This is a genomic window from Paenibacillus piri (assembly GCF_004354045.1).
Lineage (GTDB): Bacteria > Bacillota > Bacilli > Paenibacillales > NBRC-103111 > Paenibacillus_S > Paenibacillus_S piri.
The window spans coordinates 1-115,343 of sequence record NZ_SMRT01000006.1; the positions used below are offsets into that span (position 1 = coordinate 1).

Genomic DNA, 115,343 nt, shown 5'->3' on the forward strand with positions numbered 1-115,343 from the left:
TATCTGTCGCGGGCGTAGGAAATTTGAGAGGAGCTGTCCTTAGTACGAGAGGACCGGGATGGACGTACCGCTGGTGTACCAGTTGTTCCGCCAGGAGCACGGCTGGATAGCTACGTACGGAAGGGATAAGCGCTGAAAGCATCTAAGCGTGAAGCCCCCCTCAAGATGAGATTTCCCAGTACGTAAGACCCCTTGAAGACGACGAGGTAGATAGGTTCGGGGTGGAAGCGCGGCAACGTGTGGAGCTGACGAATACTAATCGGTCGAGGGCTTAACTAACTACCCAAGAAAGGGACGAAGGCGCTGTAGCGCAGTCCGATTCCTTTCACGGGGCCTCTAAGAAAAGAAGAACGAACAATGCTTGCCGGTTTCGGACCCAGTTTTCAAGGAACAATCCACAGTTGTTCTTTCTCGTGGAGAGATACCCAAGTGGCTATAAGGGGACCCTCTGCTAAGGGGTTAGACTGCGTAAGTGGTGCGAGGGTTCGAATCCCTCTCTCTCCGTAGTTACCAACAAATGGAAAGAGATGAGAACCAGATCTCTCTCCGCAACGGTTTATTTATATGGCGGTGTAGCTCAGCTGGCTAGAGCGTACGGTTCATACCCGTAAGGTCGGGGGTTCGATCCCCTCCGCCGCTACCAATTTTATTTTGCAGTTGATTTTTTTTTGTAAAATGTGATATGATTCCACTTGTGCCATTGCTCATGGAGGCTTAGCTCAGCTGGGAGAGCATCTGCCTTACAAGCAGAGGGTCGGCGGTTCGATCCCGTCAGCCTCCACCATTTAACTCTTAGAGCGAAGTATAGCTGAAATACGAACAACAGATACTTTAAGAGATCATCACAATGAATATGCCGTTGTAGCTCAATTGGTAGAGCAACTGACTTGTAATCAGTAGGTTGGGGGTTCAAGTCCTCTCGACGGCACCAGTTATACCATCGCGGAGCCGTGGTGTAGAGGCCTAACATGCCTGCCTGTCACGCAGGAGACCGCGGGTTCGAATCCCGTCGGCTCCGCCATGAATAACACGTTTTTTTCTTGATTAGGACAAGCTAAATACATATGGCTCGGTAGCTCAGTCGGTAGAGCAGAGGACTGAAAATCCTCGTGTCGGCGGTTCGATTCCGTCCCGAGCCACCATTGGCTAAGCTGTGACAGCAGCAGAACAGCCATCTTTATGGAGGCTTAGCGAAGTGGCCAAACGCAGCAGACTGTAAATCTGTTCTCTGACGAGTTCGGTGGTTCGAATCCATCAGCCTCCACCATTTCAAATTCGAGACATTAGCTCAGCCGGTAGAGCACCTGACTTTTAATCAGGGTGTCGTAGGTTCGAATCCTACATGTCTCATCGCTCAAATAAGCTTTCAATTACGATTAACGTAGTTGGGAGCTTATTTTTTGTTTCAAATTTAGCTCTTAGAAAAAGAAAGCAGCGGACCTTTCGGCGATGCTGCTAACTGTCATGCAATTTTTGCCGGACGGACTTCATTTTCTGCTCGATGGAGCTCGGTTTATCGCGCCTGTCATCGATTTTGATCGAGGTCGACACCCGCACGGCGCCGTGATGAAAAGGAACCTCATGGAGCCTTTGGATGACGGCAAACAGGTGCTTCAAATCCCCCTCAATGATCGTGCTCATTGCGGTCATCTGAAAATGGACAGGCTCGGCAGCCTGCTCCAGAACTTGCTGAATGTCGGCCACATACTGACTTAAGCTGGTGGACGCGGTTCCGATCGGAATAATGGTCAATTCAACAATAGCCATGCTAACGCTCCTTAACTGTCTGGAATTTGTAATAAGTACATCTCTTATTGTAGCTTTACGGAACCGGTTCATCAAACCGGCCGCTTGTTGAGCTTAAATATTTTGCTGGAAACGGAGGTACATTTTAGCGCTGTTCGTTTTCAGGGAGTTTTTGGTTTTATGCGGAACCGTTTTTTGCTATGATGAAGTACATACTAAAATAAATTTATTACAGTTGGGAGTTTCGGGTATGGACTGGGAACCGTTGAGGCAGCAGCTGGAGCAGATTTTGAAGGGACATGTAACGTTGTCGAAATGGACATGGGATCAATGGCAGCGTCATGCGGAAGCGGAATCAAAGGATAAAGGAACTGTACCCAAAAGCTTGAAGCAGGCCGGCCATTGCTTCTTTTTTGTAAATCGGGAAGGGCATGAAGTGCAGGTGCTGCAGATCGATGCGGAACGAGTTACGCCTGCCGAACGGCAGCTGGTGGAGCTGATGCTGGAAGCGAGGCGGGCGCAGGAAGCGAAGCTTCCCGTGTCGATCAGCGAGGAAGAGCGCCAGGCGGGCGCGGTGCGCGATTGGTTTAAGCAGCAGCAGGATCTCGGTCTGGTGAACGCTGAAATGCCGGATAACCTCGTTTCGCAGATGTCGCTGTATTCGACCAAAATTCCCTTGCTGCTGTACGGCGACTATTCGCAGTCGCGGCGGGTAAGCTATCAGGAACTGAAAAAGCTGCTGGAATCGTTCTTTGACGCGGAAATGATACTGATTCCGTTAATGGATAAAGAATGGCTGATTCTCGGATCCGAAAAAATGCTGTCGATGGATGCAGCTGACGAACGGGATTACGGAGAGGAGGACAGCCTGGAGGATACATTAGGGGCGATCGGCTTCGGCTTGCACGAAATGCTTGAAAACGAATGGGTCGGAGAATGCCATCTGGCGATTCATTATCCGATGATGCCTGCCAAATCGCTGTACTCGACCGTGCTGCAGCTCAGAGAGACGATGATGCTCGGGCGAACCTATCACCTGGGGAGCAATATGCATCTGCCCTGGATGCTGCAGCTGGAGAAGCTGATCAACCTGATTCCGGAGGCGGAGAAGACCAACTTTCTTGAGCGGGTGCTGAAACGGCTCGATGTAGCGCTGGACTCGGAGACGATGACGACGCTGGAGCACTTTTTCCAACTGGACTGCAATGTCAGCGAGACGGCCAAGAAGCTTTATATTCACCGCAACACGCTGTTATACCGGCTGGACAAGTTCAAGCAGGAGACCGGATTAGACGTCAGAACGTTCAATGACGCGGTATTGGTGAAGATAGCTCTGCTATTGTACAAAGTAACGAAAAGAAAGTGATTTTTTTGTGAAGATTGTGCATAGTCATGATGGGGAAGGTAGGGTAAGATGAATATATAATTTTTTTCGATATTAACTCGTAGGGGGAATAATACCATGGCAGGTGTACGTTTAAACCACATCGTTAAAAAATACGCAGGTGCTGAAGAAGCGACAGTGAAAGATTTTCATCTTGATGTTGCGGACAAAGAGTTTTTGGTTCTTGTAGGCGCATCCGGTTGCGGTAAGTCCACTACTCTTCGTATGATTGCAGGGTTGGAGGAAATCACTGAGGGCGAACTTTACATCGGCGACCGTTTGGTAAACGACGTAGCGCCGAAAGATCGCGATATCGCGATGGTATTCCAATCTTACGCTTTGTATCCGCATATGAGCGTGTACCAAAACATGGCTTTCGGTTTGAAACTTCGTAAATTTAAAAAAGCCGATATCGATGCACGCGTTCGTGAAGCGGCTAAAATTCTTGATATTACTCACTTGCTGGATCGCAAGCCGAAAGCTCTTTCCGGTGGTCAGCGTCAACGGGTTGCGCTGGGCCGTGCGATTGTCCGTGAACCGCAAGTATTCTTGATGGATGAACCGCTTTCCAACTTGGACGCTAAACTCCGCGTACAGATGCGCGCTGAAATCAGTAAGCTGGCTAAACGTTTGGAAACAACCGTTATCTATGTAACGCATGACCAAACCGAGGCGATGACGATGGGTGACCGTATCGTTGTTATGGATAAAGGTATTATTCAACAAGCGGCTACGCCTGAAGAAATTTACAACTTCCCTGTAAATATGTTCGTTGCGGGCTTTATCGGATCTCCGTCCATGAACTTCGTTACAGGCGGGTTTACAGATCAAGGCGGCAGCGTCTACTTCAAAGCAAACGGCTTGAACGTAGAAGTACCGGAAGGCAAAGCTAAGATTCTTCGCGAAAAAGGATATGTAGGCAAGGAAGTCATTTTGGGAATTCGTCCTGAAGATTTCCATGAAGAGCCTGTTTTCCTGGAAGCATCGCCTAACACGGTCGTGAACGCACACATCGAGGTTGCTGAGAACCTGGGTCATGAAATGTTCTTGTACTTGACAGGCATCGGCAAAAACAGTGTCGTTGCGCGTGTTGACGGACGTTCCGGCTTCAAAGAAAGCATGAACGTGAAGCTGGCTATCGATATGAACAAAGTTCACTTCTTCGATCAAGAGACTACGCTGTCGATCTTCAACAGCTAATTCTATATAAAATTATGAAGGACCAGTCCTAGGACTGGTCCTTTGTGCGTAAGTAAGGTTGATTTATCCCGGTATTTTTTATACGATGGGTGTATTGGAAAAACGAAGGAGACGGAACTGCGATGTCAAAAAAAGTAAAGGTATCCGACTTAGTTGCTGAATTTCACCTGGAAGTGATTTGCGGCGAAGGAGGATTGAAGCGCCCGATTACAACCGCCGACTTATACCGTCCGGGATTGGAAATGGCGGGCTATTATGAATTCCACCCGACGGAGCGCGTACAGATTTTGGGGAAAACCGAGCTTACTTTTTTTGATGGTCTATCCCAGAATGACAAAATTGACAGAATGACCCGGCTATGCGCGCCTGCCGATACGCCCTGTATATTGATCAGCCGTGGCTATGACGTGCCTGAGGAGCTGATTGCCGCGGCTAATGCCCAGCAGCTGCCCGTTCTCCGTACGAAGACGGCGACGACGATATTTGCCAGCCGGATTACCGGGTTTCTTGAAAACAAGCTGGCCCCTACAACTACCATTCACGGCGTACTTGTCGATGTATACGGGATCGGCATGCTGATATCAGGGACGAGTGGAATCGGTAAAAGCGAAACGGCGCTGGAGCTGGTCAAACGAGGGCACCGGCTGATCGCTGACGATGCCGTCGAAATCCGGCAAACGGCAGACCATGTACTGATCGGCAATGCGCCTGAATTAATCCGGCACCTGCTGGAGATTCGGGGGGTCGGCATAATCAATGTGATGACCTTGTTCGGCGCGGGAGCCGTCCGCAATGTTAAGAAAATTTCCGTTGTGGTAAAGCTGGAGACATGGCAGCAGGATAAGCAGTATGACCGTCTGGGGTTGGATGAAGAGATGACGCAAATTATTGAGACGGAAATCCCGCTCGTAACGATTCCTGTCCGCCCCGGTCGGAACTTGGCGGTTATCATTGAGGTGGCGGCGATGAACTTCCGGTTAAAGCGGATGGGCTACAATGCGGCCCTGCAATTTACCAATAAGCTGACCGAATCGTTGGCTGAAGATATGGACGATATGGAATAGACGGCCAAAGATTGAAGTCCCTGGGCAAGAATTTGGGGATGTAAGGATTCTGAGATGACTTAAGGGATTCGAAAGGGGAAGCAGCATGTATTTAGCGATAAATCCGATTGCGTTTAGTTTGGGACCGTTGTCCGTCCATTGGTACGGCATTATATTGGGTACGGCCGCGTTGGTGGGGCTGCTGCTGGCCATCCAGGAAGGCAAACGGTTCGGGATGAATCCGGACTTTTATATGGATTTGGTCTTGCTCGGCGTTCCCTCGGCTATTATCGGCGCGCGGATCTATTATGTGGCGTTCAAATGGGAAGATTATAAAAACAATTTAGCCGAAGTGTTTATGGTATGGCATGGCGGGATTGCGATCTATGGGGCGTTGATTGGCGCTATTATCGCCGCGTTTTTTTATGTCCGTAGAAAAGGGTACTCGTTTTGGCGAATTGCCGACGTTTGTGCACCGGGACTGATCATAGGACAAGCCATTGGCCGTTGGGGCAATTTTATAAATCAGGAGGCGCACGGCGGTCCGGCAACCGAAGCTTTTTTGCGAAACTCGCTGCATTTGCCCGATTTTATCGTGAATCAGATGCTGATCGAGGGACAATACTATCATCCGACATTTTTATATGAGTCGCTTTGGAACTTGGTCGGCTTACTCGTTTTGTTATGGCTGCGGAGAAGGCCTTTTCTACGGGCCGGCGAACTGTTCATGAGCTATTTCGTATGGTATTCCATCGGACGCTTCTTTATCGAAGGATTGCGGACCGACAGTCTGGATTTTACCGGCCCTACATGGCTGGCTGCCTTAATGAACGGGTTGTGGGCTCCGATGCGCTGGTTCGGCTTTGAATCGGGCTATATGACGTATGGAGGCAACGTGCGGATATCGCAGCTGCTGGCGGTGCTGATTGTACTGGCTGCCTTCGTCGTAATGATCATGCGCAGAAAAACCGGTGCCGCCGTTGAGCGCTATGCCGATCCGATTGTCCCTGTTAGCGGTAAAGCGGGAGCGGAAGAAACGCCCGCCGAGACGCAACCATCGACAGCATCCGACCCGACGGCTGCAGAGGCGGCAGCGGATGATAAGATACCGGCGGATCCGCAATCGGAAGACAGTTCCGGGTTGAAGGATGCGGAGCATAAATAAAATACGGACAGCATGGGAAAAGGAGTCGAAACAGCATGATACAGACGGTGTTATTTGATTTGGACGGTACCATTGTGGATACGAACGAGCTGATCATTCAATCGTTTTTGCATACATTTGAAGGCATAACGCCGGAGCCGATAACGCGGGAGCATATTATTCCGAATATGGGCCGGTCGCTTGTGGATCAGATGAAGTTTTTTTCCGGAAGAGAAGAAGTGGAGGACCTCGTTCAAAAATACCGCGCCTACAATCTCGATAAGCATGACGAGCTGGTGACGGAATTTCCCGGCGTCAAGGAGACACTGGCGAAGCTGCACACCGCAGGAATCAAGCTGGGGGTTGTAACGAGCAAGGTGCGCATTACGACCGAAATGGGTTTGCGGCTGTGCGGTCTGTACGATTATTTCGGAACGATCATCACGGTGCAGGATGTGAATAATCCGAAGCCGGACCCGGAAGGCATCCGCAAAGCGCTTCAACTGCTGGGCTCGGACATCGAAGGCGCCATGATGGTCGGGGACAGCCACTACGATATTGAGGCGGCTCACAATGCAGGCATACCGTGCGCTGCCGTAGCCTGGTCGTTGAAAGGGATGGAGTATTTGAACAGTTACAATCCAACGTATATTATTAACGACATTCGGGAGCTGCTCCCTATTGTTGGCGTCGGGGAGATGTAGATTGAGAAGGACGGACAAGTATCCGGTAGAAGGGCCGAATTCGCTGTGGCAAGTATACCGGACGGTCAGCAGGTGGAAGGCGATCCGCAATTTTATATTCATTCAAATTTCACGGTATGCCCCCTCCTTGCCCCTCAAGCGCTGGATTTACCGCCATGTGCTTGGCATGAAGGTGGGAGAGCATGCCTCCTTTGCGTTGATGGTGATGGTGGACGTGTTTTTTCCGGAGCGGATCGAGGTGGGGAACAACACGATTATCGGGTATAACTCGACGATTTTAACGCATGAGTATTTAATCAAAGAATATCGGCTGGGCAATGTCCGAATCGGCTCTCATGTCATGATCGGGGCGAATACGACGATTTTGCCCGGGGTTACGATCGGCGACCACGCGATTATCGGAGCCGGTTCGGTCGTACATAAGGATGTGGCGCCATACAGCTTTGTGGCGGGCAATCCGCTGCGGGTCCTCCGAGATGATGTACGGAATGATCAGCCGGATGATGAACGGGATGAATAATGGAAGCTATCAATGAAATAGGCAGTCTGAATCCGAATGATGGAGAGCCGGAACCCGATATTTTATCGTTGACGGCGATGCGTTTCGGTGATAAACTTACGATTACATTCTTTATTTTGGTAGTATGGTAGCATGTTATCGTACTAAAGCGTTCTAATACACATGTTGATAAAGCTTGATATAGGCAGGTGGCACAGGTGTCGAAACCGAAAGTGTTTGAAAAACCGACCGGGGTCAAAGATTATTTGCCGGAGGCGGTAGTAAAGCTCCGCGCGATCGAGAATAATGTGCTCCAATGTATGGATCGTTGGGGCTACCGGGAAATTATAACGCCGACGTTGGAGTTTTATGATACGGTCGGGGTGGCCAGCTCGACGGAGGACCGCAAGCTGTTTAAGCTTCTGGACCGCAACGGAACGACGCTTGTCATGCGCTCGGACGTGACGGCGCCGATTGCGCGCGTCGTAGCCTCCTTATTAAAGGAACAGCCGTTTCCGATCCGTTTATCGTACCACGCCAATGTATTTCGCGCATTTGAGTCCGAAGCGGGGCGCGACGCGGAATTTTTTCAGACGGGCGTTGAGCTTGTGGGAGATGCTTCTTCGGAGTCCGATGCGGAGGTGGTCGCCCTCGCGATCGCCAGCCTGCAGGCTGCCGGGGTAGAGCAGTTTAAAATCGCGCTCGGGCATGTCGGATTCCTGAACGGATTGTTCAAAGAAACACTGCGGGAGCATCAGGATGCGCAGCGCAGCTTGAAGGAATGCTTGCTCAACCGCGACTATGTCGGCTATCGCGAGACGATCAAATCGCTGGGCTTGCCGACCGGTGTACAGCAGGAGCTGGAAGGTATCCTGAGATTGCGGGGCGGACAAGAAATTTGCTCGCAGGCCAAACAGCTTACGGCAGATCCGACGGCGCAGCAATCGATCGCTCATCTATGCGAAATATGGGATGTGCTGAAAGCGTACGGGGTTAGCGAGCACGTGATGATCGATTTGACGATGATCGGAGATATTTCCTACTATACCGGGATGACGTTCGAAGGCTACGCGGCCGATCTGGGCTTCCCTGTCTGCAGCGGCGGCCGGTACGACAATCTGCTTATGCATTTCGGCCGACCTGCTCCCGCTACCGGCTTCGCGTTGAAAACGAACCGCATATTGGAGGTTGTAAGCAAGCGTCCGGTTGAAGAGCCTAAGAGGGTGCTGATCGCTTATACAGCGTCGTCGCGGGTCGAAGCGTTTCTTCAAGCGAAGCGACTGCGCGAACAGGAGAACGCGGTTGTGGAGACGCGTTTAATTGCCGATGAAAGCATAGGTCAGGCAACGGGACGGCTGGTCATGACGAAGCTTGACAATGAAACTTATAGTGTGGGCGGGATCGTATACCACGACGTGATCGAGTTCGGGTAAAGGAGCAAATGAGCATGCAGGATGTATTGAAAGTTGCGATGCCCAAAGGGCGTATTTATAAGCAAGCTTCCAAGCTGTTCAGGGAAGCGGGCCTGGTCATTCCGGACGATATCGACGATTCCCGCAAGCTGATCATTGCCGTGCCGGAAGCGGGGATGGAGTTTATTATGGCGAAGCCGGTCGACGTGCCGACATATGTGGAGTATGGCGTCGCCGATATCGGCGTTGTCGGCAAGGATGTGCTGATGGAGGAAAACCGCAACGTCTATGAGCTGCTCGATTTGGGCATTGCGCGCTGCCGTATGTCGGTTATCGGCCTTCCCGATTGGGAACCGGTACTGAATCCGCGGGTTGCAACGAAATATCCTAATGTGGCGTCCCAATATTTCCGGGAAAGAGGCCAGCAGGTGGAAGTGATTAAGCTGAACGGCTCGATCGAGCTGGCTCCGTTGATCGGCTTGGCCGACCGGATCGTCGATATGGTGGAAACCGGACAAACGTTGAAGGAAAACGGACTGGTAGAGCAGGAGCAGATCTTCGCCATCACCAGCCGTCTAATTGCGAACCGGGTCAGCTACCGGATGAAAAACGAACGGATTCAAGCGTTGTGCGACAAACTGCAGCATATGATTTCCGCAGCGGCATCGGAGAAAGCTTAGAGGCAGGAGAGCAGAGTAGGGAAATGTGTGGACAGTAATATATAGCGATAGGCCGCAAAATGTCCGAATCGCAGCCAGGCTTATCCGGTTGGAGCAAGATGGAGCCGGGCAGAAGCGGGAATGTTCGAGAATAGCGTTGTCGCGGAGCGAATCAGGAGCAGAAGCAGGCAGAAATTTGCGATAGGTAAGCCAGGAAATCGGGGGGATTCAGGATGAGAATGATGCCGGCCAGCGAATTTTCACTTCAGCGGCAGGTGGAGTACGGCTCTGAGGAGCAGAACCGGAGCGTGAAGAGCATTATCGAGAGCGTGCGCCTTGAGGGCGACGCCGCGCTCCGGCGCTTCGCTCAGCAGTTCGACGGCGTCGCCGTCGGCGAACTGCGCGTGAGTGAAGCCGAGATCGAGGCCGCCTACGCGCAGGTGGACGAGAGCTTCCTCGCCGCCATCCGCGGGGCTGCGGCGAATATTCGGCGCTTCCACGAGAAGCAGAAGCGCACGTCATGGATGGATCTGCAGCCTGACGGCAGCATCCTGGGTCAAGTGATGCGGCCGCTCAAGCGGGTCGGCCTGTACGTTCCGGGCGGGAAGGCGGCGTATCCGTCGTCCGTCCTGATGAATGCCATTCCGGCACAGGTCGCCGGCGTGCCGGAGATTGTAATGGTCACGCCGCCGGCGACGGCCGGGGTCGAAGGCATCGACCCGCATATCCTTGTGGCGGCTGCGGAAGCAGGCGTTCGCGAAATATACCGTGTCGGCGGCGCGCAGGCGGTAGCTGCGCTTGCCTACGGCACGGAGTCGATCCCTGCGGCGGATAAGATCGTAGGGCCGGGCAACATCTATGTCGCCCTGGCCAAGCGCTACGTGTTCGGCGTCGTGGACATCGACAGCATCGCCGGCCCGAGCGAAATTGTCGTGCTCGCCGACGATACGGCCGATGCCGCCTATGTGGCGGCCGACCTGCTGTCGCAGGCCGAGCATGACGAGATGGCGTCGGCGATTCTCGTCACGCCGTCGCAACAACTGGCGCAGGCGGTGGCGGCCGAGGTCGCCCGCCAGCTGGAATCGCTGCCGAAGCGGGACATCGCGGCGCAGTCGATCCGCGACAACGGCGCGATTCTGACGGTCGCGAGCCTCGAGGAGGGCGTGCGCGTCGTCAACCAGCTCGCGCCCGAACATCTCGAGATTCTCGTCGCGGACCCGTTCCAATATTTGAGCGCCATCGAGAACGCAGGCGCGATCTTCCTCGGGCCCTACAGCTCCGAGCCGGTAGGCGATTATTTCGCCGGCCCGAACCATGTGCTGCCGACGAACGGCACGGCGCGGTTCTCCTCGCCACTGAACGTGGATCATTTTATGAAAAAATCGAGCGTCATTTACTACAGCAAGGAAGCGCTGCTGCAAAACGGGGAGCAAATCATCGCTTTGGCGCAGCATGAAGGATTGGAAGCACACGCGAGAGCGATTCAAATACGATTGCAGAAAGAAGGGAATGCCCGTGGCTGACCAGCAGCAGGCCGCACGCTCGGCACAAATTGCGCGCAAGACGAATGAAACCGATATTCAGCTCGCTTTTAACGTAGACGGAACCGGTATATCGGAGTTCGAAACGGATGTGCCATTTTTAAATCATATGCTAGACCTGTTTACGAAGCACGGCCATTTTGATTTGCAGGTAAAGGCCAATGGCGACATCGATATCGACGACCACCACACGGTCGAGGATATCGGCATCTGCCTCGGACAGACGCTGCGCGAAGCGCTTGGCGACAAGAAAGGCATCAAGCGCTATGCGAACGTGTTCATCCCGATGGACGAAGCGCTGGCGCAAGTCGTCATCGACGTCAGCAACCGGCCGCATTTTGAATACCGGGCTCAGTATCCGTCCGCGCAGGTTGGCAGCTTTTCGACCGAGATGGTGCATGAATTTCTTTGGAAGTTCGCTTTGGAGGCGCGGATTACGCTGCATGTCATCGTTCACTACGGGCAAAACACGCATCATATGATCGAAGCCGTGTTCAAGGCGCTTGGACGCGCCGTTGACGAAGCGACGAGCATCGACCCGCGCGTGAAAGGCGTGCCGTCGACGAAGGGAGTGCTGTAGCATGATCGCCATCATCGACTATGGCATGGGCAATCTGCACAGCGTCAGCAAGGCGGTGGAGCGGCTCGGCTATGAAGCGGTCGTCACGTCGGACGAGCGCAAGATTATGGCTGCGGGAGGCGCGATTTTGCCGGGCGTCGGCGCCTTCGGCGACGCGATGGAGCAGCTGCGCGCCTCGGGTCTGGACGGGACGGTCGCGCGCTATGCGCAAACCGGCAAGCCGCTGCTCGGCATCTGCCTCGGGATGCAGCTGTTGTTCACGCGCAGCGAGGAGCACGGCACCCACGAAGGGTTGAATTTGCTGCCGGGCGACGTCGTGCGCTTTCAAGGCAGCTACAAGGTGCCGCATATGGGCTGGAACCGGCTGGAATATAGACAGCAAAGCCCGCTGTTCGCCGGCATCGAGGAAGGGCATGTGTACTTCGTGCACTCGTATCACGCACGGCCGGAGCAGCCATCCGACCTGCTGGCCGTAACGGATTATTACCAGCAGGTAACGGCGATTGTCGGACGCGGCAACGTGTACGGCATGCAGTTCCATCCCGAGAAAAGCGGCAGTACCGGAATGCGGCTGCTTGGCAACTTTCTGGCCTTGTGCACAAGGGATCGCGCAGGCGATCATCCGGCTGCAGGGGCCAAGGCGTGAAGTTCGGCAGTCGGTGAATAGGGAAAAAGGCGTGGAACATTACGTCACTATTGTGAAAGCGAGCCGCTTGCGGCAGTTGCAGGGGCAAATGCTCATCATTTGACGGTACTGTGATGCGGGTTAAGGGTCTATCCTGGCAACAGCCCTCTAGCGGGCAGCTGCAGGGGCATGTGCTCATTAAATCAGCGATGCCGCCTTTACGGCATGAGGGTCTGCCCTGAGCTGGGTAACAACGTTGCATTGCGGTGGTAGCTATCGGACCCCGGAGCCGTTATTTATGCCCAAACGCGTCATTTTTCAAACGAACCGAGGAGCCATTATTTCGCTTGAAATGGCGCTGTTTGGCGGTTGGCGTACCAAATAACGGCGTTCCGGTCCGTTACAATTCTGAAGTAGCGAAATCGGGGCAAATAACGTCCTCTCGGAGACTGTCGATTAATAGGGATAAGGGCTTGGAGAATGGCTTCAGGGCGAGTTTTTTATTGCATTGTTACCGAAAAGTATAATGAAATCAATGCAATAAAACGTGTTTGAGCTTCGAAGTCGTACCCATTGCCCGTTCCCGTCCTTTAATCGACAGTCTCTCTCGGTCCGTTAGCGATGATGATGGTGATGATAACAGGCCGTGACAGGGCCGTTTATCCTTGAGGAGGGGAACAACATGCTGGCAAAACGGATCATTCCGTGTTTGGATGTGAAAGACGGCCGCGTCGTGAAAGGCGTCAATTTCGTCAATTTGCGCGATGCCGGAGACCCGGTGGAATTGGCCGCGATCTATGACCGTGAGGGTGCGGACGAACTTGTTTTTCTCGATATTTCCGCTTCGGTGGAAGGCCGGGCGACGATGGTCGAGGTCGTCAAAAAAACCGCCGGCGAAATCACGATTCCGTTCACCGTCGGTGGCGGCATTTCGAGCGTGGACGACATGAAGCGGCTGCTTCGAGCCGGCGCGGATAAAATCGGAATCAATACGGCTGCAGTCAAAAACCCGCAGCTCATTTCCGACGGCGCGCGGCGCTTCGGCTCGCAATGCATCGTCGTCGCGATCGACGCCCGTTATAACGAGGCGTGGGGCGAATGGGAAGTATTCACCCACGGCGGACGCAATGAAACCGGCGTTAAGGCGCTGGAATGGGCAAAGCGGGCGGAGGAGCTCGGAGCGGGCGAAATTTTGCTGACGAGCATGGATGCGGACGGCACGAAGGACGGCTTCGATCTTGCTTTGACGAAGGCCGTTTCCGAAAGTGTTGGCATCCCGGTCATTGCCTCCGGCGGAGCGGGACTGAAGGAGCATTTTTACGACGTGTTTGAAGAAGGCAAAGCGGATGCGGGACTGGCCGCGACGATATTTCATTATAAAGAGCTGACGATCGAAGAGGTTAAAGGCGATCTCAGACAAAAGGGAGTGGAGATTCGATGAGCAACGAGCAGAACGAACAGGCCGGCGCAGCAAAGACGCCGCTGACGTTGGAACAGCTGAATGCAGCGATTCAATGGGATGCGGGCGGACTCGTACCGGCAATCGTGCAGGATGCGGCAAGCAAAGACGTGCTGATGATGGCTTATATGAACCGGGATTCGTTGAGGTTGACGCTCGAGTCGGGTGAGACCTGGTTCTGGAGCCGTTCGCGCCAGGAGCTGTGGCATAAAGGCGCAACCTCCGGCCATATTCAAAAGGTGAAGTCGCTAAAGTACGATTGCGACGGCGATACCCTGCTCGTGATGGTCGATCAAACGGGACCTGCCTGTCATACCGGCCAATACAGCTGTTTCTTTAACGAGGTGCCGGTGCAAGGCGGTCAAGCTGCGGAAGTCGCGGCGGCGGGCGTAGACCGTTTTGCGATGCTGTCGAGACTGGAGTCGGTCATTGCTCAGCGAGACGCCGAGCGTCCGGAAGGCGCTTATACGACGTACCTGTTTGAAAAAGGGATCGATAAAATATTGAAAAAAGTCGGCGAAGAAACTGCCGAAGTCATCATTGCGGCAAAAAATCGCGACAACGACGAGCTGCGCTACGAATCGAGCGATCTGATTTTCCATCTGATGGTGCTGCTGCGCGAAGCGAAGCTGCCGCTTGACGATGTGATGCGCGAGCTGGACCGCCGCCATAATTCCAAAAAATAACAGGGGAGATTCCTATGCTCATTGATTATCATACCCATCATGTCCGCTGCGGGCATGCCTCGGGAGAGCTGGAGGAATACGTGCAAAAGGGCATTGAGCTCGGGTTGACCCAATTGGGTTTGTCCGATCATATGCCCTTGCTGCATGTAGACCCGGCCGCTTATTTGCCGGGTATGGCGATGCCGATGGAGGAGCTTCCGCGCTATGTCGAGGAAGCTTTCCGGCTGCGGCAAAAGTATAAGGAACAGATCGATATCCGCGTCGGGCTGGAGGGCGACTATATCGAAGGTTGGGAGGCCGAAATCGAGCGCATCATTCAAGCTTATCCGTGGGATTATGTAATCGGCTCCGTGCATTTTTTGGGCGAATGGGATATATCCGACTTCAGGCAGCTGGACGAATGGAAAAACCGCGACGCTTACGAGGTGTACTCCCAATATTATGACGCGGTGCAAAAGGCGGCCCGAACCGGCTTCTACGACTATATCGGTCATATCGATGTGATCAAGCGGTTCGGTTTTAAGCCGGAGCGGGGTGTGGAGCATCTGGAAAACGAGGCGCTCAAGGCAGTCAAAGCGGCAGGCATGGCGATCGAGCTGAATGCATCGGGTTTGCGGATGCCGGCTAACGAAATGTTCCCGAGCCGACGCATGCTGGAGCTTTGCCATGAGTGGGGGATTCCACTGACGATCGGGTCCGATGCCCATCAGCCGGACAGATTGGCGCAATACCTGGATCAGGCGGCTGCGCTTTTGAAGGAAATCGGCTTTACGGAGCTGGCTACGTTCAATCAGCGGAAACGAATCATGCTTGCATTATAGCGGCTTCCGCTGTGGTTCATCCGAACTTCGCCGGAGCTGAAAAATACTGGGAAAGCGTTATTTTTTCACGGAAATGCCTTTTTCTTAATCGTTTCTTTTCATGTATAATAAACGTATGCCGCGGAGCCGTCCGAACATGGACCTTAAAGCTCTGGTTATTATAAACATGTCTTAATTGGTAGAAATACTGCATCGGAATGCGGCTTGCCGCGTATTACATCTTACGAGGCTGCTAAATTGAGCCGTAAACGTAAACAATCCATAACGGAGGTAACCATGTACAGCGACAAATTAAAAATCTTTTCGGGATCTTCCAATCCCAGGCTTGCTGAAAGGATTTGTAAGGAATTGGGCGTCCCACTCGGCCAAATCAAGCTCTCCCGGTTTAAATGCGGAGAAATTTACTGTCTCTTCGAAGAATCCATTCGAAATTGCGATGTGTTTTTAGTGCAGACGTTCTCCCATCCGATCAATGAGAATTTTATGGAGCTTTTAGTCATGATGGATGCAGCGAAACGTGCATCGGCCAGAACGATCAACCTTGTCGTCCCTTACTATGGTTATTCCCGCCAGGAGCGTAAAGCGGCGCCGCGTGAGCCGATTACCGCGAAATTGGTTGCCGACCTGTTGAATACGGCCGGAGCCGACCGCGTCATTACGATTGATTTGCACGCGCCGGCGATACAAGGCTTCTTTAACATTCCGGTCGATCATTTGACAGGACTCGATCTGTTGAGCAATCATATTAAAAACAAGAAGATCAAAGATCTCATCGTCGTATCTCCGGATGCGGGCGGCGTAACGAGAGCCGAAAATTTGGCCAACGTATTGGAAGCGCCTATCGCGATGATGTTTAAAAAGCGCCATGCGCATAACGAATCTGTAGTTACTCATGTCATCGGCGATGTAGAGGGCAAGACACCCGTCATCATCGAGGATTTGATCGATACCGGCACGACGATTGTCAACGTGGTTGAGGGCCTAAAGGAACGCGGCGCCAACGACGTTTATATTTGTGCCACCCATCCCGTATTTTCCGGACCTGCTCTTCAGCGGCTGGACCACCCGAATATTAAAGAAGTCGTCATTACCGACTCGATCTCGATTCCGGATGACCATTCGACCCGCTTCACCGTACTTTCGGTAGCACCGCTTTTGTCCAATGCGATCCGGATTATTAAAGAGGGCGGCTCGATCAGTTCGTTGTTCAAATATGGCGGCGTGTAGGAAATTGAAACTATTTTATGTATTTCTCTAGGAATGTGCTATACTTTTCAATAAGATTAACGCTGGTTTCTTGCCAATTCCAGACGGAACCGGAGGTGCCTTATTTTAATGGAGAAGAAAAAGCGTGCTAACCCAACCCAACCCGCCAAAGTGATCTCGATGAAAATGGATGCCACGTTCTTTTTCGAACGAGCTGTCCAATCCTTGGACCGATATCATTACGATAAGGCATTAAAGTATTTTCGTCGCGCCGCCGAGTTCGAGCCTGACAACCCGGTGAATCATTGCAATTTGGCCGGGCTTCTTTCGGAGATGGGGAATTACGAGGAATCGAATCATATCCTTCAGCAGGTGCTGGATCAGATTGATCCGACCATGACCGAATGCTATTTCTATATGGCGAACAATTTCGCGAATATGGAAAATTACGAATCGGCTGAGAAAGCGATCATTCATTACTTGGAGAATGATCCGACCGGCCAGTTTCTCGAAGAATCCGAGGAAATGATCGAGCTGCTCAGCTATGAGCTGGACCGTCCGACTAAACTGACCTCGATTAAGAGCCGTGAAGGCATGTTCGAGCACGACCGTGCGCGGGCTATGCTGGAGGAAGGGAAATTTGCCGAAGCGGTTCGGATTTTGGAGAAAATTATAAAAAAACATCCCGACTTTATGGCGGCCCGTAATAATTTGGCGTTAGCTTATTATTATATGGGTCATTTCGACAAGTCGATCGATATGATCAAGCAGGTGCTGGAGCTCGATCACGGCAACTTGCATGCGCTGTGCAATTTGGCTATTTTTTATCAGCATTTCGGCGACAAGGAAAAGCTGGTCGAGCTAATGGACGTGCTGCGCAAAACGTATCCGTTCCATCAGGACCATGTGTTTAAATTGGCTACCACGATGGGAATATTAAGCGAGCATGAAACGGCGTACCGGTTGTTCAAGCGTTTGCTGAAAACCGGTGAAGCCGGGCTGGATCCGTGCTTGTTTCATTATACAGCCGTCGCCGCTTACAATACGAAGCGTTACGACGAAGCCGAACGCCAATGGCGTCAGGCGGAGAAGTTCGATCCCGGATCTGATATCCCGGGCTTTTACTTGAATTTGCTGCGCAAATCGCGCGACGAGCAGGTCAAGCCGCCGGTCAGCTACCATTACCATCTGCCGTTCGAGGAGCAGTTCCGCGGTCTGGAAAAATCGACGGAAGGCTTGCCCGATCATTTGCGGCGCGACCCGCTGGTTCGCTCCTCGTTCTTCTGGGCGCTGCGCCATGGGGATACCGAAACGAAGCTGCAGGTTATTCAGGCGTTCGGTCTGATCGCCGACAACGAAGTGAGGGAAGCGCTGCTTGAATTCATTCAGGAGCCGGGCGAGGACGATTATTTGAAAAAGGTAGCGATCTTCGTGCTCCGCAGTATCGGCCTGCACGATCCGGTTACCGCTGTTCTCGACGGGCGCAAATTAACCGTACCGGCGTCTCCGTTTTCGCCGAATTTACCGGTTTGGGAACCGAAGTGGCAGCAAATAATGGATTTGGCGATTCAAGAAATGGACCGCCGCTATGATATGGTGCAGCAGTATGATCTGCAGACGTTGTGGGTCGAATATTTATCGCGGGTTTATCCGACGCATACGCCCAAAATAGCCAAGGTAGAGGGCTGGGCGGCTGCGCTTGAATACTTGACGGCGAAAATGCACCGACGTGCCATTTCGTATCACGAACTGGCGCACCGGTATAACGTATCCGTCGCAACGATCAGTAAAAACGTGAAAATCATTGATGAAGCGTGCGGACTTAGAGAAAAGATGGAAGCCATCTTTCCCAAGTTTACAAGCTTCGATCATAAGATAAAATAAGGGCATATCTAGCTTATGCTTGCGATGCAGTTTTGCTCCCAGCAAAACTCAGCTTATGCTTACGATGTCAGTTTTGCTTCTCAGCAAATCTCAGGCTTATGCTTACGATGTCAGTTTTGCTTCTCAGCAAAACTCTTAGGAGGAATCACATTGTACAAAACAATCGTTATCGGTACAGGTCCTGCAGGGCTTACCGCTGCTATTTATTTGGCTCGCGCCAACCTTAACCCTTTGGTGATCGAAGGGCCGGAGCCGGGCGGCCAGCTTACGACTACGACGGAAGTCGAGAACTTCCCCGGTTTCCCGGAAGGCATCATGGGACCGGAGCTGATGACGAACATGCGCCAGCAGGCGGAACGGTTCGGCGCAGAGTTCAAAACCGGCTGGGTCAACTCAGTCGATATGTCCAAGCGTCCGTTCAAGCTTTCCGTGGAAGGCATGGGCGAAATCGAAGCCGAGAGCCTGATTATTTCAACGGGCGCAACGGCCAAGCTGCTGGGCATAGACAATGAGAAGGAAAGCATCGGCCGCGGTGTCAGCACCTGTGCGACCTGCGACGGATTTTTTTTCCGCGGCAAAAAGATAATCGTAGTCGGCGGCGGAGATTCCGCCATGGAAGAGGCGAACTTTCTGACGCGGTTCGCAACGGAAGTGAAGCTGGTTCACCGCCGCAGCGAGCTGCGCGCTTCCAAAATCATGCAGGATCGCGCCCGCGGCAATGAGAAAATCAAATGGGAACTGAATAAGACGCCTCTGGCGGTTATTTCCGGAGATAAAGGGGTAACCGGCTTGAAGGTTAAAAACAACGAATCCGGCGAGGAAGAAGTTATTGAGACGGACGGTGTTTTCGTTGCGATCGGCCACAGGCCGAATACGGATTTTCTGGCCGGACAAATCAAGACGGACGAAACCGGTTATATATTGGTTCAGCCGGGCACGTCCCATACGAATATCGAAGGCGTATTCGCCTGCGGCGACGTGCAGGACAGCAAATACCGCCAAGCCATTACGGCGGCAGGCAGCGGTTGTATGGCCGCGTTGGATTGCGAAAAGTTTTTGGAAGGCCATGCCGTTCATGAATGGAGCCAATCGTTGTAAAATTATGGGAAACGTGGAGCTTGAAGCTCCACGTTTTTTCGCATCGGAGAAGGACATGCATACCCTGTGTACGGATCGCTTGTCCGAACGGTTCCGACTCATTGGTTGTAGATGAATGATTTGTCATGAGCCTTGTCTTGACCTGCAAGTAGGAGTGGCTTATAGTTGAGGTTGGAGCATTATGTTGATTATAGTTTATGAGGTGACCAAAGCATGGGAGAAAAGGTATACGTTGGAGTCGATTTGGGAGGAACTACCATTAAGGTGGGGCTGTGCGACATTAACGGAAAGCTTCTGCATACTTATGAAGGGCCTACCGGAACAGAGCACGGAGCGGATGTCGTATTGGAGAACATCGCTCAATATGTGCGCAAGCTTGTATCGGATACGTCCTACGATTGGGAGCAGGTAGCCGGAATTGGCGCTGGCATCGCCGGATTTATGGATATTCCCGAAGGTTTCATCAAGCTGTCGCCGAACTTGGGATGGCGCAACGTACCTGTTAAAAAAATCCTGGAACAAAAGCTGGGGAAAACCGTAAAAATCGACAATGATGCGAATGTTGCCGCACTTGGCGAAGCATGGAGCGGAGCCGGCGCAGGCATTCCGAATGTAGTATGCTACACGCTTGGAACCGGCGTGGGCGGAGGAATCATTATCCGCGGCAAAATATTTCAAGGATTTAATGGAATGGCCGGCGAACTGGGCCATATGATATTAGTGCCCGATTTAGAAGCGATTCAATGTGGCTGCGGAATGAAAGGCTGTCTGGAAACCGTTTCCTCGGCGACCGGCATAATCCGGATGGGGAAAGAAGCGGTTGAACGCGGGGAGTGCACGTCATTGGCATTGGTTGAGAACATTATGGCCAAAGATGTGTTCGACGCGGCCAAGTCGGGGGATGAAGTTGCTCATCGCATCATTAACCGCGCTGCGCTTTATTTGGGCAAATCGATGGCGATGGTATCGGTTGTGCTGAACCCTCAGCGTTATATTATCGGCGGCGGCGTTTCGAAAGCCGGCGACATTTTGTTCGATGCGATCCGTCATCATTTTCATGAATGCGCCCAGCAAGCGGCGAGCGAGGGCGTGGATATCGTCCCGGCGACATTGGGCAACGATGCCGGAGTTGTCGGTGCCGCAGGCTTGAACTTGCATTCCTAATGAAGTTTACAGCTTGATGAACATGTTCAACAAGTGCGCTTCAATTTATGCGCGCTGCTATATAGATAAGCGAGGATTCCATTGGAGGCAAGAGCGGCAAAAAGATAGTGGACAGTTTTAGCGATCTTTTCAAACCGTGTTCCCACTGTAAGTTTCATAGGAAGGAACATGTTTGAATGGGGCCGGAGGCACTTTCCCTGCGGCAGCAGCCATCCCGATGGAACTCCGAGCCCGGTGGAGGAGGAGTTACCCATGGAAGAAATGCATACCTTGGGCAAGCTGGTCATTATTACCGGTATGTCAGGAGCAGGTAAGACGATCGCGGTGCAAAGCTTGGAGGATCTCGGTTTTTTCTGCGTGGATAATCTTCCCCCTGTTTTAATTCCGAAATTTGCCGAACTGATCGAGCAGTCGAAGGGCCGCATCGGCAAGGTGGCGCTCGTCATTGATTTGCGCGGCCGGGAGTTCTTCACCTCGATCTCGGAATCGCTTCGGTTCGTGAAGGAAAATCATACGTTGACTCACGAGATTTTGTTTTTGGACGCAACCGACGCCATTCTGGTGCAGCGCTATAAAGAAAGCCGGCGCAAGCATCCACTGGCGCCCACAGGAGCTCCGCTGGAAGGCATCCAACAGGAGCGCAAGCTGCTGGAGGAGCTGAAGGGCGTAGCCACCCAGGTGATCGATACGAGCAATCTGAAGCCTGCGCAGCTGAAGGAGAAAATCGTGTCCCGGTTTACGAATCTGGAGCTGGGCGGCATTTCCATCAATGTCATCTCGTTCGGGTTCAAGTACGGGATTCCGATTGACGCCGACTTGATTTTCGATGTGCGGTTTTTGCCGAATCCGCATTATGTGGATGCGCTTCGGCCAAATACCGGCCAAGACCCGGATGTGTACGAGTACGTCATGAAATGGAGCGAAACACAGGAGTTTTTAGCCAAGCTGCTCGATATGCTCCACTTTCTGGTACCGCAGTATAAGAAAGAGGGCAAGAGTCAGGTTGTCGTCGGGATTGGCTGTACGGGCGGCAAGCACCGTTCCGTAGCGATTGCCGAATACTTGGGTAAAATGATGGATAACAGTGAAACGGAAATCGTACGGGTCAGTCATCGCGACTCGGAGCGGGATCGGGTTGAGGTGAAAAAATGATTCAGGATCACGAAATAAGTGATCAGCCCCGGATCGTAGTTATCGGCGGCGGTACAGGTTTATCCGTCATGCTTCGAGGCTTGAAGGAGAAACCGATGGATATTACCGCAATCGTTACGGTCGCCGATGACGGGGGCAGCTCGGGTATACTACGCTCCGAACTGGAGATGGTGCCGCCGGGAGACATCCGCAACGTTCTGACGGCGCTTGCCGACGTAGAGCCTCTGCTCGGCAAAATGCTGGAGTACCGTTTTCAAAAAGGACAGGGATTAGCGGGCCACAGTTTGGGCAATCTAATACTGGCAGCGATGCGAGATATTACCGGTGATTTTGTGACGGGCGTAAGGGAACTGAGCCGTGTTTTTGCCGTTCGCGGTCGGGTGCTGCCGGCGGCGAACCATGCGATCGTGTTGAAGGCGGAGATGGCCGACGGCACGATTGTGGAAGGCGAATCCAAAATTCCGAAAGCCGGTAAAATCATCAAGCGCGTATTTATCGAGCCTGCCGAAGTGTCGCCCCTGCCGGAAGCGATCGACGCTCTGCGCAAAGCGGATGCGATCCTGATCGGACCGGGAAGCTTGTACACAAGTATTTTACCGAATTTGCTTGTGCCTGAAATTAGCCGGACGATTGTCGAGTCGAATGCGCTCAAAATATTCATATGCAACGTTATGACGCAGCCGGGGGAAACGGACAACTATTCGGTGAGCGACCATTTGCGGGCGGTTCATGAGCATGTGGGGCAAAACTTGTTCGATTATGTGATTGTAAACAATGGGGAAATTCCGCCCCAGGTGCAGAGCAGGTACGCGGAGAAAGGCGCCAAGGTCGTTCATCTCGATCTGGACGAGGTTACGAAGAAGGGCTATAAGGTCATTGCCGACCAATTGGTGCTGTTTCGCACATACCTTCGCCACGACGCTGAAAAGCTGAGCCAGCATATCTATCAGTTGGTGGAAAGCTGGATGACAAAGAAGAGGTGATTTTTCATGTCGTTCGCCTCACAAACGAAAAAAGAATTAACGATGATTCAATCGGATGATTGCTGTGAGACGGCGGAGCTGTCGGCCTTAATCCGGATGAACGGTTCCGTTCAGCTGACGAACCAACGGATCGTGCTCGATATCTCCACGGAGAATGCGGCTATCGCGCGCCGGATTTATTCTTTGCTGAAAAAGAAATTTCAAGTGCATACCGAGCTGCTGGTTCGTAAAAAGATGCGTTTGAAAAAAAACAATGTGTACATCGTACGGGTACCGCAGCAGGTACAGGAAATTTTGGCCCGGCTGCAGATCGTGTCCGAAGGGTTTATGTTCACAGCGGGCATCGAGGAAGACATTATTCACGACAGCTGCTGCAAGCGGGCTTATTTGCGGGGGGCTTTTCTGGCCGGAGGCTCGGTGAACAACCCCGAAGGTTCCTCGTATCATTTGGAAATATCCTCGATGTATGAGGAGCATTGTCAGGCTTTATGCGAATTGGCCAATGAATTTGATTTGAATGCGCGTTGTATCGAACGCAAAAAAGGATTTGTGCTCTATATCAAGGAAGGCGAGAAGATTATCGAGTTCCTGAGCTTGATCGGCGCTCACCAGGCGCTGCTGAGGTTTGAGGACGTCCGGATTATGAAGGATATGCGCAACTCCGTGAACCGCCTGGTTAACTGCGAGACGGCCAACCTGAATAAGACGATCGGTGCGGCGGTTCGGCAGATCGACAACATCCGGCTGCTGCAAAAAGAGATCGGTTTGGAAAATTTACCCGAGAAATTGCGAGAGGTTGCAGAAATCCGGATGAAGCATCCGGATATGAACCTGAAGGAAGTCGGCGACCTGTTAAAAGGAAGCGTCAGCAAATCCGGTGTGAACCACCGGCTTCGCAAAATCGATGAATTGGCGGAAAAAATCCGAAAAACATAACGGTAAATATAGATTTTTTGTGTAAATTTGCAATATTCCTAGTGTATCGTATTGAAAAATGATATAATATTTGAAAAATCGCTTTTTCATGGTCATTTATGAGAATGGTCATTTGCAATTTAAGATTGTAGGGGGTATTGGTTGGAATGTCGAAACGCCCAGTAGTTGTGAAGTTGAAAACAGGCCTTCATGCCAGACCGGCGGCACTCTTCGTTCAAGAGGCGAACAAATTTTCTTCCGAAATCTTCGTGGAGAAGGATGAGAAGAAAGTAAACGCCAAAAGTATTATGGGGATCATGAGCCTGGCGATCAGCACAGGTACGGAAGTTTATATTAGTGCGGAAGGTTCGGACGCAGAACAGGCTGTAAACGCTTTAGTCACTTTGGTCAGCAAGGAAGAATTGGAGAACCAATAACCGGCCGCAGCGGGCTTGCTGAATGAAAGCTTTTTCGCGCGGCGGTCTGCACGGAATGGACACATTTCCATATAATGATTCGTATGGGATACAAAGAAAAGCGCAACCTTTTCTTAGTAAGAGCGTCTATTATGACGTATCTTCGTTGGAAAAGGTTTTTTGCTTGTTTTTGTATTTTTTTATTTTAAAGGAGCCCAGGGATGAGATGAAACAGATGAGGAAAGAGCTATCGTTAATCGCCGTTATTACTTTATTGTTCGCCGTATTTTCCACCGCGTTTGCATCAGCGGCGCAGTCAATGTCAACAGGCTCTACTTACATATTGCTTTACGTTGACAAAAACGAAGCTTTTTTAAATGGCAAACAAGTCACGCTCGATTCGCCGGCTACGATCATTAAAGATAAAATGTTCGTGCCCGCCAAATTTTTAGGCGATGCATTGGGCATGAAGGTGGAATGGAATGAAAAGACCCGCCAGGTCGAAATGACGACGCCCGGTTTTAATATTGTGCTCGACAGCGATAACAAATCGGTATGGATTAACGGGATGATGCAACCTTTCGACTCTGCGGCTTCGATCAGCAAGGAAGGCCGGCTTTTAATTAAACTGACTTGGCTGGCCGACTATATGGGCGCACGCTACACCTATAACGACGAGCTGCGCCGTGTAGAAATCATTCATTCCCGGACGCCGAGCGGCATTTATATACCGGATACGGGCAATTCGAAGCCTGTGGCCAAATTTACGTTCGCCAAGCAAGTATATAAAATCGGCGAACCTGTGAAATATGTCGATTTAAGCTACGATCCGGATGCGGAAGGCATCGTCAAGTATGAATGGACGGGGAAGGAAGAAGCTTTCTTCACGGCCGGCACATTTCCGATTTCGTTAACTGTGTGGGACGGACACGGAAGTAAAAGCGAAAAATATACGCGAAACATTACGATTGAAGATAAAACGTATTTGAGCGCGATTGAATACCCGATCTACACGAAGCCGGTCGGCGGATTTATCAAGACCGACTGGAGTATGCTGTGGGGCAATTTCTGGAGCTTGCCGCAGCTGCCAAAGCAGGTAACGGTTGACGAATCGAGAAAGCTGCTGGTCAGCGACAGTCCCGAGGAATTTACGGAAAAAGGCATCTTGTACCAGGATACGGTAAAAGGCAAAGGACGTTTGTACGCCGACCATATTAACGGAACGAGGGAAAAGGTTACGCTGGCGATTATGGCGAAGAACAATACCGATAAGCCGGTAACGATCAAAACGACCAGCAAAGGCGAAGTATGGCCGTCAGTCTATGCCAATTTGATCGGAAACGAGGCGTCCGTAGACTTTTTGATAAACGACCCGCTGAACGATTCGATGGTCGTACCGCCGAAACAAACGTTTATTTACTCGCAAATGCCAGAGTTTTATCCGGGACAAGGCGTCAACCTGTTCTACGATGTGGAGACGGACGGCGAAATTCAATTTTCGTTCGTGGCCACCGATCAGATTAACCAGAACACGCTGAACCAGCTTCCGCTACTTCCGTTCACAGGACATGTAAGAGGCTCGTTCCAGGTGTCGCAAGTGAACTGGAATATCGATGCAAGCAGCTTCACAACACCGTCGAGGCTAATATTGGGCGACGGGAAAACCGATCCGTTCCAGCCGGGGTATGACCCGCTGCGCAAGCAAAATGTATTAAACGAGGGCAACTATGGCGTCGTCTATAAAATTCACGCCGACAAGCCGCGGCGGATGGCGGTTATGCTCTTGGCTTACGGCGGCGTGTTTAAAGGGCCGTTCAAGATCAACGGAGAAATCCGGCTGGTCCCTGAATCCGGGGTCATTACCGCGTTCGACGGCATGCAAATATTGGCCAAAACGACCGGCAAGGAAGACTCGCTCGATATTGAATTTACTCCGCCGGCGGGCTCCGCGTTCCCGATTGATTTGATTTTCTATCCATTGGACGACAGATAGGCCGGATTTATCGATAAACGAAAAAAACGTTCCGCTGCGCCTGCTCATTGCAGGGCTGCGGAACGTTTTTTTTGTACGATAGACAGCGGCGAATCGGGCGGGACACCCGTCGCTGCCCGTTAAATGCGCTCGATGACTTTATCGATCAGGCCGTATGCGCGGGCTTCTTCGGCATACATGAAGTTATCGCGATCGGTATCCTTCTCGATCTGTTCGAAGGTTTGGCCGGTACGTTCGGCCAATATCGTGTTAAGCTTGTCGCGCATTTTAAGAATCCGCTTCGCGCGAATCTCGATATCGCTTGCCTGGCCCTCCGCGCCGCCGAGCGGCTGGTGGATCATCACTTCGCTGTTCGGCAGCGCGAACCGCTTGCCTTTCGCACCGGCAGCGAGCAGGAAAGCGCCCATCGAGGCGGCCAAGCCGACACAAATCGTAGAGACGTCCGGCTTGATAAACTGCATCGTATCGTAAATAGCCATGCCGGAAGTGATCGATCCGCCAGGGCTGTTAATATACAGGCTGATGTCTTTATCCGGATCTTGAGCGGCCAGAAACAGCAGCTGAGCAATGATGGAGTTCGCTACAACATCGTTAACCGGCGTTCCAAGAAATATAATCCGGTCTTTCAGCAAACGGGAGTAAATATCGTATGCGCGTTCCCCTCTTGCATCGGGTTCAACTACCATTGGAATAAAACTCATAGGTTGCAGCCTCCTTAAAATCATCGTGACAGCCGGCTGTATATATTCGAAGCGGCCGCTGCACGGATGTTATTGGTAACACTATAACCATCATAGCGGAAAAACAAACAAAGGTCAAGAAAGGTCAAACGAATGCTTTAAAAAAACCTCCCGCCCCGAAGCTGCCTTTATGGACAGCCACAGAATGAAGAGGTTGAAAGGTTGAATTTGATAATGGCGCGCTCGCAAGGAATCGAACCTTGATCTCAGGCTCCGGAGGCCTACGTCATATCCATTGGACCACGAGCGCGTATATATGAAGGAAAATTTGACGAGCAAAAGTTATTATATGATATAGCGAACGAAAAAGCAACCCTCAGCTCTGTAATTTTTTCAGGCATAAAGTCCGGTGAAGCTTGAAACGCGGATTTTTGTCGAAATTGTGATTTTTAGTTGAAAAAGCAAAACGGATTCTATATAATGAGTATAGCTAAGTGAAAGCTTAGTACTTTTTTTGGAAGTTGTGGGACTTAAAATGTAGTACTGGGACGAAAAACGTCCACATCACGGTCAGGAGTGTTGTTCTGTGAGAGAAATCCTCGATATTCAAAAACAGCTTCTGCCGGATTTGTTGGACACGATGAAGGAACGGTATACGATACTTCACCACATCATGGTTTCGGGTATGGTCGGCCGGCGCACACTGGCGTTATCGCTGAACACGACAGAGCGTATTTTGCGCAGCGAGGTCGATTTCCTGAAGGCGCAGGGCTTGATCGAAATCGAGACTTCCGGCATGCGGATTAGCGTTGCCGGGCGGCAGCTGCTCGAAAGCATCGAGCCGATGGTGAAGGAGCTGTTCGGCCTGAACGAGCTGGAGGAACGAATCCGCTCCTATTACGGCTTGAAGCAGGTTGTTGTCGTACCGGGCGACTCGGACACCTCGCCGCATACGAAGAAGGAGCTGGGCCGTGCAGGCGCTGCCGTGCTCCGCAAGTACGTGTCCAAGAACGAAGTCATAGCCGTAACCGGAGGCTCAACGATGGCGGAGGTGGCCTATCACTTGACCTCGTCCACTTCGCTGAAAGGCTGCTGGTTTGTGCCGGCGCGCGGCGGACTCGGAGAAAGCGTCGACTTTCAGGCCAACACGATTGCATCGACGATGGCCAAGAAGACCGGAGCCAGCTACCGGCTGCTGCATGTGCCCGACCATTTGGGCGAGGAGGCTTATCAGTCGCTCATGCAGGACGGCACGATTTTGGAGATTATCGAGTTCATCCGCAAGGCCCGAATCGTCATTCACGGCATAGGAGAAGCTATGGTGATGGCGCGGCGCCGCAAGGTTGATGAAGCCACGACGGCCAGTTTGCAAAACGACGGGGCGTTGGCCGAAGCGTTCGGTTATTATTTTGACCGCGGGGGTAAAATTTTACATAAAATGCCTACCGTGGGCTTGCGCATCGAAGACATTCAGGAAATGGATTGTGTGATCGGCGTTGCCGGCGGAAAAAGCAAGGGCGTGGCGATTGCTTCCGTGCTCCAATTCGGACGGGAAGATATTCTTGTCACCGATGAGGCAGCTGCCGTGGAAGTCGTGAGAATGCTGACATCTTGACGGGCCCCCGCCTGTCTTGACATAAAACTATAAATTTTTAGGAGGACTTTCACATGGTTAAAGTAGGTATTAACGGTTTTGGACGTATCGGTCGTAACGTATTTCGTGCGGCATTGAACAATTCTGAGGTTGAAATTGTAGCTATCAACGATTTGACAGACGTTAACACGCTGGCGCATTTGTTGAAATATGATACGACTCACGGCAAATTGAACGCAACGGTTGAAGCAACGGAAGGCGCGCTGATCGTTAATGGCAAGGCGGTAAAAGTATTTGCAGAGCGCAACCCTGAAAACTTGCCTTGGGGAGCTAACGGCGTCGAAATCGTCGTTGAATCGACAGGTATTTTCACAGCGAAAGAAAAAGCCTCCATGCACTTGAAAGGCGGCGCTAAAAAAGTCATCATCTCCGCACCTGCAACCGACGAAGATATCACGATCGTATTGGGCGTAAACGAAGACAAATACGATCCTGCGGCGCATACGATCATTTCCAACGCATCCTGCACAACGAACTGCCTGGCTCCATTCGCCAAAGTATTGAACGAAAAATTCGGCATCGTCAAAGGCATGATGACGACGATTCACTCTTACACGAACGACCAATCCGTGCTGGATCTTCCGCACAAAGATTTGCGCCGTGCCCGCGCAGCGGCTGAAAACATCATTCCGTCCACAACCGGCGCCGCCAAAGCGGTATCCCTGGTATTGCCTGAGCTGAAAGGCAAATTGAACGGTATGTCTTTCCGCGTGCCTACGCCTAACGTTTCCGTAACCGATCTGGTTGCCGAGCTGAAAGTAAACGTAACGGTCGACCAAGTGAACGCAGCTTTGCAAGAAGCGGCTAACGGTCCTTTGAAAGGCATTTTGAACTATTCCGCTGAACCGCTTGTATCGAGCGATTACAATGGAGATCCTGCTTCTTCCACAATTGACGCTTTGTCCACAATGGTCGTTGGCGACAACCTGGTGAAAGTCGTTTCCTGGTACGACAACGAGTGGGGCTATTCCAACCGCGTTGTAGATTTGGCTGCATTTGTCGCGAAAAAAGGTCTGTAAGTTGAAATTGTGGTTATGACGCAAGTTTGATGAAAAACGCTCCGTTCTTTTAAGCAAAGGGAGTGTACCTGCAGTAGCTGTTGAAGTTATATTCCTTGAGTGGAGTTTTGGTTTTATTGGGATAAAACTTCAAAGGATACTCGGTGACGCGCTTCGGTACACTCCCTTTTGCTTATTATCGCGAAGAACCTTTTCAATCAAAAGCGGCATATCCACAATTTTTGTGTGTAAATAGAAAAAAACGGGAGGCTGTGCGGGATGAACAAAAAAAGTGTGCGCGACGTAGAAGTCGGCGGCAAAAGAGTGTTTGTACGGGTAGATTTTAACGTTCCTTTGGAAAATGGCCGCATTACCGACGATACGCGCATTCGCGAAACGGTACCGACGATTCAATATTTGACGGAACGCGGCGCCAAGGTTATTTTGGCAAGTCATTTGGGCCGTCCTAAAGGCCAAGTGGTCGAGGAGCTTCGTTTGACCCCTGCGGCTGTTAAGTTGTCCGAGCTGCTGGGCAAGCCGGTAGCCAAAGCGGACGAAGCGATCGGCGACGCCGTAAAAGCACAGGTGGCTTCATTGAAGGACGGCGACGTGCTGCTGCTCGAAAACGTCCGCTTCTACGAAGGCGAAGAGAAGAACGATCCGGCGCTCGCGCAAGCTTTTGCCGAGTTGGCGGATTTGTATGTGAACGACGCATTCGGCGCGGCTCACCGTGCGCATGCTTCGACTGAAGGCATCGCTCACCATTTGCCTGCGGTTTCCGGTCTGCTGATGGAGAAAGAGCTGGATGTACTGGGTAAAGCGTTGAACAATCCGGAGCGTCCGTTTACGGCGATCGTCGGCGGGGCAAAGGTGAAGGATAAAATTGCAGTCATCGAAAAGCTGATCGAACTGGCGGATAACATCATCATCGGCGGCGGCTTGTCCTACACCTTCTTCAAGGCCAAAGGTTATGAAATCGGCAAATCGCTGGTCGATAACGACCGCCTGGAGCTGGTGCAGGAGTTCGAACGCAAGGCGAAGGAAAAAGGCGTCAACTTCCTGCTGCCGGTCGATGTCGTGGTCGGCGACGATTTCAGCGCTTCGGCCAATACGAAAATTGTGCCGATCAACGAGATTCCTGCGGATTGGGAAGCGTTCGACATCGGACCGAAAACGCGCGAAATTTATGCGGACACGATCAAAAATTCGAAGCTTGTCGTATGGAACGGACCGATGGGCGTGTTCGAGCTGGAGCCATTCAAAAACGGTACGGAAGCGGTCGCTCAAGCATGCGCGGTTACAGCGGGTTATACCGTAATCGGCGGCGGAGATTCTGCGGCGGCGGTCGAGAAATTCCATCTTGGCGACAAAATGGATCATATCTCCACAGGCGGCGGAGCATCGCTGGAGTTCATGGAAGGCAAGCAATTGCCGGGCGTTGTTGCATTGAACGACAAGTAATATGCATTTGAATATGGGCCGTCAGGAACGGGACAGAAGCCCGGGATCGGCGCGCACAGTTAAAATAAAGGAGTTGACCAAGCATGCGTAAACCTATCATTGCCGGCAACTGGAAAATGTTCAAAACGGTAAGCGAAGCGACGGCGTTTGTCAGCGAAGTGAAAGGCAAGGCGGAAGTGGACGGCGTGGAAAGCGTGATCTGCGCTCCGTTTACCAATCTTCCTGCGCTAGTCGAGGCGGTTAAGGGCACTTCCTTGAAGGTGGGCGCTCAAAATGTGCACTTCGAAGACAGCGGCGCCTATACGGGCGAAATCAGCGGTGCGATGCTGAAGGATCTGGGCGTCGACTACGTCATTATCGGCCACTCCGAGCGCCGCGCCTATTTTGCGGAAACCGACGAGATCGTGAACAAGAAAGTGCAGGCGGCGTTCAAGCATGGCCTGACACCGATTGTTTGCGTCGGCGAGAAGCTCGAAGAACGCGAAGCGGGCCAAACGAAGCAGGTATGCAAAGTGCAGACGGAAGGCGCTTTTGCCGGCTTGAGCGCAGAGCAGGCTGCACAGGTTGTTGTAGCGTACGAGCCGATCTGGGCGATCGGAACCGGCAAATCGTCAACGGCTGCGGATGCGAACGAAGTTATCGGCTACATTCGCGAGCTGATTGCAGGTTTGTACAGCCGGCAGGTGGCGGATGCGGTCCGTATCCAGTATGGCGGCAGCGTGAAGCCGAACAACATTAAGGAATATATGCAGGAATCGGATATCGACGGAGCGCTTGTAGGCGGCGCCAGCCTGGAGCCGGCATCGTACATAGCGCTGGTTGAGGGGGCCAAGTAAAATGTCCAGACCCAAACCGGTAGCGCTCATTATATTGGACGGCTTCGGCCTTCGCGGCGAAGTCACGGGAAATGCGGTCGCTCAGGCCAACAAGCCGAACTACGACCGGTATTGGAACGAATATCCGCATACGACATTGACGGCGTGCGGGGAAGCGGTAGGACTGCCCGAAGGACAGATGGGCAACTCCGAGGTGGGCCATTTGAACATCGGAGCGGGGCGCATCGTGTATCAGGATTTGACCCGTATTTCCAAATCGATTCGCGAAGGCGAATTTTTCGATAATGAAACGATTCTTGCGGCGATTCGCCATGCGAGGGATAACGGTAAAAAGCTGCATCTGTACGGCCTGCTGTCGGACGGCGGCGTACACAGCCATATCGCACATTTGTTCGCGCTGCTGGAAGCGTGCAAAAAAGAGCAGTTCAAAGACGTGTACATTCATGCGTTTCTGGACGGCCGCGACGTGGCGCCGGACAGCGCGAAGCAGTACATGAGCCAGCTGCTCGCCAAGATCGAAGAAATCGGCGTCGGCCGGATTGCGACCGTTCAAGGCCGTTATTTCGCGATGGACCGCGACAAGCGGTGGGAGCGTACGGAAAAATCGTACCGCGCGATGGTATACGGTGAAGGCCCGCAGTACGGCGATCCGATGAAGGCGATTTTGGAATCATACGAAAAATCGGTGTTCGACGAATTCGTCATGCCGACGGTGATCGTTAAAGCGGACGGAAGTCCGGTAGGGCTCGTTGAATCAGGCGATTCGGTCATCTTCTTCAACTTCCGCCCGGACCGCGCCATTCAGCTGTCGCAGGTGTTTACGAACAGCGATTTCCAAGGCTTTGACCGCGGTGAGAAATGCCCGCAAAGCCTGTATTTCGTCTGCTTGACGCTATTCAGCGAATCGGTCGACGGGTTTGTCGCTTATAAGCCGAAAAACCTGGACAATACGCTTGGCGAGGTTGTGACGCAAAACGGACTGAAGCAGCTGCGGATTGCCGAAACCGAGAAATATCCGCATGTCACGTTCTTTTTCAGCGGCGGACGGGACAAAGAGCTGCCTGGCGAGACCCGCATTCTGATTCCATCGCCGAAGGTTGCCACCTACGACCTGCAGCCGGAAATGAGCGCCTACGAAGTCGCCGCGGCCGCGGTGGCGGAGATTGAAGCGGAGCGTCAGGACGTCATTATTTTGAACTTCGCCAATCCCGATATGGTCGGACATTCCGGCCTGCTGGAGCCGACCGTCAAAGCGGTCGAAGCAACGGATGAATGCCTCGGTAAAGTGGTGGAAGCGATATTGGCCAAAGGCGGCGTAGCGTTGATTACGGCTGACCATGGCAATGCGGATCTGGTCACGAATCCCGACGGTACGCGAAATACGGCGCATACGACGAATCCGGTCCCTTTTATTGTCACCTCCAAACATGTTACACTAAGAAACGACGGAATTTTGGCAGATATTGCTCCGACCGTGCTGAAACTGCTGGAAGTGAAGCAGCCGGCAGAAATGACGGGCGCTGCATTAATCTAGCTTAACGGCGCGCTGCGCCGCGCAATAGAGTGTCACCAGGGTTTCGCGCCCTGATACAACATAAAATGTCTAATAAGGAGTGTTTCGAAATCATGACAACGATCAGTAATGTGTACGCTCGTGAAGTATTGGATTCCCGCGGTAACCCGACCGTGGAAGTGGAAGTGTTTCTGGAGTCCGGTGCCAGAGGCCGCGCTATCGTGCCTTCAGGCGCATCTACAGGCGCTTACGAGGCTGTTGAGCTTCGCGACGGAGACAAGTCCCGCTACCTGGGCAAAGGGGTTCTGAAGGCCGTTGAGAACGTGAACGACATCATCGCTCCCGAGCTGATCGGTTACGACGCTTTGGATCAAGTCGGCATCGACAACAAAATGATCGAATTGGACGGCACGCCGAACAAAGCGAAGCTGGGCGCTAACGCGATCCTGGCCGTATCGATGGCTGTAGCCCGCGCCGCTTCCGAAGCTTTGGACATTCCGCTGTATGTATACTTGGGCGGATTCAACGCGAAGCAGCTTCCGGTTCCGATGATGAACATCATCAACGGCGGAGCGCATGCGGACAACAACGTAGACGTGCAAGAATTTATGGTATTGCCGGTAGGAGCTCCTTCGTTCAAAGAAGCGCTTCGCACAGGCGCGGAAATTTTCCACAGCCTGAAATCCGTATTGAAGGCAAAAGGCTTGAACACGGCAGTCGGCGACGAAGGCGGCTTTGCTCCTAACTTTGCTTCCAACGAAGAAGCGATCACTTCCATTCTGGAAGCGATCGAGCGCGCAGGCTACAAGCCGGGCGTCGACGTATTCCTCGGTATGGACGTAGCGTCGACCGAGTTCTACAAAGACGGCAAATATCACCTCGAAGGCGAAGGCAAATCGTTTACATCCGCCGAGTTCGTAGATTTCCTTGCTGCTTGGGTGGACAAGTATCCGATCATCACGATCGAAGATGGCTGCTCCGAGGACGATTGGGAAGGCTGGAAGCTGTTGACGGACAAACTGGGCGGCAAAGTTCAGTTGGTCGGCGACGACCTGTTCGTAACCAACACCGTTCGCTTGTCCCAAGGCATCGAAGGCGACATCGCCAACTCCATCCTGGTTAAAGTCAACCAAATCGGTACGCTGACGGAAACGTTCGACGCGATCGAAATGGCCAAACGCGCAGGCTACACCGCCGTTATTTCCCACCGTTCGGGCGAAAGCGAAGACAGCACGATTGCCGACATCGCCGTAGCGACGAATGCCGGTCAAATCAAAACCGGCGCTCCGTCCCGTACGGACCGCGTAGCGAAGTACAACCAGTTGCTTCGCATCGAAGACCAACTGCGCGAATCTTCCCAATATGCAGGCAAAAAAGCGTTCTACAACCTGAAGAACTTCAAATAATATAAAAGAGCGCATCCCGCGCTCTGCATTAACAATGCTTAAGGCGACGGGTCATGCCGCGTCTTAAGCATTGTGTATATTGCCGGCCTGTTTGGCCGACAATGCTTTATATACTCAAGCGGCGTTCACTTAGCTGCCGTCTTCGCACTTTAATAAAATACATATGTGAAAGATGGATCTGAGATCTGCCGGACGCCGGGGGCGGAGGGTTGCACATCACCGGAGAGTTTACGTGCGGCCTTTGAAATCGTGTTATACCCGCAAGGTATAGTCAAAAAGAACATGATTTCAACAGCCGCCGCAGGTGATGTGGTAACCCGCAGACGAATAGCAGGGTCCGTGATGATTTTTGGGCCATCTTTCACATAATCCCCGGAGGGATCACCGATGAGCAACTGGTTAAAGACTGTATTTTTTCTAATAGGGTCGGCCTTTCTCACTCGCTTGATCCCTTTTTCGTCGTTTTTCCGCAACCTGGACACGATGATTCATGAATTCGGGCATGCGGTCGTGACGTTGGCTTTATCGGGCCAAGTGATGTATATCGAGCTGTTTGCCAACCATAGCGGTGTCACCTATTCGAGAGTGATGAACAACTGGAGCCAAATTCCGATCTCGCTCGCGGGCTATATGACGGCTTCGCTATTCGCCGTATTTTTGTTCAAAATGCGGGCCAAGGGCAAGCAGCGGTTCGGTTTGCAGGTGATTACGCTGTTAGCGATTATCTCGCTGGTTCTATTCGTGCGCAATGAATTCGGCATCATGTGGCTGGTCGGTTTTATCGCCCTGACGATTGTTATGCTGGCGTTGATGCCGCGCTGGTTGAGCGATTTTTACTATTTGCTGCTGGCGTTCTTGACGCTGGAGGAATCGGTGCTCGGTCCGATTTCGTTAATCATTTATTCGTTGGAAAATCCGGCGGCGGCCGGCGATGCGACCAATTTAAGCCGGATCACGGCTATCCCTGCAATCGGCTGGTCCGTCTTGTTTACACTGTTTGCGTTGTGGTGCGCCAAGAGCGCGATCCAGGCTTTTCTGGGCGGGAGAAGATCGGGCCCGCGGCCGACGAGACAGCAGTATCCGAACTATGAATAGATGATGAGGATTCGGGTATGGCTTGGAGACAGGCGTTGTACAAGACTAATGTCCTCAATGAGTGCGGTTTTACGATGTTATGCTTTGTCGGCGGCATGCCGGGGGATGTAAGAAGCGGGCGAATACGACGCGCTTTATGACATTTTATGCGGACAGCCAAGCTCCACGGTTTGCCAGTAGGACAACTTTATGCTATAATCCGAATAGTGTCTATTTTCTTAATCTAGATCGGTTGGCTGTTGCGGCCTTAACGCTGTTACGATTGATGTCTGCAGGAGGTGGAAACATGGAATTAGCTTTGAAAATTATACTGGTGATCGCGTCACTTGGTCTGATTGCAGCCGTACTGCTGCAGCCAGGAAAAAGCGCAGGTTTATCCGGTGCCATCTCCGGGGGTGCGGAGCATCTGTTCGGTAAGCAAAAGGCGCGCGGCTTGGAGCTGTTTTTGAATCGTTTGACGATGGGATTGGCGGTCGTTTTCTTTCTATTGACCCTCATCGTTGCTTACTTTGTCAAAACTGTGTAATTACAAAAGCCAAACAGCAGGGGAATGATACTCCTGCTGTTTTTTTGTTCAAGCAAAGGCTAAGACGTACAAAATTTTGCGTAAAACGCGCTAGTGACGTCAAACGCCTGCTCCATGAGCGGCTCGGTTGCGTAAACTGTTTTTAAAGCTCGGAAAAACAGATTTTTTGCCAAACCGCCGCGACGGTGTTTTCATAACCATGATTCGGGTAAAGCTATAGATATAAGCAGGATGGAGGAAGGTGAAAAATTTTGATACAACGCAATGATATATTGGAATTTATGAGAGAAACAGCTTATAAACCGATGACCTATCAGGAGTTGGAAAAGCATTTTGAAATTAACAGCGCCCAGGAATTTAAAGATTTCTTGAAGCTGCTGAACGAGCTGGAGAATGAAGGACTGGTGTTACGGACGCGTACGGAGCGGTATGGCGTACCGGAACGAATGAATTTGCTGCGCGGCAAGCTGCAGGCCCATGCCAAAGGGTTCGGTTTTCTCATTCCCGAGGACCGCGATCATCCGGACGTGTACATACATGCCAACGACATGGGCGGAGCGATGAACGGGGATACGATACTTGTTCGGATTACAGCTAAAAGCGCGGCTGGCGGCAAGCTGGAAGGCGAAGTGGTGCGGGTGGTAAGCCGCGCGATCACGCAAATCGTCGGCTTGTTCCAGATGAACGAGGGCTACGCTTTCGTCTTGCCGGACGATAAACGGGTTGTTCGCGATATTTTCATTCCGAAGGAAGCGTTCAACGGGGCGATGGACGGCCATAAAGTCGTCGTGCGGCTTGTGACGTATCCGGAAGGACGCGCGGCGGCCGAAGGTGAAGTTATTGAAATATTGGGGCATAAAAATGATCCGGGCGTCGATATTATTTCGATTATTCGCAAGCATCAGCTGCCGGAATCGTTTCCCGACGAGGTGCTTGAAGAAGCGACGGCGGTTCCTGAGACGATCGCGGAACCGGATCTGGCCGGACGGCGGGATTTAAGGCATAAACGGATCGTAACCATCGACGGGGAAGATGCAAAAGACCTCGATGACGCGGTCAATGTGGAACGGCTTGAGAACGGTAATTACGTGCTGGGCGTGCACATTGCCGACGTAAGCTATTATGTAACGGAAGGATCTCCGCTGGACCGTGAAGCTTATAATCGGGGCTGCAGCGTGTATCTTGTCGACCGGGTCATTCCAATGCTGCCGCACCGGCTGTCGAATGGCATTTGCTCGCTGAATCCGCAGGTGGACCGTTTGACGATGTCCTGTGAGATGGAGTTCGATGCCGGCGCTAATGTCGTACGACACGATATTTTTACAAGCGTCATTAAAACGAGCGAGCGCATGACCTATACGAATGTACGGAAGCTGCTGACCGATGAGGCGGAACCGGACGTTGCCGAAAAGTATGCGTATCTGATGGACGATTTCCGGTTGATGGAAGAACTGGCCGGCAAGCTGCGCAATAGGAGGATGAAGCGCGGCGCGATTGATTTCGATTTCCAGGAATCGAAGATTTTGGTGGACGAGAATGGCAAGCCGACCGATATTATCAAGAGGGACCGGACGATCGCCGAGCAGATTATCGAAGAATTCATGCTGGCGGCCAACGAGACGGTTGCCGAGCATTTCCATTGGTTGAAAGTACCGTTCCTGTATCGGATTCATGAAGATCCGGACTCCGAAAAGCTGACGCATTTTATGGAGTTCATCACCAATTTTGGTTATGTCGTTCGCGGCAAAGGCAATACGGTTCATCCTCGGGCGCTGCAGTCGCTGCTGGAGGAGATAAAAGGTACGAAGGAAGAAACGGTTATTAGCACCGTCATGCTGCGTTCGATGAAGCAGGCGAAGTATGATGCTCACAGTACGGGACATTTCGGCTTGGCGGCCGAGTTTTACTCGCACTTCACGTCGCCGATTCGGCGGTATCCGGACCTTATTATTCATCGCGTCATTCGCGAAGTGCTCGAGCAGGGCAACATGGATGACAAACGGCATGAATATTTGTCGGCCCGGATGGACGATATTGCGAAGCAGTCGTCGGAGCGCGAGCGTGTAGCGGTGGATGCGGAGCGGGAGACGGAGGCGTTGAAAAAGGCCGAGTTCATGCTCGATAAAGTCGGCGAGGAATTCGAGGGCTTGATCAGCAGCGTCACGGGTTTCGGGATTTTTGTCGAGCTCGACAACACAGTGGAAGGCTTGATCCGTCTAAGCGATATGCATGACGATTATTATCATTATCATGAAGCGCAGCATGCGCTGATCGGCGAACGCACGTCGAGAATTTACCGGCTCGGCGATGAGGTGAAGGTGCGCGTCGCCCGTGTCAGCACGGAGGAGCACACCATTGACTTCGAGCTTGTCGACATGAAGCCGCGCAAGCAGAAGGTAAGCCTGGTCGACGCACTGAATTCCGTGCGCCGCGATAAGCAGCGCGGCCGCGGCGGTCGTGGCGGCGCACCGGCAGCGGCTGGCGGCGGCCGCAATGCGCGCGGCGGCGACCGCGAGCGCGGCGCAGCCGAAGGCGCCCGCAGCGGGCGGCGCAGCAAGGGCGGTACCGGCGCTGCTGCAGCCGCCGGTAAAAGCGGCCGGCCGCGCAAGGGCGGCTCCAGCGCCGCGGCAGCGGCTGGCGCAGCCGGCGCCACGCGTGGCACGGGCGTCGACGCCGCGAAGTCGCGGGCGCTGGAAACCGTCGGCGGCAAGGCAGGCGGCGAAGGCGGGCGCACGGGGCCGCGGCGGCGCAAGAAAAAGGTAGCGAAAAAGTAATACTTTCGCTTGCTTCCGAGGATTGGAGTTGGTAAAATAAACTCCAATCCCTTTTTGTGAACATACCGTTGGCAAGCTGCGGGGAAGGAGTGAAGGGTTCATGAGCAAAAAAGCCGATAACAAAGTTCTCGCGCAGAACAAAAAAGCGTCCCATGATTATTTTATTGAAGACACGTATGAATGCGGCATGGTATTGTCCGGCACGGAGATCAAGTCTTTGCGTTTGGGCCGGGCCAATATCGGCGACGCCTTCGCGACGATCCGCAACGGCGAAGCCTTTATTCATAACGTTCATATCAGCCCGTTCGAGCAGGGCAACCGGTTCAACCCTACAGATCCGACCCGAACCCGCAAGCTGCTGCTCAAAAAGGTCGAGATTCGCAAGCTGCTCGGCTTGGCCAAGCAGGAGGGCTATACGCTAGTGCCGCTTAAAATTTATGTGCGCAACGGGTTCGCCAAGCTTTTGCTGGGGCTGGGCAAAGGGAAGAAGCAGTACGACAAGCGCGATACCGCCGCCAAACGCGATGCGCAGCGCGATATTCAGCGCGCTTTGCGCGAAAAGCAAAAGGTTGCCAGGTAAGCGCAGCCAGTCTTGGGCTGTTATTCCTCCGCTGCCATCAACACTTTCTGCATTTTTGCGTAAAGTGTGATATACTAATTGGGCATCGAGATCAGCTTTACTGTCAGCTTTCAAAGTAAGTTCCTTTGCATGGTTTGCGACTATGCCTGGGAAGAGCTTAGATAGATTTTTATCATAACCTTTTTCGAAAGATTTTTTTTGAGCCTTCCATTGCGAAGGCTCCTTATGCGGGGACGTTCTTGGATTCGACGGGGATAGTTCGGGCATGGGTAGCGGGTAGTGGGGACGCGTCCACTTCATCAACGCTAAAGCCTATTAAATGGCAAACAACAACAAAACTACGCTTTCGCAGCTTAATAACCTGTGAGCGTGCTTCTGCTTAGCATCGCCCATGTGCTAGGATAGGGGCCCAACCTTAGTGGGATACGCCGTTCGGTCTCCGCCTGGGGTCGGACGGAAGAAGACAATCAGGCTGACCTGAAGAAGAGCCGGTTACGGGGCGCTTCTAGGGTGACATCAAAACCGTGGCTACACCCGTAGAAGCCTATGTGGCGTTATCTTCGGACAGGGGTTCGACTCCCCTCGTCTCCATAAAGTAAAGAGAGCACCGACCGAAAAAAGGTCGGTGCTCTTTCTTTATGGGGACGCGAGGCGGGAGGCGAATCCCCTCAAGGGGTTCAGACCGCGCGCAACGGAGCGAAGCGGAGAGAGCACGGCATGGATATGTACCGCTAAGGTTGTCCTCGTCGAGCTTGCTTCGGCAGCAGGTTAAATTAAACATGTCCATACTCCCCTCGTCTCCATACAAAGCAACTTGAGGCACCCGATAGGGTGCCTTTTGCTATGTATGGAGCCATAAGCTGGGAGGCGAAGCCCAACAAGGGGTTCAGACCGCGCAGACCGAAGCGATAGCGGAGGGAGCACGGAATGGAAATGTACCGCTAAGGTTGTCCTCGTCGAGCTTGCTTCGGCAGCAGGCTAATCAGACATGTCCATCCTCCCTTCGTCTCCATAAGGTATATCAGAAGGGATGTCCGCTGAGGGCATCCCTTTTTGTCGTTGCGGATCTAAACGGACTTGTAGCTATGGAGAATAAAGAAAATATTGCTACTCAGATGGTTTCTAGTTAAGATTAATCTAGTATTTGATCCTAATAGTGTCGGAGGCTCCCAAGTGACAGCGACGTACAAAGGTAGAACCAAACTAAAGAAAACATCAGTAATCGTCAGCTCTCTCCACGATCTTAGGAGGACAATCAGCATTAGCCCAAGCAGTCCAACCATCAATCACATACCGTTAAGATTTATAAGCGAGACAATAGGTGCTAAAGTAGGTTGGGACGCAGAAAACTACGTAGCTTTGATTGTTACCAAGCGATAATAGTTCCAAGAAAGGCAAGAAAGAACCTATTGCAAATTGAAGTGCATTCTCTATAATGAATCGGATTAATCCAGGGTGTTCCCAATGTTATAAGGGGCACCTCATGTGGCCTCGATGTGCTGATATTTAAAGGAGAATAGCTGAAATGTTATGGAAAACTATAGTTGCTTCCGTTCGTTCGTCACCTTTTTTTATATCCGTTATCGTATTTGGAGTGTTAATTGACCTTGTATTCCGCTATCTTTCCTCTCTCAGTTATAAATATCTAATTGATAAAGCGCTGCTACCTCGTGATTTGGAGGCACTGGCAATCGTTATCGGAGTACTGGTTGCCATGGGGTTGTTGAATGTTATTACTGGAGTTACCAGTGATTACGCCAAAGCACGACTGGATGCCCAATTGTTGATGGGCTATCGAAGCGCTCTGTTTCGACATATGCAGGCCCAGACTCATCGATTTTATGAGCGGTTCCAATTCGGCGACCTTCTGGCTAGATATTTCGACGATATCCCGGGAATTCAGCATGCCGTGCTTCAAGTGTTTGGCGGGGGACTGCTTTCCATCACCAGCGTGGCTATTGGGCTAGGCATCCTGTTTACGATGGAGTGGAAGCTTACTTTGCTGGCGCTCATCGGTTCAATATTACTATTCTTGCCTTACCGGATGTTGAAGTCCCGATCACTTGCCTTGGCTGATACATACTATACGCACCTTGATCAATTTAATGGATTAATTGATGAGAATATGAAAGCGTATCGGGTTATCCGGGTATTTGATATGCGCCATAGCATGCTGGCGAAAGTGGAAGGCACTCTTCGTACAATGGCTTCTGTCGGCGTCAAAAGATCTTTTGTCGATGCCAATTTGAATCGGCTGCCTTTGCTTGGTATTTCAATTTTGACGGCCATTATACTTGCGTACGGCAGCTATTTGACCTTCGACGGAAGGCTTTCCGTAGGCGAATTTATTGCCTATAATTTTGTTTTTGCTACCGTCGGCAATTCCATGTACGGCATTGCGGCTATCCTTCCCTACGTTCTGTCGGCGAAAACAAACCTTCAGCGCTTGCATGAGGTGATGGAGTGGAAGCCTGATGTGACGGAGCAGGGAGCCAAGGATCTACCCGCCGTCCATTCCCAGATTGAACTGTGCGATGTCACCTTTGCCTATGTGCCAGGCGAGCTTGTACTTCAGCATTTGGATTTGAGCATTCCTTTAAGCGGATATACATCGATTGTAGGTCCAAGCGGCTCGGGTAAAAGTACGGTGCTCCAGCTACTGCTTCGATTCGCCGATCCGGAAGACGGAGCTGTCATGTATGACGGTCAAAATATCAGGGAAGTCCAATATGCTTCACTACTGAGTCAGGTGGGGATCGTCTTTCAGGATTCGATTCTTTTCCTCGGCTCGATCCGTGAGAATATTGTGATAGGTAAGCCGGATGCGACGGACGAAGAGGTTGAGGAAGCCGCGCGGGCGGCCGAGATTCACGAAACCATCGAAGCATTTCAGGAGGGCTATCAGACGCTTGTCCGCAATCATGGCGATAATTTGTCAGGCGGTCAGCGGCAGAGGATTGCGCTCGCCCGTGCACTTCTTCGTAGACCCCATATTTTGTTTCTGGACGAGGCGACTTCTGCGCTTGATCCGGATACCGAGCAGTCCGTCAATAAAACGATTCTGTCGCTCAGCCGCAGTATGACGATTGTTTCCGTGACACATCGATTGGCATATGCGGCGATGTCCGATCGTATCATAGTTCTTGATAAAGGAAAGGTAACCGAATCAGGACCGCATGAACAATTGCTGGAGCAGCATGGATTGTACCATCGAATGTGGGAAAAACAGCAAGGATTCGTGCTGTCCAGAGGAGGCGGTAGCGCCCGGGTGCAAGCGGAGCGTTTGCGCAGTCTTCCTTTTTTCCAAGGAATTGAACAAGGAGCACTGGAGCAAATATCCCAGCTTTTTATTGCCGAGAAATTCGAAGCGGGAATAACGATTTTCGAGCAGGACGATCCGGGGGAAACCTTCTATTTAATTGCAAGAGGAAAGGTTGAGATTATCAAGACCACAGATTCGGGTATAAGAAGTAGGGTAGCGGTGCTGGCAGATGGCGATCATTTTGGAGAGATTGCACTTATGCAGAATATTCCAAGAACAGCCAGCGTCGTTACGTTAATGCCATGCTTGCTGTTGTCCCTGTCGCGCGACCATTTCCATCCGCTGATGATGAGTTATTCATCTATTCGAGAAGCGCTTGAGGCCACATTAAAAATGAGAGTGTAAAGGAGTGAGGCATGATGCTGCAGTGGATTGTCGCCGGAACAGAACAGGAAATAGAGGATGGTGTCCGATTTTTATGCCGCTATGCTGAAGATCTCGGCCTTCCATACCAGTGGAGTACCGTCCTCCAATGTGTCAATAACTCTATCTATGACAAAGGGTATATGGTTGGCTTGGATGGCTCCGGTCAGGTACGGGGTGTTCTCTCATACGTGTACTGCTACGGGGAAGACGGCAGCGAAGATCGAACCCGAATCGAAGTGCAGCTTATATACCTCGAGGCTGGATTTCGTGGCGGGGGGACATTATTAGATGCTATGGCGGCCTTGGTCGAGCGTGAACTCGAGCTGCAAGAGCCGATCGGCAAGATTGAGATGTACTGCACGCCGACTGACGGCCATCAACGGCTTTTTGGGAAATTTGCAACATTCTGCCGCACAGAGAAGTTTCCGTGCGGCATGCTAAGCTTATACGTCACGACACCTGAGAGACTGAGTCAGTATGTCATCCGGTACACCTCGCGGAGGACGCAGGATTAACGTCTTAGCTGATCTTAGAACGTGCGCGTTTACAGATGATGAAAAAAACCGGCATCGCTGCCGGCCTTGTTTACTTACTTTCTTTCATTAGCTGTTTTAACATAAGTCCAATCGGCGTTTTGGCTTCCTGGATCCCCCATATTTTTCACCTCCTGTTATAGTTGATTTAAAGATACATCATGGAATATCAGGAATCAATTGTCAATTTAATAATGTTAATTAATTCACAATTGGAGGTGAGCGCTTTGTTCCGTTTCGAACTATGCTCTACTACACGGCTATGGAGCCGATTCACAGATTTTTATATCGAACACCGGGCTTCCATTATCCCAGGATATCCTCTGAGCTTTGTGCTTAGAGACGTTGTCAATTATATGAATGAAGGTAGAGGTGCCATCATCGTGAATGAACGGGATGTGGTGGTTGGCATAGGAAGCTTCGTTCTCGGATTGCCGGAAGCAAATTTTCAGCAAAAAGACATCGCGGTGCTCGGTAACAGCTGCTTTGCAGAAGAGTATAGGAATACACGGATGTTTATACGTGGATTGCAAGAATTAGCTGCGCAAATCCGTGATGCGAATCCCGATGTGAAAGAAGTAAGAATCCCAACGGTGGCAGAGAATGCATACACCAATCGTCTGTATCAAAAGTTCACGGCCAAACATCATTCTTTCAAATCCGGTCCCTGCAAATTCAACGTCTATTCGACTTCGTTTCACGATTATGAACAGTTTTGCAATCGTTTTGGCTGATGCAAAAACTATCACGAGGCGCCAAATTGTGGATTTGTCAAGCCGCGGTTCGTCTCCATAAAGTAAAAAAGCATCGACCTTATCCGGTCGATGCTTTTTTCTTTGGGGACGCGAGGCGGGAGGCGAAGCCCCTCAAGTGGTTCAGACCGCGCGCAACGTAGCGAAGCGGAGAGAGCACGGCATGGACATGTACCGCTATGATTGTCATCGTCGAGTTCGCTTCGGCAGCAGGTTAAATCAAACATGTCCATACCCCCTCGTCTCCATACATAGCAACTTGAGGCACCCGATAGGGTGCCTTTTGCTATGTATGGAGACGTAAGCTGGGAGGCGAAGCCCATGGAAGGGGTTCAGACCGCGCAGACCGAAGCGATAGCGGAGGGAGCACGACATGGATATGTACCGCTAAGGTTGTCCTCGTTGTGTTCGCTGCGGCAGCAGGGTACTTTGAGTGAAATTGAAGCGGGGAAAGCTAAACCATCATTTGATATGGGTGGTCAGCGGCGTTTCCTGGGTATGGTCATTGCATGATCAACAGTCCCTTGATCGGATTCTCACTCATCACCTTCGAATTTATCGTCAATAATCTTGCGAAGGTCAACCAAGCCATTTTTAACTCCATGATTGGTGACTTCAAGGGTGTAAATCAAGTCATCGCTTTTTCTATTTGTATATCGGTGTTTACATCTTTACGATGTTCGATTCGTACCGCCGGTGCGTTGATATGAACAATAATTACGTTTTGTCGTATCGGACGACCACTTACACCAAAACGACCAAGGGCTCATCAGGAACCGTCAATACACTCAACAAGGTCAGCCCTATGACCGCCACCTACTGGGAAATCGTGATGCCTGGGTTAGGCGCATTGTACTTGAATCACTTGTACTCATTCTTTTTCAGTGTGATTTCATGGGCAGTTACCATTGGCAAATCCCGTTTTTTCGTCGGCGTGTACTACACATGTATCGGTAATTTTGACAAAGCAAAAGATGTAATGGATCCGCAGTGGTTCTTATTTATACCGTCGGTCTATGGCGGATACATTTATTTTGCTTATTCACAATCTGTCATTAACAATATTCAGTATAAGATATCCCAATCGCAATTTCTGAGTTCTGAGTATCAGAGTCCCCATTTTATACTGCCACTGCCACCAGCGGAAAGGAAACCCTCTATGTACATCGTAGCTTCATTCGAGCATTCGGTCGCAGTAGAATTAGCCTTGACTGAACTTGAAAAGATCGGAATTCCGAAATCAGATCTATTCGCGTTGCCGCTTCAAGTCCGCAACGAAAAAAAGCGGATCTTTGATAGTGCTCATTATGCCGACGGCGTCAGCTTCGTCGATCTTGCGACTATTCTGGGCTCAGCATTTATGCTTGTGGGCGGTATTTACGGTTTCGTCCTAAAGCTAGGACCGGTTCTTTGGGCGCTGTTCGGTCTTGTCGGAGGTGGTGTTCTCGGGTTCCTCATCAAATGGATCGCGATTAAGAAATTGCCATCATTGGATCTGTTCGGCAGGAAAAAGCAACCGAAGTTGTCATGATGGTCCGATGCCATGCAGAGAATGACGAGCGAATCAAAACAATTTTATGGCAAAACAAAGCGCTCGGCGTGGCAGAATACGATGCGAAAGATGCGGATCTCGGATAATCGAAGAAGAATTGATAGTGACTTTTTGCTTCATTTGTTGTAACAAAAAGGCAAAGCCGAATAGGATTGGTCTGATGATCGCTAAGGACGTAAACGGGCGTCACGGTAACGCGGGCGACATACGCTAGCGCCGACTTGAGCGGACTGACGCTCAGCGCAGGTACGTTGTCGCCAGCATTCAGCGCGGAGACAACGAACTACACGGCAAGTGTCGGCAGCAATCTGACGAGCGTCGACGTCACACCGACGGCGGCGGATGCCGAAGCTACGATGACGGTGAACGGTTCGGCCGTCGCGAGCGGGCAAGCGAAAGCAACGGCACTGGACGTTGGGGACAACACGATAACGATTCAGGTCACCGCGAAAGACGGCATTACGAATAAAAACTACATAGTTCAAATTACTGTTACGTCCAGCAATGGCAGCGATGGAACTGATGGAACTGATGGAACCGGCGGGAATGGTTCAAGCAGCGGCTCCACTACGAAACCGTCAGAGCCTAGTAATCCGACACAGCCGCCCCTAACGGCTCAGCCAACGCCCGCCAGCTCAATTTGTTTTCAACGATAAAGTTGATCCTGCTGCTGTTCGTTCTATAGTTGAGCGCGGGAATAACGCTCCTGCCGTTAGCTTCACCGACGTTTCCCCATCGTCATGGAGTGCCTCAGTGATCGAACGCTCGGCTCGAATGGGCATTGTGTCGGGCTTTGGGGATGGTGCTGTTAAGCTGGAAGGGAATGTAACGCGCGCGGAGTTTGCAACGATGATGGTCCGGGCGTTCGGGCTGGCCTCCGGTGGTGGCGCAAAGATACGCAAGGGCATTGGGCGGCGGATGCGATTGCGACCCTAAACGCTCTGGGAATCCTATTGGGTTATGACGATGGTACGTTCCGACCGAATCTACAAATTACTCGAGCCGAAATCGTAGTCATGCTTGCTCGTCTGACGAATTATGTACCTTCGACTACTTCTCCGTTCTCAGACGTCGAGTCCAACTGGGCGGCGGATGCGATTGGCGCATTCGCTGCGGCCGGGATTGTGTCGGGGAAAGGCGAAGGCAAGTTCGAACCCGCTGCCCCGTCTTCGCGTGAGGAGTCGGTTGCAATCATCGTTCGACTGCTGGATAAGCTCTTGGCTCAAGGATAATAATTGAAGCGTGCGCAGTGGTATCTACGAAGATGGAAATTGATGAAGGAATATTAACTAAAACAGAGACTAGTGTAACTCCACCGGGATTCTACTGAGACTGGGAAACGATAGTGGAATAATCAGGGAGCAGATTGCCGCGGCAGCTGCTCCTTGGTTTCTTTGGGTAGCTGTCTTCAAAATTAGGGTATAATGGGTTCATCAACATGTCTACACAATTAATCTCGTTTTGTTGATGAAGTGTTGTTGCGCTGTCGATAAATATGATAATGTTTCTTGTTGTATTTTTTCACTTCGTGAAAATTTTTCAACCGACGGAATAGGATAAACACTTTTTTTCGCCTGTAGGTACTATCTGCCTCAGTTCCGTTCAATACGCGTTTTTAAGAGAGTGATTCCGATTATGCTATCGTGACCTCATTAATTAAAACTCATTGCTGCAGCCGCGTTTAAGTTGCCTCCGTACGTTTTCTTCACTAAACTACCGTTTCTTTCGAATCTGACGAATAAGAATCGAACGTCCGGATCCATTTGAATCGATTTACTTTTATAATAGCTACGAAGCATTTCAGGATTTGGTCCGATTTCAGGCAAATAAATGTAACCAATGGTGAAAGATTAAACACGAAACTACAAAGCGCCGAAGCCGGAAGAACAATGAGCCACATGAAAATGGTATCATTGTATAAAACAAATTTGGTATCCCCTCCACTGCGTACGATCCCTGTTAATGACGGCATCTGATAGGCAGTTCCGCACACGGTAATGGATAATACTGTCATGAACTGCAGGGCAAGGTCTTTTGCCTCTCCGGAAATGGTATATAAGCCGAGGACATAATCCTTTGTAACAAACAGAGCAGCACCAGTACATAATCCAATGACGAGATATAACATCTGCAGAGTCTTGGCGTATGATGTGATTTTATCCATATTCCCTTCGCCGATCGTTTTACCAATTACAATGGTAGTAGCGCTTGCTGAGGCAAAGACAACGACGGATACAATCTGGAAGATAGTTGTCGCAATGCTGTTTGCCGCGATCGCAGCCGCCCCCATATGCCCCAGTATGGATGTCTGTGTTGCCATGGCGATCCCCCAGACAAAATTGGACATAAGAATAGGTGAACCCAGCTTGACATATTGTTTAAACAATCCCATCTCGATTGTAATGAAATCACGTAGTTTCAAATAGATTTTTCGGTCAAAACGCTTCACGAAGATGCAGACAATGATCAGTTCAATAATTCTTGCCGACAAGGTTGCTATGGCTGAGCCCTGCACTCCCAGGCTCGGAAAACCAAAATGTCCATAGATCAAAACATAATTCAGGCACACGTTGATGATGAGTGTGGTCGAGGACAAAATAAATCCGATTTTTACCGTCTCCACACTCCTCAAAGTCGCAAGCAGTATACTGGTAATAGAAAAAAATAGATAAGAGAAGCAGATGATCTTCACAAATTTGGTCCCCTCAGCAATAACACTTTGATCATTTGCAAATAAAGATAGTAAGCCTTGAGGGAAGAAAAAGACGACAGCCCACATCACCAAGCTAACAAGAATCGAAAGGCGCATTCCTATGCTGGCAATCCTCTTAATCGATCCGACGTCATTTGCCCCCCAGTATCTTGACGCCATGATGACCAGCCCTTCAGCTACTCCCATGACGAGCATTTGCAATACAAACTGAATTTGATTGGCTATAGCGATACCAGATAATGCCGATTCGCTGTAACCTCCGATCATTAAATTGTCGGATAAGTTGACCCCGAAAGTAATGATGTTTTGTAAACCGATTATAAGTGTCAGTGTAAAAAATTTTTTGTAGAATGACGCCTCTCGCACAAATAAACTCATGAGCAACACCCGTCTTCATCTTAGAGTTAATTGTTATCTCAATAAATAATTGACTATGCGCACTTTACTTCTGTATCGTTAAAAAAGTCGTACGGGGTAAATCGCTTTCATATCTTCAAGCCATAAAGCCTTCGATTTACTGAATAACAGACGAGTGACCTTTAAAGCTGCGACAGCCTCCATTTCATCCCTGTTTGATGGCAGGCTTGGAAATAGGTGGTCGGTTAATTCTCCCTTGGCCTACCGGGAACAGATATTCCTTTCCATCAGTTCATTGGTGGTCTACGTTTTCCCGTACCTCTATGAAGCCGTCTTGAGTTGCAACGCATGTAAGCCCAATGTCTCCTACAGGGCCTCCGCCGTGTATTCTAGAGGGACAGTTTGAGTCAATATACTGGAGTTGCAGGTGGCGGTAACCCATGTCCCGAAGCTTGCGGAAGTGGCTAGTAGGTCATTGGGGTGGCGAGATAGGCTTTGAGACTTGAGATCTATAACTTTGTTCTATTTCCTACATTATAAAGATTCATCAACTATAGTGAGAATGCATATTTTGCTTAAGACATGAACTATTTAGCTAAAAAACGAGCGAGATTGAGATCGTATGCCCATCGAAATTTTAATCAATCTGATTTGAATTGGTTAAATCCGGGGATGGGAGCTGCCGTCACCTCCACCGCCACCGCCACGTTGGATGCCAATGGATCATTAAAGCCTCGGGGGGATATAAATAATGAAAGTGTTTAGCGTCTGTGAAACGATGAGGGACGGGTACGTTAGTTCAACGCATCACGCGGCGGTGAATTGTGGATTTGCCAAGCCACGGTTCGGAAAAATGAACCCTTGTCCATGTAAAATTACAACAGTAATGTTGGATAAGGGGTTCTTCAAAGTTCCAAGCCCAACCAAAATCATCTTCCGATGGGGTTTTTGTGGTATAGCGAAAGCAATTAAAAAATGGATTTTCGGAGGTGGCAAGGATGCGATGGGAAGAAGTTCGTGAACAGTTTCCGAATGAGTGGATCGTTTGTGAAGCATTAAAGTCCCGTTCAGAGGACGGGTACTGGCTAATTGACGAGGTAGCAGTCATCGATTGTTTTGAGGATTCCTCTATTGCCATGAAACGTTATTATGAGTTACACCGGGAGCACCCGTATCGGGAATATGGATTCTTCCACACATCCCGTGAAACACTAAAGCTTCGAGAGAAGTGGGTAGGGGTACGTGGACCCAGATGATGGGCTGCCGTTTATAGAAGTTATCATTTGTTACCGTGGCGAAGAACTTCTTCTAAGGAATGTATTGCTCGATACCGGATCGGCCGGAACAATATTTAGTGCCGATGTAACTTGGGGGTAAATCTGGAGGCCTTACTGAAAGAACCATTAATTATAGGTCCATTGAGATAAACCTTGATTTAGCACAAGATGTAGGCGAAGCAATAACAGCAACAGGAAGTGAAAAATTTATTGTTTTAGAGGACTCCCATTATTTAGGCGGTGTGGTTCAGAAAAAACTTGCCTTCGATCTTCGGTCTTTTCAGGAGATAGGAGTAAGGTTTGTCATTCTTGGTATTTGGAGAGAGCGAAATAATTAAATCAATTCAATGGTGATTTAGTTGATAGAGACCGTGATTTTGATTCGGTTATTTCAAGAGGTGCTGATATTTTAAATGTCAAAATTTCAGATGAAATAGTTTTTAAAATAAAAGAAAACTCTTTTGGTAACATTGGAATCGTACAAGAACTTTGTAAACAGTCTTTTGATGGTACTTTTGTTGTTCAACGCAATTGGAGCAGACTGCAAAAAGGGCATCGGCGATGGAGCACAAGGTAAATATTTTCATGAATTCGAATTTTTACGCCGCGCAGTCTCACCAAGAGAACATCCGGATGGCGGGTACTTAATTAATGTGGGCAACTTCCAGGTCTTCTATGTTATTCGCTTTGGTTTGAGTAGTCTGAACGAATGCAGGGTACTGAAGTTAGTTGTGTCAAAGGGTTGAGGGTCTTAGCTTGTCAGCAGGCTATCTAAAATGGAGTGAGAGCAATTAACCAAGTATGGTAGAATGAGGTTATTCGACAGAGAGAAACAAGAAACGATGAAGTGAATTATTGACGAGTTTTAAAATGCATTTGCCTTTATAAATTGAATTGATATGCGGAGGGGCTTTGTTGAAAAAAGAAAAGGCATACCCATTTAATTCTAAAGAGGATTTTGTTAAAGGATTATATCTTGTTGCAGAACATGCGTTAAAGTATTTTTTGAGATACCAGAAAATATTGAAGGATTTCGATGAACATTTTGTTTTAGTCACAAAACGTAAACTACTCAAAGCTATGGTTGAAATGGACTCAATTATAGAAGGGGATGAGAATAAACTATTAAATGAATTGCAGAAACCGACTTATAATAAACTGGTTCAGAAAGTAAGTAAAGAAGTGAATTTGAGATATGATGAATTTAAAGATTATGAAGAAAGAATGGCCGTAAATCAGAGTGTGTTATTAAATGATTTTGGGGATTTGACCGGTGCATCATATTTAAGGTTTAGAAAAGAGTACGAAAAGAAAAAGGAAAAGCTAAAATTAATAGAATTGAGTACAAATGAAGAATTGAATGATATTTTGAAACAATGTCAGTACTCTAGAAATTATGTCCATCACTTTTCTGAACCGAAGCTATTAAGTTGGAGAAATTATAGGGAAGATCAACTTAAAGACCGTCCAGGAGTAAAATGGCCACCTACTAATATTGAATTAAATATTTGTGAAATCATCAATGTTATTTCAATATTGAAACTCCATGCACATCATTATTACTACTACTCAATGTTTAACCTTTTGCAGTATTTTATCAGAAATGACTATTCTTTATTGGCTACGGGAATTGGGGGTAATTCCCAGATGGTTATAAACAGGACAGAATCAATAGAAGATCATTCTGCATTCATTATTTCAGAAAATGGCGGAAGCCTCTATTTGAAATAAACAATATATTAACTCGATTTGGACTATTGCCAGGTCGAGATTTGTTTATGTTATAATAATCATCAATGCAATTGGCAGGGGTGATGGGATGCGTTGGAAAGAAGTGCAGGAACGTTTTCCAAATGAATGGGTGGTTCTTGAGGCGACTAAAGCACATTCCTCTGATGGTAACCGCTACATTGAGGAAGTGGTTGTCGTTGATAGGTTTGACGATTCTACGTCAGCGATGCGCCGGTACAGCGAGCTGCACAAGCAAGACCCTCATCGAGAATATTGCTTTTTTCATACGTCCCGTCCTACTTTAGTTGCCCGTGAAAGGTACGCCGGGGTGCGGGGGCCTAGATGAATCTTAATGTGAAATTCGGTTTACCCTTTGTTTCAGTCACCATCCAATTCCGAGGACAGCAATTGATGCTGGAGAAAGTTTTATTGGATACAGGTTCCGCGGGAACCATTTTTAAAGCAGATGTTGTTGGAACAATCGGGGTTGTTCCAGAATCTGAGGATGTAGTGGATTCCATTCAAGGTGTGGGTGGAATTGAGTCCGTATATACGAAGAATTTTGATGCTATTCACTTCGAGGGTGTTTGTATAGATAATTTTCAAGTTGAAATCGAAAGTAACGGCTTGGATATGGATGGGATCATTGGTTTTGATTTTATCCGGACGTCGTGTTTGATTATTGATACGGTGAGTATGCGGGCCTATTCAACTACAAAATAATGTGTACCACTACGCCACCTTCCCAAAAAGTCTCAGCATCACACAGCGGCGAATTGTAGAGTTGCCAATCCACGGTATGTCTATTTCCATAGTATCAAAAGACACTCATATGGGTGTCTTTTTGCATTCCTTTGCTATTTCTACAAATCACAGGTAGCAACAAGGAGATGCTCTTTTGCTTTTGTAGATGAATAAGTATCGAATCGTTTGGAGATGAATAATATATCACAAGTACATTGTGTACACTATGTACGTAATGTGACGATATCTGTATAATGGAGGTGAGGAGGGGTGCTTATGCAAAAAATACTCAATGCTACAGATGTTCGGGCAAATTTTGGTGGATTCATTGATACAATCGTACGGGAGAAGCCTCAGGCAATTAAACGCAATAGAGATATTATCATGGCTTTTTCCAAACAGCAGATGAAAGAATTGCTCTCTGTATATGAATTAACGTTTGAATATGAGCAAGACGAAGATGGCGTGTATGCAGGATCCATTGAGCAGATCGAAGATATTGTTGCCGATGCAGGGACGGTTGAAGAACTTAAATATGAGCTGACGAGACAGCTGATCGAATACGCAATTGATTACGAAAACAATTATTCCCGCTATTACAATACCCCTAATCGACATAAACATGCTCCATATGTACTACGTGTCCTATTAGAAGACGACTTTGATTCAGTAGTACGTATGTTCCATGCCTAGTTGGAGCGACTTGGAGAGTTTCTTACGGCGAGATGGATGGGTTCTGATAAGGCAAAATGGAAGGGATAAGATTTTTGAAAAGACTCTGCCTAATGGGGAAGTGTTAAGGACTGCAGTTTCGAAAGGGACTGGCGAAATCAGCAAGGGATTATTTAACAGGATTCTGAAGCAGCAGCTTCACGTAGATAAAGAATACTTTAATTCGAAAAAGTAACTTACTAAGTAAGTTTTTGCAGGGCCTCTAGGGTGACATCAAAACCGTGGCTACACCCGTAGGGTCTACGTGACTTATCTTCGGATAGGGGTTCGACTCTCCCCACGCCTTCACCATTATGAACACTATCCGCATTGAGGATGGTGCTTTATGAGAAGATAAAATGTACAAATGTTATAAAAGTTATTACTGTTATAAGGTATAATTTATTGAGTGCTGTTATACTATAGAAAAAGAGAATGAACATGAAAGGTGTGGTCAAAGTGACGATTGATAAACGGAATGTGACTCGTTATTCCCGCAAAATAGGACGAATGGGCAATAGCTTGGGAGTAAGCTTGCCTAAAAGCTTAGCTGCAAAGTTGAATGTTTCGCAAGGGGATGAAATTGAATTTATAGAAAATGATCGCGGTGAAGTGGTGTTGAAAAAAGCTCGACAAGGCCAATTGCCTAATAATGTCCGGTCTGAAGTTCTTGAAGCGTTCTTTGATGTATTTGAAGAAGATAAGGGCATTCTTGAAGACTTAAGAGATCGATGAAAGAAATGACAAACTTTCTTACCAAAGAAGAGGTTATTTCAGCACACTATTTTATGATGAAAAAAATGAATGACGCAGAGCAAGCAGGAGTGAAAGATCATGGTCTGCTGGAATCTGCGGTACATAGGCCCCAGCAAAGTATTTTTGGAGAAGACGCTTATCCAACTTTGTTTGATAAGGCCGCAGCCTTGCTGGAATCTCTGGTGAAAAATCATTGCTTTCATAATGGTAATAAGCGGACAGCCTATCTGGTTACCAAATCTTTCTTGATGCTGAATGGATATCATCTACGAATGGAACGGGAATATGCAGTAGAGTTTATAGTAGATATTGCAAAAGGTTTGCATTCGTTGGAGACTATCGCTCATATTTTGAATGAACATTCTGAAGAAAGATGAGTTCTCATATCCAACAAAGTCTCACTATTTATGAAAGTACCGTCGGTTGCGTCTTGTTAACATATTTTACGGCACTTTCGCTTTTATATAATGTTAAATGTAGGTTAACAAAACATAGGTTATCATTTTTACCGAAATCCCATCTGTGATACAATTTTGTTTATAAGAAGAATCAATCGAAAGTTATGCTTGGAGGAAGTATGAATGACTTTAAAAACATGCTTAAGAATGCTTTATTGGAAATTCAGCGATTAAGGCAGGAAAACGAACACCTAAAGAGAGAATTATCCAAGTATACAAGTTCATCTTCAGCTGAAGCTGCCGATTCTTCTCAATCTAAAGTCAATGGTTCGAGGGAACTGCAAGAGTTTAAAATAGAAGACGTTCATCATTTTTCGTCACCTTCTGAGAAAATTGCACTTTTTCGTTCCCTCTTTAAGGGTCGTGAAGATGTCTTCCCAATGCGTTGGGAAAACAAAGCGGGGAGATCAGGGTATTCTCCTGCTTGTGGAAATGAATGGACGATTGTTTGTAAGAAACCACAAGTGAAATGTTCTGAATGTCCACATAAAGATTTTTTACCTGTAGCTGACGCAGTGATTAATAAGCATTTGGACGCAAAAACCAACCAGACAATCGGTGTTTACGCCATGCTACCTGATGAAACCTGCTGGTTTCTTGCTGTTGATTTTGATAAGCGTAACTGGAAAGAAGATGCACTTTCAGTAATGACCGTTTGTAAGGAATTAAACGTTCCCGCAGCTTTGGAAAGATCACGCTCAGGTCAAGGAGGTCATATTTGGATCTTTTTTGACGAGGCTATTGATGCTAATTTAGCCAGGAAACTTGGTTGCGCGATCCTAACCAAAACCATGGATAAAAGAAACCAGATCGGCCTAGACTCCTATGACCGACTATTCCCGAACCAGGATACGCTTCCCAAAGGAGGGTTTGGCAATTTAATCGCTCTTCCCCTGCAGGGGATCCCAAGAAAGAGTGGCAACAGTGTTTTTGTCGATGAAACTTTTCAGCCTTATCCAGATCAATGGCTCTTCTTGTCTCAATTAAAGAAAATGAGCCGAGAACATGTGCAGGGAATTGTTCAAGATGCTGTTAGTAACTCGTCTGTTCTAAATGTAGGTTACAGAGACCCGGATACTGATGCTGAAAAGCCATGGGAACAAGCGAATGAGATACTTGAAGAAAGGCATATTGAAGAACCGCTGCCTTCAAAAGTGAAGATTGTCCTGTCAAATATGATATATATTGAGAAAAATGATCTCCCTCCGGTTATGATAAATAGAATTTTTCGTTTAGCAGCGTTTCAAAATCCCGACTTTTATAAGACCCAAGCTATGCGACTTTCTACTTTTGGAAAACCGCGAGTAATAAGCTGTGCTGAAGATTTTCCCAAACACATTGCACTCCCCAGAGGTTGTCTACAAGGTTTACTGGACTTTCTTAAGATACATTCAATCGAACCGGTTATTGCGGATGAACGCTTCCAAGGAATTCATATCGACGTAGATTTCAATGGAACTCTTACAATGCTACAGGATACAGCTGCAAGGTCTATTTTGGCTCATGAGACAGGAATTCTTTCGGCAACTACTGCGTTTGGAAAGACGGTTGTAGCCGCGTCAATAATCGCTAAAAGAAAGATAAATACCTTGATACTAGTTAATCGACGTGAACTAATGGACCAATGGAAAGAACGGCTTAGTACCTTTCTCAATGTAGATAAGAAGAGTATTGGGGTTATCGGTGGAGGAAAAGAAAAACGAACGGGTCAGATCGATATTGCTGTTATTCAGAGTTTAAATCAAAAAGGAATAATTAAAGAATATATTAACGAATACGGTCAAATCGTTGTAGACGAATGCCACCATGTTTCTGCTTTTAGTTTTGAGCAGATATTAAAGAAAGCAACGGCGAAGCATGTTTTTGGTTTGACAGCAACACCTACAAGACAAGATGGGCATCAGCCCATTGTACTTATGCAGTGTGGGCCTATAAGGATACGTGTCGATGCAAAATCACAAGCCCTGACGCGTAATATGCAGCTTAAGGTTATACCGAGATACACTCCATTTCGTATGCCAAATCAATTATCGAACCCAGGTATACAGGACGTATATCGAGCTCTTATAAATGATGAAGAAAGAAACGAAATGATTTTTGATGATTTATTGAGGTGTTTAGAACAGGGCAGATCACCGATTCTTCTGGCAGAGCGTACTGCTCACGTTGAATATTTCGAAAAGAGGCTTCAAAATTTCGCTAAGAATGTAATTGTCTTGCGTGGTGGCATGGGAAAAAAGCAGCGCGCGTCCCTTAGAGAGAAAATTGCAGCCATTGGGGACAAGGAGGAGCGTGTGCTTATTGCTACAGGAAAATTAATTGGTGAAGGTTTCGATGATGCACGTTTAGACACGTTATTTTTGGTCCATCCAATATCTTGGAAGGGTACTTTGCAACAATATGCAGGTCGTCTCCATCGTTCTCATATTAATAAGATAGATGTTCAGGTGTATGACTACATTGATCTGCAAGTTCCGGTGCTCATGAGTATGTTTAGGAAGAGAGTAAAAGGATATAAACTGATGGGATACACAGGTGTTGATTTGATGTAGATTGTATTATGCAACCTCCCCAACCAACCGTAGAACGTAGCATCACGTCGCGGCGAATTGTGGATTTGCCAAGCCGCGATTCGTCTCCATTAAAGTGCCAAAAGTCATCAGCCAGTTGCTCTGGTTGGTGGCTTTTCATTTTATGTTATAATAAGCATAATTAAATAAACTGGAGGGGAATTCAAGATGTTTGCAAATCGAGAACAGCTCCAAGAAATTTTGAAAAAAGCAAATCAACATGCACGCAGGCAAGCGAGAGAATCAGGTGCATCCATTTATTATATAAAGAATAACAAACGAGTCCGTGAAGATGCTGAAGGAAATAAATTCGAAATCATTTACGATGCAACCGGAAAACGTCACGAGTTTGAGTATCATGAATAAGCCTAAGCCAGTAATAGGGCTCAACCTTAGTGGGACGCCGATAGTTCTCCGCCTGGGGTCTGCCGTAAGAAGACAATCAAGCTGACCTGAAGGGGAGCCGGTTACGGGGCGCCTCTAGGGTGACATCAAGCCGTAGCTACACCCGTAGAAGCTTATGTGGCATTATCTTCAAGAAAATACGGCAAAATCGGCGTGATTGAAACATGTTATTCATTTTAGACTTTCAAACTGGCAAAAGGATCCCGGTGTGATCGATCTGCACAAGCAGCCACTCGTTGCCTCACTTCCATACAGCAAAAAGCCTGCCGCTAAATCCCTGCGTTAGGCTCTTTCATTATATCTGGCTGATGTCGATCGCCTCAAACGGTTACAATAGGCTTCCAGTTCGTGGAACGGCACCGTAAAAAGCGCCAAGTTGTTCACGATCGATTTGGTGGAGCCGGGGAGAGCGAGGAATCTGGCAAACAGCCGTTCCAGTCTCTCCTCAGCCGCGGAAGCCCAGAACTGAACTTGCCGGACATCGGGATTGCCTGCTTTGATGGCATTGACCAGTGCGTGTAGTCCCTTTACAAACAATGATGTGCGCCGCAGCCCTTCCTCTACAAAGGCTACCTCGATCTGACAAATATGACGATCCTCGTAATCGCCGGGACCGGTACCGTAACCAAAGCCGGCCGCGCCTACCATTTGATAGGACTCCTCGCTGATGACGAGCATCGCTTTGCCCAGAAAGAGCGGACTGCTGATGAAGCTGAGCTTCATGGCGAAAGGATAAGGCAAATTCAGTTCGTCGTGATGGCGGAGCAGGAAGTCCATGTAGGCTTCATGATCCATTTCAAATTCGCTTATTCGGAATTCGAAAGACATTACTGCGGTTGCACTCGAAGAGTATCGTTAATCTTGATGATTTTTTGGAAACCGCTTCCTTTAACGATTTGTTTAATATTAGGGGTTGACGGATACATAATGGATCGCCTCCTGTATAGTATTATTCTTAATTATACTCTAGTAAATTTTTTTAGGGTATCCCTGACAGTGTTAATTTTCTCACAAAAAACTATTTCTTTTCCATGGGTGCCTTCGCGGACGGACTGTGGGGGTGCAAATTTGGAATAGAGCCGGCATAAATAGTCGTTCTCGGCCAAGGCCGCCAACTTAAGCTCCCGAACCTCCGGGTGGTTCTCGATGATCGTATTCAACATATATTGGAGTCCCTGGACAAATAAGCGCGAGCCTCTGTAAGCTTTCGCCATAATGGCCGCATCTAGCGAGGCAACGTCCCGGTCCTTAAATTCCTGCTCCGGTGTTCCTTGGTAATACGCCGCAACTCCGGCTATGCGTTGATCGTCATCTGCGATACAGCAAATCAGGCGGCCCTGAGTCACGTAAGAATAAATGAGGGTTACCATTTCCAGCGTGGTATAAGAAGGGTGCAGGTCACGCTTATGGGCTAACAAAAACAAGCTGGCCTTGGCGAAGTCGTCATCGCTCACACAGCTTCGGCAGTGCGTTGTCATCGTGTGTCTCCTTTCTGACTTCCAGGTGTCATTTGATTGTCTTCTGAAATGTATGCTCCAAAGATTGTTGAATTTACGGGTACTTGTCCATTAGACGATATCCGCCGCATAAGTGCTTTCTATGAGAATGAAGAAAAAAATGCCGCGCGGAATCCTTTGGGGGATCAAAAGGCACAGTAGGGTTCTTATGAAATGCAAGAATAGCTGCCACCTCTCGATAGTTGTAAGCTTACAGCACTTTCTAAAGACTGTAAATGACAAGACCTTTGGGTGGACCTCCGTCTGCGAAAGTCATAACCCTTTGAGCCGGTCTGCAAGAACCCGCAGTATACTTTTAAGCACATTCATATTTTGAAAACTGAAAGCTAGCACCAGATCTCTATGCAGTTCCAGTACAATCACATCGTCAACCGCTGTGCAGTCTGCAGAACGGGGACCGCTGTCAATGACGGCCATTTCGCCAAAATATTCTCCATCGTTCAGTTGGGCAATCTCTTCTGCTCCTCTATGCACACGTACATTCCCGCTAACAATGGCATACATCGTCTCTCCGAAATCCCCTGCTCGGCAAATCCGTTGTCCGGACGAATACTCCACCTCTTCAATTGACTGGGCAAGCCAAATGAAATCGTCTTGTGTAAGATGGGCGAACAATTCAATATTTTGCAGCGTCAAAATTCGACGCAAAATGACCTCATGGTTGGATATGCCCATGCCGCGCACATCCGCAAGCTGACGGTCGCCGCTGGCGGAAGCGGCGGCCATTTCGGATAAAGCCAAGGCTTCCGTCTTCCTCTCGCTGCCTCCTTGCTCTAACAATGATCTTAGCCTGCGAGACAGCAGCTTCATCATCTCGAAAGCTATGCTGGTATGATTAAACAAAATATCATAGAAAGTGGAAGAGTCGAGGCGCCACAATATAAGCTCCTCTTCCGCCCGAATGGTAGCAGTTCTCAAGCCTTGGCTAAATAACGCCATTTCCCCAAAGCAATCCGCTTTTTGCAAATCTCCGAGCTTCCGGCCGTCCCGATAAGCACCGGCGCTGCCGCTGCCCACAATATACATGCAATCTCCCGGCTCACCTTCGTGAATCACGATATGGCCGGACCTTAAGACGATTTTCTGCAATCGTTTTGCAATGCCGGATAATTGTTTGCTGGTCAAACCTTGTAAAACCGGTACGTTTTTCAGCAAGCTTACACGCTCGAGCTGTTCGAAGGTATCATTGTTGACGGCAGTGCTGTTCCCTTGTTGATTGATAACAAAACCTATGACTTCCTCCAGCCATTCATCTCCATTCATAGAAAGCCAATTGAAATGTGTGTCCATATGATCTTGATTAGAGGAGCTTTCCGCAATATTCCGGGGGGCGGACATCAATGCGGCCAGTTGAATCCTCAGGGAGCCCTGCAAGGTTTGGTCGATAACCTCGGCAGCGTTGGCCTGCTGCCTGGCGTCGCCTTCCAGCCAATTGTTGAAAACAGCCTGCATCGTATTTGCATCATATAGGAGAGCCAATAGCTGAAATACGCGCCGACAAATGGACGAGCGAATTTGCTCAATGATGATCACAATCTCGGAATAAGCCGGATTTCCAACGAACGGTGCCCCATGCTCGGCAAATTGATGGAATAATCGGGCTTCCGCAGCAATAAGGATTTCGATATCCTTTTGACTTGCCAAAAGCGACTTTTTACGCATACGTGTGAGCGACTCCAAAATTTTATCGCGCAAGTCAAAAGCGGCCGCGCTGTAACAGGATAGCAGCGTGTCAAATGAGGACTGCGTACCGATTTTTTCAAATACAGCGGGCATGTGCAAGGAAATGCCGGTCCCGTCCATGGAGTCTTTAAGCAGCGGAATTATTTCCGTCTCCTCGTAGGAAGAAAGTGCTTCAACCGCATGCCGTCGGGTCTCAAAGTCCTGCAAGCATGGGAGAATATGCGGAATCAGTGCGGGCACACAAAGTGCGGCCGCCGATTCTAACGCATGGATTCTTACCGGAAAGGAGCTGTCTTGCAGTAAGGCGGCTAAAGGCTTATAGAAGCTTTTCACCCCGATTTGCCCAAACAAAGAGGCAACCGCAATCCGGTTTTCTTCCTGAGCACTTTCAATTAACTGCTTCAGCTTTGCTACCGATCTGAACATGCCTTCAATGCCGTAATATTTAACTAATCCCGCAATAGCTGCCGCCTGAATCTCCGCCTCCCGCGCCTCAAGAAAAGCGGTGATCTCATCCAGGTATTCTTCTTTTGCGTAGGCTGCCAAAGCAAGGATCACTTTAGCTTTTACCTGAATATGGACTGACGTTAGGAAGGATCGCACAATCTCCTCAAATTCGGCCGGTATCGTCTTTTCTATATACGACAACGCCTCCATACAAACCTTTGGATCAGGATGATGGAGAAGCGGTTTTAAATAAGGTATGAAATCGAAAGTTTCTATTCCGCGCAAAATTCGGAGAGCATATAAAGCCTGCTGCCCGTCCCGGCTTAATAGAGCGTCCGTCAATAATCGTCTGCTGGCAGGATCCATGACATTCAGCTCTGCTCTTTGCAGATCATGGTTGCCCGTTTGCAGCGTCGACACGAGCGTCTGCAAATAGGCTTTCTTAAGCTTGACCGCGGCAACGATACCGATGCCAATGAGCACAAGTATAATGTAGCTGAGCTGTTCGGGAGCGAGAAGATGCGAGGCGACGAGCAAGCATACAGCTGCTAGTCCCTTTGCGCCGTTTCTTACAATACCGTCCAAAAAACTTTTGGCTTTACCGCGCCATTCAGGAGGGATGGGGAACATGATGAGTTGGCTGACTGAGGAATATACGGTATCTCCGAGTACTTTGTCGCTCCCTTTAACGACTACGGCCATGGCAAGGACAGGCAGGATGAGAATGCCCAGGCTTCCCGCAAATAAAGCGACGGGGAAAATAAGCAAAGCCGTCATGACGCCAAACCGCGTGATAACCCAACCGGACACCAGCAGCTGAACGAGCAATGCGATAATTCCTGAAAATCCGTAAAAGCTGCCCATAAATCCGGCTAAAGCTTCATTCTGCAAGCTTCCTCTCAAAATAACCTTAAATTGATAATCGATCAATGTTAGCGAAAATACGAGTGCCGCCGCCAGCAGCGCCACATATTTGAGATGGGGGACATGTTTAAAAAGGCCTGATTTTCTCTCGGACCCTTTCTTTGCTTGAAGTTTGGGCGGTCTTACTTCTGCATGCTGGGGAAACATATGTATGATTAGAAGCACGACTGCAAGCCCTATCAATTGAAGCCCCGCATATACGTAAATCAAATTTGCCGTACCTAATAATGGGACGAAGCCTTTTAAACCAAATCCGCTTACTATACCTCCGGCTATGCCGCCGCTACCGACAATTCCGATCATCCGTTTAGCTTTTCTTTGATCCATCACGGATGTGGCAAACTGCCAAAAACAGACAACCATTAAAAAGTTGAACACATCGAAGCCTATGTAGATCGTAGGGAAAACCCAACGGATGTCCAGCCCTACTCCAATTCTTGAAAAGAGAACCAACAGCACGATAATAGGGATCAGTACCGTAATAAGACGCTCCAACCGGATTCGGGGCGAATAGCGTTGAAACATGACACCGGAAATAATCATGACAACGGCTTGGGGCAAATACATGAAAGATAGCGAAGAGTTATCAAACCGGCTTAAAAATAATGTGTCCGCCGCGGTCTTTCCTATGGTTGAAGCCGACACCACACAAAATAAGTAGCTAAATAGCAGCATCACCTTCAAATATTCTTCCCGATCTGCGTCTAATTTTGGAAAAAGCTTAGTTATAGTCCTGCCAGCATCCATTTTCCGAATGACAACTCCTTCTTTGCATACACACGCACTAGTAAATTATACCTAATAGCGTCAAATTGTGTAACATAAATATTCCAAGCAAGCAGCGGATTTCGACATCCATTCGGAATGTTCTCGGTTCGGGAAATTTCCTTTAGAGTAGGGGCATGTCTTTTTAAGATGGATCTTAAGAAAATCTTTACTTTTTCCCGACCTAAATGCTAACAACTTTTCGATAACATAAGTCAAATAAACGATAGCGTACAAGAAGGAGCTGAAATAACCGATGCTGGCTAACGCCTTTACGAAATCCAAGATCACCGATAAATGGTTGTTCCTTAAAAAATTCATCCAAAATCCCCGCGACGTCGGAAGCATCATCCCCAGTTCGCACAATTTGACGCAAAAAATGCTGGAGCCTATACCTTGGAATCATGTACGTACATTGGTCGAGCTGGGAGCGGGAACAGGGGTATTCACCCAGTCGATCTGCGAGCTGGTTCGTCCGGATTGTCAGGTTGCCGTCTTCGAGAAGGAAGAGGAGATGCGGGAGTCGCTTAAGCGTGAGTTTGGCGGATTTCATATATTCCCCAATGCGCTGGAGCTTGAGATCAGCTTGAGCAGCATCGGGGTCACCCGAGCGGATTGCATCGTCTCAGGGCTGCCTTTCGCCAACTTTTCGCAAACGGATCGCGAGAAGATAATCAGGCAGGTTCGCAAGACGTTAAGCGCAGGCGGGATGTTCATTACCTTTCAATATTCGCTGCAGATGAAATCAATGCTGCAGCATGCGTTCAACGAGGTTAGCATTACATTTGTTCCGTGGAACATGCCGCCGGCCTTTGTCTATATATGCAAATAGGCACCTCTTTTTTTGCACATTATGAATTGGAGGACTGATCATGAGCATGCATTCCATATTCGATGCCATACATCACTTCGGTTATTTCGCGCTCTTTTTATCGTTATGGCTCGGCATTGTCGGGATGCCGATACCGGATGAGGTTGTTGTCATGACCGGCGGAATGGTCGGTTCGCTGCACTTGCTTCAGACCGTTCCCGCATACATTACGACCTACCTGGGAGTGGTGTCGGGGTTATCTTTAGGTTATATTTTAGGTAGGGTGATGGGACCGCTCGTCATCGATCGTTTGCGCAAGAAGCAAAAGATCGAGCCCTACATTCAAAAGTCCGACTGGCTGCTCGAGAAATACGGGGCGTACGCGCTGGTGATCAGCTATTTTTTGCCGGTGGTTCGCCACGTTCTTCCTTACTTGGTGGGAGTCAATAAAATGCCGTTCTATAAATATTCAATGATTTCCTACTCGACCGGATTGCTGTGGACGACGATTTATTTTACAATCGGTTATTTTTTTGGAGACAATATCGAGCTAATAGGGAATAATGTGTATAGATATGGTTATTTTGCCCTGACTACGGCCGTTATTTTCATAATCGGTGCGGTTATTCTCCAAACGATTCGTAAGAAGAAGAAGGTGTGTCCGGAATGAAAAGCGAGAAAGGGGCCTCCGTACTGGTCATTGACGATGAGCCGGAGATCCGCGACATTGTGCAGATTTTTCTTAAAAATGAAGGGTACGAGGTCATGGAAGCCGAAGACGGGGCGGCGGGCTTGGAGCTGCTCCGGAAGGTGGAGTTCGATCTGGTCATTCTGGATGTGATGATGCCCAAGCTCGACGGGATTCAGGCCTGCATTCAAATTCGGCAAACCCGGAATATCCCGATAATTATACTTTCCGCCAAGAATGAAGACATAGACAAAATATTAGGCTTAACGAGCGGCGCGGACGACTATTTATCCAAGCCGTTTAACCCTTTGGAGCTTGTCGCCCGGGTCAAATCGCAGCTGCGGCGAATCCGCATGAGCGAGACGCAGGATAAGCATGAGCGGCTTGAGCTTAGTATTGGTGATTTGGTACTGAATATACCCCGTCACCAGGTGACGATCCAGGGCAAGGAAATATTTCTTACGCCGTTGGAGTTCGATATTTTAGAGCTGCTTGCGACCCATCGGGGGCAGGTGTTCAGCGTGGACAAAATTTACGAAACGATCTGGAAGGACCCCGCGATGCAATCTGATAAGACAGTGATGGTGCATATCCGAAATCTTCGCGATAAACTCAAGGATAATCCCCGGGAGCCCAAATATATTAAAACCGTCTGGGGAGTAGGTTATAAAATTGATTAAACTTAAAGGAACGGATTGGAGCCGAAGCTTGCGGGTAAAGCTGGTGCTGGCATTCGGCGCGACACTCGTGCTCACGACGATGTTGAACCTGCTTTTCGACTATGCGACACGGGAATTGCGCAAGGTTTATTATACCAGCTATGAAACAAGCAAACAGAACGTCACACAGCAGTTAAGCGAGATCGAACAGCAGCTGCCCGCACTCGCCGGTTCGGAGCAGATTGATTCGCTGCTGAAGCGCGAGAGCGAGGCAACCCGGCTGCGCATTCTGCTGGCCGATATGCAAGGGATTATCGTCTATCGTTCCCCATCGGTTACAGAGGATAAGATCGATTTGTACCAAATCGTTTATGAGCAGAAGGAGACGGAAAATCGGCCTGAGCCCGGCAAAACGTTTACGGCAATTACACCTGTTCAATATCAGGATCGGAAGCTATTTCTTGTCGTATCGGGTCCGCTCATCGCCGAACAAGGGTATAGGTATGAGAATCCCCGCCTGTACAGCGTGTTTGTGTTTTTGCTGTTATTCCTGTTGCTGTTCTATTTATTCACTTACAACAAAATGAAAGAAATCCGAATCATGAGCAAAGGGGTCCAGCAAATAGCCCGGGGTAAATTGTCCATAAGGCTGCCGGTCAAAAGCAGGGATGAGCTCGGGACGCTCACCGAAAGCATCAACGAGATGGTGAGGCAGCTAGAGGAAACGATTGTCAAGGAGCGGCTGGCCGAGCAATCCAAGAGCGAGCTAATCACAAACATATCGCATGATTTGAGGACGCCTTTGACCAGTATTATCGGCTATTTGACCGTCCTGATCGAGCACCCGGCGACAGACGGTGCACTGAGGCCTTACGTTACCAGTGCGCTGAACAAATCCAATCAGCTTAAAAATTTAATCGACGATTTATTCGAATACACGCGGCTGACCAGCAATCAGGTGGCCTTGGACAAGAGCCGGGTCGATCTGGTCGGGATGCTCAATCAGATCATCATGGAACTTGTTCCGCTGGCCGAGCAGCACCAGGTCAGTGTGAACAGTACACTGCCTGACCGGAAAGTGGAGGCGTTTATCGACGCAGACAAAATCGTCCGGGCTATCGATAACTTGTTAACCAATGCGCTGAAATTCAGCGTTAAGCCGGGCAGCATCGATATCAAATTGCATGCAGAGCACTCGTGGGCCGTCTTGTCTATCGCCAACACGGGGTTAAGCATTACGCCCGAGCAGGAGAAAAGGCTGTTCGACCGTTTCTATAAAGCCGACGAATCGAGGAATGATCACCGGATGCCGCATGGCTCGGGTCTTGGACTGTCGATTGCCCAAAGCATCGTGCAGCTGCATGAAGGAAATATATGGATGCAGCGAACCGGACCGTACTATGAATTTTTTGTGCGGCTTCCGTTGCCGCTCTAGCGCTGGCAGCGGCAACGGAACCATATTCGTGAGCAGGCGAGGTGGGAAAAAAGCGATGCTTATGGGCGCCGTTCCCGCGATCGCTTTAAATGAAAGAAATGTAGGACAACTAACCTGTCTCGCGGACAGCCCTTGTCCTAAGCCGATTCATCCCACTCCTGAAGGTATGGGCTTTTTCGGCTAGGGTTCTGTAACCGGAGTTCTCAATTTTATCGTAGACGTGATATAATCGTGATAAACCGGTTAAAAACCAGTAATCGAAAGATTAAAAGGAAGCGACGAAAAAGGTCAGCAACGACCCTTTGAGGACAAAGCGTTATTCTTATATCGCTTGGGATTGAAGAAGATTACTTTCGCAAAGGATATTTTAGAAGAACGGGTGAAGTTAATCTATGATACGTAGGAACATGCCACTGCCGGATCCAGAATTGCGGGCTATTCTGAGAGCTGCCGACGATATCATTGCCGAAGGCGGACGAACCCTGCTATCCAAAATTTTAAAAGGTTCGAAAGAACGACAGCTGCTGGAGCTGGGGTTGGATCGAAATCCTTCATATGGTTTCTACAAGGACCTCTCTCTGGAACAGATCATGGAGAAAGTGGACCATATGATTCGCACTGATTTTCTAAAAACCGAGAAATCCGGCAAGCTCCCCATGATTGTGTACACTACGCGCGGATGGGCGGTCGAAAGAGAAAGACGTGCTGAAGAGTTTTTGGAAGAATGGAATCGTTGGCTGGAGAATAATATATCTCCGATCAGCATGGAATATTTGAAAGAACGGAATCGGGGCATGATTTTTTTGTTTCTCTATAAGATTTTATGCTCCGGGAATAAGAAGTACGTTCCTTATTTAACTTTGTGGGAGAGAATCGAGTTCAAGAAAGTTCGGGTGGAGATTCGCAATGTGATCGAAGCGTTGAAACGACGTGTTGAATTGGATGATTCGGCTTGGGAACGGTTAGAACGGGAACGGGCTGAAACGTTAATCATCCGATCGCGCGATCCGATTCTAATGGTATGTCAGCAGTGTGACGACCTATTTTTATTTGATGAAACGAATCCTGAGTATTATACGAGCGAAGGTTTACGGTTTCCGGAAAAGTGCCGGAACTGCTCGGGGGGCTAGAGGGCGTCCTTCTGAATTAATAGCGCCAAAGGGAGGCGATTTGAGAATGCCAATCCTCGGTTCGTCTCCATATGTATTACCCGTGAGAGCGCCGTTATCGGTGCTCTTTTTTGCAACTCAAGCCCAACTCCAACCCCTTTTCGGCCTTTCTTTGTTCCTTTTTTCACACCAGCCAAACCTTCGAGAAATAGGATCTGTTCCTTTTCTTCCTCCATTTCCCAATCCATAATATGGATCCTTTACAAATAAACCATCAAATCCACCATTAAAATTAATATTAGTGAATTATCATCATACATGATTGTGTTCTACCAAATTCATATGAAAAGGAGAGAGCTTATGAAACTGGCGGTCATGGGAGATTTGCACTATCACGAGGTGGATGAAACGATTCCGGGATGGCTAGAGGCGCGGGATATGTTCTTTCAATCGTTTTTAGGGCGGTTTTTGGAAGTGGAAGCGGATGCCCATATTTCATTGGGGGATTTGACCAATTACGGTTATGCCTCGGAGCTGCAGGGAGTTTATGCGACGATCCGAAGTTACGGAAAAACGTTCTACCACGCATTGGGAAATCATGATCTGTATGCGCAAACGAGAAGGGAGGTTCTCGATCTAACCGGACAACCTCGCTATCATGCTATAACGACCGAACAGGCGGTGCTTGTATTTCTCGACACGGCCAAAGAGATGGACTTCGAGGATTGGGGAGGCTGGGTAGACGAAGAACAGCTTCAATGGCTGGAAACGGTCCTAAAGGCTTCTGGAACCAAGCCGGTTTTGATTTTTGCCCACCATCCGGTCTACAAGACGACGACCAATTCGGATAAAGATAAAGGCTCCATTCATCCTGACGTGGATATGTGGAAGGTTTTAAATCAGAAGGAAGGAGTCGGTATCTATTTCAACGGCCATACCCATATCGACTCGATTGTGAAGCAGAACAACTGGACGTTCGTTCAACTATCCGCCTGCCTGGATCAGCATGCTTTGCGGGTCGTGGAGATCGGGCAGGAAGAAATTCGAGTTGCTGCTGTTGATGTGACGGATACGGCGTTGACCGAACATGTAGCGATGCTGTACAACCATATGAAGCACTTCAGACATACTCCTCATGCGCGTGGAGAAGATGCGGATCGGGAGTGCGTAGTCTCTTTGCGGCTGGCGGCGAAACATAAATAGGTTCGAAGGATGCACAAATCCGGGTTGAACAGGAGGTACCGGCGGATGAAGCGGCTAACGAACGATAAAGACGGGATGTTTTTTGAAAAGTTGAATACTCACAGGATGGTAGCCTCCATCAAGGAGCCGAAGCAAATCGAGATTGCCTTGTCGCTCAGAAACCAATTAAGCGGCGTATTCCTGCTAACCGGACACATCGGGGTCATCAAGGGCTACGTCGATCTGTTCAATAAACATCAGGTACCGGTGTTTCTTCATTTGGAGAAAATAGGCGGCTTGAGTACCGACCCGTACGGTCTTGACTATTTGGCCAAAGTGATTCAACCGACCGGGATCATTACGACGAAAACCAATGTTGTCAAACTGGCGATCAAAATGGGGCTGTTTACCATTCAACGTTTTTTTCTCGTGGATACCGAGGGGCTGGATAACGTAGCCAAGAGCCTCTCCCAAATCGAGCCTGACATCATCGAGGTGATGCCTGCGCGCATTCCGGAAATGATCGGGGAGATCAAGAAGTTCACAACCATCCCGATCATTACCGGCGGATTGCTGTTCGAGCGAGAGCACATGGTGGAATGTCTCAGGCACGGAGCGACGGCGGTCTCCTCCTCCAAGTCGGATTTATGGCGTAAAACGATTGCCGCGGAGCAAGTAAATTTTCAAAATCTTAACTCTCGTCTAACACCCGTTTAATACTTGGCCGTTATGATGGGGGCAGACAAGTAAATAGCGTTTGGTTGGAGTAGAGGAGAAGCCTGATTAGCTGCTGACGGAAGTCGGCGGCCGATTAGGCTTCTTTACTTTTTAAATTTATATTCACAAAACAGGAGGAATGAATGATGTGGAGGAAAAAAGGAATCCCCATGCTTGCGTTAGGCACGGTGTTTATGCTGTCGGCCTGCGGTACGGGCGCTGTAACCGGAGCGGGGAGCGTCGGTAATTCCGGTTCGGGCAGCGGCAAAGTCGTCATTAAGTACTGGACGGCGAACGGCGGAAAAATTGAAGAAGCGAAACAAAACCTGGTCAAAAAATTTAACGAATCGCAGAGCCGTATAGAGGTGCAGCAAGCGAATCAAGGAAATTACGACGATCTTCATGCGAAAGTGCAGGCTGCCTTCGCTGCCGGCAACGCGCCTGCCGTCTTCGACCTCGAAATTGCGTCTACCGGGATTTTTTCGCGTTCGGGGATGCTGACCGATTTGACGTCTCTCGCCAAGCGGGACGACGCCGAGCTCGATCTGAAAGATTTGAACCCCGGCCTCATGGGCAACGCCTATGTGGACGGCAAGCTGTACGGCATTCCTTTTATGCGAAGCACCCCGATCTTTTATAAAAATGTGTCGATGCTCAAGGAAGCCGGTCTGGACCCGGCCGGTCCGAAAACATGGACGGAATTGGAGCAATACGGGCAAGTGCTGAAGTCGAAGGGGAAGACTCCGCTGACGATGGGGGTCGATGTCTGGATCTATGAAGCGCTGGTCGCGCAAAGCGGCGGCAAAGTATTGAGCGATGACGGCAAAAAAGCGACATTTCAGTCGCCGGAAGGGGTCGCGCCGGTACAGTTTTGGAAAAAACTGTCCGACGAGGGAATCATCAAATTTGTAGTCGGCAAGACAGCCGGAGCGGATGCCGATAAAGACTGGTCCAACCAAATGTCCGCTTTCAAAATCGGCTCGACCGCCGGCGTATCGGCAAGCATGGAAGTTGCCAAGGGCAACAACTTTGAAATGCAGACCGACTTTCTGCCTGCCAACAAATCTTACGGCGTTCCGACAGGCGGCTGTCATCTGGTCATCACTTCGAAGCTGAACGAACAGGAAAAAGAGGCGACCTGGGAGTTTATTAAATTTATGACCTCCAAGGAAAATACGATTTACCAGCACAAATACGTCGGATATTTGCCGAACCGCCTTTCCGCCCTGCAAAGCGAAGAACTGCAGAGCTATTATAAGCAGTTCCCGCAGTATAAAGTGGCGTCGGATCAATTGAAGTATGCCGTGCCGCGTCCGAATGCAAACGCCTATCCGGAAGTTACGAAAACGATGGTAGACGCCATGACGAGCGCCATATTCGAGAAAAATGTGAAGCCTCAAGACGCGATGAACGAAGCTGCGGAAAAAGCCAACAAGCTGTTAGCGAAGTAACAGCGGCGGTAAAGCAAAGGAGATGAGGGCATGGCGAAAATCGTTTTGAAGAACATTTCCAAGACGTATAAAGACGATACGGTCATTCGCGATCTCAATCTGACCATTAAGGACGGATCGTTCACGGTGCTCGTAGGTCCGTCCGGCTGCGGTAAGTCGACGACATTGCGCATGATCGCAGGATTGGAGAAGGAAAGCGGCGGAGAAATATGGATCGGAGACAAATGCGTCAACCATTTGCAGCCCAGCCTTCGGGATGTTGCGATGGTATTCCAGAACTATGCTTTATATCCGACGATGACCGTTCGCGACAATATCGAGTTCGGTCTTAAAAACCGGAAAGTGCCCAAGCCGGAAAGGGAGGCCTTGATTCGCGATATTTGCGAAATCGTGGGGTTAACGCCCCATCTGGACAAGAAGCCGCAAAATCTGTCCGGCGGACAGCGCCAAAGGGTAGCTCTGGCACGGGCGATGGTGAAAAAGCCGAAGGTATTTATTTTGGACGAGCCGCTCTCCAATTTGGACGCGAAGCTGCGCAATCAGATGAGAACGGAATTGATACAGCTTCACCGGAGGCTCGGCGCCACTTTTGTCTATGTGACCCACGACCAGGTAGAGGCCATGTCCATGGGCGATGAAATTGTCGTTATGAACAAAGGGGACATTCAACAAGCGGATTCGCCTATGAAGCTCTATCATGATCCGGATAATCTGTTTACCGCCCAGTTTATCGGCACTCCGGCGATGAATGTGTTCGATTGCAATGCCGTTCCGGGCTTGGACACTGAGACATCTCCAGAGATCGGTTATATCGGTTTTCGGGCCGAGCATGTGCGGATGGGCTTGAAAGAGGAGTCCGCAGGAATGGGGATACTCGGGGAAATCATGACGCGGGAAAGTCTCGGTGCGGAACATATTTATCAGATCAAGTCGGAAGCGGGCCCCTTTTTCGCCAAAACGTTCCTTGCCCCGCTGGAGACGGCCGACCGCATCCAAGTGACGATTCCGTATGAGCATCTGTATTATTTCGACCGGGACGGCAGACGCTTGCACGGAGTGCAGCCGGCGCAAACCAAGACTCTTGCTCACATTGGCGGTGTATAAAATGGCAATCTGGATAAAGCTGCGTCCGTACGCGATGGTCGCTCCGGCAATCACGGTGTTTACCTTATTTTTCATTTATCCGATCTTGTATATGATCTATTTAAGCATGTATGACTGGAATTTCATCAGCCCGACGAAAAGCTTCGTAGGCGCGCAAAATTTTACCGAGCTCATGCAGGAAAAACAGTTTATCCAAGTGATCGTGAACTCCACCATTTATACGGCTTTAACCGTCGTGTTCCTGATCGGGCTGTCTTTGCTGGCGGCTCTATGGCTGAACCGGGCGGGGATGTTCCACAGCTTTGTGCAAGGGGCGATTTTCAGCCCGCATATCGTTTCCTGGGTATCAATTTCCATGATCTGGGCGTGGGTGATGGACCCTCAGTACGGCTTGCTCAACTGGTTCATCGGTTTGTTCGGCTTCGGGAAATTGGCGTGGCTTTCCTCTACGAGCACTTCGCTGATCTCCCTCGTCATCGTTGCCGTATGGAAAGGGCTCGGCTATAATACGCTTGTCTTTATCGCGGGTCTGCAAAGTATTCCGAAAGACATCTACGAAGCGGCCGCCTTAGACCATTCCAAGCCGTGGACGACATTTTACAGACTGATTTTTCCCATGCTGTCGCCCACCATATTTTTCCTAGTTATTATCAACATGATCGGTTCGTTTCAAGTGTTCGAATCGATCGCGATCATGACGCAGGGCGGACCGGTAAACTCGACCAATACGCTGGTCTATTACATTTACGAATATGGCTTCCGGTTTTTCAAAATCGGGTACGCCTCCGCGGCGGGCGTTATCCTGCTGTTCATTGTCGGCTTGCTGACAATCGTGTACTTTAAGCTGATGTCCAAGCGCGTTCATTACCAATAGGACGGGGTGAATTCATTGAAAGCCGAACAGACGATCGATGCGGATCGCACCTTGATTCATGTTCATAGAAAAGAAGAGATCGTTTCCAAAACGCTGCATTTCGTCATCCGGGCCGTTAGCGTTGTGGGTATGCTTGGCTTGGTACTCGTTTTTGCCATGCCTTTCGCCTGGATGCTCTCCACTTCGCTCAAAACATTGCCGGAAACGATGATTTTTCCGCCCGAATGGATTCCCAAGCATTTCGTCTGGAACAATTTCACGAAGGCTTGGGGATCGGGGCCGTTTCTGCACTATATGACGAACAGTATCATCATCTCCATCGGCATTCTCGCACTGCAGATGCTGACGATTATCCCGGCCGCCTACGCTTTTGCGCGCTATCGGTTTAGGGGCTCGGGATTATTGTTCGGCGTGGTCATGGTTACGCTCATGATTCCGTCGCAATTGATTTTCCTGCCTGTTTACTTGCAGTTAAGCGCCTGGAAGCTGCTGAACACGCATCTGGCGCTCATTCTCCCGTTCGCGTCCAGCGCCTTCGGCATTTTCCTGTTGAGGCAAGCGTTCAAGCAGGTACAGGAGGAGTTGCTCGAAGCGGCGAGATTGGACAGCGCCAAGGAGTGGCAAATTATTTTGAAGCTGATGGTGCCTATGGTCAAGCCCGTGCTGGCTACGTTTGCCTTGTTCAGCTTTATCGCCCACTGGAACGATTATTTCTGGCCGCTCGTCATGACAACTGATGAAACGGCAAGGACGCTGCCCCTAGGCATTGCGAAAATTCGCGAGGAAGAAGGCGTGGCGAACTGGAACGTTCTGATGGCCGGAAATATGATTCTCGTGACGCCGATTTTGATTGTGTTCTTTTTTGCGCAGCGGCATATTATTCGCGCTTTTGTCTATACCGGTGTGAAATAAACGGATATGAAATAGGGTGCTGCATCAAGCCTTGCCCGAACGAGGGTAGGGCTTTTGCCGTTGCAGAGGAAATGATGCCAGTAAATTGTATAGATAACCGGAGGCTCCCTCAAAAATACTCGGAAAATGCCTTGGAGCTTGGCCCTTTCCTAAAGATGGATGATATATATACCCCGCTCCAGCTTTTTACCATACCGTTACATAGTCAACGGAAAGACGGGAAGAGTTATCGGCCGTGTTCGGAGAAGCCCAGTGAAGATCATTCTGATTATCTTGTTCTGTATACTGATTTTTGCTGTACCTGTCATCGGTTTGGCCATTCAGCAGTAAAAGAACGCGACCTGCTGCCGAAAGCGGGGGGCTGATGCATAAAACGCGGGCTCGCCGCTGGTCGAAAAAGGTCTTATGAGATCGAACATTTCTAAATATATAGAAAGAACTATTTGCGAGAGATCAGATACGGGGCCAGTCCCGTTGCAATAACCCGATGCCCTCGATCATTCGGGTGGATGGGCAAACTTCCGCTTAACGCGTCTTCAATCTTTCCTTTTCGATATCCATGAATAAGATCCGCCTGTTTTCCTCCAAACCACATATGAGCGGGAGCTACAGTTACATTATGACTTTGAGAGAGCTCGTTTATCGTGTGATTTAATTGGTTTATCCATTCAACGGCAAGAGGGCTGTTCGGAAATGGATTGTATTGCGTACAGCAAACGATCCGGGCGCGGCTTCCTTTTTTTATTCGAGTAAAAATGCCACTTAAATTGCGTTTATATTTGGCAGCCACACTTTTGGCAGCTAGTGGTTGCTTGGTTTTAAGTGAACTGAGTGCCGCATTAACTAAATCTATTCCTCCGATCCATACAGAAACAACAGCAGAATGACCGATTACGGAGGCCCCCTGCCATATCACTGCATCCAATAGGTCATCGCTGCTCCAACTAGGCCGAGCCAAAACATACCCGCGAACCTTACGCGAGCTTGAATTTAATGCAGACACAGTTAATTGGGGATAAGCTTTTGCCCAAGAGGAGGCGTTTTCCCCAAATGTAATGGAATCTCCAAGAGCTGTATAGATCATAGAACTATCACCTACTCCAACTTTTAATCATACTGCAACGCAAATAATATTTTGAAAAAGAACGAGACGATCAACTTATTGCATGCTCGTGTTTTTCTTAAATGTACCTTACAGGTATATTATTGCATTCATGAGCAAATTGTGTGGACGCCAACGACTCAAAAGGAGTGGAATATTAGGGTACCGGAATATGCGGGATTCATTAGCAAGCCAAGTTAACGATTCAACAGCCGGAAAAACAGTATAGGCATCGGAAAGCAGGGCAGGAAATGAATTTGCAGCGAAGAAGATCAATATAATCATGAGAAGTAATAGGAGTAAGTCGTTTGAGGAATCACCCATAGAAATAGGCGACGTTTCCAAAAGAAGAGGATTTAGAAACGTGATTGTATAACTAATGGTAAAAGGTAACATGTTTAGAGCAAGTACTTTACGCGCGGCGAAATGTGGTTTGCCAAACCCGGTTTATCTGCATATGCATTACCAGTTGAGAGCACCTCCGGAGGTGCTCTTTCTGCAATTTAGAAGGGGAACCGCATTCCCATTCGTCAGGCCAAAGTCTAATATCACATTTGCCATCGCTGCCTTTAGCGGCCGGCATTGATTTAGGTTTTTACTACCCTGGTGCTTCCTGCGGCGTGAGCGCGACGGATTTCAATCGTTCCGGATAATCAAATAGATGATGAGACCCATCACAGGAAAAAACAACATCCCAACCAGTACAATCAGTGCGAACTCTTGGCTTTTGCCCCTTTGCAAACAATCGCGATAAGCCCAAACGCATAAAACAATATGTAATAAAAAAAGCAAAACGGACAACACAAATACAACAATAATCATGCCACTAAACAGAAATCCGGTATTAGACATTTCTCACCTCAATGTTCATGATTTCCGATTTTTAAGGGCAATAAAAAAGGCGCTTGAAAAAAAGAACAGCGCAAGCAGCCAACCAAACGTTGGAGCCGATTCCCAAAGATTTTTACCAGCAACGGCAAATCCCAGACACGCAACCCCAAACATACAAAGGACAGAAGGTTTCATAAAAGTACTCCTTTTTAATTGATCATTAATAAAACGCGATTAAAGCCGTGAAAGTTGCAATTGAATCTGAGGGAAGGGGAGACTAGCCGTTGTGTGCAGGGCGGTATCCTCATCGGTATTTTTCGTTTCCCGCGGGCCTATTACATAAGTGAGGAGGATAAAAAACATTATTAAATTGACAGGTTGACAGCAAAATTAAACAAAGCTATAATTCGATATGAAACGTTTCATTTTATGTTTTGCATTAAATAGGGGTTGTTATGAATTCATGAAGCCGACCATTAAAGATGTAGCGAAATTAGCGGGTGTTTCCGTAGGGACAGTTTCAAAGGTGATCAACAAGGAGGGGAACGTCAAGCCCGAATTGCAGAAGAAGGTATGGGATTCGGTCAGCGAGCTGAACTACCACCCCAATGCAGTGGCCCGGAGCTTGAAATCCTCTAACACGCATACATTGGCGGTTCTTTTGGCCGATATCACGAACCCTTTTCAGATGACGTTGGCTAAAGGGATCGAAGAAGTGATGTATGAGCATGATTACCAGCTGCTTATAAGCTCGACCAAGGAAAATCCTGAGATTGAACGCCGGAATTTAAAAATGCTGTATGAAAAAAGAGTCGAAGGGATTATCGTGTGCACGACGGGAAAAGTGAATGACGAAATACGCACGTTAATCAGTCAGAAAATACCGGTTGTGCTTGTCGATCGCCCTGTATTATCGCTGCCTGTCGATATTGTGGCCGATCATAATATGCTGGGCATGGAGCTGCTGGTAGGGCATCTGCACCAGTTAGGCCATAGACGGATCGGGGTCGTGCATGGAGATCTGAATACCGTGCACGGGTCCATTCGATATGAAGGCATTATAAAGGCGTTCGAGCAGTATGGACTGACGCTTTCTTCCGGGCTGCGGTTTGACGGTAATTTTACGTTTGACGGGGGCATTCGGGCGATTCACCACTTTTTCGCTCAAGCGGAGCGGCCCACAGCCGTTTTGTCCGCCAACAACAATATGACGGCGGGAATTTTAACGGCATGCCGGAGCAAGGGCATCCGTGTCCCGCAGGATGTATCGATAGTCACTTTCGGGGAATTGGAATACAATTGGAATTTAATTAAGCCCTCGATGACTTACGTGAGTCAATCCCCGTTAATGATTGGGCATAAAGCTGCGGAGCTCGTTCTTCAGCGACTGAACAACATCTATCAGGAGGAAGTGTCGCATATCTTTTTTACGCCCGAATTAATCATCGGGGAATCTTCAAGTGTCGTCGAATCCTTATAAAATTTTTTTAATATTTTTATGAAACGTTTCATTTTGGAAAATTATAAAAAATTTCAGTTGGGTATTAAAAAATTAAGAACTCTAAAAAGAGGTGTATATCCATGACAGACATGAATTTATCGGGGAAAATAGCGCTGGTGACCGGATCAAGCCGCGGGTTGGGACGTCACTATGCTTTGTATTTGGCACGGGCCGGCGCGGATGTCATTATTCACGATGTGAGCTCGGCCGCGGCTGCGCAGTTCGGCGAGGCCGCTTCGGGAGAAGCCGTGGCAGATGAAATCCGGGCGTTGGGCCGGAGATCCGCTTTTCTTACAGCCAATCTGACGGATCCTGCGCAGGTTGAGACATTTGTCCGCAAAGCCATTGATCAGTTTGGGCATATCGATATATTGGTAAACAACGCAGGTGGAGATATAGGAGCCAATACGCCCCGCCCGGATCCTAACAATGCGATAGATATTAAAGTGGAAGACATCCAGGCTGTCCTTAACGTTAATTTGCTCAATGTGATGTGCATGTGCAAATTTGTCGGGGAACATATGAGAGAACGCCGTTCCGGCAAAATCATTAATGTAGGTTCATCGGCAGGCCACATGGCTACGACTGTCGGAATCGTTTATGCGGCCGCCAAGGCGGGCATCTCTCATTACACGCTGTGCCTGGCTGAAGAGCTTCGCCCTTACAGTGTGAACGTCAACTGTATTGCTCCGGCGGCAACGTATACAGGCCGGTTCATGGCTACCCGCGAGGTTGCCAGTCAGGAAGGGCTGTCCCGCCTCCAACAAGTAGCTCAACCCGATGATATGGCTAAGATCGTTATGTTTTTGGCAAGCTCCCAAGCGGATTATCTCACGGGAGAAACCGTCATCTGCCGGTAACATGAAACAGCTTCGAAATTTATTTTTATTTATCCAATACATAGGAGGAATTTCCCATGGAGCCGATTGTGCAAATTTCGCTGGATTTAACGAATATTAAGGAAGCTTTGGAGATGGCTGAGGTTGCAGTGGAGGCCGGCGTCGACTGGATTGAAGCGGGAACGCCTCTGCTGCTGGGCGAAGGATTGCATGCCGTTGCGGCATTGCGTAAGGCGTTTCCCAATCATCCGATCATTGCCGATTTAAAGACGATGGACGGAGGGTACTTGGAAGCGGAGATGATGGCCAAGGCCGGGGCGACCCATGTTGTCGTGATGGGCGTTGCACATCCGGCTACGATTCGCGCCGTGGTCAAAGCTGCCCGCGATTTCAATATTCAGGTCATGGGCGATATTATGGCTTCCCCGGACAAAGTAGCTTGCGCCAAAATGCTTGAAGCGAACGGTGTGGATTACATCATTGTTCATACAGGATTTGACGAAAGAGGGGAAGATCCGGAACGCAATCCGTTTGACCATCTTCACGAGGTTGTGAAAGCGGTTTCCATACCCGTTCAGGCGGTTGGCGGACTTACGATCGAGCAGGCTGCCGCAATGCCCAAGCACGGAGCGCCGCTGGTTGTAGTGGGAGCGCCATTAGTCATCGATAAACAAGAGTTTCGTCCCAGCACGAACAAAGACGAGTTGTTGAATGTATTGAAGGATCTTGTGGCAAAAGTAAAGAACAGCACGACTAAAGGAGCATAGCAAATGTCTAATAACGCTGAAACAAAGATCGCCGTTTTCCCAAAAGGATACATGGAAGAATTGACGGACGGAAGAATGACCCTTTTTGAATGGATTGAAATGGCCGGAACATTAGGAGCCGACGGGTTGGAATTGTATCCGACTTTTTTGAAGGAAATGAACGAAGCCTACTTGCAAAAGGTGAAGGAAGCCGCGGAGAAGGAAGGCTTGCTTATTCCGATGATGTGCGCGTCTCCGGACTTCACACATCCTGACGCAGCTTTCCGTGAACAAGAAATCGGGAAGATGAAGCAAATGATCGATGTCATGGCTTATCTTGGGCCGGCCGACTTCCGCAGCTGCCGGGTGTTATCCGGGCAAAAGCGGCCTGATGTATCCAGAGAAGACGGAATTCGCTGGACCGTCGAATCCATTAATCTGCTGCTTCCTTATGCAGAGCAGAAGAAAGTTCATCTTGTGATGGAGAACCATTATAAGGACGGTTTTTGGGTTTATCCGGAGTTCGCCCAGGCAACGGATATATTTTTGGACATTATTCAACAAATTTCTTCTCCTTGGTTTGGCGTCAATTACGATCCGTCCAATGCCATTTTTGCCGGTGAGGATCCGCTCAAGCTGCTGGTTGCAGTCAAGGACCGGCTGATCACGATGCATGCGAGCGACCGTTATTTAAAAGAAGGCTATACGCTGGAAGATTTGAAAAATTATTCTTTGCAGGGCTATTCGGAGGCGTTGGCTCATGGCGTTATCGGCAAAGGTCTGAACGACTACGATCAAATATTCGGACATTTGCGCTCCGTCCATTACCGCAATTGGATTTCGATTGAGGATGGTGTGAACGGACTGGGAGACTTGCGGGAATCCGTCGTCTTTCTGAAAGGCAAAGTTGCCGAATACCTGATTTAGCCAAGGTTGCAGCAGAGACTGTCGATGAATTGGCGGGAACCGGGCTTTAGAGATGACATATGAATATAAAATGATAAAAAAAGGTGGGTATTATTTTGAAAGCCAAAAACCATGTTTCACTGCTTGTGTTAAGCCTGCTTCTATCGAGTGCGATGCTGACTGCTTGCGGCGGGGGCAAAGCTCCTGCCGAAGGACAAGCTGCAACTGGAGATAGCAAAAAGCCGTTTGCGGGTGTGACTCTCCGGATTGTCGGCGCCAATCATCCATGGACGGAAGGAATTAAGACGAAAATTCCGGAATTTGAAAAAGAAACCGGGATCAAGGTGAATCTGGAGCAATATTTCGAAGACCAGCTGACCCAGAAAATTACAGTGGAATTCACCTCAGGTTCTTCCAGCATTGACGCTTTTATGATTCGTCCGCTGCAGGAAGCCAAGATGTTCGTCCAAAACGGCTGGATTTCCGAATTAACCAAAACGAACGACACGAATTGGGATTACAATGACTTTACGAAGGCATCGACCAGTTCCTTAATCCAGAATAACAAATTGTATGGAATCCCGACGGTAACCGAACGTGAAATTTTATACTATCGGAAAGACATCCTTGAGAAGAACAACATTTCGGTGCCTAAGACGCTGGATGAGTTGAAGCAAGCTGCCGAAAAGCTGAATAATCCGAAAAACGATTTCTACGGTTTTGTATCGCGTGGACAGCGTTCCCCTGCCGTAACCCAGTTCTCCAGCTTCCTTTATGGTATGGGCGGGGATTTCATGGCGGACGGTAAAGCGACAATCGACACGCCGGAAGCGATTAAAGCGTTCAAATACTATGGCGACATGTTGAAAAACTATGGCCCTCAAGGAGTATTGAATATGAGCTGGCCGCAAGCATCCGGGATTTTTAGTCAAGGCAAAGTCGCGTTCTATTCCGATGCGGACAGCATTTATCCGAACCTGATTGATCCTAAAAAATCGACCGTTGCCGATAAAGTCGGATTTGCTTTATTCCCTTCCGGCGATAAGGGACAAAGTCCTTACAACGTCACTTCGTGGGGTTTGGCCATCAACGCCAAATCCAAGCAGCAGGAAGCGGCATGGGAATTTATCAAATGGGCAACCAATAAACAAAATGTAACAGCATTGCAAGCAACAGGTATTCCGGGCCCTCGTCAATCGGTCTGGAATACGGAGGAAGGCAAGAAAAACTTCCCGGCTGAACTGGTTGACGTGATTAGTAAATCCAACGAAATTGGCAAGGGATATGACCGTCCGCTGCTGATCAATGTAGGGCCTGCGCGCGATATTATCGGGGATGTCATTGTCACTGCAATTTCCGGCGGCGACGTAGATAAAGCGGCTAAAGAAGCAAACCGCGCTTTTCAGGAATTGATTAATAAAGAGAAGAAATAAAAAGTGGCAATGTGGGCTTGCGGGAATGGGATTGAGCGTTCGATTCCATCCCTGTTCCCATGGTTCGTTAGAAAGAAAGGGTGGTAACAATCGAACGCTGGATTGAAAGAAATATAAAGTACATCTTTACACTGCCGTCTGTTTTATTCGTAGCCATTATGATTGTGTTTCCGATTGGATATACGGCTTATATTAGTTTTTTTGAGTGGAGTATGTCCAGCACACAGCCTCCGCAATGGGTTTTCGTCGATAATTATACAAATTTAATGCAGGATAAACGATTTTGGCTGGCATTTGCACGTACCTTTTATTTCACGTCTTTAGCGATCGTCTTAGAAATTGTATTGGGCGTGGCGATTGCCGTCTTATTTAACCGCAAGTTTAAAGGGATCAATTTGATCAAAACGTTGTTTCTCCTTCCCATGGTCGCAACGCCGGTTTCCATCGGTTTGGTTTGGTTATTGATCTTCGAACCGACCATCGGTGTTGCCAATCAGCTGCTGGGGCTGCTTGGGATAAACCCTCAGCTTTGGATTGCCTCTCCGTCGCAGGTCATCCCATCCCTGGCATTGGTCGATATTTGGGAGTGGACACCGATGATCACACTTATTGCATTGGCGGGACTAACCTCTATTCCGCATGACAACTACGAGGCGGCTCAAATTGATGGTGCCAGCTCATGGCAAATGTTCTGGAAAATTACGTTGCCGCTGCTTATGCCGACCGTTTTCTCTGCAGCCTTGTTGCGTATTATCGATGCCATCAAAACGTATGACATCATCTATGCAATGACCCAAGGGGGGCCGGGATATGCTTCGGAAACCTTAAATATTCTCGGATTTACTTTAGGCTTCCAGTATTTCCAGCTTGGTTACGCTTCCTCCTTATTAATGGTGTTCTTCTTCCTGGTACTCGGCATCAGCTCAATCATTATCGTCCTGCGCAAACGCTTGGAGGTGTTCCGATGAAAACTAAAAATGTTTGGCTGGACCGATTTCTGTATCTGATCGTTATTATCGTTACTTTGGCGTTTTTGTTCCCTTTCATCTGGATGCTTCTCGCATCATTGAAAACACAGTCGCAAATCTTATCTGCCGGCGCGCTGTTTGTGTTTAAACCGACCGGTGAAAATTACGCTACCGTATTCGAGGAATATAATTACACCAAATTTATTTTCAACAGCTTTATCGTGGCATTGGCATCGACGGTTTTCGGTCTTGTCTTGGGGCTGCCGGCTGCGTATGCGATAGCCAAGCATAAGCAAAACGGGTTCGCCTTTTTAATTTTGATCGCCCGGATCATTCCCGGCATTTCATTTATGATTCCGTGGTTTATCATTTTCACCAAGCTGCAGCTTGTCGACTCTTACATTTCACTCGTTTTGGCTCACATGCTTGTAGGCTTGCCGTTTATCATTTGGATCATGATTTCGTTTTACGAAAACCTCCCTTATGAATTGGAAGAAGCCGCGCGTGTTGACGGTTGTACGATACAAAGCGCATTTGTCAAAATTTTGCTGCCTTTGTCAGTGCCTGGGATCATCACGGCTGCGATCATGGCGTTTATTTTCTCCTGGAATAATTTCATGTTTTCCCTGGTTCTTTCCGGAGATAAAACCAAAACGCTGCCGATTGCCGTGTACAGCTTCTTATCCTACTCCGATATCAACTGGGGCGGGCTGATGGCGGCTGCCGTTATTATCACGCTGCCGATCGTAGTCATCACGCTGATTCTTCAACGATACGTCGTTTCCGGCATTACGGTTGGAGCGGTGAAAGGATAATAGTTTGCGGATTGCCCGAACGACCGATGCAGAAGCGGGAACGGCCTGCAAGTCCGGTGTCGAAGGTTAGAAAAGGAGGCATGCTCAATGTTTGAACATATCCAGGTGAAGGTAGAAGGCGGCTTCGATATCCCTTTTCCGCGGATGATTCCCGTCGAACAGAAGTTTGCAATAACTAAAGTGGACGATATTTCCGAAACCGTGCATGATGAATTTTTGAAAAACGAAGTCCAAGTGAAGATTAGACCGGGCATGAAGGTCGCCGTCGCGGTAGGAAGTAGAGGGATTAACAATCTGCAGGAAATTGTGACCCATGTCGTAAAGGAAATCAAACGGCTTGGCGGCGAGCCTTTTATCGTACCGGCCATGGGCAGTCACGGGGGCGCGACGGCAGAAGGTCAGATTCAGGTTTTGGCGGACTATGGGATCGTTGAGCAGCATGTAGGCTGCCCGATTCGCGCCTCGATGGAAACGGTCCTGGCGGGTCAGCTCCCGAACGGGATACCGCTGTACTTTGACAAGCATGCTTATGAAAGCGATGCTGTCGTTGTGGTTTGCCGAGTGAAGCCGCATACCGATTTTAAAGGGGAGATCGAGAGCGGAATACAGAAAATGATCGTCATTGGTCTGGGCAAGCATAAAGGAGCGACATTTATCCATAGTCTCGGTTTTGACCAGTTCCATTCGGTCATTCCCGAAGCGGGAAAGCTGCTTATAGAGAAGACGAACGTCGCTTTGGCTGTGGCCGTTATTGAGAACGCGAGAGACGAGACGGCCGAGATTGTAGCCGTTCCTTCGGAAGCCATCTGTGAAGTGGAGCCCGGTTTGCTCGTTAAAGCGAAAGCGGCAATGCCTAAATTTTTACTCGACGAGATCGACGTGCTGGTCTTGGAGGAAATAGGGAAAAACATTAGCGGTTCGGGCATGGACCCGAATATTGTCGGACGAACGGGATCCGGCCTCACGGAAGGCTTCCAGGCACCACCGATACAAAAAATGGTCGTGCGCGATTTGACCGAAAAAACGCATGGAAATGCAGCCGGCATCGGGATCGCGGACATTATTACAACGAAAGTGTTTAACAAAATTGACTTTGGTTATACGTACGCAAACTGCATTACATCGACGGCTCTGCTGGGCGCGAAAATTCCGGTTGTGCTTCGCTCGGACAAGGAGGCATTAGCCGTAGCCGTCAAAACGTGCAATCGGATTACACCGGCCACGGTCAAAATCGTGTGGATCAAAAACACGCTGGAAATGGAACATATTTATATTTCGGAGACGTATCTGGATCTAATCAAGGGACGCGACGATATCGCCATAACAGGTGATCCCGTCCCAATCGAATTTGACAGCGAAGGGAACTTGACGACCGCCCTCTTTTAAGAAGGCAATATGAAAAGATTGCCTTGTATCCAGCCTTTTTGATTTAACATTGAAAATGACGACTCTGTCGGAACGGTTCGACAATGCGGTGTTTCTGTGGTATGGTAACAGTATCCCATAGGCATTCTACTCTTCGGAGTGGAGTGCCTTCATGTATATTTATGGGAATTTTACATTAAATGTATTCGACGGAATTCGAATGGGCGTGGAGGTGGTGATGCTATGTTTCTCTTTATAGCCCCGTCAGGGGAGGATTTGATGATTAAGAAAAGTGTACAAAAATCATTCCATGAAGAGGAGCGAACATAGCATGACGACATGTTTTCAAGCGGAGCCGCGCTTACGTTTAAATCCATCCGGACTTCGGAATCTGCGCAGATCCGGACGTTTGCCCGGCATTGTTTTCGGCAGAAATGCGGAAAATGAGATGATTCATATTTCAACGATACAATTTCAGAAATGGTTGAAGCAAGGCGCATCGGGATTTATCGAACTGCAGGTCGAAGGAAAAGGTTCGTTGACCGTACTGCTGGAAGATTTCCAGCGTGACTCGGTTACGAGAGAGCTGCTGCATGTCGATTTCCAACAGGTGCAGACCAATGAAATTGTGCGGACGAAGATACCAGTCAAGTTCAAGGGCACACCGATCGGCACAAAGCAAGGCGGAGTCGTGCAAATCCAGTGTGCGTTTATCGAGGTAGAGGCATTGCCAAGGCATTTGCCGACTGCGGTTGAATTTGACATTAGCGATATGAGCCTCGGAGAATCATTGCATGTGAAGGACGCGAAATTTTCGCCGGATGTGACGATTGTTTCCGAAGATAACGAGTTTCTGCTCTCCGTTGTTAAACCTTAGCTTTACCCGCTCATCCGTGTAGATCACGTCGTGCTTGCAAGCTCTTGCAGGCACGATGACTTTTTATACAGTCAGTCACATCATACGTTATGCAGCTGAGTGCAGGCGAGCTTAATTTCACTGCGAATGATTCAAGCGTTTTATTTGATTCATTGTGTCTGAAGGAATGTTGCCTGTGATATAAAAAATGGTGGAGGTAATATCATTGCACAAGATAAGAGTTGGGATCGTTGGTTATGGGAATTTGGGTCGTGGCGTAGAGATGGCCATTCGACAAAATGTAGATATGGAGCTCATAGCTATATTTACAAGACGTCAACCCGAGGGCGTGTCAGCAAACTCAGAAGTGAGACACATCTCTGAAATTGAAAGCTACATCGGGAAAATCGATATCATGATATTATGCGGCGGCTCAGCGACGGATTTACCGGAGCAAGGCCCGCATATCGCCTCTATGTTTCATACCGTCGACAGCTTCGACAGACACGCTAAAATCCCTGAATATTTCGATTTGGTAGATGCTTCAGCAAGAAGAAACGGACATGCGAGTGTAATTTCAACAGGGTGGGACCCGGGACTGTTTTCATTGAACCGTTTGTTGGCGGAAGCGGTATTGCCGGAAGGAAATGAATATACGTTTTGGGGCAAAGGAGTGAGTCAGGGGCATTCGGATGCGATTCGCAGAATTCAAGGCGTGCAGAACGCGGTGCAGTATACCATCCCTAATGAAGATGCAGTTAACATGGTAAGAAGCGGAAAGGACCCGGTATTGTCTGCGAGAGATAAGCATCTGAGAGAATGCTTCGTCGTAGCCGCATCTGGGGAAGACCTGTCTCGTATTGAAAATGAGATTAAAACGATGCCCGATTATTTTGCCGATTATGAAACGCAAGTGAATTTTATTAGCGCTGAGGAATTGCTGGAGAAGCATTCTTTTATGCCTCATGGCGGACTTGTGCTTAGAAGCGGGAAAACAGGGGTCAACAGCAAGCAGATTATAGAATTTGGACTTAAGCTTGCCAGCAACCCTGAATTTACAGCCAGTGTATTGGTAGCATATGCCAGGGCCATCCACAGATTTGCGAAGGAAGGCTTTGCGGGAGCGAAAACGGCATTCGACATTCCCTTCGGATATTTGTCCCCCAAATCGGACGAACAGCTTAGAAAAGAATTGTTATAGCATCATCCTACATACTCAACACTGACATTAATCAGGCTATTTAATGGGAGCGTTGCCACTAACTGAGGTGGCAGGGCTCTTTTTGCGTTGCAAGGCGGGCATGGCGAGCTCTTCGTGCCGCATCCTGGCATAGCGATCCCATCAAACCCTTGTACAGCTATACTTCAACAGACGAGGGGGTGAATTTAGATTTACATGTTATGGCTAATATTCTAAAATTGGGGTGAAAGGGGGGGTTATTATGAACGCTTATCCTGATGAATTTGTCCGTTTTTTAGAGCGCCCCGTCCCCAAATTTCTTCATTTGGCCTCAGTCAGAAAAGGCCAGTCTCCGATTTGCTGCCGTGGTTATGCAGCCCGGGCGGAATACGAACAAAGTCGGATTTGGATCTATATCTTGCGCAGCCAATGGCTTCGTTTACATGAAGCCTTGCAGCCCGAGCATTGGCTGGCTGTTCTCCTGACTTCCGGTGTCGATAATGAATCGTATCAGGTCAAAGGCCAATATGATGGATACCGCCCTTTCGCAAAAGAGGATCATGGTTTATTGGAACAGCAGCGGGAACTGACCCTGCAAACGTTTCCTCAGCTGGCTTCTTTGCACACGGTGAATCCAGTCGATTGTTTTGCCATAGGTCTGAAGGCAGCGGAGGTGTATTCCCAAACCCCCGGTCCGCAAGCAGGATTCCTTGTTTCAGAAAGGAGCCCGAGGATTTAGTATGCTTCCTCCCGAAATCATGCGTGCTTTCAAAGGTATGTTCCCGTCCACGATCGTTACCGTTTCGAGGGACGACATACCGAATATCGCCAACCTGACCCGAGTATGGCCTGTCGATAATGAACATATTGCAATAGCAAACCAATTTCTTAACAAGACGCTTATAAACCTGAACGAGAACCCGCTGGCCATGTTAAAGATGGCCGATCCGAATGATCTTCTGCATTGGGAGCTGGAATTGCGATATATCCGCTTCGAAGCAGAAGGCCCGCTCTATACCAGAGTCCAACATGATCTTCAGGCAGTCTATTGGATGGCTGGCGCACCGGATTCCGTTCCTCTGCGTTCCGTCTTGCTTTTTCAAGTGCTGTCCGCCCGCAAATGCTTGGAGGAAGCCTCTCATCTCCTGCCTGAACCTGAACTATATGGGGATTTATTGGATATTCTTGCCCAAACCTGCGGCTGGAGCCGTTCGACCTATTGGATCGCGCAGGAGGGCGAGAGTTCTTTGCGACTTATCGCTTCCAGAGATGTGCCCGGAGCGGGCACGAACGAGGCGGCTTTCGAACCAATGAAACGAATGGCCGCTTTGGTTAAGGCGGAACAACGCATGGTTCGTCTGTATAATATACATTCGCAATTGAGGTATATCCATACCATTCGTACGGAGGGGGACGTTACTTCATCATCGGAACTCCCGGAAGGCAAGCAAGTGAAGCCTGGGCTGCAAGGAAGCCTCCTGGGAATGCCTGTTATGGCTTACGGTACTTTGATCGGGGTCGTTTGCTGTGAAGGGACGGGAGGGGACACGGATTTCGACCGCCTCGATGAACGTTATCTCATGCTGCTTTCCGGAAAGCTTGGTGAAGCGATCTTTGCTATTGCCTCCGTTCCCGAACAGGAACGCAGGCAAATGTTCCGCCAAGTAATTGAAAGGGCGCAGTTGGAATGGTCCAAAGCGACAGACCCGTTTTATACCTTGCTCAGCGCAAGGGAACGGCAAGTATCCATCTACGTGGCGAAAGGTCACACGAATGTAGAAATTGCCCAGGCGCTTTATATCAGCAAACGTACGGTTACAACCCACATGGAACGTATTTTTCAGAAATTGCAGGTAGCTTCGCGAGCCGCCTTAACCCGTTATGTCGTCGAAAAAGAACTTCATACAGATAATACAAACGGATCTTTCCGTTAAAATACGTATTCCTACCGATACAAACCAATCGGATACCGCTCTACAATTGGAGGTGTAAAAACAACTCCAACAAGGCGGTGATTCGATGAAATGGTTTGTTTTGCTTCATGTTTTGACGGCAATTATCGGTTTGGGTCCGGCCTTCGCGTTCCCCTTCCTGCTGCGGAGGACCGAATCGATTGAAGATATGGTTCGGGCGCTTCATTCGGTTGCGCGGCTGGAACTATTTCCAAAGCTATTCGGGACGATTGCGGTGCTCTCCGGCCTCCTGCTGCTCTGGATCGGGACGTACGGGTCTTGGCTGCAGATCTGGATTGTGGGTACTTTGTTTTTGTATCTCATCATTGAAGTGCTTGTTGTCGTTTTTTTGAACCCGACAGCGAAGAAGCTTTATGATTCGTTAACATCACTGGATATGAAGTCGCTTCCCGAGCTGCCTCACCAAGCGGCTGCAATGTACACGCGCGTTCGGAATCTCCATTTGTGGGCATCGGTATTAAGCTTGTTTATTTTCGCTTTGATGATACTCAAACCACAATAAGAAGGAGGTTCCGCACTGATGGACAATTCGGTAATTCAACGTTATTTGATGTGTCTGGATACGGAGCATCGCCCCCCCACTATGGATTATTTACGCAATCTTATCAAGCTTCATCTCCGGAGGTTTCCGTTCGAGAATTTGAGCAAGTTTCATTACTACTTGCATCAGGGAAAGACGGGATTGGATTGGCTTCCTGATATAGAAACATACCTGGATCATTTCGTAAACAAAGGAATGGGCGGCAACTGCTATATTTTAAATGTGCATTTCGGTTCTTTGCTTCGAGGGCTCGGATTTCAAACGAATTTCGTCCGGGCCACCGGAGGAAACACCCATCTGGGGCTCATGGTCACGGTAGATGGCCAATCCTACTATGTGGATGTTGGATACGGGGCTCCGTTGTTCGATCCGCTCTACTTGGAAGAACAGCCGCGCTTTACACGCTTCGGGGAGGAAGTTGAGATTTCGAGGCTGCTGCCCGATAACCATTATATGATCGATCGGCGAAGCAATGGACATAGCCTGGTGACCAAATGCATCGAGTGGAAGCCGGTTGGCCTTGAAAGCTTTGACGAGGTGATAGCACATTCGCTGCGGGACGAGGATGAGAACCCCTTTATGCGACGCATTGTCGCAACTTTATTCCGGCTGGATGCCGCCTACTCCGTAGTGAACCGCAAACTGTTTATTAAAAGCGATCGTGGGGTGGAATCACACGAATATACTCAAAAAAACGATTGGATGGATATGATGCGCACCACCTTTGGGTTTGAGCATGATTTGGTTGAACAAGCGCTGGATTTCCTGAAGGAGAGAGAAGTACGGCTGTTTTAAAAGCTGCGCGAAATAGGGGTTAATCGCTATATAAAGTGCCACTGTCATCAATTGCGAATAGATTCGCATTTGAAGATGTCGGCGCTTTTTTTGTTAATTAGGATGCGGGGGGCGGGGTTTGTATTCGGATTTTAGTCTAAGTACTGTTGCGACTATAGTCTGGGAGTATGACTGGTCTCAGGCAGGTTCTTGAAAAAATTACCAAAATGTACAATTAAACTAGTTAATAATGAACGATAAACCAAGGAGGAATTATGATGAGCCATGTGATGAGTCATGGGGCAATTGGAAGTCAGGCTGTCGGAAGCGCAAAACCGTCCGTCAAGTTTTTCGAAGGAGAGAAGTGGCTGGTACTAACCGGGCTGCTCGGCTTCCTGCTTGCGGGGATATGTGCAGTTTGGGTCATGCTGTACGGGGGACCGGTGGCTCCTGGCGGCAACGTTTCGAGTGCATTTTCTTTTAATGCCGCGCTGGGTATTTTTCTGCTATCGACGGCGGCGATTACCCCTTTTTCCGCGCTGGGCGGCAAAGGCAGAGCATTTTTTCGATGGTCTTTTATCGTGATTGCCCTTTATTCTTACTTAGCAGAGACCGTACAAAACTTTCGAGGCGTCAACCCGCGGTTCGTAAAGGGAGGCATACCATTCGATGTTACGGTCGGTTCCATTTTTGCTTTTGTCGCTTTGCTGCTGGTTTTGTGTTATCTGTTCTTTGCGATTCAATACTTCCGTCGTAAAGCTTATAGGCTCCATCCGGAATTATTGGTCGGCATCCGTTATGCGATGATTGCAGTATTGCTCTCATTTGCGGCCGGCATTTGGATGTCGGCTAATGGAGGTCGAATTGTCGGCCTTCATGGCAACATTATTTGGCTTCACGGTCTTGGCTTCCATGCTCTTCAAGCTGTGCCGGCTGTCGCTTGGTTGGCCGGATACACCTCGTGTACAGAACGAACCCGCAGCAGGTTCATTCATGCAACAGGCATTACCTACCTAGCGGGCTTAACAGCTATCGGTTGGCAGACGTATCTCGGGCAAAATATACTGGAATGGTCCGTACTGCCGCTTGTCGCATGCGGCTGCTTCCTGATTTCATTTGCATCAGGGGTGCTGGTGCTTTGCAAAACAGCTTTCGGCTTGCACCTATTCAATCAGATAAGCAAGCGATCTCAAACAGCCTGAGCAGACTCAGCTGCCCCAAATCCCGATCAGGATCACACCGGCAGAAATTATGGCCGAGTATACAATCCGGTTGACGCCACGCGCTTCATGCGCGCTTTATTCAGCAAATAGACGCCAAAATCGTACCGAATCCCGAAAAAAAGCTGATGGCATAAAGACCTGCAACTATCAGACGATTCCCGCCTATCCGATCCAGGACATTGTACGCGGGAATCGGGCTGTGGGCAAAACAAAGGCTTCGTTATATGGACCGGCAGAAGGTTCCGATAACGAGGCCTATTTATGCTTCAAAATCATTTTATTGGAAAAAGAATAAGAAAATCCCTCTACGGCATCGGCAAGCAAAACGATTACGCATGTCAACGATGCGGCTTTCTGGCTGTTGAGAAGACATTCAAAACCTGGAGGTTGCTCGAGTTAACGAACTCGGTCGTCGGATTAGCAATCGTCTTGATTTTAAGTCTGTTTATTCACTGATCCTCGCAATGATAGCTTGACGGATCGTTTCACGGATTCGGTCCACGATGCGGAAATCCATCGCTTGCACATAGATTTGCTCCAGCTCGTCACGCAGCGATTTGGCTTGGGCCAGATGCTGTGTGGCGGCTTTCATGGCAGCGGCGTACCGCTGCTTGATGCCGGTTATGGCATCCGCATGCGCCTCGTCCGTTCCGGGCGCAATGCAGCGCGCATACATATCGATGATTTCATCGCCGGCGCGTTCAGGATTATATTCGTGCGGCGCGGTGCTGTCAAAGACAGCGAATCCGAGTTCCCGCACGATGATCATATCCAGGCTGTTCGGGTCGAAGCCGCAATGGTATATTTCGACGTCGAAGCCGCGTTCGACAGCGGCGGCGGCCAGCTTTTTCAGCATGGTAGATTTGCCCGAGCCGGGGCGGCCTTTGATGAGATAGCGTTTATCCAGGCCCTCGGTCAAGTTCGGCACAAAATCGACCGCTCCTTGCGGCGTGGCGGCACCGAGAAACCGGTGATCGACGCGGCTTTGCCGCTCCAGCTTCCAATTGCGGAAAAGCAGTTCGATGTAATGCGAAGTCAGATCGTCGGCTGCTTGGAAGTCCATATTATTTACGTATATCGCTTCCCACTCGTCATGAATGCGGAGTGCCTCCGCAAATCCGTTGTAAGCGCGTTCATACGCTTTTTTAATGTGGCCGTTCAAGCTTTCAAGCAGCGGCTTTTGCTCGTTCAACCGGGCCGCATCCCATGCTTCGCCCAAATTTACATATTGTTCGACCGCTCCCGGCAGCTGGGGCTCGATCACATGGGGAGCCGTTCCGTCGACGATGCCGATCTTGAGTTCCGGAATAATCAGTCCATCCAAAGAGTTGTTGTCCGAGGCGCAGTGAATGAAGCGAATGTCATAGCCACGGTTAACGATATCGTTGCCGATTTCCCGGATTAGCGTCGACTTTCCGGTACCCGGACCTCCTTTTAAAATATAAATAAGATCCAATCCTTGCAATGAAGATTCGAATAGGTTGGCAAAGCCGCGGGCGGTATTTCCGCCCGCATAAAAGTTGACGATAGTTCCTGTCATCACGGACACACCTTTCGGGCTAATATCATGGCAGCACAGTTTATCGTATTACCGTTTCGCCCAAAAGGTGCTTGTATAAATACAGCTATCATAAGCGGTCGTTGGCGATATCTTCCTGTAGACAATCGCACTGGATGGAAAAGCTTTTTGAGACGTCCGGTAAATGAGAAGCGGAGAGCCGAAATCGTTCCGGAGCAGCGCCAGCGCCCGGAACTCTGATCCGCATGCTCCGCGGGTAAGGACTCAACGGATCTTTTAGATGAAGGATACGTTTATCAGCAGCTATTAAACTCCTTGAGTGGAGAGCTGCTCGTCATCTTCGACATTTTTGCCGGATGGATCCCATTTGATGAGCAAGGTTGCGATTAAGCCGACAATCGGCACGATCGCAAGCAGAAGCAGCGTCGTATACAAACCGACTTGGGCGAGAACAACAGGGAACAGGAAGAAGCCGAGGATGCTTCCGGCCCGGGTAATGCCCTGACCCCAACCCGTCCCAAGCCCGCGCAGTTCTGTCGGATAGGACAAGGTCGCCATCGTCATCCCTTGGGAGCCTGGTCCGAAGGCATGTCCGAAAATAAAGGCGGCAAGCAAAATGGTCGAAATGGCGATATATTGATTGCCTGTCATTCCCATCAACAGCAGTCCCAATCCGGCTACCACATAACCGATGATGACCAGCTTGCGGATTCCGTATTTGACGGTGAGATAGGAGCCGCTAAAGCCGCCAATCGCCCCGAATAAATTAAATACGATCGTTCCGATTATCGCGTAAATAACGCCTTTTCCAAAAATAATCGTCGAGATGGTAGGAATATAGAAGCCGACGGCAAAATACTCCATACTTTGGGTAAACGTAATTATCGAAGCGAGCAGTGTTCGCAATTTATACTTGCCTCGGAATATCATCATATAGGAAAGCTTTTTTGCAGTAGATTTTTCTTCTTTGACCGCTTGCACCTTGACGTTAATGTTATACGTTTTTCTTAATACTTGAGCCCCTTCCTCCAGCGGAAGATGGTGCGCCGCCCACATCGGACTTTCATCCATATAAAAGTATCTTAAAAATAAAACAATCAACGCAAGCACGCCGCCAAAGCCTACGGACCATCTCCAAATATGCTCGTGCTGGTCCAGCAAATAGAAAGGCAGGGCGATTAAGCCGGTAACCGATGCGGCTGTGAACCATAATGGGCACCAAAGGGTGACGTAGCGGCCTTTTTTCTTCAGATTACTGAATTCTGCAATAAAGCTCAGGGCAACGGGTACGTCCAAGCCTACGCCTACGCCCATTAAAAAACGGAAAAATACGAGCGTGGCAAAATTGGGTGAAAGCGCGGCGCCGATTGCTGCAAACACCATCAGGAACAAATCGATCAGAAACATTTTGTTGCGCCCGAACTTGTCGGTGTAGTAGCCGCCGAAAACAGCTCCAAGCAGCGAACCGACCGCCATAATGGCCGTAAGGCTGCCGATTTGTACTGGAGACAGATGGAACTGCTCCTGAAGCTGAGCGGTACCAATACCAATACTTGTGAAGTCGTAAGCATCTACAAATATACCTGCCAGCGCCAAAAAAATGATTTTGGAGCCTGATTTGCTTACGGGGTTGGAATTGACATAGTCGATAATGTCTTTTCGCGAGCTGATCATTAACTGTTGAGTAGCCATTGCGTGAACACCGTAACCTTTCCGTTCTAACGCTTCCAATTTAAATCCGATTTAACGTATAGGATTTATTTGAAAATTATACTTGATGAATTATACTTAGTAAAGAGTCAAATTTAAGCTATTTCAGTGAAGGAGGCCGGTGGGTGCTGTATTCCTGGTTACAGTAACCATTATGCAGTAAAAGGGGTGTAAATATTCAATATTTGGAATTGCTGCCGCTTGGAGGTGCGGCATGATTTGCCTCGACCGGTGCAATTGCATTAAACTATATAGAGAGGCCGAAAAGTAACCAATGGAAGGACAACAATTATGAGCCAGCTTCCGGTATCCCAGTTAAAACGATTTAAAGACGAAATTATCCGTTTTATGATGATGTATAAATTTGCTTTGGATGAGATGGAAACCCGGATCGGCATCCTCGTGGAGGAGTTTGAGATGCTTCATGAGTACAACCCGATCGAGCACACCAAATCGCGGCTGAAATCGCCGGAAAGCATCCTGAACAAGCTGTTCCGTAAAGGCTGCGATATTTCGTTTACGAGTATCCGGGAAAATATTAAAGATATTGCCGGTTTGCGCATTACATGCTCGTTTCTGTCCGACATTTATTTGATCAGCGAAATGCTCAGAAACCAGAGAGACCTTACGATTTGCGAAGAAAAAGATTACATCAAGCATCCGAAAGCGAACGGCTATCAAAGCTTGCATCTTTTGATCGAAGTGCCGGTTTATATGTCGGATCGGCAGGAAAACGTCTGCATCGAGGTTCAGATCCGAACGATCGCCATGGATTTCTGGGCAAGTCTGGAGCATAAAATTTATTACAAATACAGCCGCGAGGAACAGGCGGTGCCGGAACGGCTTCTGAGGGAGCTGAAGGACGCAGCCAGTTCTGCCGCTGCTTTGGACCTGCAAATGGAACGCCTGCATAAGGAGATCGTGGAAATCAAAGAAGAGCAGTCTGAGAAACTCGACCGGATCATCATTAACAATCAGCAGTTTGCGCTGCCGCAAGCGTTTCTCGAGTTTTTGGATGGCGGAAAAGAAGAGTAATCAAGCCATTCGAGATAGACGGTGGCTGTGAATTTCATCTGGCCTGTCCTGCAGCAGAGAGGCTGTCCCAAAGGTCATTTTTGGATGTTCAGCCACCCTACCCTGATATGAATTTGCATGTAAAAAGCCGCCTCCATCCCCACATATACATTGGTGTTGGAGGCGGCTTTGCCTATTTTTTGGGACTGTATTATCGGTTGATACCTTTTTGGGACAGCCCCTTCTTTCTACGCATTATCGTACCAGCTCCGCAGTCAGAGTCAGCTTCGCATTTTCGTCGAAATTGTCCTTCAGATGCTCGGCGATCGACGTAAACCGGAAGCTTCTCATAATATCCTCCAGCTTGGCCGGCGTTCCTTGCACATTGTAATAATGGATAAAATTCTCTTTGAAAGGAAGATCCAACCGGTGCTCGCGAGCGTCCACCTCCCGCGGATGCAGGTATACGATCGAGCTGCTGCCCCGGCGGTTGGCCGCGTGAATAGCCCGCTTGATCACCCACTTCGGGAAAAAGCGGAAATAAAAGCCGCCAGAATAACCGATATTTCGCCCGGCGATTCTCATGACCGACATCGGAATCTCGTACAGATCGAGCTCACGCCCGTTGACGACCGGCTTATGAATCCAGGTAGGAGCATGGGGGATGCCGTACAGAAATGTTTTGACCGGAAAAATGCTGGCGTCATACCGCATGCCCAACTCGACAAGCACCTCCAGATAGTGCAGGTTGCTCTCCACGATCGACCATGAAGGTGCGCGATATCCGAGCACCTTCGTTCCGGTAAGATCCTCGAGAATGTCGATCGACTTTTTCACATCGGCTTTAAATTCCCCGATCGTTTGTTTGTAGGCCAGCTCATGACCGTAGCCGTGAGAGGCTACGTCATGTCCCTCCCGCGCGATCGCCTTGACGACATCGGGATAATCCTCCCCGATGCAGCCCAATATGAAAAAAGTCGCTTTGCAGCCGGTTTCGCGGCAGAGCCGGAGCAGGGTGTCCATATGCGTCCGAAAGCCGGAGCCTTTGCTTCGGTCCGGGAGAACCCCGTCATAGTTGGCGTGAAACCATTCTTCGATATCAAAGGTCAGCATGTTGGCGATGCCTTGGGCGGGTTGCGGATTAATCAACTTTTTTGACTCCTTTTATCGCGAACGAAGTACAGAACGGGTCCCCGATGCCTTGCTCGCTCCCTTTGGATACAAATTTAAACGGATGATACATCTTCAAAAACTCGATGCGTTCGAAACCGTGCTGGCTGAACACCTGCTTCAATTCATCCATCGCATACATCCGGTCGAACTTTTTGCTTTGCTCAAACAGCCGGAGAATCTTTCGCTGGATCGAGCCGCTGTGCAGCGTCTCGATCAGCAGCGTCCCGCCGGGCTTCGTAACCCGGGCCAGCTCTTTCAAAACCGGCCTGTACTGCTCGATCAGCTGGATGACGCCGATGCACACGACGACGTCGAACTTGCCGTCCCCGAAGCTTAAGGCCGTCAGATCGTCAGCCGATGTGTGCAGCCCGCGGCCCGCGGCATATTCAAGACTTTTCTCGGAGAAGTCGACTCCGTACACGTGATTATGCGGGACCAAAGGCTCGCTGAAGGCGCCCACGCCGCAGCCTGCATCCAAAATTTCCAGCCCGCTGCATGGTCCCAGCCAGCGCAAGGTGTTGTCCCTCTGCATAAAAAAGCTGTCCTCATTGAAATAATCCGATGATTGGACCGACGCTCCGTGCGTTTCGGCCTTATGGTCAAAATATTGCTTCCAATTGGCATGGCTCATGGTTCGATTTCCTCCGATGCGCTCAGGGCATGACATATTTAATTAACTTTTTACCGGCATAGTCGGTGATAAAGCGGGGAGCGATTTTCCACAGCTCCACCAAAAGTCCGAGCTTCTGTCTGTCCGGGGCGCCGGACTGGTTGCCTTCGCCGCCATAGACCATGTATTGGAGCTGCTTGGCCGCCGCGCCCCACTGCTCCTTGTATTTGTAGGTCCCCGACCCCGTCTGCGAGCGGCCGAGGTCCAAGTAGCTGAACCCGTTGCGGATACCGAAACGAATCGCTTCCCAATACATAAAATTGTTCACGTAGCGGTTGTTATATTCCGCCAGATTGGCGCCGTAAGGATAGTACAGCGTTGCGTTCGAGGGACTGGCCAGCAGGAGCATGCCGCCGACGATGTTTCCCGATTGTTTATCCAGGACGGTCAGCAGGACTGTATGTTCAGGCATGTATTCGAAAAATCGTTTGAAAAACCGGATATCCGGAGCCGGAGAGCCCAGCTGCTTCATCCTTAGGACATAAACACGGTAAAAGCTCTCCAAATGGCCGGGATCGTAGGAAACGGCAAACCAATCGTTCTTGTATACTTTGCGCACATGATTCCGGTTGCTGCTGCTGGACAGCGCAAGTACCTGTTGCTCATCCTCCGACAACGGCAGCACAAACGTATGATGCTGAAGCTGCGCACTCCAGCCGCTGCCGCCCATGTGCTGAGCTTTGAGCCGCAGCTCGATATAACCGAGACGGAGCTCCGCTTGCAGCCGCTCAATGGCGCCGATCGCAAACCGGAACGCTTCTTCGCTGATGGCGCATATGTCGGCATAGTTAACGAACGGGAGCGCGACCGCGGCCCGGGTCAGCCCGAGATTGCGCCCGGCTGCAAGCGGGATAAGCGCGCATATGCGGTCCTCGTTGTCGACAACGGCATGGTATCGGCATTCGTATCCGAAGGAGCTCAGCAATATATGCCGGAACGCTGTTGAATGAAATACCGTGCCCTTCGACGACGCAAGCCGGTCCCACGCATCCTTCATCAATTCGTTGTAAGCAACGCATCTGTACATCCGATCGTTATCCTTTCAGCCAAAAAAATACGCCGATCATAATAAAGCCGCAGCCTGTCCATTTCATGAGACTGATCTGCTCGTTAAATACCCAAATCGAGACTGCAATCAGCAGCACGTACTGGATGCTGGACACAAATGTTACATAGCTCAAGTCAAACTCCGACAGGCAGTAAATCCATAAAAAAGCGGCTAACGCATACACGGCAAAGCCGGTTACGATCAGGGGGGAAGTCAAGTAGCCGATCGCAATGGCTATAAACGATCCGTCGAAGTTAACCGACCGGCTTCCGATTTTCAACAGCGTGCTGGCTGCCACTGTCATGAAGACGCTGCTAAAAAGAATGACGTATTTTATTGTAATTCCTCCCCGTTCACTTTCTTTTCAAGCTCCTCGAGCTTGAGCTTGGCTAATCCCAGCTCCTGTGTCAGAGCTTTGTTATGCATTTTCAGACTCGAGATGCTGACGCTCATATGCAGGAGCAGCAGGTAGGCGCATACGATCAGGATGGCGAAAAAAGCCGAAGGCGCGTAATAAACCCCGATGAGCTGCGAGAACCACTCCATCAAATCGGTAAACATGGACATGAACAAAGTAAACAATCCGATCAGAAACCATACCAGCGAATATTTTTCGCGGATCATTCGGGCCCGGACCATCATAAATACGGAGATCATCATGACCAGACTGAACGCTATGCCCATCAGTTGAACGCTGTAGCTTGTTCCGTTCTCCATTTGCCGTCACCACCTTGTCCTGATATACGAAAAGAAGATCGATAAGATGACCTTCGCCATATAATAAGGGCTTTTGATCGGTGTGATGGAGGAGGAGCCATGCTCGCGCGGCCGCATCTCCACCCCAACCTCGGAGATGCGGAGGCCGTGCTTTTTCAACAATATAATCGCATCCGGCTCAGGGTAATCCTCGGGATAATATTTGCTCAGCAATTGGATGCTTTTCCGGTTATAGATGCGGAAGCCTGACGTACTGTCGGTAACCTTCGTTTGAATGAGCAGCCGGAACAGCAGGTCGAACACCTTGATGCCGAGTCTTCTCGACCAGGTGGTCCGGTACGACCGGATATCGAGAAACCGGGAGCCGATCACCATATCGCAACCGCTACGCGCCATCGCATTCACCAGCTTCCCCACCTCCTGGGGGATGTGCTGGCCGTCGCCGTCAATCTGTACCATGTAAGGATAGCCGTGGGCATGGGCGTACTTGAAGCCTGTTTGCACGGCACCGCCGATCCCAAGGTTATAAGGGAGGTCCACGACCTTGACGCCGTTGGACATCCGCGCATTGACGGAGGTTGCATCGAGCGAGCAGTCGTTGATGACCAATATATCCGAATTCGGAATATGCTGACGGACATCCCAGATGACCTTCGAGATATTGTTTTGCTCGTTAAACGCCGGAATCACAATGAGTATTTTTTCTTTTTCCATAGCAGCTTCCCCGCATATTTTTTGGCAATGAACATCAATCCGCGCAGCATGCTGTCCGCACCGTAAGCAACCGCAATGCCGATAAAAGGAATGGCAGGAGCCTTGTACCGGTATAGCGCGTCAATAAAGAAAACGATGCAGAATATAAAAACGGCAAGCACAAGCAGCCAAATGATGGATGTCTTTCTAAAAATTTTGTTTACGATAGCGGCGACAGTTCCCACTGCAAACAGCATGGTCGGAACGAGGTGCTCGGCAAGTCCGAGTATGCCCCGGAGACTGCTGACGTTCGTTTCCCACACCCATTTTCCGAGGAAGGCGATGGCCCTTTTTCCATATAAGATGAGCACATGATCCCAATTATTAATTAAAAAGCTTAAGATCAGGCTGTTCATGATGTTAATCGTATAGTCCGGTTTGAAATAATGATCGTGCGGCGTAGCTTTGTCGTAAATCCAGCCGTTTGCGTAAATATTGTACAGCACCTTTTTGGCGTTGAACTGCATGGAATCGACCAGGGGACGGAAAGTGTCGCTCGTAAACATATAGATGCAAGCCGCAGCAATCGCAATGAAACAGGCTCCGATGGACAGACGATGTTTTTTGACAAAATTGAAAATGATATCCCGGTGCAGATTGATAACGACATAGATCAGGATAAAAGCCAGCGATACGATGCCGGTCGGCCTGAATACGAGCATATACAACGATGAAACGATGAAAAGAACCTGGTAAAGACGTTTTTTGGATTGCAAATACTTGAGAAGGAAAAACACGCATAACAGGAGAAGGTTGATAAAAAAACTTTCAGAAAGGATGTACATGGACCATAATGTAATGCCCCATGAATAATAGCAGTAAAAAAACGATGCCAGGATGGCGGTGGTTCGATTGAACAGCATGCGTGCGATGAGATAAACAAGGATAACGCCGAGTCCGGCGGCTACCGCCTGAATAAAAACGACGGTAACAGGGTCATGGAACAATGCAAGCAGCAGCGTCAGCAGCACATTATAACCGATATACATCAGGTCGTTCATATGCAGACCTATCTTTAAATTCGTCATTAAAGCGTATGCATAGTCGATGTACCACTGCGAATCTTCCGATTGCGGAAGTCCTCGATCAGAGCTGAGCAGGTAAAAAAAATACCGCAATCTCACGTGAACGGAGATCAGCACGAAAGGGATGATGTAGATAAACTCCCGATCCTTATATTTAAGAATGAATGGGTACACGTTGTGCGCTTCAGCTCCAAATTTTATGTGCAGGATGTTGGATAACTCTATCAAATTATGACATATTCTCCGATCAGGTGTAAATAGGGAAATGAAGAAAATGATAGAAAAGTATCTTGACTGGGAGTTGTTTCCATGTTAGGGAATGCGCTTACATTTTATTCCGGTTCGCAAGCTGATCTTCCGCCTTTTCGACGATACAGAGGCCTGTTTCGAATATGCCGGCCTGTATAAAAGACGGAACGATAACTCAAATTAATCCTGTAACGGTTACTTTTACGGCTGATTTTAACGGAACAGAAGGGAGGATGAGGCAAGATGTTCAACAATATTGGCATTTCAGGGCTGCTGCTTATCGTGGCGATTGCCTTGATCGTGTTCGGTCCGTCGAAGCTGCCGCAAATGGGCAGGGCGCTCGGGGATACGTTCCGTGAGTTCCGCAAATCGGCCCGCGGTATCGCCGATGAGAATGAGCAGCAGCCGGAGCAGCCCGTAGTGAACGAAATTAAGAAGCTAATGTAACCGCGGGCGGCAACCAAGGATAAACGGCTTCGCCGTCCTCAGGGGACGAGCGCGTTTGTCAAGGTTGTGCGAAGCAAAGTATAAGATGTTATACTTTCAACTAAAAAAGCCTCCTTCAACGTTAAGTTGAAAGAGGCTTGAAGCATCATGCATACGCCTATACGGCGATCCAAACGTCGATTAGATGACGCCTTGGGCGATCATAGAATCGGCGACTTTGATAAATCCGGCGATGTTGGCGCCTACGACGAGGTTGCCCGGATAGCCATATTCTTGGGCGGCGGCAACCGAGTTGCGGTAAATATTTTTCATGATTTCATGCAGCTTATCGTCCACTTCGTGGAAATGCCATTGATATCTCATGCTGTTTTGCGCCATTTCGAGCGCAGAAACCGCCACGCCGCCCGCATTTGCAGCTTTGGCCGGCCCGAACAGCACGTCGTTTTGCAGAAATACGTCGATCGCTTCCAACGTAGAAGGCATGTTCGCGCCTTCGCCGATTGCTTTAACGCCGTTGGCGACGAGCAATCTGGCGGACGCTTCGTTAATTTCATTTTGTGTGGCGCATGGCAGGGCGATATCGCATGGGATGGTCCAAATGTTTTGGCAGCCTTCCACATAAACCGCGCTCGGATGCTCATTCACATACTCGCTGATCCGTTTTCTCTCCACTTCCTTCAAGCGTTGGACCGTTTCGAACTTGATTCCGTCCTTATCGTATACGTAGCCGTTCGAGTCGCTGCAGGCCACGACTTTGGCGCCCAACTGGGTCGCTTTCTGAATCGCGTAAATCGATACGTTGCCGGAGCCGGAGATGACGACGGTGCTGTCTTCAAAGCTTAACCCTTTCGATTGCAGCATTTCGTTGACAAAGTAAACCGCGCCGTAGCCGGTAGCTTCCGTACGCGCCAGACTGCCCCCGAACAAAATGTTTTTGCCTGTCAGCACGCCGGCTTCGTTGCCGCCGCGGATTCTTTTGTATTGACCGAACATGTAGCCGATTTCTCTGCCGCTCACACCGATATCGCCGGCCGGCACGTCAATGTCGGATCCGATATATTTGTACAGCTCGGTCATAAAGCTTTGCGTGAAGCGCATCACTTCGCCTTCGGATTTGCCCTTCGGATCGAAGTCCGAACCGCCTTTGCCGCCACCGATCGGTTGGCCGGTCAAGGAGTTTTTCAACGTTTGTTCAAACCCGAGAAATTTGATGATGCTGGCGTTAACGGAAGGGTGGAAGCGCAATCCGCCTTTGTAAGGTCCGATAGCGCTGTTGAATTGGACGCGGAAGCCGCGATTCACCTGTACTGCACCCTGGTCGTCCACCCAAGGCACGCGGAATGAAATCAGACGTTCGGGCTCGACCATCCGTTCCAAAATGCCGTGCTGCTTATATTTGGGATGTTTCGCTATGACAGGCACCAAAGAATCGAGAATTTCTTTAACCGCCTGGTGAAATTCGGTTTCATTCGGATTCCGTTTGACTACAGTGTCATATACGTTTTGAACATAATTTTTTGCAGCGATTTCTTCCTGATTCATAGTCTGCACATTGTTCACTCTTGTTCTACCGCCTTCGTTAATTATTTGGTCCAAGCCAGAGGTGCCCGGGAAAGATGACTATTATATTTTTACACAGCACGACGAAACCCGCAACAATAATTTACAGCTAATGTAAGATAAAAAGCCTGGAATGATGCTGTTTTTTACCGTTTACGTCACCATATTTCCCTATTTTACCAGAGAGGAAAGACCGTTCCGGCTCCGTCGTACATACTAAATCGATGCGAATGGAATGCCGGGTTTCTCCAAACAAGCAGCAACCGCCTGTTTCCGTATCCGGAAACGGCGGTTGCTGGTGACGGCGCGAACGGTGTCAGATGACGCTCTTCGCTACGACAAAATCATTCGAAATCATCGGCCAAATTTGCGGGTCCTCCATCCCGAGGCGCCAGAGAGCGATTCCCCGGATCCCGAGCCGGTGCGCCAGCTGCAGCTTGGAACGAATGCTTTCCGCATTTTCGAACCAGACCTCGTGGTCGTTGCCGGATTCATCCTGATAAGCGAACATCGGGGTCTGCGTTTTTTGATCGAAAATGACCGTTTTATTGTATTTCTTCGCCAAATCCATCGCCATCGCATACGTCACGTAGGTGTTCCGCTTGGTCGTCAAATTGAAGTCGAAGCCGAATACGGACACCGCGGCGGTTATTTTCCGGCCGGGCATTTTCGTCAGCGCGTACTTGATTACACTTTCCATCCAGCCGATGGAAACGACGGGTCCGGGACCGCTTCCGGGCCATCCGTGCTCGTTATAAAGCATCACGACCAGTTCGTCGGTCACTTCTCCCAGCAGCGAATAATTGAACGGGGCGGAAAAGGGGTTGGTAGGCTCATCCGATGTGCGCGACGGGGTAGCAACGGAGTAGTACAATCCGTTATTTCTCAGCGCCTGGCCCAATTCCCGATAAAACGCGGCGAGCAGATCTCTGTCTTCATAATGAACATCCTCGAAGTCGATGTTGACCCCGTCAAAATGATACTTTTGCAGCAGACTGATCACATTTTCGATAAACGCCCGGCGAACGTCCGGTTTCGTAATCATGCTACGGACGACATCTTGATTAACCGCCTGATTGCCGCGCACATACAGCAGATTATGAATAACGGCCAGCATTTTGACATTGTGGCGGTGGCCGATGTCGATCACATCCCGCATGACGGCATCGTCGAACTCGGGGAACTTCTCGACTTGCGTCGGATCGTTCCGGTTGATGCGGAAATGGAACATGCCCGTATTGGATTGCAGATTCACCTGCTTGACGAAAACATCGTAAGAGCTGGGCAGGGTAGGGCCTTCTTTTTCCGTGTAATAACTGAAAATTTCCTGTACCGGCTGCTCTCCGCTATGCGGAACCAGATTGACGACATCGTTGAACATCCAGCCTGTCGTTCCGTTGTGCAAGCGAACCTGCGTCCAATCACCGCTTATGCCGATTACGGGAAGGCGGGCGCCGCGCTCCATGCGGGCGACGATCGGGTAGCCGGTCCCCGGACTGCTGCGGACGTTGGCAATGTCAACGGTAACGACAACCTCGGTATAGAGGGGGATCGTCAGCCGCTGGCCAACGCTTAGAGCGGTGGACGGAAGCTGGTTGAGCGCCATAATCGCCTCCGCGGTCGTAGCATAGCGCCGGGCAAGCGAATAGAGCGAATCGCCGGATTGGACCGTATGAACGAGCGGCGCCGTCACCGGAATGGCCAATTTTTGGCCGACAAACAAGTTTGACGTAGTCAGATGGTTTGCTTTCATTAACGCATCTGTCGTAATTCCAAATCGTTGGGCAATGAGATAAAGAGTATCACCTCGTTGGACAACGTAAGTCAACATGGGCTATCATCCCTTAACGTTTTTTCGATACATGGTATTCGCACAGCCCATCCGATGGAACTGAAAATACATTTTTTCTATGCAAAACTTTGAACTTGAAATGCGGCAGCCCGGCAAATAGGGTCAAAAAAAACAGGATTTCACGGGGAAATCCTGCTTGAGTCCGCTTATTGCGGTTGATTCGCCGAAACCGGAACGACGATCTTCGGCTGAATCATGCTCAGCCAATACAGCACATCGGCGCGAGTGAAGCCGGGCAAGCCGTCGCTGTCCCTTTTTTCTACGATTTGCTTCAAAATATAACTGATGTCGAACACTGAATCGTCGCGGCCTGCGGTCACCGAGACCGGAATGCTGTCCAGCATGCCGGGCTTTGCCGCGAATGCTTTCAGCGTCCGATTGGCAGCCAGCTTCGGTCTGTCGGCCGGGTTGTAGATCAAACTGCTTGCAGTCGGTGCCGAATTGTCCAGCGTATAGTAGATTTTGACATCCGTTCCGGTTGTAGCGGTCGTCAGCGTAATGACGGATTCGCCGTTAGGCAGCCGAACTTCTGAAGCTTGGACAGGCTCTACGCGGTTCGCCTGAAATACGCCGTAGGTGGAGAAATGGGAAACGTAGGCTGAAGCTCTGCCGTCCGCACTTATCGCCGTGGGCTGATATTCCCATTTATGCGCTTGATCGTTGTAGTAGAATATGCCGACGCGGTTGTTGTCCGCTCCCGATATAACAGGGAATTCCAATCTGACGGGATGGTTCCGATCGACGGCAGCGCCTTTTAAGGTAAATGCCATAACAGGGCCTGCAGCTTTTAGGATGCTGGTATCATAGGGATCGGTGGAATCGTTCGCCTCTAATATAGCGTTGGGTCCCAGCGCAACTCCCGTCAAATCGACCGCAACCCCGTTCCTGAACTTGACCGCAGGATAACTGGCGCTTACAGGTATGGGCTGACCCAGCTGCGCTTCTCCGGACGCCCCGTCGACAATAGCCAGAATCGTATAGGCTTGTTCTTTTGTGCCATCCGCTGAAATCACTTTAAATAGAAGCTGATTCGTACCGATTTGAAGCGTCGGCGCATAAATCTCGAAGCTGGAGCCTTTCATGCGGTAAGTGGCTCCCGTCACGGTGCCTCCTGCATACTTGAACTGCGCTGACGCTTCAGCCGGTTGAATCGTGAAGTAAACGGACTGCGTCACCGAATTAAAATGGAAGCTGAACTGGTTGCCCGACCGCAAAGCTTCGACCGCACCGGACATGACCTTCGTCACATCCGTTCCGTTGCCGCCTTGTCCGTCCGGCGCGGCGCGTATAATGTTGACGGCATAGAACGAATCGGTGACCGGGGTGCTCACCTTGATGCCGAAGGTGTTGCTTCCGGTCATCAATTGCGGCACTTGAATGATGCCGCCGCTGTATACGGCTCCTGTGACCGAACCGTTTATAAGGCTGACCAAAGCTGCAGGATGCACGGTTGGCGTAAGCAGTACGGTCGTCGTCTCGTTAGGCACCTTGATCTGAAAGGAGTTTGCTCCCGTATTTTCGACAAGACCGGTATTGGAGACAAGCGTCAGGGACGTATTCGCCGGATCGCCGGCGTCTGCTGCCCGTACGATAGTAATCTTGTAGTGGGTCTCGGTTTGGTTCGAAGCAATGACAGTCACAGTGACCTCTCGTTGATCCCCGGGCTTAGGCAGCGATACGAACCAACCGGCAGGATCGTATACAGCGTTCGTTACACTGCCGATCCGGGCGAACGGTGAAATATTCCAGTTTAAATAAACCGAATTCACGACAGACGGAACCTCAACGCGATAGCCTCCTTCGGCTGTCGGCATGACGGTGCCGTGGCTGCTGGTCAGATTCGTCAAATCTTTGTTGCCGGAAAGATCGGCCAGCTGGTAAGGGGCATCCGCCGTACCGGATCCGCCGACTACGCCTATGGAGTCGTTCAAGTAAATCGTTGGACGGACGGCGTATTCATGTTGAGCCGAATCATAGTCAATCGATCCTGAAATGTCGACAAGGTGGATGTACCGCCCACCATCCTCTTCCGACTTCGGTGTTATTAGCCACCATGGATAGGAGGGATATCGTCCCCATTCTTCATGGTTCAGCGTATGATCGCCCCCATATTCTGGGTAATCCGATAAAGCTTTATATTGCGCGACCGTTAATAATCCGACCTTCGCATCGACCGAACCGGTTCCGTAAACGACAGTATTCGACTCATCCCTGACGTTCCATGATTTGCTGACAATCCAGTCTTTCTGGGAATTCAGGCTGTCGAAGAAGGCGCCGTTCAAATAGTTGGCCAGCGTTCCCTCCTTGGCAGGATTGTACGTATTGTATGTGGATGGCGGGAGGCCTGGACTGGTATCGGCCGCGTATGACCAAACCTTATCGCCGATTTCGCGGACGTGCTCCATGCCTAACAAAAGTCCGTTTTGTCCGGGCTCCCATACGAGCCACTTTTTCCCGCCGGCCGTTACATAGGAGCCCTTGGCAACTTGATGCAGTGAACCGGTGATAAATTTGCTGCGAAACTGAGCGATCGCCTCGTTCAGTACCGATTGTGCGGACTGGAGTTGATCCGGTGTGGCGCCGGCATGCAGCAGCACGATTTTGGCGGAGTCGACCTGCTGCTGCAGGACTGCTTTGGAGCCTGCCGGATAAGTCGCTGTTCCGGTCCCTTCCGACGAATGGGCGAGCAGCGATTCGGCCTGCATGACGGTAAAACCGAGATCCTTGGGATACGCCGCAACCCCCACATTGTCGATATACCACCCCGGAGCTTTGCTGTATCCCCATTGGAAATGAAACCGGACTCTCAAATCGGAAACCAGATAAGAAGGATCCAGATCAACCTGCATAGGCTGCCATACGGAATTCATAATCGGCGCCGATAAGGGGTCGGTGACTTCATCCCTCGTGTGTGAAAAGACGGTTTGCCAACTTGCGCCTCCGTCCTTGCTCGCTTCCACCTTGATGGAGCCGCAGCATGACGGGATATCGACCCACTGCATCCAGCTGACGGAAAGCTTCCACGCATCGGCTGCCGCCGCCGGAATGGGAGGGGAAACGAGAACGCTGTTTTCGCCGGAATTGAAATTACCCGACAAGTTGGTAGCCCACAGCTTCGTCCCCGAAGCGGCCTGCGCCGGTCCCGAACCTGGCGTTCCATAGGCCCAGCTGGAGTTGGTTCCTGTTGTCGTAAAGCCCCCGTTATTCGTTTCAAAATCGGTATGGAACAACATGTTTGGCTGCTTCAGCTTCGTTTTGAATTGTGCGATAGCTTGTTGGATCGCTGCGATTGCATCGTCCAATTTCTTTTGGTATTGCAAAGGCTTGGCTATTTCGCTTTGCGCAATAATTAAGGCGGCGTTCAACGAGGCTTTGGCGCCGACCTCGTAGTAGCCTGCGGCATTGCCTTCCTGACTGCTGCCCAACAGCTGTTGGGCTTGCCCGATTTCATCGGCCAACGAACTGGTGTCCAATATGCTGATTGCGGCATCGTCCAGAAAAACTCCTGTTTTCGTTACGGAATCGTCGCTGCTGAAATGAAATTGGAACCTGAAATCCGGGACGGCATAGGAAGAGTCCAGAATGATTTTTCTTAGAACCCACTTCGATTCGCCGCCGCTTTCGCTCAATAGCGCTTCGCTCCAGCTGGCCCCGCCGTCTTTGGAGGCAGCAACCTCGATAAAGTCATAGCCTTGCTCTATATCGACCCATTGCCACCAGGACAAGGTCAGCTTGCCGTCAGTGCCGTCAGTGCCGGCAGCGCCGGCAGCGCTGCTTAAATCGATCGGCGGCGAAGTCAGATAGCTGTCCTGATTGTCGGCGTAGAGACCGTACAAATTCGTCCCCCACACCTTATTTCCCGAGTGCGCCGCTTGCGGACCCGTCGCAGGTGTTCCGTACTGCCAGCTCGGACTGCCGCTCGTTTCAAAGCCGCCTGGCGAACTTTCAAAGTCACTGCTGTAAATAACTCCCGGGGCGTATTTGTATGTCAGGAAGTCTTGCAAGGCCTTTTTCAATGCCGTAACGGCCGCATCCGCCGCTTCAATGCCCGGGCTGCTGTCACGAACGATAATCGCTGCGGAAATCGCCTGCTGCAGCATCGCTTTGGAGCCGCTCACGAATTGACCGGGCTCCATTCCTTCGACGGAAGCCTGATAAAGATTTTGCGCACTGGCAATCAATTGGTTGATATCGGTCGTATATCGTTCTATCTTTACATCGTCGATTAGCATGGCTACAGGTACGAGACGGCTGGTTGCCGTCTCGATCTTGAATTTAACATTGCTGACGGCGTAGGAGGGGTCCAGCGTTATGCTTCGCTTGGCCCATTCCCCGGCCTTGACATAATTAACCGGCATCAACTCCCAGGTTTTTCCGCCATCTTTGCTGACCGAAGGAACATTCGTGTATTCGAACCCGGGCACATTGTACTGCCACCAGCTGAGCTTGAAGCCCTGTACATTATCCGACCGCAAATCGAGCGGTCCGCTTATGAGCGTACTGCTGCGCTCGTCCGATAATTGTCCCGATAAATTGAGCGCCCATGCTTTCGAGCCTGAATGTGCCTGCAGGTCGCCTGAAGCGAGTGCGGCATGGGTCCACGCCCCGCTCGCCTCCATGTCGGCAAACCTGCCGTCGCCGGACTCAAAATCGAAAAAAATAACAGGGATAGAGGGCAATTCCTTCGCTTTAAAAACGAAGATTGCCGTCTGCAGCGCCGCCGCGGCCGCTTCCAGCTCGGCCTGCGATGATAATTCGTTGTCGCGGACGGCAATGGCCGTTACTATGGCGGTCTGCAGCGCAGTTATCGAACCCGGCTCATATTGCCATTCGACAGCATGGCCGCGCAGTTCCTCCGCCTGGCCCAACAGGGAAACAATCGGTCCGCGCGACGGCGATAATTGGCCGGCAAATACCGTCATCGCTTGAAGCAGTGCATCGCGCGCTTTATCGAGGTCGGATTGTGTCGAGCCCGAGTTGTCACGCACAGTTTGCGCAGCCACGATGGCCGTTTGCAGCGCCGCTCTTGACCCGGGTCGGTACTGCCAAGGCAAAATGCCTTCCGAGGTGTTGGCGTAAGTCAGGCTTGCTGCGGATATAATTTGGTCCAGATCGGTCGAATCGGGTGCGGCCCGGTTGATGACCAGAATGTAATCCGTTGTACTGTGATCAGACCCGATAACCTGAACGGTAATCATGTTTGAGCCGTATTGGACCGGTACGGGAGTTGAAAATTGATTGCCGGGATAGATCGTTTCGCCGATCTTGATTTGTACGGCATTGGAGAAGTAGGCGCTAGCCGACAAATTTACATGGTCTGCCTCTCCGCCGACATTCAATATGTATTCATGCTCATAATGCTTGAAGGCGGGCTCCAAGGCCCCTTCCGCAGCCGTCAAAGACTTTAATTCAGACAGGAGCGGGAACAAGGTTGGCACAAATTCAGGAGCAAATGCGGGGCCTTTGTCACCCAAGCCGAGCTGCCCGTGATCGTTCGTCCCTTTGCCCCAGAGCTTGCCATCGGCAGTTAAAGCGAATGTCTGTTGATAACCTGCGGCTACGGCAACGACTTCGCCCATCCCGGCCGGCAAATCTCTTTGAACGGGCCATCCTTTATTGCCCTCCACGTATTCGAGTCCGGCAATTCCGTCCAGGTTGTCCAGAATAACGATTTGCTCGCCTCCGGCCGCTATGGCGGCAGGCGCTTTAAACAAGCTGTATCCGGGTCCATAATTAAATTGCACCGGCCGCGGAATAGGGGAATACGTTCCTTCAAACCATGGGTAGCCAACGGTAATCCAATCAATGCCGATGCCTAATTGGTTTCGCGTATTATCGCCCCATGACCATACCCGCTCTCCTTCCGACGCCGAATAAGCGATACTGTGGTAGGAGCCGGCAGCGATCATGCTGACAGACTTGTCGGCAAACGAGGTTCCAATTGCACCAGCATATATGCTGTTGTTATCCAGAGGCGCATCGGTGCCCAACTGGCCCCGATTATTCCGTCCCCACGAATAAACGGTTCCGGTATCACCGCCTTGTACAAGCGCCAGCCCGTGTTGGCCGCCGAGAGATAACTGAGTGATTCCTCTCAGCTCGTTCGCCTCATCGGTTTTGACAAGCACAGCCCAATGATTGGCTGCAGTGGGGTCCTGGTTGCCAAGCTGTCCGAACTCATTGTCTCCCCAAGTCCATGCCGCTCCATCCTCGTTCAATACCCCGGCAAAATCAAAACCAGCCGCCAACTTGCCGTTCGGCACGATCAGATCCAAACCATTGTTTCCCTTGACGGGGTAAAAGCTCGCCCGGCCTATCGTCGTGCCGTCGCCTAGCTGGCCTTTATCGTTGCTTCCTGCGGCATAAACGCGGCCGCTCGCATCGATGGCCACCGTAAAAGCAGAGCCGGTATCCGGATTTCCGCCTGTCGCAACGGAGACGATGTCAGAGAGTTCTTCAACGGGCTTGGGCGATCGCTGGTCGGTGCCCGTCACCGCATACCCAAGCTGTCCGTTACTGTTCGATCCCCAGGTCCACAAGGTCCCGTCGCTTCTTACGGCTGCTGTGTGGGAGTAGCTGGCGGAAACGGCCTTATAGACTGCATTGCTTCCGCTGGTCCCGTAGGCATAGGCCGCACTAGGCAGCAGCGCCAATGTAAAGGACAAAAACAACATGCATAATAGTAATGGAAAAAACCGGATGATGCGGCTGTTTCCGGCTGAGGAAAGCCGGTGATGAGCCGCCGTTTGCAGAATGGGCATACATGGACTCCTTTGAAATTAGGATAAAAGTACTAATATTCAAAATTATATAACAAATTCCGCTATAATTCTGCTAATTTTCTTATATTAATCTATTAAATTAAAGTATTTTGATAAGAAGAACTGCTATCGAAGGTGTGCAGAGTCAAACCGCTTGCATCAGATTCTAATCGGCAAGGATCTGAAAATAGGCGATAGCGGGTTTTAAGGAAAATTAGGCGGGTAAACACGCGGATGGCGGTCCAATTCATACAATGAAAGCAGCAACAGGAAGCGAGTGTTGAGGGATGAGCCGGATGGATGGCCTTTCCCATTTTGAAAACGGAAAGGAGAAATGATGATGGCTAAAGGCTTTGATTGTGCAACGCCGCTAACGCCGCAGAAGGCCAAGCAGTTTCGCGCCGACGTATATGAATTCGTCTGCCGTTACCTGGTACCTAGCGGAACGAAGCGTCTGACGTCCGACGAGGCTGCTGCGATCAGCCAAGCTCTTCTCCATATTGTCTCCGTATTTGAAACAACCGCGGACCGGGCTCTGGGCGGGCGCACGGCCGGACTTGCCGATGGGGCCACCGCCCTGAAGACGGCGGTGCAGCTGGGACAGCCGACGGGCAGCGCCATTTATTTTGCCGTCGATTTCAATGCGACGCCAGGGCAGATGCCGACGGTCATCGAGTATATCCGCGCGGCCAGCGAAGCGACGCCGAATTATTTGACGGGCGTCTACGGCTCCTATGCGGTCATTGAGGCCGTCAGCGCAGCCGGCGCCTGCTCACGCTTCTGGCAGACCTATGCTTGGAGCGGCGGTCGGAAATCGTCAGCAGCCAACCTGTATCAATATAAAAATAACATCAGTGTCAACGGGATTTTGATCGATCTGGACGAATCGTACGGAAATGAAGGCTGGTGGAGCTTGAGCAGCGGAGGAGGTGACGATATCATGCTGGATCCCGGTGTAGCGCAGACGATTATCAATACGTGGATCTCCCCCTCGTGGTATAAGACGGAAGATCAGGAGCAGAAAGATTATCTTCACTGGCTGGCGAACGAGCTACGCAAAGCTTCAGGACTGCCGTTGGAGTAATGAAATCGCATACCGTCGTTTCGGCTCTCGTTCCGGGAGCTTGGAAACGGCGTTTTTTTGCGCTCCAAGCCGGCTTTTCGTCAGGCGCCGCTTGGTCGGCGAGGTCGGTCTGGGTTTGTTTTTACCGCGGATAAAAGCGCCTTGTTGCAGGAAAATATAGGCTGCCGGTAACGGAGGCTATGCTATAATACTTGTGGTGATATGATGAAGCAATTGAAAATAAAAGGCGGACCCGACCAGGGGACGGTGATCTGCATTTCGTTGCCCGACCGTCCGAATGTGCCTGCATGACGATCCTAAAATGTTTATCCTAAGTAAAGGGGAATTTGCCGATGGCATCGAGTATTGCGGCGGATCGGTTTATCCGCAACGACAAGGAGGCGGAGATCGCGTCCCGTTCCGAACGATTGGCTGCGGTATTCGCCGAACGTGCGGCCAAGCATGACGAAGAGGGAACGTTTCCGTTTGAAAATTTTGCCGATTTGCGGCAGGACGGCTATCTGAAGCTGACCGTACCGAAGCGATATGGCGGCGAGGAGGCATCGCTGTATGAGCTGGTGCTTGCCCAGGAAAGGCTGGCCCGCGGAGACGGCTCGACGGCTCTCGCCGTAGGCTGGCATATCGGACTGATGTTGCAATACCGGTACACGCACCCTTGGCCGGAAGCGCTATATGCTTCGTTTTGCCGGGAAGTTGTGCGCGACGGGGCGATGATCAACGCATTTGCAAGCGAGCGGGCGACAGGAAGCCCGAGCCGGGGCGGCAGGCCGGAGACGATCGCGGTCAAGACCGACGGAGGCTGGTTAATCAGCGGGCGTAAAACGTTCAGTACGCTGAGCCCGATACTTAAGCACTTTACCGTATCGGCGGCGATAGCGGGAGGAGACGAGACCGGCGACTTCTTCGTTCGCAAAGGGCCGGGCGTCAGAGTGGAGGAGACATGGAGCACGATCGGTATGCGGGCGACTGGAAGCCATGATCTCATATTGGAGCGGGTTTTCGTGCCTGACGGGGAGCTCATTAGCCGTTCCGGACCGGATTTTCCGCCGCGGAAGGCGGACGACGGCGGCGGATGGCTGCTGCACATTCCTGCCTGCTATATCGGCATTGCCTGGGCGGCCCGCGATTTCGCGGTCCGATTTGCCCGCCAATACAGGCCGAACAGCCTGCCGGGGCCGATTTCCGAGCTGCCGCACATCCAGCAAAAAATCGGCCAAATGGAGGCCGACCTGATTACGGCGCGCACGCTGCTGTACGCGGTGGCCGATCGGTGGGATAGCCGTCCGGAAGGACGCATCGGACTGAAGCCTGAGCTCGGCTTGGCCAAATATATCGCGACCAACCATGCGATTGGCATCGTCGACCAGGCGATGCGCATCGTCGGCGGCGCGAGCCTGTCCCGTACGCTCCCTCTGGAGCGGATGTACCGCGATGTCCGCGCCGGCCTGCACAATCCGCCGATGGACGATGCCGTACTGCGCGGCTTGGCGCTTAGAGCGCTCGCTGAGGAATAGCGGTTGCCGGGCGTTCCCGCGAGTTGGCCGGATCATGCCGGCGGCCCGGGACGTGTTGTCGCAACAGCCACGGCACAGCCGGTTTGGCCGAAGAGCGTTTACGGCTTGCGTGCCTTGTGCCTTGGTTAAGGCTATTTACTGCGATGACGAATGCCATGCAAAAAGACTTCCGTTCCTTGTCTAGAGCAGGGACGGAAGTCTTTTTTCTTGCCGGATAGGTACGGGAATATTGGGACCAAAGTATGCAAAACCTATATCCCAATCGAGGTGATTTCTGGTGACGGTGGATTGGGTCTGGTACAGCTTATCCTGTTTGGTCATAATCATTCTGTTTTGGCGTTTCGTCGATTGGCGCCGGTCCCGCAGAATTTGGATCGGTCTGTTTGCGATGCAGACGATTACATGGGGTGTCGGTCTTACTCTCGTGGAGTTGCATTGGATAGAGTTTCCCGTGCGCGTGTTTCCGGACGCAACCCGGCAAAATTTTATTGCCGCTTATTTTATTTACCCATGCTTATTTGTTTTATACGATCAATGTTATCCGCGCGGAGGGCGACTCAAGCAATGGATATATACGGCGGCCTATGCGGCCGCTTCCAGCGGCTGGGAGTATGTGATGTCGACCAGCACTCATATTTTGAAGTATCATCATTGGAATCCTCTGTGCCGATTTGTTCTCGCTGCCGTGTCATTACTGCTCTGCAGATGGTTGGTTATTTGGATGTTCAAGAGACAATATCCGGTCAGGAGTGCGGAACATGGAGGATATGAATAAAATACTGGAAGCTGCCGTATGGGTGTTCGGCGCGCTGCTGATTGTGCTGCTGGTGCC

Annotated in this window: 104 protein-coding genes, 9 tRNA genes, 1 rRNA gene, 1 other RNA gene and 1 pseudogene (1 of these 116 running past the window's edge); 93 read left to right on the top strand and 23 right to left on the bottom strand. The window is 49.7% G+C overall.

Annotated features, from left to right (window positions below; translation table 11 throughout):
- The 9 genes from E1757_RS14170 to E1757_RS14210 all read left to right on the top strand — a co-directional run.
- Positions 1-279: ribosomal RNA gene (locus E1757_RS14170) — 23S ribosomal RNA — on the top strand; the annotation flags it as partial.
- A gap of 136 nt (positions 280-415) precedes the next feature.
- A tRNA-Ser gene (locus E1757_RS14175) sits at positions 416-504 on the top strand.
- 62 nt (positions 505-566) lie between these two features.
- A tRNA-Met gene (locus E1757_RS14180) sits at positions 567-643 on the top strand.
- 65 nt (positions 644-708) lie between these two features.
- A tRNA-Val gene (locus E1757_RS14185) sits at positions 709-784 on the top strand.
- Positions 785-855: 71 nt separating this feature from the next.
- Positions 856-931, top strand: a tRNA-Thr gene (locus E1757_RS14190).
- A 13-nt stretch (positions 932-944) separates the two neighbouring features.
- Positions 945-1,021: transfer RNA gene (locus E1757_RS14195), tRNA-Asp, on the top strand.
- A gap of 45 nt (positions 1,022-1,066) precedes the next feature.
- A tRNA-Phe gene (locus E1757_RS14200) sits at positions 1,067-1,142 on the top strand.
- 39 nt (positions 1,143-1,181) lie between these two features.
- A tRNA-Tyr gene (locus E1757_RS14205) sits at positions 1,182-1,267 on the top strand.
- A 10-nt stretch (positions 1,268-1,277) separates the two neighbouring features.
- Positions 1,278-1,350: transfer RNA gene (locus tag E1757_RS14210), tRNA-Lys, on the top strand.
- A 105-nt stretch (positions 1,351-1,455) separates the two neighbouring features.
- On the opposite strand, the gene E1757_RS14215 is transcribed toward E1757_RS14210, so the two are convergent.
- A complete protein-coding gene (locus E1757_RS14215) occupies positions 1,456-1,767 on the bottom strand; it encodes an MTH1187 family thiamine-binding protein (RefSeq protein ID WP_133229139.1) in 312 nt (103 codons plus the stop codon).
- Between the two features lie 229 nt (positions 1,768-1,996).
- Here E1757_RS14215 and E1757_RS14220 point away from each other — a divergent pair, with 229 nt between their 5' ends.
- The 24 genes from E1757_RS14220 (at position 1,997) to E1757_RS14330 (ending at position 26,314) form a co-directional block, all read left to right on the top strand.
- On the top strand, positions 1,997-3,112 hold the full coding sequence (locus E1757_RS14220; protein WP_133229141.1) for a PucR family transcriptional regulator: 1,116 nt from the start codon (positions 1,997-1,999) through the stop codon (positions 3,110-3,112).
- A 96-nt stretch (positions 3,113-3,208) separates the two neighbouring features.
- Positions 3,209-4,330: an ABC transporter ATP-binding protein gene (locus tag E1757_RS14225; protein WP_133229143.1), complete on the top strand. Its 1,122-nt coding sequence runs from the start codon at positions 3,209-3,211 to the stop codon at positions 4,328-4,330.
- Positions 4,331-4,452: 122 nt separating this feature from the next.
- The gene (hprK, locus tag E1757_RS14230) at positions 4,453-5,394 is read left to right on the top strand and encodes an HPr(Ser) kinase/phosphatase (protein WP_133229145.1); all 942 of its coding nucleotides are present in this window, start codon (positions 4,453-4,455) and stop codon (positions 5,392-5,394) included.
- A gap of 85 nt (positions 5,395-5,479) precedes the next feature.
- Complete coding sequence (gene lgt / locus E1757_RS14235; protein WP_133229147.1) at positions 5,480-6,538, top strand: prolipoprotein diacylglyceryl transferase; 1,059 nt, start codon at positions 5,480-5,482, stop codon at positions 6,536-6,538.
- Between the two features lie 35 nt (positions 6,539-6,573).
- Complete coding sequence (gene ppaX, locus E1757_RS14240; protein ID WP_133229149.1) at positions 6,574-7,221, top strand: pyrophosphatase PpaX; 648 nt, start codon at positions 6,574-6,576, stop codon at positions 7,219-7,221.
- A 1-nt stretch (position 7,222) separates the two neighbouring features.
- On the top strand, positions 7,223-7,741 hold the full coding sequence (locus E1757_RS14245; protein WP_133229151.1) for an acyltransferase: 519 nt from the start codon (positions 7,223-7,225) through the stop codon (positions 7,739-7,741).
- Positions 7,741-7,872: a hypothetical protein gene (locus E1757_RS36900; protein ID WP_281282494.1), complete on the top strand. Its 132-nt coding sequence runs from the start codon at positions 7,741-7,743 to the stop codon at positions 7,870-7,872. Before E1757_RS14245 ends, E1757_RS36900 begins: the two co-directional genes overlap by 1 nt.
- A 66-nt stretch (positions 7,873-7,938) precedes the next feature.
- Positions 7,939-9,153, top strand: a complete 1,215-nt coding sequence (locus E1757_RS14250) for an ATP phosphoribosyltransferase regulatory subunit (RefSeq protein WP_133229153.1) — start codon at positions 7,939-7,941, stop codon at positions 9,151-9,153.
- Between the two features lie 14 nt (positions 9,154-9,167).
- Positions 9,168-9,812, top strand: coding sequence for an ATP phosphoribosyltransferase (gene hisG / locus E1757_RS14255; protein ID WP_133229155.1), 645 nt, complete (start codon positions 9,168-9,170; stop codon positions 9,810-9,812).
- Positions 9,813-10,024: 212 nt separating this feature from the next.
- On the top strand, positions 10,025-11,314 hold the full coding sequence (hisD, locus tag E1757_RS14260) for a histidinol dehydrogenase (RefSeq protein ID WP_133229157.1): 1,290 nt from the start codon (positions 10,025-10,027) through the stop codon (positions 11,312-11,314).
- Complete coding sequence (gene hisB / locus E1757_RS14265; RefSeq protein WP_425464840.1) at positions 11,307-11,912, top strand: imidazoleglycerol-phosphate dehydratase HisB; 606 nt, start codon at positions 11,307-11,309, stop codon at positions 11,910-11,912. Before hisD ends, hisB begins: the two co-directional genes overlap by 8 nt.
- 1 nt (position 11,913) lies before the next feature.
- Complete coding sequence (gene hisH / locus E1757_RS14270; protein ID WP_133229161.1) at positions 11,914-12,558, top strand: imidazole glycerol phosphate synthase subunit HisH; 645 nt, start codon at positions 11,914-11,916, stop codon at positions 12,556-12,558.
- Positions 12,559-13,219: 661 nt separating this feature from the next.
- The gene (hisF, locus tag E1757_RS14275; protein ID WP_133229163.1) at positions 13,220-13,978 is read left to right on the top strand and encodes an imidazole glycerol phosphate synthase subunit HisF; all 759 of its coding nucleotides are present in this window, start codon (positions 13,220-13,222) and stop codon (positions 13,976-13,978) included.
- Positions 13,975-14,682 carry a bifunctional phosphoribosyl-AMP cyclohydrolase/phosphoribosyl-ATP diphosphatase HisIE gene (gene hisIE, locus E1757_RS14280; RefSeq protein ID WP_133229165.1) on the top strand — a complete coding sequence of 236 codons (708 nt, stop codon included), beginning with the start codon at positions 13,975-13,977 and terminating at the stop codon, positions 14,680-14,682. The genes hisF and hisIE overlap by 4 nt, the downstream gene beginning before the upstream one ends.
- Positions 14,683-14,696: 14 nt before the next feature.
- Complete coding sequence (gene hisJ / locus E1757_RS14285; protein WP_133229167.1) at positions 14,697-15,503, top strand: histidinol-phosphatase HisJ; 807 nt, start codon at positions 14,697-14,699, stop codon at positions 15,501-15,503.
- Between the two features lie 276 nt (positions 15,504-15,779).
- Positions 15,780-16,730, top strand: coding sequence for a ribose-phosphate diphosphokinase (locus E1757_RS14290; RefSeq protein WP_133229652.1), 951 nt, complete (start codon positions 15,780-15,782; stop codon positions 16,728-16,730).
- Positions 16,731-16,838: 108 nt separating this feature from the next.
- Positions 16,839-18,593: a tetratricopeptide repeat protein gene (locus E1757_RS14295; RefSeq protein ID WP_133229169.1), complete on the top strand. Its 1,755-nt coding sequence runs from the start codon at positions 16,839-16,841 to the stop codon at positions 18,591-18,593.
- Positions 18,594-18,743: 150 nt separating this feature from the next.
- Positions 18,744-19,691, top strand: coding sequence for a thioredoxin-disulfide reductase (gene trxB, locus E1757_RS14300; RefSeq protein ID WP_133229171.1), 948 nt, complete (start codon positions 18,744-18,746; stop codon positions 19,689-19,691).
- Between the two features lie 213 nt (positions 19,692-19,904).
- Positions 19,905-20,855 carry an ROK family glucokinase gene (locus tag E1757_RS14305; protein ID WP_133229173.1) on the top strand — a complete coding sequence of 317 codons (951 nt, stop codon included), beginning with the start codon at positions 19,905-19,907 and terminating at the stop codon, positions 20,853-20,855.
- A 252-nt stretch (positions 20,856-21,107) separates the two neighbouring features.
- Complete coding sequence (gene rapZ, locus E1757_RS14310) at positions 21,108-22,007, top strand: RNase adapter RapZ (RefSeq protein ID WP_133229175.1); 900 nt, start codon at positions 21,108-21,110, stop codon at positions 22,005-22,007.
- Entirely contained in the window at positions 22,004-22,990 is a 987-nt protein-coding gene (locus E1757_RS14315; RefSeq protein ID WP_133229177.1) for a gluconeogenesis factor YvcK family protein, read from the top strand. Before rapZ ends, E1757_RS14315 begins: the two co-directional genes overlap by 4 nt.
- Positions 22,991-22,996: 6 nt before the next feature.
- Entirely contained in the window at positions 22,997-23,926 is a 930-nt protein-coding gene (gene whiA / locus E1757_RS14320) for a DNA-binding protein WhiA (RefSeq protein ID WP_133229179.1), read from the top strand.
- A gap of 146 nt (positions 23,927-24,072) precedes the next feature.
- Positions 24,073-24,342, top strand: a complete 270-nt coding sequence (locus E1757_RS14325; protein ID WP_076230567.1) for an HPr family phosphocarrier protein — start codon at positions 24,073-24,075, stop codon at positions 24,340-24,342.
- Positions 24,343-24,547: 205 nt separating this feature from the next.
- A complete protein-coding gene (locus tag E1757_RS14330; protein WP_133229181.1) occupies positions 24,548-26,314 on the top strand; it encodes a stalk domain-containing protein in 1,767 nt (588 codons plus the stop codon).
- Positions 26,315-26,433: 119 nt separating this feature from the next.
- Here E1757_RS14330 and clpP read toward each other — a convergent pair whose 3' ends face one another.
- The gene (clpP, locus tag E1757_RS14335; protein WP_133229183.1) at positions 26,434-27,015 is read right to left on the bottom strand and encodes an ATP-dependent Clp endopeptidase proteolytic subunit ClpP; all 582 of its coding nucleotides are present in this window, start codon (positions 27,013-27,015) and stop codon (positions 26,434-26,436) included.
- A gap of 214 nt (positions 27,016-27,229) precedes the next feature.
- Positions 27,230-27,304: transfer RNA gene (locus E1757_RS14340), tRNA-Arg, on the bottom strand.
- 276 nt (positions 27,305-27,580) lie between these two features.
- Between E1757_RS14340 and E1757_RS14345 the strand changes: the two genes are divergently transcribed.
- The 20 genes and pseudogenes from E1757_RS14345 to E1757_RS14445 all read left to right on the top strand — a co-directional run bounded on the left by E1757_RS14345 (position 27,581) and on the right by E1757_RS14445 (position 47,594).
- On the top strand, positions 27,581-28,609 hold the full coding sequence (locus E1757_RS14345; RefSeq protein WP_133229185.1) for a sugar-binding transcriptional regulator: 1,029 nt from the start codon (positions 27,581-27,583) through the stop codon (positions 28,607-28,609).
- Positions 28,610-28,662: 53 nt separating this feature from the next.
- On the top strand, positions 28,663-29,667 hold the full coding sequence (gene gap / locus E1757_RS14350; protein ID WP_133229187.1) for a type I glyceraldehyde-3-phosphate dehydrogenase: 1,005 nt from the start codon (positions 28,663-28,665) through the stop codon (positions 29,665-29,667).
- 258 nt (positions 29,668-29,925) lie between these two features.
- A complete protein-coding gene (locus E1757_RS14355; RefSeq protein ID WP_133229189.1) occupies positions 29,926-31,107 on the top strand; it encodes a phosphoglycerate kinase in 1,182 nt (393 codons plus the stop codon).
- A gap of 83 nt (positions 31,108-31,190) precedes the next feature.
- Positions 31,191-31,943, top strand: a complete 753-nt coding sequence (gene tpiA, locus E1757_RS14360; RefSeq protein ID WP_133229191.1) for a triose-phosphate isomerase — start codon at positions 31,191-31,193, stop codon at positions 31,941-31,943.
- A gap of 1 nt (position 31,944) precedes the next feature.
- Positions 31,945-33,477: a 2,3-bisphosphoglycerate-independent phosphoglycerate mutase gene (gene gpmI, locus E1757_RS14365; protein WP_133229193.1), complete on the top strand. Its 1,533-nt coding sequence runs from the start codon at positions 31,945-31,947 to the stop codon at positions 33,475-33,477.
- Positions 33,478-33,569: 92 nt separating this feature from the next.
- Entirely contained in the window at positions 33,570-34,862 is a 1,293-nt protein-coding gene (gene eno / locus E1757_RS14370; protein ID WP_133229195.1) for a phosphopyruvate hydratase, read from the top strand.
- 387 nt (positions 34,863-35,249) lie between these two features.
- Positions 35,250-35,957, top strand: a complete 708-nt coding sequence (locus E1757_RS14375) for a M50 family metallopeptidase (protein ID WP_133229197.1) — start codon at positions 35,250-35,252, stop codon at positions 35,955-35,957.
- A 286-nt stretch (positions 35,958-36,243) separates the two neighbouring features.
- The gene (gene secG / locus E1757_RS14380; RefSeq protein WP_133229199.1) at positions 36,244-36,483 is read left to right on the top strand and encodes a preprotein translocase subunit SecG; all 240 of its coding nucleotides are present in this window, start codon (positions 36,244-36,246) and stop codon (positions 36,481-36,483) included.
- A 251-nt stretch (positions 36,484-36,734) separates the two neighbouring features.
- Positions 36,735-39,257, top strand: a complete 2,523-nt coding sequence (rnr, locus tag E1757_RS14385) for a ribonuclease R (RefSeq protein ID WP_133229201.1) — start codon at positions 36,735-36,737, stop codon at positions 39,255-39,257.
- 100 nt (positions 39,258-39,357) lie between these two features.
- The gene (smpB, locus tag E1757_RS14390; RefSeq protein ID WP_133229203.1) at positions 39,358-39,837 is read left to right on the top strand and encodes an SsrA-binding protein SmpB; all 480 of its coding nucleotides are present in this window, start codon (positions 39,358-39,360) and stop codon (positions 39,835-39,837) included.
- 229 nt (positions 39,838-40,066) lie between these two features.
- Positions 40,067-40,431: a transfer-messenger RNA gene (ssrA, locus tag E1757_RS14395) on the top strand.
- Positions 40,432-41,362: 931 nt separating this feature from the next.
- The gene (locus E1757_RS14405) at positions 41,363-43,504 is read left to right on the top strand and encodes an ATP-binding cassette domain-containing protein (RefSeq protein WP_133229205.1); all 2,142 of its coding nucleotides are present in this window, start codon (positions 41,363-41,365) and stop codon (positions 43,502-43,504) included.
- 11 nt (positions 43,505-43,515) lie between these two features.
- Positions 43,516-44,040, top strand: coding sequence for a hypothetical protein (locus tag E1757_RS14410; protein WP_133229207.1), 525 nt, complete (start codon positions 43,516-43,518; stop codon positions 44,038-44,040).
- 245 nt (positions 44,041-44,285) lie between these two features.
- Positions 44,286-44,792, top strand: coding sequence for a hypothetical protein (locus E1757_RS14415; RefSeq protein ID WP_133229209.1), 507 nt, complete (start codon positions 44,286-44,288; stop codon positions 44,790-44,792).
- A 339-nt stretch (positions 44,793-45,131) separates the two neighbouring features.
- Entirely contained in the window at positions 45,132-45,323 is a 192-nt protein-coding gene (locus tag E1757_RS14420; protein ID WP_133229211.1) for a hypothetical protein, read from the top strand.
- Between the two features lie 193 nt (positions 45,324-45,516).
- Positions 45,517-46,341 (top strand): hypothetical protein, encoded by an 825-nt coding sequence (locus E1757_RS14425; RefSeq protein WP_133229213.1) that lies wholly within the window; start codon positions 45,517-45,519, stop codon positions 46,339-46,341.
- A 242-nt stretch (positions 46,342-46,583) separates the two neighbouring features.
- The gene (locus E1757_RS14430; RefSeq protein ID WP_133229215.1) at positions 46,584-47,018 is read left to right on the top strand and encodes a cadherin-like beta sandwich domain-containing protein; all 435 of its coding nucleotides are present in this window, start codon (positions 46,584-46,586) and stop codon (positions 47,016-47,018) included.
- A 25-nt stretch (positions 47,019-47,043) separates the two neighbouring features.
- Positions 47,044-47,298, top strand: a complete 255-nt coding sequence (locus E1757_RS37200) for an S-layer homology domain-containing protein (protein WP_133229656.1) — start codon at positions 47,044-47,046, stop codon at positions 47,296-47,298.
- Positions 47,265-47,357 (top strand): annotated as a pseudogene (locus E1757_RS37205) (S-layer homology domain-containing protein); the annotation flags it as partial. The gene E1757_RS37200 and the pseudogene E1757_RS37205, both read left to right, overlap by 34 nt.
- A gap of 21 nt (positions 47,358-47,378) precedes the next feature.
- Positions 47,379-47,594 (top strand): S-layer homology domain-containing protein, encoded by a 216-nt coding sequence (locus E1757_RS14445; protein WP_133229217.1) that lies wholly within the window; start codon positions 47,379-47,381, stop codon positions 47,592-47,594.
- Positions 47,595-48,070: 476 nt separating this feature from the next.
- On the opposite strand, the gene E1757_RS14450 is transcribed toward E1757_RS14445, so the two are convergent.
- Complete coding sequence (locus tag E1757_RS14450; protein WP_133229219.1) at positions 48,071-49,453, bottom strand: MATE family efflux transporter; 1,383 nt, start codon at positions 49,451-49,453, stop codon at positions 48,071-48,073.
- A 2,171-nt stretch (positions 49,454-51,624) separates the two neighbouring features.
- Here E1757_RS14450 and E1757_RS14460 point away from each other — a divergent pair.
- The 8 genes from E1757_RS14460 to E1757_RS14500 all read left to right on the top strand — a co-directional run bounded on the left by E1757_RS14460 (position 51,625) and on the right by E1757_RS14500 (position 58,045).
- Positions 51,625-52,440, top strand: a complete 816-nt coding sequence (locus tag E1757_RS14460) for a hypothetical protein (RefSeq protein WP_133229223.1) — start codon at positions 51,625-51,627, stop codon at positions 52,438-52,440.
- Positions 52,441-52,782: 342 nt separating this feature from the next.
- Entirely contained in the window at positions 52,783-53,163 is a 381-nt protein-coding gene (locus tag E1757_RS14470) for an aspartyl protease family protein (RefSeq protein WP_133229227.1), read from the top strand.
- Positions 53,164-53,460: 297 nt separating this feature from the next.
- Positions 53,461-53,877, top strand: a complete 417-nt coding sequence (locus tag E1757_RS14475) for a hypothetical protein (protein ID WP_133229229.1) — start codon at positions 53,461-53,463, stop codon at positions 53,875-53,877.
- Entirely contained in the window at positions 53,870-54,091 is a 222-nt protein-coding gene (locus E1757_RS14480; RefSeq protein ID WP_133229231.1) for a type II toxin-antitoxin system HicA family toxin, read from the top strand. The genes E1757_RS14475 and E1757_RS14480 overlap by 8 nt, the downstream gene beginning before the upstream one ends.
- 245 nt (positions 54,092-54,336) lie before the next feature.
- On the top strand, positions 54,337-54,630 hold the full coding sequence (locus E1757_RS14485; protein ID WP_133229233.1) for an AbrB/MazE/SpoVT family DNA-binding domain-containing protein: 294 nt from the start codon (positions 54,337-54,339) through the stop codon (positions 54,628-54,630).
- Positions 54,631-54,635: 5 nt separating this feature from the next.
- The gene (locus E1757_RS14490; protein ID WP_133229658.1) at positions 54,636-55,028 is read left to right on the top strand and encodes a type II toxin-antitoxin system death-on-curing family toxin; all 393 of its coding nucleotides are present in this window, start codon (positions 54,636-54,638) and stop codon (positions 55,026-55,028) included.
- A 200-nt stretch (positions 55,029-55,228) separates the two neighbouring features.
- Positions 55,229-57,661, top strand: a complete 2,433-nt coding sequence (locus tag E1757_RS14495) for a TOTE conflict system archaeo-eukaryotic primase domain-containing protein (protein WP_133229235.1) — start codon at positions 55,229-55,231, stop codon at positions 57,659-57,661.
- 186 nt (positions 57,662-57,847) lie between these two features.
- Positions 57,848-58,045 (top strand): hypothetical protein, encoded by a 198-nt coding sequence (locus tag E1757_RS14500; RefSeq protein WP_133229237.1) that lies wholly within the window; start codon positions 57,848-57,850, stop codon positions 58,043-58,045.
- Between the two features lie 321 nt (positions 58,046-58,366).
- On the opposite strand, the gene E1757_RS14505 is transcribed toward E1757_RS14500, so the two are convergent.
- From E1757_RS14505 to E1757_RS14515, 3 genes are all read right to left on the bottom strand, one after another.
- Positions 58,367-58,879 (bottom strand): hypothetical protein, encoded by a 513-nt coding sequence (locus E1757_RS14505; protein ID WP_133229239.1) that lies wholly within the window; start codon positions 58,877-58,879, stop codon positions 58,367-58,369.
- A gap of 164 nt (positions 58,880-59,043) precedes the next feature.
- Positions 59,044-59,562: a GNAT family N-acetyltransferase gene (locus E1757_RS14510; RefSeq protein ID WP_133229241.1), complete on the bottom strand. Its 519-nt coding sequence runs from the start codon at positions 59,560-59,562 to the stop codon at positions 59,044-59,046.
- A 291-nt stretch (positions 59,563-59,853) separates the two neighbouring features.
- Entirely contained in the window at positions 59,854-63,330 is a 3,477-nt protein-coding gene (locus E1757_RS14515) for an Npt1/Npt2 family nucleotide transporter (protein ID WP_246079216.1), read from the bottom strand.
- 346 nt (positions 63,331-63,676) lie between these two features.
- On the opposite strand from E1757_RS14515, the gene E1757_RS14520 reads away from it, so the two are divergent.
- From E1757_RS14520 to E1757_RS14540, 5 genes are all read left to right on the top strand, one after another.
- The gene (locus E1757_RS14520) at positions 63,677-64,252 is read left to right on the top strand and encodes a class I SAM-dependent methyltransferase (protein WP_133229245.1); all 576 of its coding nucleotides are present in this window, start codon (positions 63,677-63,679) and stop codon (positions 64,250-64,252) included.
- A gap of 40 nt (positions 64,253-64,292) precedes the next feature.
- A complete protein-coding gene (locus E1757_RS14525; protein WP_133229247.1) occupies positions 64,293-64,901 on the top strand; it encodes a DedA family protein in 609 nt (202 codons plus the stop codon).
- A complete protein-coding gene (locus E1757_RS14530) occupies positions 64,898-65,599 on the top strand; it encodes a response regulator transcription factor (protein WP_133229249.1) in 702 nt (233 codons plus the stop codon). The genes E1757_RS14525 and E1757_RS14530 overlap by 4 nt, the downstream gene beginning before the upstream one ends.
- Positions 65,592-67,013, top strand: a complete 1,422-nt coding sequence (locus tag E1757_RS14535; RefSeq protein WP_133229251.1) for a sensor histidine kinase — start codon at positions 65,592-65,594, stop codon at positions 67,011-67,013. Before E1757_RS14530 ends, E1757_RS14535 begins: the two co-directional genes overlap by 8 nt.
- Before the next feature lie 392 nt (positions 67,014-67,405).
- Positions 67,406-68,143, top strand: a complete 738-nt coding sequence (locus E1757_RS14540; protein ID WP_133229253.1) for an RQC-minor-1 family DNA-binding protein — start codon at positions 67,406-67,408, stop codon at positions 68,141-68,143.
- Here E1757_RS14540 and E1757_RS14545 read toward each other — a convergent pair.
- Complete coding sequence (locus E1757_RS14545) at positions 68,140-68,370, bottom strand: hypothetical protein (RefSeq protein ID WP_133229255.1); 231 nt, start codon at positions 68,368-68,370, stop codon at positions 68,140-68,142. The genes E1757_RS14540 and E1757_RS14545 overlap by 4 nt on opposite strands.
- A 112-nt stretch (positions 68,371-68,482) precedes the next feature.
- Between E1757_RS14545 and E1757_RS14550 the strand changes: the two genes are divergently transcribed.
- The 6 genes from E1757_RS14550 to E1757_RS14575 all read left to right on the top strand — a co-directional run bounded on the left by E1757_RS14550 (position 68,483) and on the right by E1757_RS14575 (position 74,362).
- Positions 68,483-69,325, top strand: coding sequence for a metallophosphoesterase family protein (locus tag E1757_RS14550; RefSeq protein WP_133229257.1), 843 nt, complete (start codon positions 68,483-68,485; stop codon positions 69,323-69,325).
- A gap of 45 nt (positions 69,326-69,370) precedes the next feature.
- Entirely contained in the window at positions 69,371-70,021 is a 651-nt protein-coding gene (locus tag E1757_RS14555; RefSeq protein ID WP_246079201.1) for a glycerol-3-phosphate responsive antiterminator, read from the top strand.
- Positions 70,022-70,164: 143 nt separating this feature from the next.
- Positions 70,165-71,472, top strand: coding sequence for an ABC transporter substrate-binding protein (locus tag E1757_RS14560; protein ID WP_246079202.1), 1,308 nt, complete (start codon positions 70,165-70,167; stop codon positions 71,470-71,472).
- 30 nt (positions 71,473-71,502) lie between these two features.
- Entirely contained in the window at positions 71,503-72,576 is a 1,074-nt protein-coding gene (locus E1757_RS14565; protein ID WP_133229259.1) for an ABC transporter ATP-binding protein, read from the top strand.
- Between the two features lies 1 nt (position 72,577).
- Positions 72,578-73,450 (top strand): carbohydrate ABC transporter permease, encoded by an 873-nt coding sequence (locus tag E1757_RS14570; RefSeq protein ID WP_133229261.1) that lies wholly within the window; start codon positions 72,578-72,580, stop codon positions 73,448-73,450.
- Between the two features lie 129 nt (positions 73,451-73,579).
- Positions 73,580-74,362: a carbohydrate ABC transporter permease gene (locus tag E1757_RS14575; RefSeq protein WP_133229664.1), complete on the top strand. Its 783-nt coding sequence runs from the start codon at positions 73,580-73,582 to the stop codon at positions 74,360-74,362.
- A 439-nt stretch (positions 74,363-74,801) separates the two neighbouring features.
- Here E1757_RS14575 and E1757_RS14580 read toward each other — a convergent pair whose 3' ends face one another.
- The 3 genes from E1757_RS14580 to E1757_RS35805 all read right to left on the bottom strand — a co-directional run bounded on the left by E1757_RS14580 (position 74,802) and on the right by E1757_RS35805 (position 76,490).
- A complete protein-coding gene (locus E1757_RS14580; RefSeq protein WP_133229263.1) occupies positions 74,802-75,446 on the bottom strand; it encodes an SGNH/GDSL hydrolase family protein in 645 nt (214 codons plus the stop codon).
- Between the two features lie 654 nt (positions 75,447-76,100).
- Complete coding sequence (locus E1757_RS14585) at positions 76,101-76,316, bottom strand: PLDc N-terminal domain-containing protein (protein WP_133229265.1); 216 nt, start codon at positions 76,314-76,316, stop codon at positions 76,101-76,103.
- A gap of 15 nt (positions 76,317-76,331) precedes the next feature.
- Positions 76,332-76,490: a hypothetical protein gene (locus tag E1757_RS35805; protein ID WP_165972123.1), complete on the bottom strand. Its 159-nt coding sequence runs from the start codon at positions 76,488-76,490 to the stop codon at positions 76,332-76,334.
- Between the two features lie 268 nt (positions 76,491-76,758).
- Here E1757_RS35805 and E1757_RS14590 point away from each other — a divergent pair, with 268 nt between their 5' ends.
- The 15 genes from E1757_RS14590 (at position 76,759) to E1757_RS14660 (ending at position 91,394) form a co-directional block, all read left to right on the top strand.
- The gene (locus tag E1757_RS14590; protein ID WP_133229267.1) at positions 76,759-77,775 is read left to right on the top strand and encodes a LacI family DNA-binding transcriptional regulator; all 1,017 of its coding nucleotides are present in this window, start codon (positions 76,759-76,761) and stop codon (positions 77,773-77,775) included.
- Positions 77,776-77,876: 101 nt separating this feature from the next.
- Entirely contained in the window at positions 77,877-78,656 is a 780-nt protein-coding gene (locus tag E1757_RS14595) for an SDR family NAD(P)-dependent oxidoreductase (protein ID WP_133229269.1), read from the top strand.
- A 56-nt stretch (positions 78,657-78,712) separates the two neighbouring features.
- The gene (locus E1757_RS14600) at positions 78,713-79,402 is read left to right on the top strand and encodes an orotidine 5'-phosphate decarboxylase / HUMPS family protein (RefSeq protein WP_133229271.1); all 690 of its coding nucleotides are present in this window, start codon (positions 78,713-78,715) and stop codon (positions 79,400-79,402) included.
- 3 nt (positions 79,403-79,405) lie between these two features.
- Positions 79,406-80,308 (top strand): sugar phosphate isomerase/epimerase family protein, encoded by a 903-nt coding sequence (locus tag E1757_RS14605; RefSeq protein WP_133229273.1) that lies wholly within the window; start codon positions 79,406-79,408, stop codon positions 80,306-80,308.
- Positions 80,309-80,403: 95 nt separating this feature from the next.
- Entirely contained in the window at positions 80,404-81,720 is a 1,317-nt protein-coding gene (locus tag E1757_RS14610; protein WP_246079203.1) for an ABC transporter substrate-binding protein, read from the top strand.
- Positions 81,721-81,800: 80 nt separating this feature from the next.
- On the top strand, positions 81,801-82,688 hold the full coding sequence (locus E1757_RS14615; RefSeq protein WP_246079204.1) for a carbohydrate ABC transporter permease: 888 nt from the start codon (positions 81,801-81,803) through the stop codon (positions 82,686-82,688).
- Positions 82,685-83,503 (top strand): carbohydrate ABC transporter permease, encoded by an 819-nt coding sequence (locus E1757_RS14620; RefSeq protein ID WP_133229275.1) that lies wholly within the window; start codon positions 82,685-82,687, stop codon positions 83,501-83,503. Before E1757_RS14615 ends, E1757_RS14620 begins: the two co-directional genes overlap by 4 nt.
- Positions 83,504-83,590: 87 nt before the next feature.
- Positions 83,591-84,889: a nickel pincer cofactor-dependent isomerase, group 22 gene (locus tag E1757_RS14625; protein ID WP_133229277.1), complete on the top strand. Its 1,299-nt coding sequence runs from the start codon at positions 83,591-83,593 to the stop codon at positions 84,887-84,889.
- A 310-nt stretch (positions 84,890-85,199) separates the two neighbouring features.
- On the top strand, positions 85,200-85,745 hold the full coding sequence (locus tag E1757_RS14630; protein WP_133229279.1) for a 50S ribosomal protein L25: 546 nt from the start codon (positions 85,200-85,202) through the stop codon (positions 85,743-85,745).
- A gap of 187 nt (positions 85,746-85,932) precedes the next feature.
- Positions 85,933-86,925, top strand: coding sequence for a diaminopimelate dehydrogenase (locus tag E1757_RS14635; protein ID WP_133229281.1), 993 nt, complete (start codon positions 85,933-85,935; stop codon positions 86,923-86,925).
- 241 nt (positions 86,926-87,166) lie between these two features.
- Positions 87,167-87,643 (top strand): hypothetical protein, encoded by a 477-nt coding sequence (locus E1757_RS14640; protein ID WP_133229283.1) that lies wholly within the window; start codon positions 87,167-87,169, stop codon positions 87,641-87,643.
- 1 nt (position 87,644) lies between these two features.
- Entirely contained in the window at positions 87,645-88,838 is a 1,194-nt protein-coding gene (locus E1757_RS36505) for a LuxR C-terminal-related transcriptional regulator (RefSeq protein ID WP_133229285.1), read from the top strand.
- Positions 88,839-88,923: 85 nt separating this feature from the next.
- Positions 88,924-89,379, top strand: coding sequence for a DUF2269 family protein (locus E1757_RS14650; protein WP_133229287.1), 456 nt, complete (start codon positions 88,924-88,926; stop codon positions 89,377-89,379).
- An 18-nt stretch (positions 89,380-89,397) separates the two neighbouring features.
- Complete coding sequence (locus E1757_RS14655) at positions 89,398-90,213, top strand: arylamine N-acetyltransferase (RefSeq protein WP_133229289.1); 816 nt, start codon at positions 89,398-89,400, stop codon at positions 90,211-90,213.
- A gap of 254 nt (positions 90,214-90,467) precedes the next feature.
- The gene (locus E1757_RS14660) at positions 90,468-91,394 is read left to right on the top strand and encodes a hypothetical protein (RefSeq protein ID WP_425464841.1); all 927 of its coding nucleotides are present in this window, start codon (positions 90,468-90,470) and stop codon (positions 91,392-91,394) included.
- 466 nt (positions 91,395-91,860) lie between these two features.
- Here E1757_RS14660 and E1757_RS14670 read toward each other — a convergent pair whose 3' ends face one another.
- Together E1757_RS14670 and E1757_RS14675 are read right to left on the bottom strand one after the other, a co-directional pair.
- The gene (locus tag E1757_RS14670; RefSeq protein ID WP_133229291.1) at positions 91,861-92,955 is read right to left on the bottom strand and encodes a PRK06851 family protein; all 1,095 of its coding nucleotides are present in this window, start codon (positions 92,953-92,955) and stop codon (positions 91,861-91,863) included.
- 285 nt (positions 92,956-93,240) lie between these two features.
- A complete protein-coding gene (locus E1757_RS14675) occupies positions 93,241-94,626 on the bottom strand; it encodes an MFS transporter (protein ID WP_133229293.1) in 1,386 nt (461 codons plus the stop codon).
- Between the two features lie 309 nt (positions 94,627-94,935).
- On the opposite strand from E1757_RS14675, the gene E1757_RS14680 reads away from it, so the two are divergent.
- Positions 94,936-95,679: a GTP pyrophosphokinase gene (locus tag E1757_RS14680; RefSeq protein WP_425464842.1), complete on the top strand. Its 744-nt coding sequence runs from the start codon at positions 94,936-94,938 to the stop codon at positions 95,677-95,679.
- 234 nt (positions 95,680-95,913) lie between these two features.
- Here E1757_RS14680 and E1757_RS14685 read toward each other — a convergent pair whose 3' ends face one another.
- Genes E1757_RS14685 through E1757_RS14715 form a run of 7 tightly spaced genes read right to left on the bottom strand, consistent with a single transcriptional unit; the run spans position 95,914 to position 101,218 of the window.
- Complete coding sequence (locus tag E1757_RS14685; RefSeq protein ID WP_220446503.1) at positions 95,914-96,807, bottom strand: DUF3473 domain-containing protein; 894 nt, start codon at positions 96,805-96,807, stop codon at positions 95,914-95,916.
- A complete protein-coding gene (locus E1757_RS14690; protein ID WP_165972124.1) occupies positions 96,800-97,462 on the bottom strand; it encodes a class I SAM-dependent methyltransferase in 663 nt (220 codons plus the stop codon). The genes E1757_RS14685 and E1757_RS14690 overlap by 8 nt, the downstream gene beginning before the upstream one ends.
- A 22-nt stretch (positions 97,463-97,484) precedes the next feature.
- Complete coding sequence (locus E1757_RS14695; protein WP_133229315.1) at positions 97,485-98,528, bottom strand: GNAT family N-acetyltransferase; 1,044 nt, start codon at positions 98,526-98,528, stop codon at positions 97,485-97,487.
- A gap of 7 nt (positions 98,529-98,535) precedes the next feature.
- Positions 98,536-98,853 (bottom strand): EamA family transporter, encoded by a 318-nt coding sequence (locus E1757_RS14700; RefSeq protein WP_133229317.1) that lies wholly within the window; start codon positions 98,851-98,853, stop codon positions 98,536-98,538.
- Positions 98,854-98,882: 29 nt separating this feature from the next.
- Positions 98,883-99,266, bottom strand: coding sequence for a DUF2304 domain-containing protein (locus E1757_RS14705; protein WP_133229319.1), 384 nt, complete (start codon positions 99,264-99,266; stop codon positions 98,883-98,885).
- A 6-nt stretch (positions 99,267-99,272) separates the two neighbouring features.
- Entirely contained in the window at positions 99,273-99,980 is a 708-nt protein-coding gene (locus E1757_RS14710) for a glycosyltransferase family 2 protein (protein WP_133229321.1), read from the bottom strand.
- On the bottom strand, positions 99,953-101,218 hold the full coding sequence (locus E1757_RS14715; protein WP_133229323.1) for a glycosyltransferase family 39 protein: 1,266 nt from the start codon (positions 101,216-101,218) through the stop codon (positions 99,953-99,955). The genes E1757_RS14710 and E1757_RS14715 overlap by 28 nt, the downstream gene beginning before the upstream one ends.
- Before the next feature lie 318 nt (positions 101,219-101,536).
- Here E1757_RS14715 and E1757_RS14720 point away from each other — a divergent pair, with 318 nt between their 5' ends.
- Positions 101,537-101,740: a twin-arginine translocase TatA/TatE family subunit gene (locus tag E1757_RS14720; RefSeq protein WP_133229325.1), complete on the top strand. Its 204-nt coding sequence runs from the start codon at positions 101,537-101,539 to the stop codon at positions 101,738-101,740.
- Positions 101,741-101,920: 180 nt separating this feature from the next.
- Here the strand turns inward: E1757_RS14720 and gdhA are convergent, their stop codons facing one another.
- The 3 genes from gdhA to E1757_RS14735 form a co-directional block, all read right to left on the bottom strand.
- Positions 101,921-103,282: an NADP-specific glutamate dehydrogenase gene (gene gdhA / locus E1757_RS14725; protein ID WP_133229674.1), complete on the bottom strand. Its 1,362-nt coding sequence runs from the start codon at positions 103,280-103,282 to the stop codon at positions 101,921-101,923.
- A 334-nt stretch (positions 103,283-103,616) separates the two neighbouring features.
- Positions 103,617-105,131 (bottom strand): LysM peptidoglycan-binding domain-containing protein, encoded by a 1,515-nt coding sequence (locus E1757_RS14730; RefSeq protein ID WP_133229327.1) that lies wholly within the window; start codon positions 105,129-105,131, stop codon positions 103,617-103,619.
- 167 nt (positions 105,132-105,298) lie between these two features.
- A complete protein-coding gene (locus E1757_RS14735; RefSeq protein ID WP_133229329.1) occupies positions 105,299-111,913 on the bottom strand; it encodes an RCC1 domain-containing protein in 6,615 nt (2,204 codons plus the stop codon).
- Between the two features lie 340 nt (positions 111,914-112,253).
- On the opposite strand from E1757_RS14735, the gene E1757_RS14740 reads away from it, so the two are divergent.
- The 4 genes from E1757_RS14740 to E1757_RS14755 form a co-directional block, all read left to right on the top strand.
- On the top strand, positions 112,254-112,997 hold the full coding sequence (locus tag E1757_RS14740) for a DUF1906 domain-containing protein (RefSeq protein ID WP_133229331.1): 744 nt from the start codon (positions 112,254-112,256) through the stop codon (positions 112,995-112,997).
- A 332-nt stretch (positions 112,998-113,329) separates the two neighbouring features.
- Complete coding sequence (locus E1757_RS14745) at positions 113,330-114,511, top strand: acyl-CoA dehydrogenase family protein (protein ID WP_133229333.1); 1,182 nt, start codon at positions 113,330-113,332, stop codon at positions 114,509-114,511.
- 277 nt (positions 114,512-114,788) lie between these two features.
- Positions 114,789-115,286: a CBO0543 family protein gene (locus E1757_RS14750; RefSeq protein ID WP_133229335.1), complete on the top strand. Its 498-nt coding sequence runs from the start codon at positions 114,789-114,791 to the stop codon at positions 115,284-115,286.
- Positions 115,270-115,343: the 5' end (the start) of a CBO0543 family protein gene (locus E1757_RS14755; RefSeq protein ID WP_133229337.1), read on the top strand. Its footprint extends 406 nt past the window's final position; 74 of the gene's 480 nt are visible here — the first part of the coding sequence; it begins with the start codon at positions 115,270-115,272; the stop codon falls past the right edge of the window. The genes E1757_RS14750 and E1757_RS14755 overlap by 17 nt, the downstream gene beginning before the upstream one ends.

Bases quoted from the DNA above. Each gene is read 5' to 3' on its own strand.
- E1757_RS14225 (WP_133229143.1), top strand. From the start codon at position 3,209: ATGGCAGGTGTACGTTTAAACCACATCGTTAAAAAATACGCAGGTGCT.
- E1757_RS14640 (WP_133229283.1), top strand. From the start codon at position 87,167: ATGAACGCTTATCCTGATGAATTTGTCCGTTTTTTAGAGCGCCCCGTC.
- E1757_RS14700 (WP_133229317.1), bottom strand. From the start codon at position 98,853: ATGACAGTGGCAGCCAGCACGCTGTTGAAAATCGGAAGCCGGTCGGTT.
- E1757_RS14505 (WP_133229239.1), bottom strand. From the start codon at position 58,879: ATGGATCATGAAGCCTACATGGACTTCCTGCTCCGCCATCACGACGAA.
- hisF (WP_133229163.1), top strand. From the start codon at position 13,220: ATGCTGGCAAAACGGATCATTCCGTGTTTGGATGTGAAAGACGGCCGC.
- E1757_RS14595 (WP_133229269.1), top strand. From the start codon at position 77,877: ATGACAGACATGAATTTATCGGGGAAAATAGCGCTGGTGACCGGATCA.
- E1757_RS14705 (WP_133229319.1), bottom strand. From the start codon at position 99,266: ATGGAGAACGGAACAAGCTACAGCGTTCAACTGATGGGCATAGCGTTC.
- rapZ (WP_133229175.1), top strand. From the start codon at position 21,108: ATGGAAGAAATGCATACCTTGGGCAAGCTGGTCATTATTACCGGTATG.
- E1757_RS14585 (WP_133229265.1), bottom strand. From the start codon at position 76,316: ATGTCTAATACCGGATTTCTGTTTAGTGGCATGATTATTGTTGTATTT.
- E1757_RS14660 (WP_425464841.1), top strand. From the start codon at position 90,468: ATGATGAGCCATGTGATGAGTCATGGGGCAATTGGAAGTCAGGCTGTC.
- E1757_RS14540 (WP_133229253.1), top strand. From the start codon at position 67,406: ATGATACGTAGGAACATGCCACTGCCGGATCCAGAATTGCGGGCTATT.
- gpmI (WP_133229193.1), top strand. From the start codon at position 31,945: ATGTCCAGACCCAAACCGGTAGCGCTCATTATATTGGACGGCTTCGGC.
- E1757_RS14590 (WP_133229267.1), top strand. From the start codon at position 76,759: ATGAAGCCGACCATTAAAGATGTAGCGAAATTAGCGGGTGTTTCCGTA.
- E1757_RS14480 (WP_133229231.1), top strand. From the start codon at position 53,870: ATGCCTAGTTGGAGCGACTTGGAGAGTTTCTTACGGCGAGATGGATGG.
- E1757_RS14580 (WP_133229263.1), bottom strand. From the start codon at position 75,446: ATGATCTATACAGCTCTTGGAGATTCCATTACATTTGGGGAAAACGCC.
- E1757_RS14450 (WP_133229219.1), bottom strand. From the start codon at position 49,453: ATGAGTTTATTTGTGCGAGAGGCGTCATTCTACAAAAAATTTTTTACA.
- E1757_RS14570 (WP_133229261.1), top strand. From the start codon at position 72,578: ATGGCAATCTGGATAAAGCTGCGTCCGTACGCGATGGTCGCTCCGGCA.
- E1757_RS14690 (WP_165972124.1), bottom strand. From the start codon at position 97,462: ATGAGCCATGCCAATTGGAAGCAATATTTTGACCATAAGGCCGAAACG.
- E1757_RS14425 (WP_133229213.1), top strand. From the start codon at position 45,517: ATGAACAATAATTACGTTTTGTCGTATCGGACGACCACTTACACCAAA.
- E1757_RS14550 (WP_133229257.1), top strand. From the start codon at position 68,483: ATGAAACTGGCGGTCATGGGAGATTTGCACTATCACGAGGTGGATGAA.
- E1757_RS14305 (WP_133229173.1), top strand. From the start codon at position 19,905: ATGGGAGAAAAGGTATACGTTGGAGTCGATTTGGGAGGAACTACCATT.
- E1757_RS14495 (WP_133229235.1), top strand. From the start codon at position 55,229: ATGAATGACTTTAAAAACATGCTTAAGAATGCTTTATTGGAAATTCAG.
- E1757_RS14600 (WP_133229271.1), top strand. From the start codon at position 78,713: ATGGAGCCGATTGTGCAAATTTCGCTGGATTTAACGAATATTAAGGAA.
- E1757_RS14680 (WP_425464842.1), top strand. From the start codon at position 94,936: ATGAGCCAGCTTCCGGTATCCCAGTTAAAACGATTTAAAGACGAAATT.
- E1757_RS14745 (WP_133229333.1), top strand. From the start codon at position 113,330: ATGGCATCGAGTATTGCGGCGGATCGGTTTATCCGCAACGACAAGGAG.
- E1757_RS14525 (WP_133229247.1), top strand. From the start codon at position 64,293: ATGAGCATGCATTCCATATTCGATGCCATACATCACTTCGGTTATTTC.
- E1757_RS14695 (WP_133229315.1), bottom strand. From the start codon at position 98,528: ATGTACAGATGCGTTGCTTACAACGAATTGATGAAGGATGCGTGGGAC.
- E1757_RS14555 (WP_246079201.1), top strand. From the start codon at position 69,371: ATGAAGCGGCTAACGAACGATAAAGACGGGATGTTTTTTGAAAAGTTG.
- E1757_RS14375 (WP_133229197.1), top strand. From the start codon at position 35,250: ATGAGCAACTGGTTAAAGACTGTATTTTTTCTAATAGGGTCGGCCTTT.
- E1757_RS14405 (WP_133229205.1), top strand. From the start codon at position 41,363: ATGTTATGGAAAACTATAGTTGCTTCCGTTCGTTCGTCACCTTTTTTT.
- E1757_RS14630 (WP_133229279.1), top strand. From the start codon at position 85,200: ATGACGACATGTTTTCAAGCGGAGCCGCGCTTACGTTTAAATCCATCC.
- E1757_RS14740 (WP_133229331.1), top strand. From the start codon at position 112,254: ATGGCTAAAGGCTTTGATTGTGCAACGCCGCTAACGCCGCAGAAGGCC.
- E1757_RS14670 (WP_133229291.1), bottom strand. From the start codon at position 92,955: ATGACAGGAACTATCGTCAACTTTTATGCGGGCGGAAATACCGCCCGC.
- E1757_RS14565 (WP_133229259.1), top strand. From the start codon at position 71,503: ATGGCGAAAATCGTTTTGAAGAACATTTCCAAGACGTATAAAGACGAT.
- E1757_RS14735 (WP_133229329.1), bottom strand. From the start codon at position 111,913: ATGCCCATTCTGCAAACGGCGGCTCATCACCGGCTTTCCTCAGCCGGA.
- hisD (WP_133229157.1), top strand. From the start codon at position 10,025: ATGAGAATGATGCCGGCCAGCGAATTTTCACTTCAGCGGCAGGTGGAG.
- E1757_RS14355 (WP_133229189.1), top strand. From the start codon at position 29,926: ATGAACAAAAAAAGTGTGCGCGACGTAGAAGTCGGCGGCAAAAGAGTG.
- E1757_RS14470 (WP_133229227.1), top strand. From the start codon at position 52,783: ATGAATCTTAATGTGAAATTCGGTTTACCCTTTGTTTCAGTCACCATC.
- E1757_RS36900 (WP_281282494.1), top strand. From the start codon at position 7,741: ATGGAAGCTATCAATGAAATAGGCAGTCTGAATCCGAATGATGGAGAG.
- gap (WP_133229187.1), top strand. From the start codon at position 28,663: ATGGTTAAAGTAGGTATTAACGGTTTTGGACGTATCGGTCGTAACGTA.
- E1757_RS14510 (WP_133229241.1), bottom strand. From the start codon at position 59,562: ATGACAACGCACTGCCGAAGCTGTGTGAGCGATGACGACTTCGCCAAG.
- E1757_RS14315 (WP_133229177.1), top strand. From the start codon at position 22,004: ATGATTCAGGATCACGAAATAAGTGATCAGCCCCGGATCGTAGTTATC.
- E1757_RS14410 (WP_133229207.1), top strand. From the start codon at position 43,516: ATGATGCTGCAGTGGATTGTCGCCGGAACAGAACAGGAAATAGAGGAT.
- E1757_RS14675 (WP_133229293.1), bottom strand. From the start codon at position 94,626: ATGGCTACTCAACAGTTAATGATCAGCTCGCGAAAAGACATTATCGAC.
- hisJ (WP_133229167.1), top strand. From the start codon at position 14,697: ATGCTCATTGATTATCATACCCATCATGTCCGCTGCGGGCATGCCTCG.
- E1757_RS14545 (WP_133229255.1), bottom strand. From the start codon at position 68,370: ATGGATTGGGAAATGGAGGAAGAAAAGGAACAGATCCTATTTCTCGAA.
- E1757_RS14295 (WP_133229169.1), top strand. From the start codon at position 16,839: ATGGAGAAGAAAAAGCGTGCTAACCCAACCCAACCCGCCAAAGTGATC.
- E1757_RS14620 (WP_133229275.1), top strand. From the start codon at position 82,685: ATGAAAACTAAAAATGTTTGGCTGGACCGATTTCTGTATCTGATCGTT.
- E1757_RS35805 (WP_165972123.1), bottom strand. From the start codon at position 76,490: ATGAAACCTTCTGTCCTTTGTATGTTTGGGGTTGCGTGTCTGGGATTT.
- E1757_RS14475 (WP_133229229.1), top strand. From the start codon at position 53,461: ATGCAAAAAATACTCAATGCTACAGATGTTCGGGCAAATTTTGGTGGA.
- E1757_RS14530 (WP_133229249.1), top strand. From the start codon at position 64,898: ATGAAAAGCGAGAAAGGGGCCTCCGTACTGGTCATTGACGATGAGCCG.
- ppaX (WP_133229149.1), top strand. From the start codon at position 6,574: ATGATACAGACGGTGTTATTTGATTTGGACGGTACCATTGTGGATACG.
- E1757_RS14720 (WP_133229325.1), top strand. From the start codon at position 101,537: ATGTTCAACAATATTGGCATTTCAGGGCTGCTGCTTATCGTGGCGATT.
- E1757_RS14650 (WP_133229287.1), top strand. From the start codon at position 88,924: ATGAAATGGTTTGTTTTGCTTCATGTTTTGACGGCAATTATCGGTTTG.
- E1757_RS14655 (WP_133229289.1), top strand. From the start codon at position 89,398: ATGGACAATTCGGTAATTCAACGTTATTTGATGTGTCTGGATACGGAG.
- E1757_RS14420 (WP_133229211.1), top strand. From the start codon at position 45,132: ATGGAAGGGGTTCAGACCGCGCAGACCGAAGCGATAGCGGAGGGAGCA.
- E1757_RS14500 (WP_133229237.1), top strand. From the start codon at position 57,848: ATGTTTGCAAATCGAGAACAGCTCCAAGAAATTTTGAAAAAAGCAAAT.
- smpB (WP_133229203.1), top strand. From the start codon at position 39,358: ATGAGCAAAAAAGCCGATAACAAAGTTCTCGCGCAGAACAAAAAAGCG.
- E1757_RS14445 (WP_133229217.1), top strand. From the start codon at position 47,379: ATGCTTGCTCGTCTGACGAATTATGTACCTTCGACTACTTCTCCGTTC.
- E1757_RS14220 (WP_133229141.1), top strand. From the start codon at position 1,997: ATGGACTGGGAACCGTTGAGGCAGCAGCTGGAGCAGATTTTGAAGGGA.
- tpiA (WP_133229191.1), top strand. From the start codon at position 31,191: ATGCGTAAACCTATCATTGCCGGCAACTGGAAAATGTTCAAAACGGTA.
- E1757_RS14330 (WP_133229181.1), top strand. From the start codon at position 24,548: ATGAAACAGATGAGGAAAGAGCTATCGTTAATCGCCGTTATTACTTTA.
- clpP (WP_133229183.1), bottom strand. From the start codon at position 27,015: ATGAGTTTTATTCCAATGGTAGTTGAACCCGATGCAAGAGGGGAACGC.
- E1757_RS14605 (WP_133229273.1), top strand. From the start codon at position 79,406: ATGTCTAATAACGCTGAAACAAAGATCGCCGTTTTCCCAAAAGGATAC.
- lgt (WP_133229147.1), top strand. From the start codon at position 5,480: ATGTATTTAGCGATAAATCCGATTGCGTTTAGTTTGGGACCGTTGTCC.
- E1757_RS36505 (WP_133229285.1), top strand. From the start codon at position 87,645: ATGCTTCCTCCCGAAATCATGCGTGCTTTCAAAGGTATGTTCCCGTCC.
- E1757_RS14325 (WP_076230567.1), top strand. From the start codon at position 24,073: ATGTCGAAACGCCCAGTAGTTGTGAAGTTGAAAACAGGCCTTCATGCC.
- E1757_RS14515 (WP_246079216.1), bottom strand. From the start codon at position 63,330: ATGCTGCTATTTAGCTACTTATTTTGTGTGGTGTCGGCTTCAACCATA.
- secG (WP_133229199.1), top strand. From the start codon at position 36,244: ATGGAATTAGCTTTGAAAATTATACTGGTGATCGCGTCACTTGGTCTG.
- E1757_RS14290 (WP_133229652.1), top strand. From the start codon at position 15,780: ATGTACAGCGACAAATTAAAAATCTTTTCGGGATCTTCCAATCCCAGG.
- gdhA (WP_133229674.1), bottom strand. From the start codon at position 103,282: ATGAATCAGGAAGAAATCGCTGCAAAAAATTATGTTCAAAACGTATAT.
- E1757_RS14635 (WP_133229281.1), top strand. From the start codon at position 85,933: ATGGTGGAGGTAATATCATTGCACAAGATAAGAGTTGGGATCGTTGGT.
- hisIE (WP_133229165.1), top strand. From the start codon at position 13,975: ATGAGCAACGAGCAGAACGAACAGGCCGGCGCAGCAAAGACGCCGCTG.
- E1757_RS14490 (WP_133229658.1), top strand. From the start codon at position 54,636: ATGACAAACTTTCTTACCAAAGAAGAGGTTATTTCAGCACACTATTTT.
- E1757_RS14520 (WP_133229245.1), top strand. From the start codon at position 63,677: ATGCTGGCTAACGCCTTTACGAAATCCAAGATCACCGATAAATGGTTG.
- eno (WP_133229195.1), top strand. From the start codon at position 33,570: ATGACAACGATCAGTAATGTGTACGCTCGTGAAGTATTGGATTCCCGC.
- E1757_RS14560 (WP_246079202.1), top strand. From the start codon at position 70,165: ATGATGTGGAGGAAAAAAGGAATCCCCATGCTTGCGTTAGGCACGGTG.
- hisG (WP_133229155.1), top strand. From the start codon at position 9,168: ATGCAGGATGTATTGAAAGTTGCGATGCCCAAAGGGCGTATTTATAAG.
- E1757_RS14485 (WP_133229233.1), top strand. From the start codon at position 54,337: ATGAAAGGTGTGGTCAAAGTGACGATTGATAAACGGAATGTGACTCGT.
- E1757_RS14215 (WP_133229139.1), bottom strand. From the start codon at position 1,767: ATGGCTATTGTTGAATTGACCATTATTCCGATCGGAACCGCGTCCACC.
- hisH (WP_133229161.1), top strand. From the start codon at position 11,914: ATGATCGCCATCATCGACTATGGCATGGGCAATCTGCACAGCGTCAGC.
- E1757_RS14730 (WP_133229327.1), bottom strand. From the start codon at position 105,131: ATGTTGACTTACGTTGTCCAACGAGGTGATACTCTTTATCTCATTGCC.
- hprK (WP_133229145.1), top strand. From the start codon at position 4,453: ATGTCAAAAAAAGTAAAGGTATCCGACTTAGTTGCTGAATTTCACCTG.
- E1757_RS14575 (WP_133229664.1), top strand. From the start codon at position 73,580: ATGCTTGGCTTGGTACTCGTTTTTGCCATGCCTTTCGCCTGGATGCTC.
- E1757_RS14625 (WP_133229277.1), top strand. From the start codon at position 83,591: ATGTTTGAACATATCCAGGTGAAGGTAGAAGGCGGCTTCGATATCCCT.
- whiA (WP_133229179.1), top strand. From the start codon at position 22,997: ATGTCGTTCGCCTCACAAACGAAAAAAGAATTAACGATGATTCAATCG.
- E1757_RS14710 (WP_133229321.1), bottom strand. From the start codon at position 99,980: ATGGAAAAAGAAAAAATACTCATTGTGATTCCGGCGTTTAACGAGCAA.